The following is a 112,408-nucleotide window of genomic DNA, read 5'->3' as shown; positions in this document are numbered from 1 at the left end:
AGCATCGCCAGCCCCAGCAGGATGCCGCCGGACCACGCCGGCCTGCCCGCAAAACTCTCCGCCAGCCACGCGGCGGCCAGCGTGCCAAAGATCGCCGCCAGAAAGGTGAGCATCTCAATCACGCCGTTGGCCCATGAGAGCTTCGCTGGAGGCACCAGCTCGGGCAACGACCCATATTTGGACGCCGCAAAAAACGCGCTGTGCACGCCCATGAGGCAGATGCTCACCAGTTGCAGCCCCATTCTCCCGGAGGCCAGCGCATAGGTGGCAAAGATCATGATGCCGATCTCCATCGTCTTCACGCCGATCATCACGCTCCGCTTGCTGAAGCGGTCCGCCATCCACCCGCCCAGCATGGACAGCAGCAGGAAGGGAATGGCAAAATACATCCCCGAGTCCGACACCAGCGCATCGAGCTGCTCCTTCGGCAGCTTCTGCGCGATCACCAGGTAGATGACCAGCCACTTGAGCACATTGTCCGAAAACGCCCCCTGAAACTGCGTGCCCATCAGGCTCCAGAAGCCGCGCTTCCAGCGGGTGTCGATGGCGGAGGAAGAAGGATTCATGCGCGTTTGGCGGCGGCTTGTTCAGGCGTGGGGCAGAGCTTCTTCAGTAGAAAGTGTGTGGGCACAAAGACAACCATGATCAGCAGCGCAAGCCAGGCCACCAGATAAAGCTCCGGACTCATCCAGGTCTGTGGCCGCGCATCGTCCATGCCAAAGACGTAGTTCACATTGCGCGGCAGATTGGGGTCCGCCAGTTTCGCCCCCGCCTGCGGCAGCCAGAAATACGCCACCAGGCAGAGCCCTCCGGCCGTGCTCGTCCAGCCTTTGAGCGCGCGCTTGTCATAGCCCAGCCTGAACACCAGAAACAGCACCAGGAAGGGCAGCCAGCCATGGAACAACGAGAGGCTGCGCAGAAACAGCGGCCGCTGCGCATCAAACATGTACGCCGTCATCCCGGTGAGCCTGACGCCACAGAGCTGCACGAAGTAGTCCACGCACCACAGCGCCTGCGGCAGCAGGATGCCCACGGCGGGCAGCGAGATCAGCAGCGGACTTTCCAGCCACACGCCCGCCAGCGTCAGCAGCAGCGCGACGTCGCAGAAGTAGAGGAAGTTCGTGGGGCCGTAGTGATACCAGTAAACAGGAATCAAGACCGCCATGAAGGCGGTGTAGGCCAGCTTGAGCCAGAGGGGAATCGCAGGTGCGGCAGTCGTTTTCATGCGGGAGAAGCTTCCTGCCTTCCTCTCACTCCGGCCAATCGACCGTCTGTGAGATTGCATTGAGAAAATGCATGATCACTGGACGCTTAGGCACTGCATGTCGCCAGCGGCATTACGCACGTAGATGCGCCCGTTCGCCAGCACGGGCGCCGTCCAGCAGCGGCCCGTGAGCACGGGCGTGCGGGAGATGGCCTCAAACTTCGCCGGGCTGGCCCTGGCGATGATCAGCTCTCCCTTGGCGCTCATGATGATGAGCTTGCCATCCGCCGCCATGAGCGAACAAAAACCCACTCCGGCATCGCTCCACTTTTCGGTGCCCGTGGCAAAATCAATGCACTTCAGGCTGGCTCCCTTGTCTGCATCGCCATCGCTGCCGTAAAGATGACCGTCGATCAGCACGCTGGAGTTGAACTGATTTTTCATCACCCGGCTGCGCCACACTTCTTTCGGCTTGGCGGAGGCGAGATCCAGCACGGCGCATCCTTTGTTGTAACCAGACGAGATGAACAACTTCGTCCCGCTGAGGATCGGATCAGCCGCGTTCACCCCATAGCTGGTGGACCAGGTGTACTCCCAGATCTCGCTGCCGTTGGTGGGATCAATTCCCTTGTACGCACGACCGGAACTCAGCACCACCTGCGGCTTGCCATTGACGGTGATGGGGTAGGGCGTGCAGTAGCCCGCATTCGCCTTGTCACTGGTCCACACCGTCTTGCCCGTGGCCTTCTCCACCGCGGTGCCGCCCTTGCCGACATTCACGATCAGCAGCTTTCCCGAAACCAGCGGCGAGCCCGCATAACCCCAGTCAGGAATGTCCGCGCCGGTTTCCTGCTGAATGTTTTTCTGCCAGACGATCTTGCCGGTGGCGGCATCGAAGCACATCAGGTCTCCCCAGCGGCTCAGGTGGTAGGCCCTGCCGTCTTCGATCGTCGGCGTGGCTGAGGTGCCGCCTTCATAATACTTGTCCCCCAGATCAGCGGCGTAGGCGTGCTTCCAAACCGGCTTGCCGCTGGTGGCGTCAAAGCAGAACACGGTGTCCTTCCCATCCGCGTGCCCGGTGGTGTAAACGCGCCCGTCAGCCACCGTAAAGGAGGCAAAGCCGGTGCCAATCTGCGCCTCCCACAGCTTTTTCACCGTCGTGCCCGCCAGTTTCTCGCTCGAAATGCCATCATGATTGGAGCCACGCCAGACGGGCCAGTCGGCGGCTTGTGCGGCAAGAGTCAGAGCGAGGACGAAGAGGGTCGTTTTCATGCCTGGGAATGGAGCGGGCCGGACGCCCGATGGCAAGCCTGTGTTTTGCCCTCGCGATCCGCCCGTTCATGTGCTTTCTGCACGGTCCATGCCAGCCACCGCCACGATCACCAACATCTCCTGCTACCAGTTCGCCGAGCTTTCCGAGTTGAAGGACCTGCGCGCGCGCCTGCTGGACCGATGCAAAGGCCTGGGCCTGAAGGGCACCATTCTGCTGAGCACCGAGGGCATCAACCTGTTCGTGGCCGGTGTTCGCGAAAACGTGGACGCGCTCGTCGATGATCTCCGCGCCATCCCGGGGCTTGCCGCGCTGAAGCCCAAGTACAGCGAAAGCGCCGAGCAGCCCTTCCGCCGCATGCTGGTGCGCATCAAAAAAGAGATCATCGCCTTCGGGGTCGCGGGCATCGAACCGGCGAAATACACCTCCCCGCGTCTGGAGCCGAAGATCCTCAAGCAGTGGCTGGATGAAGGCCGCCCCGTGATCCTGTATGACACGCGCAACGACTACGAAGTAAAGCTCGGCACCTTCAAAGACGCGGTCGTTGCCGGCGTGGATTCCTTCCGCGAGTTTCCCGAGGCGGTGCGCCGCCTGCCCCAGGAGATGAAGAAGGCCGAAATCGTCTCCTTCTGCACCGGCGGCATCCGCTGCGAGAAAGCCGCGCCCTTCATGGAACGCGAAGGCTTTCAGCACGTCTGGCAGCTCGAAGGCGGCATCTTGAAGTACTTTGAAGAATGCGGCAGCGCGCACTACGAGGGCGAGTGCTTCGTCTTCGACCAGCGCGTCGGCGTCGATCCCGGCCTGCACGAGACCGCCTCCTCCCAATGCTTCGCCTGCCAGACACCGCTCACCGCCGAAGAGCAGGCCGACCCCCGCTACGTGGAGCACGTCTCCTGCCCGTATTGTTTCAAGACCACCGAAGAGCAGCAGCGTGAAAATCTGGCCCAGCGCCATGCAGCGCTCCGTGAAGCCGTGACGCCGCTGCCAGGCAGCCTGCCCTATGACCAAACACGGCCGCTCAATGTCCCCGAAGCCTGTGACCAGGGTACGATTCTGGACTGCCTCTGTCACGTGATGCCCCACATCCCCCGCGAGCAGTGGCAGGCCGTGTGCGATGAAGGCCGCATCGTCACCGATGACCGCGAAATCATCCCCGCGCACCACATCGTGCGCGCAGGCGAGCGCTACCTGCATCTGAAGCCCGCCCAGCAGGAGCCGGATGTGAATGCAGACATCCGCGTGCTGTTTGAAGACGAGGCCGTCATCGTGCTCAACAAACCCGCGCCGCTGCCCGTGCACGTGGGCGGCAGGTTCAACCGCAACACGCTGCAGTTCATCCTCAACACGGTGTGGCATCCGCTGAAACCGCGCAGTGTTCATCGTCTGGACGCCAACACCACCGGCGTGACCGTGCTGTGCAAAACACGCCACTTCGCCAGCTTTGTGCAGCCGCAGTTTGAGCGCGGTGAAGTGGAAAAAATCTACCTCGCCCGCGTGAAGGGCCACCCGCCGCAGGATGAATTTGTCTGCGATGTCCCCGTGAGCGGCGAAGCCGGCAAACTCGGCGGCCGCACGGTGGATGCCGAGGGCGGCCTGGACGCCCGCACCGAATTCCGCGTGCTGCGCCGCGATGCCGATGACACCGCGCTGCTGGAGGCCCGCCCCCTCACCGGCCGCACCAATCAAATCCGCATCCACCTCTGGCACCTCGGCTTTCCCATCGTGGGTGATGCCGCCTATCTGGCCGGTGGCGAAGTGGGCGAGACGCAAACGCTGGCCCTGGGCGCTCCTCCCCTCTGCCTCCATGCACTGCAGATCGCCTTCACGCATCCTTTGACGAAGGAACGCGTGACCTTTGCAGCGGAGCCGCCAGAATGGGCGAAATGAAATGAACCGCACGCTCGCAGACCCCGCCCACCGCCAGAGCCTGAAGGCGCTCTACCGAGACACGCTGCTCAAGGACGTGATGCCGTTCTGGATGCGGCATGGCATGGACGCCGAGTTTGACGGCATCATCACCTCTCTGGACCGCGACGGCGCCATTCTCGACACGGACAAAAGCATCTGGTTTCAAGGACGCGCCGCCTGGACACTTTCGACGCTGTACAACACCGTGGAGAAACGCAGCGACTGGATCGAGGCCGCCGGCTCCTGCCTGGCCTTTCTGGAGAAGCACGGCTACTCCACGGATGGAAAGCTGTTCTTCACCGTGACGCGTGAAGGCAGTCCGCTGCGCATGCGCCGCTACGTTTTCAGCGAGGCCTTCGCGGCCATCGCTCACGCGTCCTATGCAAAGGCCACCGGAGACGAAAGCTACGCGGCGCGGGCAATGAAAGACTTCGCCACGTATTTGAAGTACTCGTTTGAGAAGGGTCTCATGCATCCGAAGATCGAGCCCAACACGCGTCCGATGATGGGCATCGGCGCGCTCATGATCGGCATCGCCACCGCGCAGGAGCTGCGCGTGAATCTCGGAGATGTGAAGGTCTCCGGCCATAGCTGCTCGGAGTGGGCGGACCGCTTCATTTTGGAGATTCAGCAGTTTTTCTTCAAACCAGACCTCGGGGCGCTGATGGAGGTCGTCTCGCCAGACGGGTCGCTCATCGATCACTTCGACGGTCGCACGCTGAACCCCGGCCATGCGCTGGAGTGCGCGTGGTTCATCCTGCATGAGGGGCGCTGGCGGGGCGAAAAAAGCTACATCACACTCGGCCTGGAAATCCTCGACTGCATGTGGCGGCGCGGCTGGGATGCGGAGCACGGCGGCATCTTCTACTTCCGCGATGTGCAAAACAAGCCGGTGCAGGAATACTGGCACGACATGAAATTCTGGTGGCCGCACAATGAGGCCGTCATCGCCACTCATCTGGCATGGCACATCACCGGAGATGCCAGATACGCGCAGTGGCACCAGCAGGTGCATGACTGGAGCTTTGCGCACTTCCCTGATCCCGCCTACGGCGAGTGGTTTGGCTATCTGCACCGCGATGGCACGCCTTCCGTTCACCTGAAGGGAAACATGTGGAAGGGCCCCTTCCACCTGCCGCGCATGCTGTGGTACTGCGGTCAGTTGCTGGAAGAACCCGGCATCACCGAAGATTCTGCGTAACAAAACCCTGAGTGCAGGCTTGAGCTCATGGGCACCGCCCGCTAGCTTCCGTACAACCATGGCCATCACGCTCGACGACATCCTCCAAGCCGCCGAAGACCACCAGGCGAGTGACATTTTTCTCCAGGAAGGCGAGGTGCCGCGCATGAAGATCGCCGAGCAGCTCATGATTTTTGGCGATGATCCGCTGCTGCTGCCGCAGATGGCCGGGCTCTGGCAGGCCTGCGGCGGAGACACCCTCACTGACACGGACCGTGACTCCGGCCTCATCTCCCGCACTCACACACGCTTTCGTGTGAACCTGCACAAAGTCCTGGGCCGCATGGCGGCCGTGCTGCGCCGCATCCGCACGGACATTCCGGCCCTCCACACCCTGGGCGCGCCAGACTGGCTGCTGCAGCGCTGGGCGCAGAAGCAAAACGGCATGATCCTCGTCACCGGCGCCACCGGCCAGGGAAAATCCACCACGCTGGCGGCGCTGCTGCAGTGGATGAATGAAAACATCGCCCGTCATGTGGTGACGATCGAGGACCCGGTGGAGTACATCTTTTCAAACAACCGCTGCCTCTTCACCCAGCGTGAGGTGGGCCGCGACACACCCACCTTTGCCCGCGGGCTGCGCAGCGCCATGCGCCAGGCGCCGGATGTCATTTTCGTGGGGGAAATCCGCGACCACGAGACCGCCCTCACCGCCCTCCAGGCCTGCGAGACCGGCCATCTCGTGCTTGCCTCCATGCATTCCGCCACCGTCTCAGACACGATGGAGCGCTTTGTGAACCTCTTCCCGCCGGACCAGATCGGCATCGGCCTTCACCTGCTGTCACATCAGCTTGTGGGAGTGCTGTGCCAGAAGCTGGTGCAAAATGTCCACGGCAAGCTCTTCCTGCTGGCGGAGCATCTGGAAAACGGCGGCGCCTCACGCGACTGGATCGCGAAGCGCAGCCTCGCGGACGTCTCGGACTACATGAACCGCGGCACAGACCCCGGCACGCGCACCTTCCTCCAGTCCACCGTGGCGGCCTACCAGGGCGGCATCATCTCCGAATCCGAAGCCGTCGCCGCCGTCGGCAACGAGGCTGAATTCCGCCGCGCCGCCCGCGGCATCTCCTGAACCTCTGTTTCCGTTTCATCATGCGCGACCACGATCTCATCGAATACCTTGCCATGGTCATAAACCAGGGCGGGTCTGACCTGCACCTCAGCGTGGGCGCGCCGCCCACCGGGCGCCTCTTTGGCCAGCTCCAGCCGCTGACGGATGAAGTCCTCGACATCGGCGACATCCGCGAGCTCGTCTTCGGCGTGCTGAAGGAAACACAGCGTGCCAAGCTTGAGCAGGAGTGGGAGCTGGACTTCGCCATTCAGGTGGAAAACCTGGGACGCTTCCGTGGCAATGCCTGCTACGTGCTCGGCCGCATCGAGGCCTCCTTCCGTTTCATTCCAGACCAGATACCCGAGCTGCGCGACCTCGGCCACGGCCCCACCGTGGAAAGCCTCTGCAATCTGCGCGACGGCCTCATCCTCGTCACCGGCACCAGCAACTCCGGCAAGACCACCACGCTGAGCTCCATGACCCAGCACATCTCCCGGGAGCGGCAGGCCAACATTGTCAGCATCGAAGACCCCATCGAGTACGTGTTCAAACACTCGCGCAGCCTCGTGCGGCAGCGCCAGGTGGGCAGCGACACCCACAGCTTTGCCCAGGCCCTGCGCAGCGCCCTGCGCCAGGATGCAAACATCATCATCATCAGCGAGCTCCGCGACCTCGAGACCATCCGCACCGCGCTGACCGCCGCCGAGACGGGCCACCTCGTCATCAGCACGCTGCACACTCAGGATGCGCCTTCCACGGTGATGCGCGTGCTGGACGCCTTCCCGGAGGATCAGCAGGACTTTGTGTCCTCGCAGCTGGCCAACTGCCTGCAGGGCGTAATCTGTCAGAACCTCATGCCGAGGCTCGATCAGGATGGCCGCGTGATGGCCTCGGAAATCATGGTCAACAACCAGGGCATCGCCTCCTGCATCCGCTCCCGCCGGCTCCAGCAGCTTCCCAGCCTCATCCAGATCGGCGCCAATGATGGCATGCACACCATCGATGACAGCGTGACCCATCTCGCCATTCACGGGTTCATCTCCATCGACGACGCGCTTCTGCGCGCGCGTGACAAAGACTTCGTGCTCACCGGCTATGAGCGCAAGATGCACGAACGTGAATCACGGAAGCGCTAGGGACGCAAAAAGGCGGGGCCAGTTTCCCGGCTCCGCCTTTTCAAACATTCAGCGCATCAGCGCCTCAGCGTTTACTTGTTCTTCGCGTCGAACTTGGCTTTGCACTTTTCGCAGCAGAAGGCCACGGTCTTGCCGTCTTTGCCGGTGCTGGTGATGCTGGAGTCAGCAGGCTTGCCGCTGATGGGGCATTTGTCGGCGGCCATGGCGGCGGAGGCGAAGGAGAGGGCGCAGATGGTGAGCAGTGTTTTCATCGAGTTGTGTTGGGTATGGGGTGCGGCCGGCAAAATCACCGGATAACGCTCAAAACGTATGAAACCGGGCGTTTCTTGTCGATCTTTAATCCTTCCTTGTGCGACCCTCCGCATGGATTTTCCGCCCATCCCACCATGAGTTTCCTCTCCCGAGAAGCCACCGTCGCCAAGCCTGGATTCAGCCGGTGGCTCGTCCCGCCCGCCGCCATCGCCGTGCACATGTGCATCGGGCAGGTGTATGGCTTCAGTGTTTTCAAGAAGCCGCTGGCCATGGCGCTGGGCATCACGGCGCCTGCCGCCGGAGACTGGAGTGAAGCGGATGTGGGCGTCGCCTACTCCATCGCGCTGGCCCTGCTGGGACTCTCTGCCGCCTTCTTCGGCAAATGGGTGGAGCGCAGCGGCCCGCGCAAGACGATGCTGGCCAGCATGCTCTGCTTTTGCAGCGGTCTGGTGCTCACCGCGCTCGCTGTTCGCTGGCATCAGCTCTGGCTGCTGTATGCCGGCTATGGCTTGATCGGCGGCATCGGGCTGGGCCTGGGCTACATCGCCCCGGTCTCCACTTTGATGAAGTGGTTTCCCGACCGCCCCGGCATGGCCACGGGCATGGCCATCATGGGCTTTGGCGGTGGGGCCCTCATCGGCGGGCCGCTGGCGGAGGACTTGATGCAGCACTTCTCCGCCGTCTCCTCCGGCACCTCCGTCGGCGCCGCCGAAGCGCTGCTGGTGATGGCGGGCCTCTATGCGGTTTCCATGATTTTCGGCGCGCTCATCGTACGCGTCCCGCCGGAGGGCTGGTGTCCTCCGGGCTGGGTGCCCAGGGAGCATGCCTCAAAACTGGTGACGACCGCCAGCGTCTCCGTGGACGTTGCATGGAAGACACCCCAGTTCTGGATGCTCTGGATCGTCCTCTGCTTGAACGTCAGCGCCGGCATCGGCATCCTCGGCCAGGCCTCGCCGATGATTCAGGACATGTTCAAGGTCACCCCCAAGGCCGCGGCCGGATACGTGGGCCTGATCTCGCTCTGCAATCTCGGCGGCAGGTTCTTCTGGTCCTCCATGTCCGACCTCATCGGGCGCAAGGGCATCTACTGCATCTACTTCATTCTCGGAGCGGGCCTGTATGCCAGCGTGCCGTGGATTCAGGGCCGCGGCAGCGTCACGCTGTTTGTGGTCGCCACCGGCCTCATACTGACCATGTATGGCGGCGGTTTCGCCACCATTCCCGCCTACCTGCGCGATCTCTTCGGCAGCTATCAGGTGGGCGCCATCCATGGCCGCCTCATCACCGCCTGGTCAGTGGCCGCCATTCTGGGCCCGCAGCTCATGGACCGCCTTTCTGTGGCAAATAAAAAAATCATGCCGCCCGAGCAGGCCTACAATTCGATCTTTCACCTGATGGTCGGCCTGCTGCTGGTCGGCCTGGTCTCCAATCTGCTCGTCCGTCCTGTCGATCCCAAACATCATCTCGCACCCGCTGCCCAAGCCTGATTCGCCCATGAAATTCCTCACCCTTCTCATCGCCTGGACCTGGATCGCCGTGCCGCTCGGCTGGGGTGTGTACCAGTCCGTGCAGAAATCGCTGCCGCTGTTTGGCATCACGGCAGTTGCGAAGTAGCACAGGCATCGCTTTGTTGGGCACCGCATGCTTTCGAACGCCACCCTCTTCCTCGCCCGCCGCTACCTGCGTGCCAGGCGTTCGTTTGTCTCCGTCATCACCATCATCTCTATTCTCGGCGTCGCCCTGGGCGTGCTGGCCATGATTGTGATCGGCTCGGTGATGAAGGGCTTTGAGGGCGAGTTCCGCAAGACCCTCATCGGCTCCGAGCCTCACATCCTGCTGCATCCCGAGGGGAGCAAGCCCGTGGACGTGAAAGCCACCGCCGGTCTCCTCGCCAAGGTGCGCCAGCAGCCAGAGGTGCTGGCCGCCTGCACCTACATCCGCAGCGTCATGTTTGCGGAGCATGGTCACGGGCAGTCGGCCATGTCGGTGCTGGGCCTGCCGGAGGATGGCGCGAAGTTTTACATGGCAAAGATCGCCAGACACAAGCTGGAGGGCTCGCTGGATCTCGTGCCTGGCGGCCTGGTATGCCCGGACTACCTGACGGCGGAGATCAATGCGCATCCCGGAGACACCCTCAGCGTCTATGCCTCCAGCAATGTCACCAGCGCCGTGAACCGCTTCCACGCCGCCTCTGATGAGCAGGACGAGACCAAGCGCCACGCCGCCTACAAGGAGATCAAGCTGCACCCGATGGATGCCAGACTGCTGGGAGCCACAAAAACAGAATCCGCCGGACCCAGCGGCTACTGCTCCCTCGAAACCGCGCAGCAGATCTTCGGCCTGGGTACGCAGGTGAACGGCGTGCTGATCGAACTGAAGCAGCCCGGCGAGGTGAAGGCTGTGATCAAACGTTTTGAGGAGGCCGGCCTTGTCCCCGCCGGCTGGAGCCATTCCCTGTGGACGGACGAGGGCGAAGCGCGGCTCGCCGCCATGGGCAATGAGCGCGCCATGATGAACATCGTGCTCCTCATCATCTTTGTGGTGGCGGCCTTCTCCGTGATGAACACCACCATCACCGTGACCACGCAGAAGCGCCGCGAGATCGGCGTGCTCACAGCCCTGGGCTCGCGGCAGAGCCAGATCGTGGGCATCTTCGTCTCCCAGGCCGCCTTTGTCGGCATCGTGGGCACGCTCATCGGCCTTGTTTTCAGCGGCCTTGTTTTGCACTTCCGCAACGAGATCCGCATGGGCATCGCCGTGGTGAACGGTGGCAGCACGGATGTGGACTCCGGCATGTTCCTGGCCACCATTCCCGCGCAGATCGAGCCCTGGTTCATCGTCGTCACCTGCCTGGGTTCCGTCATCCTCTGCCTGCTCGCCGCCCTGCCCCCCGCCTGGCTGGCCGCACGCGTCGATCCCGCCGTCGCGCTCCGCGACTGATTCGTCCTCGTCCTCCTACTCGAACTCGTCCTCGATTCCACGGCTCCTCACTTCCCCAAAACTTCCGAACTCACGCCAACATACCTGTCCTGATTCTCCAGCCTCTGTTCCTTTCGAAGCCAGATGATCGAGGAAGAGGTCGAGTAAGAGGACGAAAAGGAATCCCCCAACAGCCCATGACCAGCGCCCCCCTCTTTCTCGCCGTGCGTTACCTGCGGCCCACGCGTTCGTTCATCTCGGTCATCACCGTGATCTCGATGCTCGGCGTCATGCTCGGCGTGGGCGTGCTGGTGTTCGTGATGTCGGTCTTCAGCGGCTGGCAGCGCGAGTTCCGGCAGTTGCTCATCGGCTTTGAGCCCCATGCCATGGTGCAGCCGATGAGCATGCAGGAGGGTGGGCCCGACGGCCCGAAGCCCGTGGACTGGCGCGAGCTGCGCAAGACTCTGGCCCAGCGCCCCGAAGTCATCTCCGCCGTGCCGGTGGCCACCGGGACCGTCGTCGTCGAAAACAACGGCAACCTGCAGGGCGTCGATGTCATCGGCCTGACCGATGAGAAGGACAACGCCCTGGTGCAGAAGCTCAGCAAACACATCAGGGAGGGCCGCTTTGATCTCACGGATGACACCATCATTCTGAGCGACAAATTCGCGAAGGAGCTCGGGGCCAAGGTGGGGGACACCCTCGTTGTACATGCCGCCGAGAGCGTGAACCAGTTCATCCAAAAGTACCGCGAAATCCCCGAGGATGGAGACGAGAAAAAACGCGCCGAGGCGCTCGACAATGTGACGGTGCTGTCCAAGGACCTCAAGCTCGTGGCCACCCTGCGCGCGGACACCACCGGCCTGCGCGGCTCCACGCGGGGATATGTGCCGCTGCATGTGGCGCAGGAGTTTTTCAATCTCGAAAGCAACGTCAACGGCATCGAGCTGGAACTGAAGGAGCCCGACGACGTGGAGCGCGTGATGGGCCGGATCTACCGCTCTGGCGCCGTGCCGGAGACCTGGGGCTACCGCACCTGGATTCAGGAGCATGAAATGATGCTCGAGTCCGTCAAAAATCAGCGCACGATGATGTGGTTCATCCTGCTTTTCATCATGCTCGTGGCCTCCATCTGCGTGATGAACACCACCATCACCGTCACCGTGAAAAAACGGCGGGAGATCGGCATCCTCACGGCCCTGGGCACGCGCGCCTGGCAGATCATCACCATCTTTGTCTCGCAGGCCGGCATCGTCGCCCTCTTCGGTGTCGTGGCCGGGCTCGCTGGCGGCTTCTTTGTCCTCGGCATCCGCAACTGGCTGCGCGACCAGATCGCCAGCTTCACCGGCCGCGACATCTTCCCCCAGGACATCTACTTTCTCTCCAGCATCCCCGCTCACACCGACTTCAGCGACCTCCTCGCCATCTGCGCCACCGCTGTCGTGCTCTGCCTCATGGCCGCGCTGATCCCCTCATGGTTCGCCGCACGCGTGGACCCCGCCGTGGCCCTGCGGGACGGAGGGTAGGATTTGATCAATCCAGCCAGTTCTCAAACTGCAGTCCAGGCACCTGTTGAAAATCCACGGTGTTGCGTGTCAGCAAAATACCGTCGTGAGCAATAGTGATGGCGGCAATTTTGAGATCCTGCGTCCCAACACGAATGCTTTGTTTGCGCAGAGCGGTGAAGACACGGACAGCATCAGCATCCCACGGAAGCACGGTCCAGGCTGCGTGCAGTTCCACCTGACGGACAAGACGGGCATAGTCGAGGACTTGATCTGACGGATCGGCATGTCGTTTCAATGCGGCCAGCCAGCCTCGAAGCTGTTCTTCGACTGTGATCGCCGTGATCACTACATCAGATTCCGTCTGGTCAAACCGAGAAAGCAGCCGGAGGCCGGCAGCAGAGCGAAATCCCAGCTCGCTGGCATGGTCCGTGTCCAGAATGAACATGCGATTAATCCTCGGCCCCGTTCCGCCGCCACTCCGCACCGAGCCGCTGCGCCTCACGCGAAAGCTCATCATCAGGCAACATCCCGACTGTGCTCCGCCAGTCCTTTCTCACAGGCTTGGTGCCAAGGACACGATCTCGCAATGCGGCAAACTCTTTCTCTAGAACGTCGAAGCGCTGCCGCAATGAAGCGAGTTCTTGAATGGCCTGACTCATGATGCACCAGTCTAACCGATGGCTCTTCAAAAGCCAGTGGCTTTTCACCCCCGCTTCCGCCACTCCTCGAAGCGCTCCGCCAGGGTCTCCGCGGTGACGGATTCGGTGATGCCATCGACGAGGGTGCGCTTTTTGTTAAAGATCGTCTCCGCCCGCACGCGGTAGTAAAACTTGTTGCCGGACTGCATGTTCGTGTCGTGGCTGAACCCGGTGATGTGGCGCGGCTCCAAGCTTTCACCCCAGGAAAAGAAGGGGCCGAGGCGGTTCGCGATGTGCAGCCCTCCCGCCAGGATTTCCACGCGGCGGCTGTGCAGCAGTGTCCAGACGCCGCCTGCAAAAATCAGCGGCGAGGTGATTCCCCAGAACAAGCGGAAAAGCAGCGGCGCGCCCTGATGGCACAGGAAAGCGAATCCCCCGGACCAGATCGCCGCGAAGACCAGCAGGAAGATGCCTGCGCCGCGAAACCGGGCCGCCGGACAGTCAATCACCAAGGGAATGCCGCCGGGTCCGAACTCCACCTGGAGCCCTCGCGCCTGCAGACGCGCGGAGAGATCGTCCGAGGTGAGAAGCGGGGGCCCCGCCTCCTGCTGCGCGGCGTGCTCCTCGTCCACGACCGTATTTCCCGTCGCAAAGACCGGCAGCGGAAACTCCACCGGTTTGCTTCCTGGCATTTGTTCAGAGCTGACTTTCAGCGTCCACACATGCCGCTCTCCAGGGGAGTTGTCGATGGACTCCTGATCCACAGCCGAGCTGGGCAGTCCGGCAGGAATGGCAATGCTCAGCGGCAGCGTGGTCCCATCCACATCGCGCCTGGCCATGGCCGAGGACAGCGTTTCGGTGTGCTCCCAGATCGTCTCCTCCACCGTGGCGTGGGAGTCACCGCTGTTGCGGGTGATGTGGCGCTCGCACAGGATGCGCGCCCGGAGCACCTCCGAGGGAGCCAGCGCTCGCGCAAACTTCAGCTCTCCCGCCAGCGGCTGGCCCGGCGACAGCGGAAGTTTTTTCAGCCTGAGCTCCGGCTGCCCCAGGGCCCTGCGTGACCGGATGCGCTTCCAGGCAAAGTACAGCGGAATCAAGGCGAGCAGGGATGGCAGCAATGCGCACGCAGCCAGGGGCGATTTGGCCATTTCTCCGCCGAGCACCACCGCCAGCGCCAGCGGGAGCTGCACCAGGAGAATCCAGCCCGCCACCGCGAGAATGAACGGCAGACCGTCCGGCGAGGGCCGGATGGCGTCTCCCACCCACTCCGTACGCCACCGCCAGGGCTCGCCGGGGTGCCGCGCCTCCAGACCCGCATTTTTCGCCGCCTTGCGCGACTGCAGCCCCCCGCCTATCGCCACCAAGGCGCCCGCCAGTGGAAACAGCGTCGGAAAAATCGACATCAGGAGCAAAACTCCCCAGCGCAGCTCGCGAAACAGCACGGCCTGCTCCGGCCGGGATGGATTCACATAGCAGTGAATGGGCCGGCCTTTGTTCTTCGCCGTCTCGAGTTCCCGAAACGCCTGCTGCTGAAAATCGCCCATGTTGTCAGATCCGCCAAAGAAGCTCACCTGGGTGCCATGGTAGCTGTGACGGTGGAATTCGTAGCGATAAACGGCCTCCACCCGGTAGCTCGTGCCGCCTTTGCTGCTGTGCGAGGTCTTGAGCTCCGCCTTTTCAATCCAGCACGGAGCCTCCTCCCAGCCACGGGCTGACCACCATGAAACAATCGCCGGCATGTATAAAAAGCCCGCAGCCAGGCCTCCCAGGATGAAAGGCAGGCCGAACAGGACGGCACAGCCGCCGCTGAGTGGTTTCGAAGAGCGGGAGGAAGAATGACGGCGGCGCAACATCCCCGCACCATGCCACAAACCGACTGACTTCCGCAACAGCCGCGTATGATAAGCGCCTGCATGATGCCCGTCCCGCCTCCCGCCTTTCACCCCTTCGGCCCATCTCACAAGGCGGTGCTCGCCATCACGCTGGCTTTGTTCATTCTGATGATGCTGCTCGCCCGCACGCGCTGGGCGGTGCTCTCACAGCGGGTCCTGGGCGCCGTGCTGCTGGCCTTGTTTCCCCTCGGCCTTCTGGTGCACGCGAGCTACGGATCGCTCAGCATGCAAACCGCGCTGCCGCTGCAGTACTGCGACGTGGCCACGCTCGCGGCCGTGATGGCGCTGTGGACGCGCCGCCCCTTCTTTTGCGAGCTGGTGTACTTCTTCGGCATCGCCGGCACGCTCCAGGGGCTGCTCACTCCCGCGCTGGTCTATGAATACCCGGACCCGCGTTTCTTTTTGTTCTTCATCATGCACGCAGGCGTGCCCATCACCGCGCTCTACGTCGTCACCGCCATGGGCGTCCGCCCGCGCCCTGGAGCCGTGCAGCGCATGATGGTCTTCTCCATCGCCTGGTATGCCGCGGTCGCCGTGGTGAACTACGCCTTCGGGGTGAACTACGCCTTTCAATGCGCCAAACCCGTGCAGGCCAGCCTGTTTGACCAGCTCGGTCCCTGGCCGTGGTACAATCTCAGCACCATCGGTCTCGGCGTCCTCTTTTACTCCATTCTCTACCTCCCCTTCGTCTTTCTCAAATCCACGCCCGGATCCCTTGACGATGATCTCTGACGGGCGGCCCGCCGCACACGTCTCCGAGATGTCGCTTTGCATTTCCAAATTTCCCCCCATAATCGCGGCCCCCCAAATCCCCACCCCACACAGCCCACGAAAATGAAATCCCCCGCATGGACCACCGAAGACAGCGCCGAGCTCTATGGCATCCGCGAATGGGGTCATGAGTATTTCGACATCTCGAAGACTGGCGAAGTCGTCGTGAACCTGAAGGATGGGAAAAAGACCAAGCCCGTCTCGCTCGCCTCCATCGTCAAAGGCCTGCGCGAGCGCGGCACCCAGCTCCCCCTGCTCATCCGTTTCGGCGATCTGCTGCGCTGGCGCATCGACGAACTGAACGAAGGCTTTGCCGCCGCCATCAAGGAAGGCAAATACCAGGGCGTCTATCGCGGCGTCTATCCCATCAAGGTGAACCAGCAGCAGGAAGTGATTGAGGAGATCACCCGCTACGGCCGCAAATACCACTACGGCCTGGAGGCAGGCAGCAAGCCCGAGCTCATCGCCGCGCTCAGCTACATGCACGATCCGGAGGCCTACATCGTCTGCAATGGCTACAAGGACGAGGAGTTCATCGACCTCGCACTCTACGCGCAGAAGATGGGCCTGCAGGTCATCCTGGTGCTGGAAATGCCCACGGAGCTCGATCTCATCCTGGAGCGCTGCGAGAAAATGGGCGTGCGCCCCACGCTCGGCGTGCGCTTCCGCCTCAGCGCGGAAAGCGCCGGCCACTGGAGCGGCTCCGGCGGTGACGCCAGCGTCTTCGGCCTGAACATCTCCCAGCTCATGCACGTCGTCGATCACCTGCGCGACAAAGGCATGCTCGACTGCCTGCGCATGCTGCACTACCACCAGGGCTCGCAGATCCCCAACATCCGCGCCATCCGTCAGGCGGTCACGGAGGCCACACGCGTTTACGTCGGCCTCGTCCAGGAAGGCGCGCGCATGGGCATTCTCGATCTCGGCGGCGGTCTGGCCATCAGCTATGACGGCCTCAAAGGGGCCAGCGAAGCCAGCAGCAACTACGGCACCAAGGAATACTGCGCCGACATCATCGAGGCGATCACCGAAGTCACCGCCGAGGCCGGCGTGCCGCACCCCGATCTCATCACCGAGTCCGGCCGCGCCATCGTGGCCTACTACTCCGTGCTGATCATCAACATTCTCGACATCAACCGCTTTGAGCCTCGCAAGAGCATCGCCGATCTCGAGATCGACAAGGACGCCCCTCCCCTCCTGCGCAATCTCTACGAGCTGCGCCTGGATGCGGAAAAACACGCCGCCAGGACCTCCCGCGACCGCCTGCAGGAGATCTACAACGACGCCATCTACTACCGCGACAAGCTCCGCAGCGAGTTCAACTACGGCAAGGTCAACCTCCGCGAGCGCGCCCATGGCGAAGAGCTCTACTGGGACATCCTCACCTGGGTGGCCAGCATGAAGGAAAGCTGCGAGCACGATGGCAGCCAGATGGATCGCCTCGATACCATCATGACCGACTTCTACTACGGAAACTTCAGCGTCTTCCAGAGCCTGCCTGACCTTTGGGCCATCGACCAGATCTTCCCGGTCATGCCCATCCACCGCCTCAAGGAGAAGCCCACGCGCAATGCGGTGCTGTCAGACATCACCTGCGACAGCGACGGCAAGATCGACAAATTTGCCCATTCCCACGGCATCAATCACAGCCTCCCGCTGCACGATCCGCAGATCGAGAAGGGTCACGAATACATGCTCGGCATCTTCCTCGTCGGCGCCTACCAGGAAACCCTCGGCGACCTGCACAATCTCCTTGGCGACACGAACGTCGTCAGCGTCCGCGTGGAAAACGGCAAGGTGAAGTACAGCCGCGAGCTCGAAGGCGACAGCGTCTCCGAAGTGCTCACCTACGTGGAGTATGACCCCAAGGACATGCTCACCCGCTTCCGCAACCTCGCCGAAAGCGCCGTCATCTCCAAGCGCATCACCGCCACCGAACGCCGCGAGATCATGGAAAGCTTCGAGGCCGGCCTCCGCGGCTACACCTATTTCGAGAGCTGATACAGCTTCACATAAACGTCGCCTTCCTCAGAATCGCCCGCTGCAGCAGCTCCAGATACTGCACGCAGGGGATCTCGTGCCCGCCAAACATCGCCAGGTGCGGCGTGGTCCACTGCGTGTCATGCAGCAGAAAGCCACGCGCATGCAGCCTCCGCTGCAGGCAGGTCAGCGCCACCTTGGAGGCCTGCGGCTCGCGGCTGAACATCGACTCGCCGAAAAACGCCCCGCCGATGCTCACGCCATACACGCCCCCGCGCAGCTTGCCGTCCCGCCACACCTCCGCGCTGTGGGCAAAGCCGATGCGGTGCAGCTCCTCATACGTGTCCATGATCGTGTCCGTGATCCACGTGCTCTCACGGTCCGCGCAGCCGCGGATCACATCGCCAAAGGCCGTGTTCCACCGCACTTCAAAGGGATGATCTTTGAGGTAGCGCTCAAACCGCCGCGGCACATGAAAATCCGCCACCGGCAGAATGCCGCGCATCTTCGGCCGGTACCACGAGATGGAGCCGTCGTCCTCCCCCATCGGGAAGGCGCCCTCACAGTAGGCGTTTAGAAGGTCCACAGGCTCGATTCGCGGCATGAATCCAGTTTCAAGTTTCACCCTCAAAGTTTCAAGCCGCGTAATTCAAACTTTGAACTTTAAACATGAAACTTTAAACTGATCCCCGGATGAACCTCGCCAATCAGATCACCATTTTCCGCATCCTGCTGATCCCCGTCTTCATCGGGCTGGTGATCTACTATGGCGACAGCGCCCGTGGTGAGCACCCGGATGAGGCCCTGCGTCTCTGGGCCGCGGCCGTCTTTGGCATCGCCGCCATCAGCGATGCCATCGACGGCTGGATCGCCCGCCGTTTCAATCAGCGCACCCGCCTCGGCGCCATCATTGATCCGCTGGCGGACAAGCTCCTCATGCTCTCCGCCATCATCCTGCTCAGCTTCACCGCATGGCGGCAGCACTTTCCGTTGTGGTTTCCCATCCTCGTCATCGGCCGCGATCTGCTGTCCATCGGCGGCGCTTTTCTCATCGACCACTATGCGGGCAAGGTCCAGATCCACACCCACTGGACCGGCAAAACGGCCACCTTTGCCCAGATGGCGGCCATTCTGTGGATCCTGCTGGACCTCAAGCCGGAATGGCTTCTCGGGCCCACGCTCTTTGCCGCCACCTTCACCGCCCTGTCCGGCATCCTCAATCTGGTGGACGGCGTCAAGCAGCTCCAGGCTGCGGGACAAGATTGACGCGGGGGGCGCAGCGTGCTCTCTGAACAATGCTCAAAACCGTCGCCATCGTCGGACGCCCCAATGTGGGGAAGTCTGCCCTGTTCAACCGCCTCGCCGGCAAAACCATCTCCATCGTCCATGATCAGGCCGGGGTGACGCGGGACCGCATCGTGGCGCAGTGCCGCCGCGGACCGGCATGGTTTGAGATCATGGACACCGGCGGTATCGGTGCCAGCACGGACGACGTTTTGACCGACCAGGTGCAGACGGAGGCCTCCATCGCCCTCGATGTGGCAGACCTCCTGCTCTTCGTCGTGGATGTGGTCGATGGTGTCACCACCATTGATCAAAGCCTCGCCCGTGAGCTTCGCCGCACAAACAAGCCCGTCATCCTCGTCTGCAACAAGGCCGACTCCCCCAAGCGCAAGCTCAATGCCGGCGAGTTCGCCCGCTTCGGCTTTGCAGACACCGTGGAAGTCAGCGCCGCCCATGGCCTCGGCATCGACGAGCTCGTGGCTCTGATCTCCACCCGTCTCGACCTGAAGGAATCCACGGAGACGGAAGACGCCATCGCACGCCAAAATACGCGGCCGCTGAAACTCGCCATCGTCGGCCGCCCAAACGCCGGCAAGTCGTCGCTTGTGAACGCCATCCTGGGCAAGGACCGCGCCATCGTGAGCGATGTTCCAGGCACGACACGTGATGCGCTCGACATCAAGGCCACCTACAACGGCAAGCACTATCAGCTTATCGACACCGCCGGCATCCGCCGCCGCTCCAATCTCGACACCGTGGTGGAAATCTCCAGCGTGGACCGCAGCCTGCAGAGCATCAAGCGCGCGGACCTCTGCCTGCTCGTCATCGACTGCGCCGCCGGCGCCAAGATGCAGGACCGCAAGATCGCCCAGCTCATCCTGGAGGAGCGCAAACCCTGCATCCTCGTCATGAACAAGTGGGACCTCTTCCACCCGGACGCGAAGCAGAAGGACCGCCTGGAGCATCTGGACGAGCTCATGCGCCGCGAGTTCTTCTTCCTGAACTACGCCCCGCTGGTGGCCATCTCCGCCAAGAACAAGGACCACATCGGCAAGCTCTTCGTGCAGATCGAAAAAGTGCGCACCGGCGCGCAGAACCGCATCAGCACCGGCGCCCTGAACCGCCTTCTGGCCAATGCCATTGAAAACACCCCCGGTGCCCTGGGCCGCAGCACCCACAGCTTCAAGCTGCTCTACGCCACCCAGGTGAACGAGGCCGAAGGCTTCGCCATCCCCGTGCCACACTTCGTTCTCTTCGCCAACCGCGCCTCCAAGCTCACCGAAAGCTACATGCGCTACCTGGAGAAAGTCATCCGCGACGAATGGGACGCCCCCGGCGTCCCCTTCAAAATGAGCGTGCGCGGCAAAGGCCCGAAGAACGCGAAGTAGTGGCTCTTTGCCACTCCCCTCACCCCGCCTCTCCCCGAAGTAAACTTTGCACGAAGAGAGCTGGGACGGGGAGAGGAGTGACGCGCCAAGGCTCCGATTCAGCTTGGAAGAGACCCAACGCGAATCTCCTCTCCCCGCCCCAGATTTCGCAGCTCTGAGTATTCTTCGGGGAGAGGCCGGGTGAGGGGTGTAGCAAAACTCCAGGGAGCAAGTTCGCTCTACTTTGTCGAATCCTGCCTGCCTTTGGACTTTGGCACTCACGGCTTCCACCGCCTGGAGATGCTGACTAGTCTGCCCCATGGCCACCATCCAGACCACCACCGTCGGCTCCTATCCCGTCCCCGAATGGCTCAGCGCGCTGCCCAGCGAAGCCGCCGTCATTGACGCCACACGCGTGGTCTTCGACACCCAGCGTCAGGCCGGCATTGACCTGCCCACGGATGGCGAGCTCTACCGCTTCGATGTCAATCATCCCGACACCAACGGCATGATCGAGTACTTCGTGCACAAGCTCGGCGGCATCGACAACCGCGTGGGCCGGGCGGATGCCGCCGCATTTCGCGCCAAGCATGAGATGGCCTTCCGCAGCAAGCCCGCCGCCGTCGTGCGCGGCCCCATCACCGAAGGCGTGCTCAATCTGGCCGAAGACTGCGCTCGTGCGGGCAAGGTGGCCGGCGGCCCCTTCAAGTTCACGCTCACCAGCCCCTACATGCTGGCCCGCACGCTGCTCGACACGCATTACAACGACTTCGCCGCGCTGAACATGGCTATCGCCGACGCCCTCGCCGCGCAGGCCGCCGATCTGCAGTGCGACTGCGTCCAGGTCGATGAAGCCAACATCCCCGGCAACCCTGCCGACGCCCCCATCGCCGCCGCAGGCATCAACCGTGTGCTGGATGCCGTCAAAGGCACCAAGGCCGTGCACTTCTGCTTTGGCAACTACGGCGGCCAGACCATTCAAAAGGGCGAATGGGCCGCGCTCATCACCTTTCTCAATTCCCTCCATGCCGACCACCTCGTGCTGGAGCTGGCTCACCGCCCCGCCGCTGATCTCGACGCGCTGAAGGAGCTCGATCCCAAAATCGGCGTCGGGCTCGGCGTCGTGGACATCAAGGTGAACCACATTGAAAGCGCCGATGAGATTGCCCGCCGCATCGAAGCCGCCGAGAAAAAGCTCGGTGCCGGCCGCGTGAAGTTCATCCACCCCGACTGCGGTTTCTGGATGCTCAAACGCAGCATCGCCGACCGCAAGATTGAAGCGCTGGCAAAAGGACGTGACAGGTTTGAGGGAAAGTGATTGAGTCACCCCGCCCATGCACCGCACCCTGCTCCTCTCCGCGTTAATCCTGGCCTCCTGTGCCGACATGATGAACAGCCACCGCATGATGGCGGCTGAGCGAAAAATGCTCGAGACACGCAAACTCCAGCAGGCAGGCCGGTGGGATGACGCACTGGCCATGGCGGAGCGCATGCACGGGAGCGTGGCCAGGACGATCCAGAGCGCCCCTTCGCAGAAGTCCGCGCAAGGTGGCAGGATTGACGTCACGCCGCTGCTTGCCGCATGGGAAAAAGGTCCCTTCGCGGAGCTCAAAACGGCCCTGCAGAAACGTGACGCCACCCGTTCCGCGGCAGCCTTCCAGTCGCTGCGCCAGCAGTGCGTGAACTGCCATGCGGTGCTCGGAAAGCAGCACATCCGCCTCGCCGAAATTCCGTAGCACTCACACCAGCCCAAACAGCTTCTTCAGCACGCTCACGTCGGCCGTCGTCGCCAGAAGGAAGGTCTGGTTGCCGTCGCTCCAGCTTGCGGTGTTCCATTTTTTGCAGGCCTTGAACTGCGGCTGAAGCTGCGGCGGCACATCCGGCAGTCCGGTGCTGTCCACCACCACCAGGTGCGCCTCTTTGCCGGGGGCGATCTCAAAGCAGATGATGGAGGCCGCATGCCCCGCCACCTGGATGCATTTGCAGGCCCGCACAGGCATGGCCTCCACACTGCCCGGCAGATGAGCCGGAGTCGGACTCTGGTCGGCCACGAGCATCTTTTTGATGGATTCGAGGTCATGTGCCGGATGCACACTGGACACGCCGTACTCGACCTTCGTCACAGCGGCGAGCGACTCCGCCTGCCACGCTGGCATGTCGCTGGTCGCGGGCCAGAAAAGCGTCCAGCCCACGGCCACCGCCGCGGCGGCTGCCGCCACCACAGGCAGCACCCAGCGGACGCGGGGCCGGGCGGGCCGCCGCGCGTTTTTCAAAATGTCCTCGCGCAGTCCCGCTGGAATGGTCGCGGCGAAGGCCTCGGCCACCTGCTCGTCAAAGGCCGTGCGCTTCTCCAGCCACGCCGCCAGCTCGGGATCGCTCCCAGCCATGGCACGCGCCTCCGGCGACGCATCCTGCGGACGGAGCGTCGTGGCATCGAGTTCGAGTCTGGCTTCTTCGCGGTTCACGAGGCGGTGAGGGAAATGATGTTGGAGGCGGCGGAATCTTCAAGGCGGCGCAGGATGCTGCGCAGGCTGTTTTTGGCGCGTGAGAGGCGGGACATCACCGTGCCGATGGGCACTCCCAGCGTCTCGGCGATGTCGCGGTACGATAGCTCCTTCAGGTAGAAAAGCACCAGCGGAGCGCGGTAGTTTGGCTCCAGCTCATTGAGCGCGACCTGCAGCGTGGCGCTGTCCACCCGCGGGTTTTCCCCGTCGTCGTCCTGCTGGGCGGCTCCGTGCTGGTCGGCTTCAAACTCCACCTCCTCGTATTTTTTCTCCCGGCGGGCGACGGCCAGCCATTCCCGGTAGATCGTGGTGAAGAGCCAGGTCTTCACCTTGGAGGCGTCCCGCAGGGTGTGCCCCTTCTTCGCCCACTGCAGGAAAGTCTGCTGCACCAGGTCCTGGGCCGTGGCCTCCCGCCGGCACATGCTCAGGGCAAAGCGGTAGAGGCCCTGGTAGTGGGCGTCCACGATCTGCTCGAAGCTGGGCACGGAATCGGTCACGCGTCGAGGTATCGGGCGGGTTTCAGGCAGTTCAATGCCAAATTGAAGGGCAAGTTCCATGAACTCATGGGGCGGGAATACACGTGGGAGGCGGGTCTGCGGCGTTTATTCCCACGTCTCGTGCTTTTTTCCACCGGTCCTTCAGAGCAGCCGGTGCTCTCCGGTTTGGGCATGGAGCCGGCGGCCGTCCAGGGCTTCATGATTTGCGCGAAGCCCTGATGAACCAGCCAAGCTGGGAAAACTCGGTGAACCAGTCACGAATCTGCGCAGGCCAGTCGTTTTCCGGACTGGCATGGGCCAGGGCTGTCTCAAGGGCATCCGCCAGTGTGAGACCATCCCGCAGCGCCGAGAGCATCAGGCAGGCCTCAGGAGCGAGGCGCTTGAAATAGAGCTGGTTGTCATGGCGGTGGATGGCCAGATGCACCCGCTCCCGCTTCAATTTCGGCGCCCTCGGCACGCGGCGGCTGCGGCGGGACGCCCCGGCCATGGCCTGGCTGGCGGAGCCACGCACGTCGGCCGCGGACTTTTTCATCCCCGCAATGAAGTGATCCACGGCATGGTCTGCCTGCAGAAGCACCACGCAGGGTTGGAGCCCCAGATGAAACGTCGCGGGATCTGCCCCGGCCAGATCTTCGATCCGCAGCGGTTTTTTCGCCGCCTCGTCAAAGGCCTGCGTCTGCGCCCATTCAGCCCGGGCGATGTCGCGGGATTCAAGATCCGTGATGAATGCCGGGAGCTCCGCACCGAGGTTCCGCAGGGTCCATGACGTGCTGGGATGCCGCGCCAGATAGTCCCGGCACAGCCGGTGGAAGCGGCGCTCGCCAAGAAAAGCGCGCAGCGCGGGGTAGTCATCATAAAGGCAGTCGAGCAGACGAAACCAGTACTGGCGCGCATAGATCTCCAGGCGCTCAAAGCCGCTCATGCGGTCGTTCGGCGCAATGAAGCCTGCCTGCGTGCCTGCTCGCAGACGGTCCTCGCCCACCAGCGGCTGCATGAGCGCCGCAGCCATGGCGCGCTGCAGCCGGCGCAGATCGGCGTTGGTGCGGAGCCTGCTAGGCGGCATGTGCTTGCTCATGCAGAAATTGGCGGGCTTTCAGGGCTTCATCATGCACTTCCTCAAAGCTGGGAATCTTGTCGTCCCATTCGAGGAGGGTGGCGGTCCTGCCGCAGAACCGGACGGCGGCGGCGTACAACTCCCAGACAGGATCAGGCACCGGATGATCGTGCGTGTCGAGAACCACGTGATCCAGCCGCGTATGCCCGGCGATGTGAATCTGCCCGACCCGATGATGCGGCACGGCGCGCAGATACTCAAAGGCATCGAAGCCGTGGTTCTGCGAAGAAACGTGGATGTTGTTTACATCCAGGAGGATGCCGCAGTCGGCGCGCTCGACGACTTCGTTGAGGAACTCCCATTCAGTCATCTCGTTCTGGGTGAATTCCGCATAGCTGCTCACGTTCTCCACGCAGATGGGCACTTCGAGGAAATCCCGGGCCTGCCTGATCTTCCTGGCGGTGTGTTTTGCCACGCTCATGGTGTAGGGCATGGGCAGGAGGTCGTGGGTGCAGCGTCCGTCCACACTGCCCCAGCAGAGGTGGTCGGAGAGCCACGGCGTCTGGGTACGCTTCACCAGCCGTCTGAGCTTTGTCAGGTGGCCGCGGTCCAGCGCATCCGCGTTGCCAAAGTACAGCGAGACTCCGTGCTGCACCACGCGGTACTGCTCCAAAATGCTGTCCAGCACCTGCAGGGGGCGGCCGCCATCCACCATGAAATTTTCGGAGATGATCTCGAACCAGCCGCATGCCGGCTTTTTCTCCAGAATATGCTGGTAGTGCGGCACGCGAAGGCCGAGGCCGATGCCCAGATCCGTGTGACCATTGTGGGGATTGACGGGCATGAGGAGGGAATCGAGTTCGGAAAAGAAGAAGAAGAAGAAGGAGGAGGAGGAGGAGGAGGAGGAGGAGGAGGCGTTGCGCCTGGATTTCATCCTCCCGGCGGCATGCAGGAGGCCGGGACACCCCGGCCGCCTGCATTCCTTCACGGGGTTCTTATCGGGGCTTCTTCGGCATGGTGTTGCAGCCGCCCTTGCCCTTGCAGGAGTTTTTGCCTTTGCAGCCGTTGTCGCCAGACTTGCAGCCGCCCTGTCCTTTGCAGTCGTTGTGCCCCCGGCAGACGTGCTGGCCTTTGTCAGCCATTTTTTCGATGCAGACCCCGGGGCTGGCGGCTTTCTGGCTGCTGCTGGGCTGGACGGCGTAGGCACCGGAAAGGAGTCCGGTGAAGGCGGCGGCGGCGATGATGTGTTTGGTGCTCATGAGAGGTGTGGTGGTGTGCTGTGGTTTGTTTGTCAGTTCGGGCTGGCTGCAGGGGGGACGGCCATCGCAACGTTTGAGCCCACGCCGCCGCGATTATTCCTGCCGAACTAAACTTTCTTTTAGCAGGCGGCTGGAAGGCCTGCTTTAGTTCCCGCCTGGCGTCTGCTGCCTGAACCGGGCGCCTCTCCTCCATGGCATCTCCCAAGCACATTCATTTCATCGGCATCTGCGGCACCGCGATGGGCTCCACCGCAGTGGCGCTGCGCGCCCTGGGCCACACCATCAGCGGCTCAGACAACCAGGTCTATCCGCCCATGAGCGATGTGCTGCGGGATGCCGGCATCACCGTCACGGAAGGCTACAAACCCGAAAACCTGCCCCTCAAGGCGGACGTGTATGTGGTGGGCAATGCGATCTCCCGCGGCAATCCGGAGCTCGAAGCCCTGCTGGAAAAAAAACTGCCCTACGTCTCCATGGCGGAGATGCTGAAGCGCGAAGTCATCCAGGGCAAGCGCAGCTTTGTCATCAGTGGCACCCACGGCAAGACCACCACGACCACCATGCTGGCATGGATTTATGAACACGCGGGCAAAAACCCCGGCTTCATGATCGGCGGCGTGCCGGAGAATTTCGAATCGGGCGCGCGCTTCACGCATTCGGACCTCTTCGTCATCGAAGGCGATGAATATGACACCGCCTACTTCGACAAGCGCAGCAAATTTCTCCACTACCTGCCCGAGTGCGCCATCGTGAACAATATCGAGTTCGACCACGCGGACATCTTCCGCGATCTCGATGAAATCCTGCTCTCCTTCCAGCGCTTCCTCAACACCGTCCCTCGCAACGGCCTTGTGCTCGCCAACGGTGACGACCCCAACTGCCTCTCCCTCCGCGTCAAATGCCCCGCCCCCTTCAAGACCGTCGGCCTGGGTCCGGACTGCGACTTCCGCATCACCATCACTGGCACCACGCCTGAGAGCACGCGGTTTGAAATCAATGGCGTCGCCTTCGAGGTCCCCATGGTCGGCGAGTTCAATGCACGCAATGCCGCCATGTGCGTCTGCGCCGCCCGCTTCGCCGGGCTGAGCGATGACGAGATCCGCGCCGGTCTCTCCAGCTTCCGCGGCATCCGCCGCCGCCAGCAGGAGCGCGGCGCCGCCCACGGCATCACCATCATCGACGACTTCGGCCACCACCCGACCGCGATCCGCGAGACCCTGCGCGGCCTGCGCCAGCGCTACAGCGGCCGCCGCCTGTGGGCTCTCTTCGAGCCGCGCTCCAACACCAGCCGTCGCAATGTTCTGCAAAACGAGCTGATCGACGCCCTGACCGAAGCCGACGGTTCCGTCATCGCCGCCGTGGCCAATCCCGAAAAAGTCGCCGCGGACCAGCGCCTCGACACCGCCAAGGTGGCCGAGTCCGTCACCGCCCGCGGCAAGCCCTGTTATTTCGAGGCCAGCACCGAGGCCATCGTCAACCGCCTCAAGCAGGAAACCCGCAGCGGCGATGTCATCGTCGTCTTCAGCAACGGCGGCTTCGACGGCATCCACGACAAGCTGCTCAAAGCGCTGTAGCCGTTGACGGGCCTCCGGCTCCTCAATACACAATTTCCACTTCGTCGCCCACGCGCACCTGGCCGAAGAACTGTTTGGCCTTCTCATAAGGCAGGCGAATGCAGCCGTGGGAAGCAGGCTGCCCCGTGACGTAGCCGCTGTGCAGGCCGATCGCCCCGCAGTTCAGGCGCATGAACCACGGCATGTTCACATGGTAGAGCGTGGAGACGTGGGAGGTGTGCTTGTCCGTGATGACGTAGCGCCCCGCCGGAGTGCCATAACCCTCACGCCCCGTGGAAACCATGGTGTGGTTGATGATGCGCCCCTGCTTCGTCACCCAGGCACGCTGGCTGGAGAGATCCACCGTCACCAGCGTGTCCGGCTCCGAATCCGGATCGCGGCCCAGCAGCACGCGCATGAGGAAGAGGTAGCCCTGCGTGGCGGCAAAATTGATGGGGTAGCGATGGTACCGCGTGGTTCCCATGCCAGGCCTGCCACCGGCCCTCATCAGAGTGACGGCGCCTTCCACATCTCCACGTGCCGAGCAGCAGATCAGCGGGGTGATGCCGCGGTCGCTCTCCATGGCGTTGCGCAGGTCTTTGATCGAGCAGCGGTCGATGAGCTGCTTCTGCACCGGGGTGTTGAAGCGCGTGTTAGGATCCACCCCAAAATCCAGCAGCGTCTGCAGGACGGGCGTGTTGCGGCGCAGTGAAGCCAGGGCGATCGGCGGCTGCTTTTCATGCGCAGACTGGTTCAGGTTCACCCCGGAAAGAGCCAGCACCTGCACGCAATCCGCACGCCCCATGCGCACCGCGGCGCACAACGGCGTATCTCCGCCCAGGGTCATTTCGTGGGGTGAAATTCCCATCGCGATCAGCCGCGCCAGATGAGCGGGGTCATCATTCAGCACGGCCTGGTAAGCCTGCGGCAAGGCCTCCGTGCGCGGCATCAAACGCGTCCAGTGCTCCGTGATGGGATCGATCACCGGCCGCCACACAGGCTTCGAAATGACAACGGCCGGCGCCGGCTTCACAGGCTTCCTGGCAGCAGCCACCGCAGGTTCCGCCTTCGGCGCCTGGGCAGGAGGCTTTGCAGCCTCAGCCGCGCGTTGCAGGGCGGCTTTCTCGGCGTTCGGCTGCGCCGGGACTGGCAGCGCGCGCACCGGGTCAAAAGCAGCGTCAACAGGCAGGGCCGCACGTATTTCGGCGCCGGTCTCGCTCAGCTTCCCCTGCCTCACCCGGCTGGCCTCGGCCGTGGGCGGCGCCACCGCGTCCACCCGGAACATTTCATGGTTCTTCAGAAGATGGATGATGCCTCCGCATACCCCGACGCCGACTAGCGGCGGGAGCACGCAGGCACCCAGCATGCTGATCCATCTGTTTTTCATTTTTGCGTCACAAGCCCGCCACCCATAACAAAAAGGACCAGAGTGTCGAGCATGGATTTCACCAAGCGAAGATCACGCCATTTGCAAAACCCATTTCACCGCCTCCAGCAGCACAAATCTAGGGTTATTTAGCAGACTTTTATGGAAATTTTAGAGTTCCGCAGGACAGTACCTGATGTTCATGCCCTTCAAAGCATCCACTACCAGAGCCCCGCTCCTCCTGCGCGCCTCCCTGGCATGGCTGTGTCTGACCGCCGCGCCATGCAGGGCAGTCGTCTTTGAAGCCACGGCAGATCCCACCCACAACACCACCGCCCCCACCGGCATCTTCGCAGATTCAGGCTGGCAGTATGAAGGCAGCTATGGCGCCTACCTCGGCACTATGATCGCGCCGCAGTACTTCATCACCGCGCAGCACTTCGGCCTCCAGGGCAGCACCTTCACTCAGAGCAGCGTTTTCAACGGCAGCGCAGATATGACCTACAACATCGACACCGCCGCCAACGGTGGTCTCGGCTACTGGGACATCGCGGGCACGGATCTGCGCATCTTCAAAATCCAGGAAACCTTTTCCACCTACGCGCCTCTCTACACAGGGTCTTTGGAAACGGGCCTGACGATGGAGATCAACGGACGGGGCGGTGCACGCGGGGCCGATGTACTCGTGGGCGGCGTCCTGCACGGGTGGCAGGACACCACGCCGGACGGCACCGCACGCTGGGGCACGAACACCGTCAGCGGCATCTATTCCAGCGCCATCGGCGACCTGCTCACGGCTTCATTCAGCGCGAGCGGGACCGCTGAAGAAGCCACTCTTTCCAACGGCGACTCCGGCGGTGGTGTCTTTGTCGATGACGGCGGAATCTGGAAGCTGGCGGGTGTGAACTACAGCATCGACGGCATGTTTGACACCAACAACGTCATCGGAGACGGCAGCGACTTCAATGCGGCGCTGTTTGACCGTGGCGGCCTCTATCAGGGCTCGGACTCCTTTGGCTGGACCTTCATCCCCGATCTGCCGGTGGACAATCCCTCCAGCATGTACGCCTCGCGCATTTCCACCAGCGCGGACGCCATCACGGCCATCACCATGGTTCCGGAGCCGCACTCGGCCCTGCTGGTGGCGCTGGCTCTTGCGGCGGGCCTGTTGCAGCGCCGGCGTATCACGCGGCCGGCTTGATCTCGGCAAACACCAGGCGGCCCGCACTCGTGGGCAGGGTGCCGGAGACCACCACATCCACCGTCTGGCCGATGCGCGCGGCGGCATTGTTCACCACAATCATGGCGCCATCTGGCAGATAACCCACCGCCTGGTTCTTGTCCTTGCCCGGCTTGGTCAGCGGCAGCCGCAGTTCATCTCCCACGCTGAGTTCTGGATTCATCGCGGCGGCCAGCTCGCGCAGGCTCAGCACGGTGATGCCTCGCAGCCGGGCGACTTTCGCCAGATTGTCGTCGGTGGTCAGCAGGCGGGCGTTCAGCTCGCGGGCCTGTGTCACCAGGCGCACCTCCACCGGCACATCGGACACCCCGTCCTCGTGAATGGACACGTTCATCCCCGGCCTGGCCCGTAGTTTTTCCATCATCTCCAGGCCCCGCTTCCCGCGCAGAGACTGCGCCGGGTCCGTGGAGTCCGAAAGCTTCTGCAGCTCATTCAAAACACAGCGTGGCACCACCACCGCGCCGCTGAGAAATCCGGAGGCAAAGACTCCCGGCAGGCGGGCATCCATCACGGCGTTCGTATCCAGCAGCAGCGGTTCGCCCTCCGAGCCATCGCGGCGGAAGCGGATGTAGGGAATCAGGAAGGCAAACTGATCGCGGTCGCTGCGCAGCGCAAAGGTGACGCCGAAAAATGCCAGCGTGCCGTAGATGCAGATCTCCACCACGTTTTGCAGCGCCATCCCCTCGTCATGATTTTGGAAGTAGGCGAGCTGAAAGACGCCGATGCGCGTGATCAGCCAGGCGCAGAAGAGCCCCACCGCCAGCCCCAGTGTGGCGTGGGAAAAATCCCGCAGGGTGAAGTGTGCCAGCATCACGTCCAGCACCACCAGCAGCCCCATGAACACCGCGCCGGTGAGCGCGCCCACCCAGGCGTCCTGCTGCAGGCCCAGGGCGATGGCCATGCCGATGAAAACGGAAAACGCAAAGAACAGCGCGCGCACAAGGCGGATGGGCCAGGAGGTCTTCATGGAGTGCGCAGGGATTAAGGGCAAAAACCAGACGGGGCAAAAGGATTCTCCCCCAGAATGATCATCAAGGCCGGAATGCCAGACCACCGCGCCGCGTAAACTGCAGCTCCACTCCCGCCTCCGCAAACATCCGCCCCATCTCCCGTTCCAATTCTTCCACGCTGCGCCCCGCCAGGATGAATTCCCGCACGGCGCGCTCCTCGGTCATGCCCTGCCCCATGGCTTTGACGAGCGACTTCACCCCCGCGCCGTCTCCGGCACGATCCAGATAGGAGAGGTAAAACGTCAGCAGCATGGCGGAGGCACGGTTCTCGCCGGCGGCGGGCGTTTCCAGGCTGGCCGCCCAGGCTTTGGGCTCCATGGCCAGCAGTTCGGACAAGTTCAGCATGGCAAAGCGTACCGCCAGCCCCATCTGCCGCGCGCCCGCCTCCCGCAGGCTCTGCCGCAGCCGGTCGATCGTCTGCGCGGGAGAGAGCCCGGCGTTCTTGCCGTCCGCAAATTCCGGGACATCCCGCATCAGCCAGACCGGCAGCACCGCGGCCGTGGCCGTGGCCGGCGCCTTGTCCGCCGGCGGCGGCACCGCTGGGGCGGCAGGCGCAGGTGCAGGCGCGGTCACAGGCACGGGGCCTTTTTGCAATCCATAGGGGGCCAGCGCGGACGACTGCGCGGTTTGTAACGGGGACTTCAAGCTGCGCGCCTGGACCAGCGGCGATTCACGCACTGCAATGGCGGCACTGGGGTGCGGCGTCTCCTGCTTCAGCCACACCGCGAAGACCGTGACACCCAGGGCAGCCCCGGAAACAATGGACACACGCATCACCGTCATAAAGCCCGGACGGCCACACCGGTGCCGCTTTCGAACGACTTCGGTCTGGTCAACCAGCGCTACGGGAACGCAACTGGGAGCAATGGGATGCATGACACACGGTACTGACCGGGTAAAACCCTCATCCGTCAAGCCCGTCTGACTAAGCCATCCTTCAAACAACGTCTCATAAACGCGTCTCACTGCATCATCGCCTGCGCTTTTTCGCTAATCACCGTCTCATCCCGAAAGGCCGCCAGCGCCGGACGCTGCAGGTGCGGATCTTCGTCCAGCGTCCGCTCGGCAAGCTGCCGCGCCAGCCGCACCAGCCGCGTGTCTGCCAGCAGTTCGCCAAACAGCAGGGGGGCCTGCCCGCTCTGGGCATGGCCCAGCACGTCCCCCGGGCCGCGCCGCCGCAGGTCTTCCTCGGCGATCTGGAAGCCGTCGCTCGTCTCCTCCATGATCGCCAGCCGCTGGCGGTTTTCCTCGTCCTTGTCCTCCACAAACAGGACGCAGTAGCTGGTGTGCGCCCCGCGGCCGATGCGGCCCCGGAGCTGATGGAGCTGCGCCAGACCAAAACGGCCCGCATCATGAATGAACATCACCGTGGCATTGGGCACATCGATGCCCACCTCGATCACCGTCGTCGAAACAAGAGCGTCCAGTTTCCCGGTGCGAAAGCGTTTCATCACCTCCTCCTTTTCCTCCGCGCTCATCCGCCCGTGCAGCAGGCCCACCTCGCAGGGGGCGAGCAGTTTGGACCATTCCTCATGCCCCTTCGTCGCAGCGCCCGCCTCCAGCTTTTCGGATTCATCGATGAGAGCATACACAATGTACCCCTGCCGCCCTTCCTCGATCTGCTCGCGCAGGAATTTCGCCGCCTCCTTCAGCTTGGTCTTCGGCCTGACTTTCGTGACGATCTTCACCCCGTCGCGAGGCTTTTGCTCGATGGTGGAGACGTCCAGATCTCCGTAGATGGTCAGCGTCAGCGTACGCGGAATGGGCGTGGCCGTAAGCACCAGCACGTCCGGTGTGTCCCCTTTGTGAATCAGCTTCGCGCGCTGCGCCACGCCGAACTTGTGCTGTTCATCAATGACCACGATGCCCGTGTTGTGCATCAGCTCCGCGTCATGCAGCAGCGCGTGGGTGCCGATGACGATCTCGGGTTTCTCAAGGCTGCTTTTCCCACGCATCAGTTCGTAGTCATCCCCGTCCTCGCGTTTCGAGCCCGTGCGCAGCGCCACGCGCAGGCCCAGCGGCTCCAGCCACTTGCGGGCATTGCGCGCGTGCTGCTCCGCCAGGATCTGCGTCGGGGCCATCAGCACGGCCTGCCGGCCTGACTCCACCGCGCGCAGCATGGCGGCAAACGCCACCACCGTTTTCCCGCTGCCCACATCTCCGTGCAGCAGGCGGTTCATGGGATTGCCCGAGGCCATGTCCCGATGAATCTCATCCAAACAACGCTGCTGCGCCGCCGTGAGCTGAAACGGCAGCTCATTGAAGAAATCCCGCAGGAGCTCGCCCGTGCCGGCCTGCCTTCGGCCGCCGGCCTCGATCACGCGGCGTTTCCTTCGTGCCACACGCAGTTGATAGCCGTAAAACTCCTCCAGGGCCAGATACCGCCGGGCCTGCTCCAGGCTTTCCTGACTCGTGGGGAAATGCACCTCGCGCAGCGCCTTGGAGCGGGACATTCCGGCGAACTCCCCTTCCCCGCTCGGAGGGGGAAGAATATCCCCCGTAAACGCCTCCGGCAGCGCCTGCAGCACATGCCACGCCGCCACGCGCAGCGCCTTCTGCGTCATGGCTCCCCGCAGGCGGTAGATGGGCGTGATGCGCCCCGTGTGGATCTGTTCCGCATCGTCATCCGCACCGCCTTTGACGATCTCATACTCAGGATGCGCCATGCTCAGCCGGCCCTTCGTGTCCTTGATCACCCCATAGACGATGAGCTCCTGTCCCTCCGCCAGAACCCGGCTCATGAAGGGCATGTTCCACCACTTCAGTGTGAGCTGCTGCCCCAGCAAGCCGGTGGCATGCCGCGTCACCGCCTCAAACACGCCCGAGCGCCTGCCAAAAAACTTGTTTCCTGTCTTCGTGATCAGCACGTGATGGCAGGTGGGCAGCAGCCCCGCCTGAAATGCCAGCGCCTGCATCTGCCGCCGGTCCTCGTGGCGGGATGGCAGATGCCAGACCACATCCGCCGCCGTCTTCACGCCCTCCTTGGCCAGCAACCGCGCCGCATGCGCAGGCATGCCGGGAACTTCAGCGAGGGAGAGGTCGAGGGGGATCACTGGGTGAGATGGAATGTGCGATCAAGGGTGTCAAAGGCGATCTCGAATCACACCGCCTTCTCCATCACGTAGTCATCCATCACAAACCCGCTGCCGATGTCGCTCACGATGTCTTCAATGAACCGGAAGCCGGCGCGGAGGTAGGCGCGGATGGCGGGGGCGTTGCGTTTGTTCACACGCAGGCGCACGGACTTGCAGCGCATCTCACGGGCGCGGTCCTCAGCCCAGCCGAGGGTGATGGAGCCGAGGCCGTGACCGTGCACCTCCGGCAGGAGGTAGAGCTTGTTAATGAAGAGCACGGGCTCAAACAGGAGCTTTTCAAACGAGATGTATCCCACGGCCCTGGGGCCGGCGATTTCGACGAGCGCATACCACACCTCCCGCGCCTGCATCTCATGCGCCATGGCGCCAGGCTGATACCAGATGGAGAGCATGTAGCGGATCTGCTCCAGGCTGATGATCCCGGGATAATACGCATGCCAGATTTCATGCCCGAGCTGCTGCACGGTGGGGAGCTCCTGAGCACCGATGCGGCGGATGCGTGCGGTGAGCGGCTCACGATGGGCCCGGGGCGCCTGGATCGTGCTCACCGCCAGCTTCCAGGTGTCTTCATCACGCGCTGGCGAGAGACGATGCAGGTGGGCGGCGATCTCCCCCTGCGTGGGCTCTACGAGCTGCTCCTCACGAATCTGCTTTTGATCCGAAGGAAACTCCGCCTCCGGCAGGATCAACTGCGCGAGGTACCAGCAGGCCCAGGCGCGCCAGGTGCGCAGCTCCTTGTTCGGCTCCACCATGCGCGTGGCCAGGTGCTGCCAGTGGCGCCGCGGATTGCCGATGAACTGCCCTTCCACACGATGCTGCATGATCCACACCAGCGCCTGATAAGGCAGCGGCCATTTCGCCAGGACAGGCTCCTCCGCACTCAAGGGCAGTGAGAGAGCGCGGTTGATGATGAGGATGCTTTTGGCAGGAAAGCCCTCGCGCCACAGGCTCTGCGCATAATGCAGCGCGGTTTCGTAAAAGAGGGGTCCGCGCTCATGGTTCAATGCCTCAATGTCCGTGTGGTCGTAGTGCCGGTTTTCCTCTGGCAGCAGCGGGCAGGGCGGATTGATCCACGCGGTGTGTTTCACGCCGATTTTTCCTCCCATCCCTTCGCACGACCCAGCGCCCGGCTCCAGCCTGCCGTGATGCCGGCTCGTGCGGCGGCTTTCATGGCCGGTTTGAATTTGCGGTCCACCTGCCAGTGTTTGGCGATGTCGGCGAGATTTTTCCAATAGCCCACGGCGAGTCCCGCGAGGCAGGCGGCACCCAGGGCCGTGGTTTCGTTGACTTTGGGACGCACCACAGGCACGCCGAGAAGGTCGCACTGCAGCTGCATGAGAAGGTTGTTCACGCTGGCGCCGCCATCCACGCGCAGTTCTTTGAGCTTGATGCCTGCATCCGCCTCCATGGCTTTCAAAATATCCATGACCTGAAGGGCAATGCCCTCCAGCGCCGCACGCGCAATGTGCGCGGCGGTGGTCCCGCGCGTCATCCCCACCAGCGTGCCGCGCGCGTACGCATCCCAGTGCGGAGCACCGAGACCGGCGAACGCAGGCACGAGATAGACGCCGCCGGTGTCAGGCACGCTCGCTGCCAGCGCCTCGACCTCCGGTGACTGGCGGATGATGCCCAGGCCATCGCGCAGCCACTGGATGGCTGCGCCAGCAATGAAGACGCTGCCTTCCAGCGCATATTCGGTGTGCCCTTGGATGCGCCAGGCGACCGTCGTGAGCAGTTTGTTTTTGGAAGTGATGGGCTTCGTGCCGGTGTTCATCAGCATGAAGCAGCCGGTGCCGTAGGTGTTCTTCACCATGCCGGGCTTCGTGCAGATCTGGCCGAACAAGGCCGACTGCTGATCTCCCGCGATCCCTGCGATGGGAATGGAACCACCGAGCAGCGCGGTGGCGCCAAATTCACCGCTCGAGTCCCGCACCTCCGGCAGGATGGAGCGCGGCACGCCGAAGATTTTCAGCAGTTCGTCATCCCAGGCGCCTTTGCGGATGTCATAGAGCATGGTGCGCGAGGCATTGCTGACATCCGTGGCATGCACCTTGCCGCCGGTGAGATTCCACAGCAGCCAGGAGTCGATGGTGCCAAAGGCGAGCTCTCCCTTCGCGGCACGGGCTTTGGCCCCCTTCACGTTTTGCAAAATCCACTGCACCTTGGTGGCGGAAAAATAGGCGTCCACCACGAGGCCCGTCTTTTTCTGAATGAGCTTGTCCAGCTTCTGCGCGCGCAGCCTGTCACATGCCGGGGCTGTGCGGCGGTCCTGCCAGACGATGGCGTTGCAGATGGGCTTGCCGGTCTTGCGGTCCCACACCACGGCGGTCTCACGCTGGTTGGTGATGCCGATGGCGGCCACATCCGCGGCCGTGGCATGGGCTTTGTGCAGGACTTCGGCGGCCACCCCGGCCTGCGTGGCCCAGATTTCCTGCGCATCATGCTCCACCCAGCCTGGCTTGGGGAAAATCTGCCGGAACTCCTTCTGTGCTGTGGCCACGATGCCACCGTCGTGGCTGAAGAGGATCGCACGGGAGCTGGTGGTGCCCTGATCGAGAGCGAGTATGTATTTCATGGTTATTTGAGATGTTCCCAAGACCGGCGGGTGGAGTCAATGCCTTACAAACTGCCGGGGAACATGTAGGTGGCATTTTTTCGCTCAAATGAATACTCTTGGGCGGAAAGCATCCAAACTCACCACCATGCAAACCATCCCTGACACCGCAGCACCCGCCGCACCACGGGCGCGTTCCATGAAGAAAGCCGTGTTCATCACCCTCGCCGTCATTCTCGGCTGCGCGGGCATCGCCGCCGCCACTGGCGCCATCTGGGTCAAGCGAACCTTATACCCTTCCGCCATGACTCCCGTGAGCCTGACTGCGGCGGAGAAGGCGGAGTATGACAGCAAGCTGCAGGTTCTGAACAATCCTGCCGCTGTACGGCCCGATGAGGCAAACCGCACCCTCGTCATCAACGAACGGGAAGTGAACGCCTACCTCGCCCAGCAGGAGCTTGGCGAAACGGTTCAGGTGAAGTTCGGCGAGGGCCAGGTCTCCGCTGCCGTCATTCTCACCGCCCCGGAAGACTTCCCTCTCGTGCCGAATCAAAAGATCCGCCTGCGATTCACCTTCGGCACCAGCCTTTCGCCGGAGCATAAGCTGTCCCTGAAGCTTGATGACGTGAGCCTTGGCGGCATCTCCCTGCCCAATAGCTGGCTCGGCGACATCAAGGGCGTGGATCTGGTGGCCTCCAATGTGGAGTCTGATCCGGCGCTGCAGAAATTCCTCGCGGGCATCCAGTCCATGGAGGTGCACAACGGCTCGCTGCGTCTCGTGCTGAACAAGTAGCTGCTTCAGAACATCAAAAAAGCCGCAGGAGAATTTCCTCCGCGGCTTTTTCGTTTGGATTTAACGGATTACTTCTTCGCGTCAGCTTCGGCGAGGATCTCCTTGGCTTCGTCTGCGCCGATGTCCCGCACCTTCAGATTGCGCCAGCGGATCTCACCGCCGTGGGTTTGCAGCATGATGGGGCCCTTGGCGGGCAGGGGCTTCGTCTTGTCCCAGAAGTTTTCCATCACGTTGCCATCCACGACGAGCTTGTCGTTCAGCCACACCCAGGTGCGCGCGCCGATCTGGCGGATGCGGAAACTGTTCCACTCGCCAAAGGGCTTGTCCGCCACCACCAGCGGATCACGTCCGGGAGTGTCGGGGGTGTTGTTGAACAGGCCGCCGGAGCCGAGGTGGGGCTTGCGCGTGGGTTTGGCCGGGTCAAACACCTGGTTCTTGTCCCAGATCTGAACCTGGGGTGTGCCACGCAGGTAGATGCCGCTGTCCGCACCCGCCACGGTCTTGTACTCAATGAGAAACTCGATGTCGCCGAATTCCTCCTCGGTGGTGGCGTAGGGACCGTGGCCGTCATTGACCAGTTCGCCGTTTTCAACCTTCCAGTCGTTGGCGAATTCCTCGCGCATTTTTTTGAGAGCCTCGGCTTTCTTCTCACCTTCGAGTTTGACGACGGAATGGGGATTCAGCCCATACCAGCCGGTGAGATCCTTGCCATTGAAGATCGGCCGGAAGGCAGAGCCGGCAGGTGCCGCGGAAGGCGCCGCAGCCTTGTCCGTCTTGCCGCAGGAGGCCAGGCTCAGGCAGAGCCCCAGACCAATGAGGGAGAGTGATGTCAGTTTCATGGTTGTGAATGGTGAACGCGGTCCTGATTCACTTCGCCTCCTTGAGCTTGGCGATCAGGTACTCAGTGGTCGTCTTGTACTTCACATCTGTGGCGCCCGGATACACCACGTCACAGGCCACGCCTTTTTCTTTGCAATGCTCCTGCAGCTTCACGCCGAAGTTCGCAGTGTGCGTGGGGTCCTTCTCTTCCTTGCCAATGGCCGGAGGCGCGCCAAAGGAGCAGTACACCGGCGGGTCGTCTGAAGTCACCAGAGCATAAGGAGAGTATTCCTTGATCCAGGGCAGAATGCGCTCACGGGCCGCCACGAAGTCGTCGAAGTTTTTGAACTCGCCGGCCTTGCTGAAGGCGTGGCCGCCGTACTTGCTGTTCGGCGTCCACTCGCGCATCTGCTGGGGGTCCAGCGTGGTCTGCGGTCCGTTCACAGCGGCCGTCAGAAGGCGGGTGGATTCGCGCTTGATGGGGTCGCTGCTCTTCGGGTCCGCCATGTCGTCATGGAAGGCCAGCCAAAGGCTGCTGCAGGCTCCGGCGGAGCCGCCGCTGGCCGCGATGCGCGTCTTGTCGATGTTCCACTCCGCCGCCTTGCTGCGCACGGTCTGCAATGCCAGAGCCGCATCCGTGAGCGGCGCCTTCACCGGCGGCACCACGTCCTGCGCCTGCGAGATGTAGCGGTAGTTGATGGACACCACCGAGATGCCCTCCTTCAAGAACGGCTCCACGGCGATGCCGGCCTTGTCCCCGCCCATCCAGCCGCCACCGTGGATGAAGAACAGAACCGGCGTCGGTTTGTCAGACTTGGCCTGCCAGAAGTCGAGCACATTGCGCTCAAAGGGCCCATATTTGAAATTCGCCACAGTCGGCGCCGGATTCTTCGGATAGTTTTTCTTAGCAGGAGCCTTGGCTGCGGGAGCGGCGGCTTTTTTGGCCGGCGGCGTGATTTTCTGCGCCGGTGCGTCGGCGGCAGAAGCGATGGCGGTGAACAGGAGGAGGGAGAGGACGAGTTTCATGGAGCAGGTAGAACGCACTCTGACCTGCTTATCTGGCTGCAATCGTGACGATCCTGCCATCTCGCAGCCATGCCATGACACGGCGTGAGATTTACTTCTTCAGCGTCTCGATCAAAAAGTCCGCGATGCTCTTGTGCTTCACATCCGGTGCTCCCGGGTACACGAGTTCACACTCGTCGCCGATTTCGCGGCAATGCTCCTGGAGCTTCACGCCGTAGTTGGAGGTGTGCGTGGGGTCTTTCTGCTCCTTGCCAATGCCCGGAGCGCTGGTGTAGTACAGATAGACGGGCGGGTCGTCCTTGCTGACGAGTTCGTAGGGCGAGTACATCTTGATCCACTTCAGCACGGACTCGCGTTTTTCCAAAAATTCGGCGAAGCGCGTATCGCGGGTCTTGCGGTCGTTCGGGTCCATGAAGCCGAAGGCATGGCCGCCGTAGCGGCTGTTCGGCGTCCACTCTTTGAGCTGCTTGGGGTCGAGCGAGGTCTGAGCACCGCTCACCGCCGCGCACCAGAGGCGCGTGGATTCACGAGCAATGGGGTCGCTGCTCTTCGGATCGGCCATGTCATCGTGGAAAGCCAGATAGAGGCTGGAGCAGGCCCCGGCGGAGCCGCCGCTGGCGCCGATGCGCTGCTTGTCGATGTTCCATTCCAGCGCGCGGCTGCGTACAAACTGCAGGGCGCGCGCGGCGTCCTCCAGCGGCCACTGCACCGGCGGCATCACGCCCGCGATCTGAGCCTGCCAGGAGTAGCGGTAGTTGATGGAGACCACGGAGATGCCGGCCTTGAGGCAGGCTTCGAGCTCACCCACACCCGACTTGTCTCCCGCGACCCAGCCGCCGCCGTGAATGAAGAATAGCAGCGGCGTGGGTTTGGCGGAGTCGGCCTTGTAAAAGTCCAGCACCTGCCGCTCATGCGTGCCGTACGGGACGTTCGCCACGGTGGGCGCGCGCTTAGGTGTGGGAGCAGGCTTGGTGGCAGGAGCAGGGGCGGGCGTCTGCGCATGGACAGTCGCTGCGAGGAGCAAGGGAAGAAGGACGAGTTTCATGGTGAGTTAGTTGTATATGGAGTGTGGAGTCACTTCGCAAACCGATCGGTGGCGGTCTTCTGAAAAGCAGGGAGAATTTTCTTTCCTTCGTCGGTTCTCCAGCCGCTGTGCTGCACCATGAACACCATCGCGATGCCTTTGGCGGGGTCGATGCTCATGTTGGTGGCATAGGCTCCGCCATGGCCAAAGGCGGTGCCGTTGAGCTGATAACCAAGGCTGTAGGCATTGAGACCTTCGCCGGTCTGCTTCGTCTGGAGTTGTTTAAGCGCCGCCTCGGAGATGTAGCGTTTGCCGCCAAGCTGGCCGCCATTCAGCAGCATCTGGCAGAATTTCGCCACATCGGCGGCGGTGCTGTACAAGCCACCCGCGGGCATCGGCTGGCGGATGTGGTCGTGCAGCGGGTAGTGGAGCTGGCTGACCTGAATGGCCTCCAGATCCGTCTTGTCCTGGTTGGCCTTGTAGGCAAGGGCGATGCGTTTCTCCTGCGCCTCGCTGGGCCAGAAAGTGGTGTCCACCATGCCCAGCGGGGTGAAGAGGCGCTGCTGCATGAAGTCCTCATACTTCAAGCCCGACACGACCTCGATGATGCGGGCGGCGGTGTTGATGCCTGCGTTGGCATACTGGTATTTCGTGTCCGGTTCGAATTGCAGAGGGGCGGCGGCGTAGCTGAGCACGGCGACGCGCAGCGGCAGCATGTCGAGCGTGGGGTCCTCCACAGCGGATTTGAAGGCCAGACCGCTGGTGTGGCTGAGCACATTGCGCACGGTGATGGGGTGTTTTGGCTTCTTTAAAAGCACATGTTTTGTGTCTTTTTCAGCAATGACCATCTGCCCTTTGAACTCCGGCAGGTATTTTTCGACCGGATCATCCAGTGACACTTTTCCCTCATCCACCAGCATCATGAAGGCCGTGGCGGTGATGGGTTTGCTCATGGAGGCGATCCAGAACAGGGCGTCCTTGGTCATCGGCTTTTTCGCGGCGATGTCCGCCCAGCCGACGGTGCTGACTTCGAGCACCTTGTCCTTGTCGGCCACCAGGGTGACGGCTCCGGCGAGCACCTTGTCATCCACAAACGGCTGCAAGGTTTGGGCGACGGGGGGCGGGGTCTCGGCATGAAGGCCGGCCAGGGCAATGAACAGGAACGAGGCGAGGTGTTTCATAGTCGGGAGGCAGACCAAACGTATCCTGAAAGCCGTTTGATCAAACAAAAGCGGGCGGAGCCACTAGGCCAGCACCTGGGTGATCACCCGCCGGTCCTCCACGCCCGTGAGGCGCTGATCGAGCCCCTGATGGAGGTAGCTGAGACGCGAGTGGTCGATGCCCATGAGATGAAGGATCGTGGCGTGCAGGTCGCTGACATGGCAGCGGTCTTCGACGGCCTTGAAGCCCAGCTCATCGGTCGCGCCGATGGCCTGGCCGCCTTTCACGCCGGCGCCGGCCAGCCACATGGAAAAACCGTGCCAGTCGTGGTCGCGCCCCGGTTTGCCCACGCCTTCGCTGGTGGGCGTGCGGCCAAATTCACCGCCCCAGACCAGCAACGTCTCCTCCCACAGGCCCGTACGTTTTAGATCGGCAATCAGCGCGGCGATGGGCTGGTCGGTCTCTCCGGCGTGCAGCGTGTGGTTGGTGATGCAGTCGTTGTGGCCGTCCCAGGTGTCTTCGATATGGCCGCCACCCGAATAGAGCTGGATGAAGCGCACACCTTTTTCGATGAGCTTGCGTGTGATGAGGCATTTGCGGCCAAAGTCTGCCGTGCGGGGATGGTTCAGTCCGTACATCTCGCGGGTGGCGGCGTCTTCGCTGTCCAGATCCACCACGCTCATCGCCTCGGTCTGCATGCGATAGGCCAGCTCGTAGGACTCGATGCGCGCCATCAGCTCCGTCTCTTCCGGATGCCGCCTGAGGTGCTCCTCATTCAAAGACTTGAGCAGGTCCAGGCTGCGGCGCTGGGTGCGTTCGGTCGTGCCTTCCGGTGTGGCGAGATCGAGCAGTGGCGAGCCGCCGCTGCGAAACAGCGTGCCCTGATACGCCGCGGGCATGTAGCCTGCCGTCCAGTTGGAGGCGCTGCCGATGGGCCCGCCACGTGGGTCCGTCATCACCACAAAGCCGGGCAGGTTTTGATTGGCTGACCCGAGGCCATAGTTGAGCCAGGAGCCGAGGCAGGGCTTGCCGATGAAGATGCTGCCGGTGTTCATCTGCAGGCAGCCAGAGGCATGCGCCGCGGTGTCTGCATGCATGGAGCGGATCACGCACAGGTCGTCGGCATGCATCGCTGTGTGCGGAAACAGGCTACTGATCTCCAGCCCGCTCCGCCCGTGCTTTTTAAACTCAAACGGCGACTGCATCAGATGCCCCACCGCACGCCCGTTGGAGCCCACCTTCGCGTCTCCCGTGTAGGGCATGCCGTGGTATTTCTTCAGCGCCGGTTTCGGATCAAAGGTGTCCACCTGGCTCGGCCCGCCATTCATGAAGAGGAACACGCAATGTTTCGCCTTTGCTGCGAAGTGGGCGCGCTTTTCAGCAAGGGGTGACGCAGCCATCAAATCCGCCAGCGCCAGTCCGGTGAAGCCGCCGGTGGCACGCATCAGGTATTCGCGTCGTGTGAGAGGGCGGTTCATGGCTATTCGGGATAGACGAACTCGTTCAGGTTTAAAATCACGCGGCAGGCCTGCTCCAGAGGCTGCTCCTGAAGGAAGGCGTGCATCTTCGTCGTCTCGTCGGGCGAAGGTTCGCGGCCGAGTGCGAGCCGCCATGCCAGGGAGATCTGTTTTTCGGGATCATCCCCGGCCTCGCGCTTGAGGCGTTCCGCGAAATGGCGCGCCTGCTGGTTGACGAACTCGCCGTTAAACAAACTCAGCGCCTGCGGTGCGACGGTGGTGACCTGGCGCTGCGGGCAACTGCTGACGGTGTCGGCGAGGTCCAGTGTCTCCAGCATGGGCACGACGAGGCCGCGTTTGATGAAGGTGTAGATGCTGCGGCGCGAGGCTTCGTGCTCGTCGGAAGGCTTCCAGATTTTGTCCTTGTCGGTGTTGGCTTCGAGCGCGGCCTTGGGAATGGCGGGCTTCATCGCGGGGCCGAAGCGTTTCGGATTGAGGCGGCCGCTGACGGCGAGCATGGAGTCGCGGATGGCTTCGACTTCGAGCCGGCGGTAGCGCATGAGCGAGTCCGGCGTTTTTCTCATCTGCCAGGCACGGCTGGTGAGGATGAGGCGGTGCAGCTTTTTCAGCGACCACCCGGCGTCATGCATGAACCAGTGCGCGAGCCAGTCGAGCAGTTCGGGCTGCGTGGGAGCAGCGCCCATGAGACCAAAGTCATTGGCGGTGGTCACCATGCCCTGGCCGAAGTGCTGCTGCCAGACACGGTTCACAATCACACGGGCCGTGAGCGGATTCTGCTCGTTCGCGATCCATTGCGCGAGCCCAAGGCGGCGCTGTGTGGTCGCGGCATTCGAGGATGAAAACGCCGGCTGCTGTCTGACGAGAATGGCAGGCACCGCGGGCTCCACGAGATCGCCAAAGCGTGTGGGCGAGCCGCGTATGAGCACGTGTGTTTCCGGCGCCTTTGCAGAGGGTTCATTCCAAGTGTAAACCTCGGTGCCATCGACGGGTACGGTCAGCTCCGCACGGCCTTTGGCGGGGCGTTGCAGCGGATTGAACACGGCCACGAGGCTGTAGTAGTCCCGCGTGGCGAGGGGTTCGAACTTGTGATCATGGCAGCGAGCGCAGCCGATGGTGAGGCCGAGAAAGGCCTGCCCGGTGGTGCTGACAATGTCATCGAGCTGGTCGTAACGATCCGCCGCGGGATCCGCAGGCTCGTCATCCCAGTGACCGAGACGGAGAAAGCCGGTGGCGATCACAGAAGAGAGAGAGCGGTCGGGCAGTTCATCACCGGCGAGCTGCTCCATGACAAATCGGCTGAAGGGCTTGTCCTGATTGAGCGACTCAATGACGTAGTCGCGATAGCGCCAGACAAAGGGTTTTTCCGCATCGCGCTCGTAGCCGTTGCTGTCCGCGTAGCGCACCACATCCAGCCAGTGCCGGGCCCAGCGCTCGCCGTATTCGGGGCGTGCGAGCAACGTGTCAATGACCGCGGCGAGATCCCCGGACTTCGCAAAGTTCTCCTGCTCCTGAAGGGTCGGCGGGAGACCGGTGAGATCGAGATGCACGCGGCGCAGCAGCGCTGGAGGAGCCGCCTGCGGCGCGGCATCACCTTTGCCGAAGACAAAAGCATCCAGTGGATGGCTGAAGGCGGATGCGGGGACGGGAGGACGCCGCACCGGCTGAAACGACCAGTGCTCGGAGGGCTTCTTCGGAATCGCTTCATCCGATGGGAACGGTGCGCCGGCGGCGATCCACTGCCGCAGCAGGTCGATCTGTTCCGTGCTCAGGCGTTTGCCTTCCGGCGGCATGCGCTCGTCCTGATCGGTGGCGGCGATGCGCTGGAGCAGTTCCTGATGCACGTCCTTTGAAATCAAAGCCCCCGCGTCCAGCCGCAAGTCGCCCTTTTGTTTCACGGTGCCGTGGCAGGACACACAGCGCTCCTTGAGCAGAGGTTTGATGTCCTTTGTGTAATCGACCGCCAGAAGAGGCTGCGCGAGCAGGAGCCCCATGCACGCCTGCAAGCCCGGAGCCAGGAGGCTTCGAAGACAGGGAACAGGCTGGCGTGAGGCGGGCATAGATCGTCTGTCATACCAGTACGGTCATTCCTTCCTGCTCCAAATTGAATGTTTGACCTCATTCATGCATCTTTTGACATGGCCGACGCACGTGACCCCAACCTCTATTTTAACATTCCAGGCCCCTGGAATCTGAACGCGACACGGCCTGTGCACTGCGACCTGGGGCAGATCGTGTATGCGGGCACGAAGTGGAACAGCCAGGCCACGTATGCTCATGCGCCACCGCCGCACTACCTGCGCCCCACGCCCAATTACCTGCTCGTCTTTACCCTGGAAGGCAGTGCCGACTACCTGGATGACACCGGCGTGCGATGTGTGATGAAGCCCGGCACGCTGGTGTGGTCCAGGCCCGGCATCAATCAAAGCTACGGTCCGCAAAAGGGCGTGCGCTGGAGCGAGATGTTTCTGTGGTTCAATGGCAGCGTCTTTGATGCGTGGCAGTCCGCGGGCCATCCTGGAGAGCGCAGCCGCGTGCTGGAGCTCAGCCCGCTGCCCTACTGGGTGGACCGGCTGCGCCGCATTCTGGAACCGCCGCCGGACGCCCCCGCGGAGACGGCGCTCTCACGCCTGTGCCATTTCCAGCAGTGGCTGGCGGACGCCCTGCAGTATGATGACGCACGGAATCAGACCACGGAGACCCTGCACTGGCGGGAAGCCGCGGAGCGCATGCTGGCGGAGGGCAGGCTGGGCGCGCCCTCGCTGGAAGAGATCGCCGCGACGCTTGGCATGTCCTACAGCGCGTTTCGAAAACGATTTGTGCAGATGACCGGCAAGAGCCCCGGCGAATTTCGCGCTGATGCGGTGGTGCTGCGCGCCTGCGCGAGGCTGCTGGAAAGCAGCCACACGCTGGGAAGGATCGCCGATGAGCTGGGCTTCCACGACGCCTTTCATTTCTCCCGGCGCTTCAAGCAGGTGGTGGGGATGTCACCGAAGGATTTCCGCAGGCAGCATGCGCTGCGCTGAGGGGCATGCCATACGCCGTCGAACTTCGGAAAAGTACGCATGGCAACTCGCGGTCCAGCTGCGGCGGGATGACGAGGCAGACGCTGCTGGCAGGCGCGGCGTGTTAAGAAAGCGCTGGCTTTGCTTTCCGGAGGGACGGGCTTTATCCAGGGATGGCGCTCGCTACGCGAGCTTATCCCTGGCTACCGGCTGTGATCCCTACGGGATCAATGGATTGCAATGCAGCGCTGTCATGACAAGAGGGGAAAAGTTCTGAATCGCTCCGAAGCCGTGAATTTGATTGGACCGAATAGAGAACTTATCAGGCGCTCGTTGGATTACACCTCCGGCAGTTCAAATCCGGCGGCGTATTCCTCCTGGGCGAGTTTGTTGGCTTCGGCGGCAAATTCGCCGGTGAAGACTTCATTCACGGGGTCGAAATCGAGCCATGGGCCGACGACGACCTGCTCGGCCTCGGTGTTGATTTGATTTGCGGCGAGGGTGGCAAGCATGGCCTCAAACATTTCCTGGCCGAACTTGTCTCCCTGCAGGCGCTCCTTGATCTCCGCGTTCTTCATCCCCTTGCCGAGGCGGTAGGAGGTGTTGGCGAGATGGGCGAGTGCGGCCGCCTGCTGGCCATGGTGGATGTGCAGCACGTCCTTGGTGTATTTGCCGGCGCGCACGGAGTCGATGAAGTTCTTCATGTGATCCGGACCGGTGAGGAAATTCTCGAACTTCGTGATGGTTTTACCCTCGTTGTCGTAGGCCTTCGATTCGGCCACGTAGCCGCCTTCGCAGTGAATGATGTTGCCGGTGCGGATGCCCTTGCAGGGCGGTTCGCCGGATTTCTTGTCCATGTTTTTCATGGGCAGGCCGAACATGTCCATGAGCAGCGGCACGGGCTCATAGGGGTGGAAGGCGAGCTGGCAGTTCGCCGTCTGGCCGTCATCCACATAACCCCAGCGGTGCCCCAGGCTCATGACGCGCTGCGGCAGGGTGGCGGGGTCATTGAGCGCCCAGCGCGCGACGTCGTACTGATGCGGCCCCTGGTTGCCGATGTCGCCATTGCCGTAGGCCCACTGCCAGTGCCAGTCGTAGTGGAACTGCCTGCGCATGACGGGCAGCTCGGGCCTGGGTGCGGACCACAGCTTGTAGTCCACCGTGGCCGGCGGCTGCTGCGGAGCGCCTACCTTGTCGATGCTGAGGCGCATGCCGTGCACAAGCGCATGGGAGAGCTTCTTTTTGCCGATGTGGCCCTCGTTCACCCAGTCCATCGCGGCAGCCCAGCCGAGATCCGAGCGGCGCTGCATGCCATGCTGCACCACGATGCCCTTTGCCGCGGCTTTCGTGGCAGCGGCCATGAGCTTGCGGCCTTCCACGAGATTGTGGCAGACGGGCTTCTCCACATAGACGTGCTTGCCATGCTGCAGGGCGGTGAGCGCGATGAGCACATGGCTGTGGTTCGGTGTGGCGATGGTCACGGCATCGATGTCCTTGTCCGCGCAGCATTCGCGGAAGTCGCGGTAGGTCTTCACGGTGATGTTTTTCTTCGCGAGCTCCGCCACCTGCTTGTCGATGACGTCCTGATCCACATCACAAAGCGCCACCAGCCGCACGCCAGGCACCTGCAGCAGCTCCTTGATGTGACCGCGCCCGCGCCCGCGGAAACCGATGGTGGCCACGCGCACATCGCCATTGGCGCCGAGCGGGGCAGCCCATGCGGGCATGGAGACCATTCCAGCGAGAGAAGTCTGGAGAAAACGACGGCGGGTGGTGGTGGGAGTGCTCATGATGCGGCTCTTAACGTCGGCTGCGGGCTTGCCTTTGCGAAGTTCATGCCTAGCCATCCAAGATGGAGCCACTGCCAACCCTCAGCGAAATCGAAGCCGCCAAGGCGCTCATTCGTCCGCACATTCACGAAACGCCGGCGTATCGGTGGCCGCTGCTGGAGGCGGGCCAGGGCTGCGCGCTGTGGCTGAAGCATGAGAACCACACGCCGGTGGGCGCCTTCAAAATCCGCGGCGGGCTGGTGTACATGAACGAGCTGAAGCAACGCCAGCCCGAGGTGCGCGGTGTGATCGCGGCCACGACGGGAAACCATGGCCAGTCCATCGCCTTTGCCGCCAGGCTGAACGGGCTGCGCGCCGTGATCGTGGTGCCGCATGGCAACAACCCCGAGAAAAACGCCGCGATGCGCTCGCTGGGCGCGGAACTGGTGGAGCATGGCCGCGAATTTCAGGAGGCGCTGGAGTACTCGCGCGAACTGGCTGCCAAGGAAGGACTGCATGCCGTGCCCTCGTTTCATCCCTGGCTGGTGCGCGGCGTGGCCACCTACGGACTGGAGCTCTTTCACGCGGTGAGTGACCTGGATGTGGTGTTTGTGCCCATCGGTCTTGGCTCCGGCTTCTGCGGCATCGCGGCGGCGCGTGAAGCGCTGGGACTGAAGACGAAGATCATCGGCGTGGTGTCCGAGCATGCGCCCGCGTATGCGCTGTCGTTTCAGCAGCGGCAGTTTGTCGAGCAGCCGAGCACGACACGTGTGGCGGAGGGCGTGGCCTGCAAAACGCCGAACCGGGAGGCGCTGGAGCACATCATCCGCCATGCCCATGAGATCGTGACGGTGAACGATGAGGAGGCGGTGGCGGCCATGCGGGAGATCATTCAGGCCACGCACAACATCGCCGAAGGCGCGGGCGCGCTGGCCTATGCAGCGCTGAAGAAGCGGCGGGAGGAGTGGAAAGGGAAGCGCGTGGCGTGTGTGCTCACGGGCGGGAATGCGAGCATGGAGATGCTTTCGAAGGCGCTGGGGGCGTGATGAAATGTGACGGCGTTCCGGGGTAAGCTGGAGCCAGCGGGCTTACTTGGCGGAGGAGGGCGTCGTCCCCTCACCCCAGCCCTCTCCCCGAAGGAAAAACTGGTCGGCTCGCGATTTTCAGGGGCGGGGAGAGGGAGAGGCGTGGTCGCGCCTCCGGGCGTCCTCACCTTGCGGGCACGACTGGCAGCACGATGTGCGAGGGATGCTCGCGGTCGTGATGCACTGTGTTCGTCGCGGTCACTGTGCGGCGGTGCTGCTGCAGGGGTTCGCCGGTGTTTGGGTTCACGTCGAAGCGCGGGAAATTGCTGCTGCTGATGTCCACGCGGATGCGGTGGCCTTTTTTGAAGACGTTGCTCGTGGGGTAGAGCTTGATGGTGAAGGGATAGACCTTCCCCGGCTCCATGAGCTTTTCCTCCTGCAGGGAGTCGCGGAAACGTGCGCGCACGATGCCGTCGGTGAGATTGAGATCAAAGCCATGCGGCCAGTCGGCTCCCGGAGGATACACATCGATCAGCTTGGCGGTGAAGTCGGTGTCCAGAGCATCGGATGAAGCCCAGAGCTTCACCTCCATTTCACCGGTGACTTCGGTGTCCTCCGCCAGCGGCTCGGTCTGGAACACAAGCACATCGCTGCGCGCCGAGAGCGGGATGGGCTTCGACCAGTTCCAAAACTGGTCGCTCCCACGCTGATCCCACGCGCCCTGCTGCATGATGCCGTCTCCGGAGGAAATGTTGCCGCCGAGCGTGGGCACGGGGTTTTTCGGGTCAAACTCATAGGTCGTGGCGCCGCGAGCCTTGTTTGACTTCGCACTGCTGAGCAGGCCTTCGGCGTGCAGATAAAAGGGTGTGAGCTTCGCACGCTGCAGCGGCCATTCGTTTTCGTCCCGCCACTGCCCGCCATGATTGAGCCGTCCGTCCTTCGTCCTGCTTCCATCTCCCGTGCCCATGACAAAAATGCGGACTTTTTTGGCGAAGGGTGCTGCCTTGCCCACGCTGTTGTCGAGACCCTTCATCCAGTGGTCGAACCATTCCTTCCGCCAGGCGAGTTCATCGGTGATGGCGGCGTCTTTGCCGAAGTCCACCTGGCCATGCGCAGACTTGCCCTGCGCACCATGAATCCACGGGCCCATGATGAGGTACACGTCGCTTTTCAGCGTTTTCGACAGCGCCTGAAAATTCGCCGAGGTGTTCCCCGCCCATGAGTCATACCAGCCGCCGACGAGATAGACCGGCATGTCCTTGTAGCGCGTGGGACTGGCGAGGATGTTGTTCTGCGCCCAAAAGGCGTCGTCCTTGCCGTGGCGCATGGCCTGGATGAGCCAGTCCTCGTATTCGGGCGCCAGCTTCAGCGGCGTGGAGCCGGGACGTAGTGGGAGGAGCGAGAGATAGTCCCAGCGATGATCGGCCATCTCCTTGAGCTCAGTCTGCGTGGCGGGATCCAGCGCGGCATTGCTGCCTTTGCCGGCATTGAGCATGATCCAGTTCCAGAAGCGCATTTCAAAAGCACCCGCATTGCGCATGCTCTGCCGCCCCATGTTGGACACGGCATCCACCGGAATGACGGTGGTGAGCTGGGGCACTTTTTCCAAGGCCATCGCATGCTGCGTGCCACCGACATAGGAGGTGCCGACCATGCCGATCTTGCCGTTGGCCCAGGGCTGGGCGGCGATCCACGCGGCGCAGTCGGCGCCGTCCGGGCCGTCATCGGTCATCCAGTGCCAGACTCCCTGGGACGCGTAGCGGCCGCGTGTATCCTGCGCCACGAAGGCGTAGCCGTGTGCCGCAAAGTACTCGCCGTATTTTTTGGTGCCGGCCTTGTTGTAAGGCGTGCGGGTGAGGATGACGGGCAGCTTCTCCGCATGGCCCGCCGGCAAATAGACGTCGGTGGCGAGCTTCACACCGTCACGCATCGCCACCATGACGTCGTTTTCGACCTGAACGGACAGCTCCTGGGCATGCAGCCAGGTGGTGGCCAGAACGGCTCCGATAACGGCAAATCGAGAGATCATGGCCTTATTCCTTATTCCGCCAGCAGCTTTTTGACCTGCGCCTCCAGGCCCTCAAAGGCCGTCGTGCTCACGACCACGCCTTTTTTATTCAAGAGCCACATAGTGGGAATGGATTCGAGATTGAACCTGACGAACAGCTCATTCTCCGTGCCTTTGCCGTCGAAGTACTGCGGCCATTCGACGCCCTTCTCTTTAACAAACGCCTCCAGCTCCGCCTTGTCGCCATCAAGCGAGACGCCAATGACCTCAAAGCCCTGGGCGTGCAGTTCTTTGTAGAGCTTCAGCACGGCGGGAAGCTCTTCGACACAAGGTCCGCACCAGGTGGCCCAGAAGTCGATGAGGATGACTTTGCCCTGCAGCTTGCTCACATCCACCTCGCGGCCGTCCACCGCGGTGAACTTCAGGCCGAGCGGTTTGGTCTTGAGATTGACCTCCTGCATTTTGACTTCCACCAGCCTGTTCAGCTTCTCCTCAGGGAAATCCTTCAGGTGCTTCTCGGCCTTGGCGACCCATGCAACGGGGTCTCCGCCCGGCGCCAGCGCCGTGTCAGATGCGATCATGACCATGGCCACACTGGCCTGTGACCTCGTCTCGGGCTTCGCGTCCGTGGCTTTGATGACCTCCTCCAGACTAACGAGCTCTTTCTCAGGCGCAGGGGCGCCGGCCAGCTCGCGCACGCGTCCCAGCATCGCGGCAAACAGCGCCACATCCCAGCGTTCCGGGCTGGTGGGCGCTGCCTTCATGGCGGCGGCATAAGCCGCGTCAAAATCCGCCAGGCTGTGCTTCAGCATGATCCGCGCCGTTTCACTCGTCTGCGGGTTTTCCTTCGGGTTCTTGATGGTTTCGATGATCTCGCCGACCTTCTTCCATTCGGCATCGCCGTCGGCGGCACGAAGAGATGGGGAAACAGCCAGGACCAAAGTCGTGACACCAATGCAGAGATGACGGAAGGCGTTCATGGGGGAAGGGGCAGTCTAAACGGACGGAACCCCAGCCACCAATCTTTTTACGCGAAGATTTCCGTCACGGCTTTTCCTTTGCCGTCTTCCGTCACGTAGAAGGGCCGGCCTTCGATCTCAAACTCCGTCTTGGGGCTGATGCCCATGGCCGTCATGATGGTGGCGTGAAGATCCATGACGCTCACGGGATTCTTCGTGGCGATGAGCGGACGCTCGTCGGCGGTCTCGCCATAGAGGTGGCCTTTTTTCACGCCGCCGCCAAACATCACCACGCTGGTGCCGCCGGTGAAGTGGCGGTGCAGACCGTAGTGCTTCATCTCGCTGAGCGTGTCCACTTTGAAGGTGGTCTGATCATTGGCGGTGGAGCCGGGCTTGCCCTCCATGAGCGCATCGCGGCTGAACTCGCTGGCGATGACGATGAGCGTGCGGTCCAGCAGGCCCTTCGCCTCCAGATCGCGCACGAGCTGCGAGATGGGCAGGTCGATCTCCTTGTGCATGGCATCCACGGTCGTGTGGCCGTCCTTGTGCGTGTCCCACTGGAAGAAGGGCACGTATTCGGTGGTCACCTCGACAAAGCGCGTCCCCGCCTCGATCAGGCGCCGTGCCAGCAGGCAGCCGCGGCCAAAGCGGCCGGTGTCATACTTCGCGTAGCTCTCCTTGGGCTCCAGCGTGATGTCGAAGGCCTCGCGCTCCTTTGCGCTGAGCAGGCGGTAGGCGTTGTCCATGCTGCGCAGCATGGACTCCTGCTGGTAGTCGCTCATGAACTCGCGCTGCGGGCTTTGATCGACCAGCTTGCGGAAAAGGCGGTCGCGGTTGGCGAAGCGGTTCGCATCCATGCCCTTCGGCGGCTTTACGGACTGCGCGGCCTCCTCAGGAAACGGGAGGTTCATGGGGCCAAACTCGCTGCCAAAAAATCCCGCGGTGGTGAAGGCCTTCAGCTCTTCGCTTTCGCCCACGCCTTCCAGCCGCTGGCCGATGTTGATGAAGGCGGGCATCACCTGATTGCGCGGGCCGAGCACCTTCGCCATCCAGGAGCCGATGTGCGGGCAGGCCACCGTCTGCGGCGGCACGTAGCCGGTGTGCCAGTGGTACTGATGGCGTGAGTGGAGAATGCTGCCGAGGTCCGGCTGCACCGCGCTGCGGATCAGCGTCGCGCGGTCCATCACCTGCGCGATGTTTTCCAGGCCCTGGCAGATCTTGATGCCATCCACGTTCGTGTTGATGGCGGGAAAGGTGCTGAGCATGCGCTTCACCTCCAGGCCCTTCTCAAAAGGAAGGTAGCCTTTCGGATCAAAGGTATCCGGCGCGGCCATTCCACCTGCCATCCAGAGGAGAATGCAGGCATCAGCCCGTGCCGGAGGGTGCGTGACTTTTTCACCCGTCTTGGCCCAGATGGCGCGCGGCTCGCCGGTCATCCACGCGGCCGTGCCCGCGGCGGCGAGCTTCTTCAAAAATTCGCGGCGGACGAGGTGTTCGGGGAGGCTGGGATCGATGTCGTGCATGACAGTAGTTAAAACGCCTGATGAGAGGGAATTTAGTCACGAAGAAGCGTCATCGCCTCGATGCTGGGAAAATCTCCCGCTCTCAATAACATGCGCCGCTCCAGCAAGCGCTCGCGACTGTTAAATCCGAAAATCTTGCACGTAACCTCTCCAACCTCAGTGATGGGATGGATCGCTCCGTTGTCCTCCAGCCGGAAGTGCTCGCCCCATTGGTCCTTGCGCGGATGGTAAAAGCGGATGAGCGAACCCTCATGGCGGGTGAGGGACCCGAGATCAGTGCCCTTGGCGTTGTTACAGATGGCACATGCGAGAGCGAGATTTTCGAAAGCGGTTCGTCCGCCGTGTTTGCGGCTGATGATGTGATCGATTTGATGCGAATACCAGGCCTGCCGCTGATGAATGAGACAGTATTCACAAACGTTGTATGCCCTGCTCATCACCCTCTCGCGCAGGGCGGCTGGCACAGCATCTCTCATGCTGAAACGGACATTTGACGAGCTCGCGCCTTGGCCATCCTCATCATGTGTTCGATTTGCAGGCAATGATCGAGCTCGGCTCGCTCCGCCTTCGTGATTTCGCCCTCTTTGCTCTTCTGCACGAGCAGCTCAACCCTACGGGAGGCGGCCTTCGAGGGACGGAAAGCCGCCAGTTTCTCCGGCCCCGCCGTCTTGGCGATGAAGGTGGCGATTTCCTCGTACAGTTTCATGGCTGAAGCTTAACAGAACACGCCTCAAATTCAAGACCTGGATACCGGCCGCTCTGCATACGCACGTCTTCTTTCCCGGCCTCGCCAAGCATAATGGCTTGGTCTTCGATGCGTCCGGCAGGCACCTTGCCCTCCTCCCGCCAGGCTGCAGAAAAAAGCCGGAAAATGGCACAGGGCAGCGGCAAACGACGACATGCGGCGTAGACTGTCATCAACATCCCCAAGATTCCGGGATTGACGTGCGTCTAGCCATCGCCATTTCCATACCCTTGTGCTGATCAGTCTCCACCACCTGCTGTTTGTGCTGCTGCCCCTCGCCCTGGCGGTGCGCGTTTGTGTCAAACCACGGCCGGCCCTGCTCGATGTGGCGCAGGGGGTGATGCGCTTCTGCCTGGGGTTTGGCAAAGGGGCGCTGCTGGTCGCTCCGCTGTGGGATCTCGCGGCGGTGGTCTTCCGCGGCGGGCCGGAGAGCCTGGGAACCAGCGTGGCCTGGATGGGATTTCTGGGGCTGCTGCTGAGCTCGTATTTCGCATTCACCGCTGTGGGCGATGTGCTCGCCGGGCTGGGCGGGATGCTTGGGTTCAAGGTGCCGGAGCCGGTGCAGGAGGCGCTGACGCTGCGGCGTTTCACACGGGGAAACTGGCTGCGGCTGATCCTGCTCCTGCTGGGCCTCACCGTCGTCGCAGCCCTGGTGCAAACTTGGTCGTTCGGAAACACCTGGCTGCACCTGAAGGCATTGTTTGCGCCTCCACCACGCACGGTGGCCACTTTGATTCAGCAGGCGCGGGTGCGCACGGATTTCCATGTTCTCACGATCGTCGCCGGACTGGTCTGCTTCATCGCGCTGCCGCATTCGCGCGACTTTGTGCGTGAGCCGGCGCCATGGAAGGCGACGATCTGCCTGCTCCTTTTCACCTTTGCCGTGGCGATGCTGTGGACGCACGCCGCCCCCATGTCATGAAGCCGACGCCGCCACCGATCCTCCCCGTCAAGCGCACCGTGGTGCCGGCCGAGCCGGAGCTGAGTTCCCGGGCTGCGCTGAACATTGTGCGCATCTTTGTCGTGCTGTTGATCATTCCGCTGCTGTTTGAGGTGGCGTCCTGGTTCAGCGCGTCCAAAACGAATCTGGCCGCCGCCACGGTGCGCAGCGGCATGCAGTGGGTGCTGATGCATGCGCTGACGGAGGGCAACCGCGCCGTGTTTCTCGGGCGCGAGGGCTGGCTGTTTGAGCAGGGTGAACTGGACCGCTGGGCGCACGCCACGCGCCCTGGCAATGATGTGAAGGCTGATTTGATCAAGCTGGCGGCCCGGCTGAAGGCGCAGGACACGCCGCTGATGGTGGTGGCAATTCCGGACCGCATCACGATTTACCCCGAGCAGATCCGCCCCGGCCGCTTTCTGGATGTGGTGCGCATGAAAGATGAAGCGGGAAGGCTGGCCGAGCTGAAGGCGGCGGGCATCGATGTGATGGACATGACCGAGGCGCTGTGGGAGTTCCGCGACAGGCAGCCGGTCTTCTTTCCCCACGACAGCCACTGGACCCCGGAGGCGATGAAGGGCGTGGCGCTGGCTGTGAACCGGCACATTCAGGAGAAGTTTCCGCGGCTGAGCAGCACGGACACTCCCGTGATCAATGCCACGATCCTCGGCCACAGCGACGCGGGTGATCTGGCGCGCCGGCTGGATCCGCTGCATGCGGCCGGGATGATGGGCGTGGAAACCGCCGACCTGGTTTCGATCCAGGGCATTGAGCCGGACGAGAATTCCCCCATCGTGCTGCATGGCGGCGAGCTGATGCGTGTTTATGATGACGCCCGGCTCAGCTTTGGGGGCGGCGGTGATCCACCGAACGCCGGATTTGTCACGCAGCTTTCCACTTTGGTGGGACGCCCCCTGGATGTGCGGGATCTGCCACGGGCGAATGAAAGCTACGAAGACAAGAAGCTGGTCATCATTCTGTTGCCGATGGCGGAACTGGTGCCGTAAGGTGGGCCGAACCATGCTGCGACTTGTCCTTCACTTCTTTTTCGGCGGCGTCTTTGTGTACGCCGGAGTTCTGAAGGTGGCGGACCCCATGTCGTTTCTGGATGACATCCGCAGTTTCGACCTGCTGGGAGATCCCTGGGCCGCATGGCTGGCGATGGGGCTGCCGTGGCTGGAGATCTTTGCCGGACTGGCGGTGATGAGCGGCTTTCTGCGCTCCGGCGGGCTGCTGATCCTGAACGGCTCGCTGGTGGTCTTCCTCGCGGCCATCGGGATTTCATGGTGGCGCGGCATCGACATCCGCTGCGGCTGCTTTGGCCACGCGGACGCCACTTCGAATTATTACGACCTTGTCCTGCGCGACATCCTCCTGCTGCTCGCAGGGATTGTGCTGGCGTGGCATGGCAAACCGAAAGCCAAAGCATGAGTGTGGGACCCAAATATCATTTCGCCTCGGACAACACCTCCGGGATCTGTCCCGAAGCGTGGCAGGCGCTGGAGGAGGCGAACGCGGGCTACCAGCCCAGCTATGGCGCCGACTCCACCACCGCGGAGGCCTGCGAAACGTTCCGGCGTTTTTTCGAGACGGACTGCGACGTGTATTTTGTCTTCAACGGCACGGCGGCGAATTCGCTCTCGCTCGCCACGCTGTGCCAGAGCTACCACAGCATCATCACCGCGCAGGAGGCGCATGTGGAGACGGATGAATGCGGCGCTCCTGAATTCTTCAGCCATGGCTCCAAGATCCTGCTGGCCCGCAGCCCGCTGGGCAAACTGGATCCCGCGGATGTGGAGCGTCTGGCGACGAGCCGCAGCGACGTGCATTTCCCCAAACCCCGGGCCCTGAGCATCAGCCAGAGCACGGAGCTGGGCACGGTGTACCGCCCCGGCGAGGTCAAAGGACTCGGCGCGGTGGCAAAAAAGCATGGCCTGTCGATCCACATGGACGGCGCGCGGTTTTTCAATGCGCTGAACGGACTCAACTGCGCGCCCGCGGACATCACCTGGCGCGCCGGCGTGGACGTGCTCTGCTGCGGCGGCACCAAGCTCGGCATGGCGGTGACGGAGGCCGTGGTGTTTTTCAACAAGGAGCTCTCCCAGGAATTTGCCTACCGCTGCAAGCAGGCGGGCCAGCTCTGCTCGAAGATGCGCTTCATCTCGGCGCAGTGGCTGCGCCTCTTGAGCGATGACACCTGGCGCAGGCATGCGCAAAACGGCAACACGCTGGCCCGGCGCCTGGCCGATGCGCTGGGTCACCTGCCGGGCGTGCAGATTCTCTACCCCGTGGATGCCAATGCGGTTTTTGCCAAACTGCCTGACCGGATGAAGGAGGGGCTCAAGGAGCGAGGCTGGGTGTTTTACAGCTTCATTGGCGGTGGTTCACGCCTGATGTGCTCATGGCGCACCACCGAGGCCGATGTGGATGCATTTGTCGCAGATGCGGCGGCGCTGGCGTGAATCACAACGCCTCCGCCATCTGATCAAGTTCGCTGTTAATGCGGTCCTTCCACTCCGAGGGGATGTCGAGCTGAAGCACCTGATCAAAGGTCTCGATGGCCTTGATCTTTTTGCCGGAAGCGAGGAGCGCACGGGCGTAGGCCTCAAGTAGATTGGCTTTGGAGGTGACACTGGTGACCTTGGTGAAATCGGTGCCTGCAAAGGCTTTCACGGCCTCTTTAGCCCTCTGGCTTTCGATGAGCAAACGCGAGAGCGAGACGAGGCTTTCGACCCGCCAGGCGTAGTTCGCGGGCGTCACCTGGATGGCCTGACGGAAATGCACCTCGGCTTCTTTGGTTTTGCCCTGCTTCAACTGAAGCACCCCCATCTCGCGCAGCGCGCGCCCGCGCACACCGGGCTCAGCACCGGGTGCGTCCGCGGTGAGCTGCCATTGCTTCAGTTCAGCGGCGGCGTCCTTTCTGGCGTGATAGATCCCGGCGAGAATGCTGTGCGCCTGACTGCGGCAGCGCACGGGCCACGCCTCGATGTCCTTGTCTTTGACGGACGCGAGGGCCTCATCGTAACGCTCGAAATCCGCAAGCACGCGCAGCTTCGCGAAATCACGATGCGCAGGATCTTTGACCGCGGCCGCAAGTGCCAGCGACCGCTCTTGATTTTTGAGGGACTCCACGGCCATGTCGATGGCGTAGTCGAGATAGGTGAAGTTCTCCGCAGCGTCGTCGGTCTTCGCCGCCATGCCTTCGAGCTTCTGAATGGCTTCGTCGTAGCGCTTGTCCGCACGCAGGCGTTTCACGGCGCTGAACTGGGTGTAGTCAATGGCGTGCGCGGCGGAGACGCCCAGCAGCGCGAGCGTGGCGGCGAGGGTGATGATTCGGGTCATGACAGGATCATTTGAAGGTGGCCTTGCCGAAGGAGGCGTCCCCAGGGATGTGCGAGGCGTTGAGTTTGCCGGTCCAGGCGGAAAGTTCGCGGCCGGTCTTCTGGCCTGAGGCGTCCAGGAAGTGGACGCGGCCGACATTCAAATACCAGGTGTCCCCGGACTTCGGCGGCTGGGTGCGCAGCGTTTCAAAGGGAATGACGGCCATGGATTCCCAGCGCTTCTTCGCGGGCACCAGTTTGGTTTCGAAGGACCATCTGCCGTTCCAACTCTCGTCGTTCCACCCGTAGCGCGGGTGCAGGTAGTCGGCGATGAAGCCGTGCTCCGCCTCATTGAACGAGGCCGGCTCGGGCTCATACGCAAAGTAGAAGTAGCGGGCACGATCACCCACGGGGGACACGTTGATGACGATGCTCTCCTGCAACCACAGCTCGGCATCGTGACCGCGTGGCGAGAAGTTCATCTTGTCCGCCGGCTGCTCGCCGCTGACGCGCACGTAGAGATTGGCGTCGTCACAAAGCACGCGGAAGCTGGTGGGTGCCTGCAGGTTGTCAGCACTCCCGCCCGGCAGCAGCGCATGCGCCTCGGCCTTCTCCCAGCGCGGTGAGTCGAGTGTGAGCGGCCCGCTGACACGCTCGATGGCGAGCGTGGGGCTCTTTTGCAGCAGCGCGTCGGGGGTGGCGCGCATCTTCGCCGTGTCCCAGTTGAACGGAGCACGGTCCAGGTAGCGGCCCGCATACTTCAGGTCGTTCTCCTTGGCGAAGCGATAGGCTGGATTCTTCTTTTTGGGATACTTTGCATCGCCATTCGCGACGCTCGCAATGAAGGCGTTCCGTGCGTCAATGGCGTCGAGAAGCTGCGTGATGGAAGCAGCATTGTTCATGGCCTGATGATTACGCCAGGCATTCACCACGAGGGAGAGGTGCTTGAGGAAATCGAACTCGTAACGCACGATGTCGATCCTGCGCCGCACTTCAGGCAGCTGCACGCTGCTCTCCGCCGCGGCCAGATCTTCCTCCAGCGAGTTGATCACATCCGGTGTCCACAACGTTCCGAGCGCGAAAATCGGATCACGACCGGATTGATAGGCGTAAGTCCGGATCATCTGCCACAGCTCCACGCGCTTTTGCAGGCTGGTGAAAAAGCGGTGCATCGGGTTCTCACACTCGCGGAAGGCCGCCTGCAAATACTCGTCGAAGAGCTGGCTCGCGGTCTGGCGGGTGGGATCAATGCCGAGCCGCAGATACACATAGATGTTCGGCCCTTCGAGCCCCCACTGGCCGCCACCGGGGCTGCCATTCACCTGCACGGAGTGCACGTGATTGCTCACCAGCAGACGATTCTGCTCCGCGATCATGCCCACGGTGGTCAGCGGAGTGAGGCCCACGAGGTGGAAGTTGCCCCAGTTGTAAAGATAGGCGGAGAAGCCTCCGGGCACCTTGAGCTGATGCCACGCTTCGAAGGCCTCGGCGTCGGAGTGCATCATTTCAATGATCGTGTTCTCTGGAAATTCGCGGAAGGTCTGCGGCGGCTGAATGGTGGGACCGTAGGAGGTCATCATGATCTTCTTGCCGGGCCGGTCCTTCAGAAGGCGCAGCGCCATGCCGCGGTGCATGATCCACAGCTTCTCGCCCCAGGCGCGGTCATTGTGGTAGGCGATGCCATCGGTGGGTTTCGTCGTCGGCTTGATGCCATACAGCTCCTCGCATTCCTTGCACTGGCATGGGCGGAAACCATCTGCCTGCCCGAGCTCCACAATGTCAAAACCGTCATCGCACCGCGCGACGATGTGCTTGTAAATCAGTTCCTGCACCTCCTTGTTCGAGAGGCAGAGCTGCCCGTCGCCCGCGGAAAGCGCCGGCTGCCGCACCCCGGCCGTCATCATGAAGTACTCCGGGTGCGCCTTGCCATACTCTTTCATGGGCACCGCCGACGGATGCTGATGCCCGAAGCGCGACCAGATGCGCATGAAGCGGCGGGCATGGTTTGCGGTGTAGAACAGCTCCTCCCCATCACGCATGTCATGCTCCGCGAAATGGGGCGCGCTCCGCACATCGAGCGCCGGTGGCACATGGATGATGGACTGCGGTACGAAGGCCGTACCCGCCACTTCATCAGGCGAAAGAAAACGCGCGCCGACGTAATGATGGACAAACTCCGCGACGCCAAACAGCGTGCCTTCAAATGGTCGGGGCACGTCCTTCCCCGTGCTGCGTTTGCCAAAGAGTGAGTCTGGTTCGTCATGCCCCGCGATGATGACATTCGCGCCGACAACCTTGTGCGCATAGTCCCAGCCGCTGGCCTTCGCCATGTCCACGCCTTTCGCCGTCGCAAACTTCGTCGCCCCCAGGTAGAAGCCCGGGCGCCCTGCATCCGCCTGCGATTCCTTCACCACTGGGAGCGTGATCTTGTTCGCGGCGAACGCCTGCTGCAGCAGCTCCGCCGCCCGCGTCACGGATGATTCCGCCACTGCGTTCGCCGCCACATCCGGCACGACGATCTGATACTTCGACCTGCCACGAAACCCGAGGATCATGTCCTCCGGCGCATCATCGTCATCCGCATTGGCCTTGATTTGACTGAAGGAAGTGGCCGCGAAGGCGAAAACACAAACGAGCAGGATGAGCAGGCGCATGGGAGAAAGTCGTGAACAATGAGATGGAGGCCCCTGCAAACGAAGCCGCCGACGGCCCTTTGTCTTAAACTATGCCATATTCGCTTACCCGCGGCTTTTACCGGGTGTGCCACCTGTTGCGGGTGTGATGCCCTCACACACCTTCCGGCGCGGCGTCAGCGGCGGCAGCCTCTGCCGCAGCGCTGGAGAGGCGCTTGAAGTGAAGTTGCAGCACGCGGCGCAGATCGGCCTTGGTGGTGGTCACCTCGTAGTCCTCGATGGTCACTTTTTCTCCGACCTTGGGCAGATGGCCGAGAAGGTGCGTCACGTAGCCGCCGATGGTGGTGACTTCGTCGCTCTCCAGCTCGATGCCGGTCTGGTCGGCCAGTTCGTAGAGGTTGTAGGTGCCTTCCACGGTGAATTCACTTTCATTGATGCGGCGGAACTCGCTGACTTCGTGGTCGAACTCGTCCTGGATGTCTCCCACGATTTCCTCGAGGACGTTGTCGAGCGTGACGATGCCGACGGCGCCGCCGAACTCATCCACGGCGAGGGCCACATGCACGTGCTTGTCCAGGAAGAAGCGCAGCAGCTTGTCGATGGGCATCATCTCCGGCACCATCTGCAGCTCGCGTTTGATCTTGCGCAGGTCGGGCTGCGGCTTGCCGATGAGACCGAGCAGATCCTTGATGTGGATGGTGCCGATGGCGTGGTCGAGATGGCCTTCGACGAGCGGGTAGCGCGTGTGCTTGGAGTCGATGGCGATCTTGAGGTTGTCCTCAAAGGTTTCATCTGCGTCCAGCGAAACGACCTGGTTGCGCGGCGTCATCACATCGCGCACACAGCGGTCGTTGAGGGCCAGGGCGTTGAGCAGGATGTCCTTCTCCGTCTCCGTCACCTCCTTGGATTTCTGGCTCTCCGCCACGATGTGGCGCAGCTCTTCTTCGGAGTGGGCGATCTCGTGCTCAGACACGGCGGTGATGCCCAGAAAGCGCAGCACCACATTGGTGCTGGCGCTGAGGATCCAGATGGCGGGCTTCAGCACGATGTAAAACAAATGCAGCGGACGCGCGATGAGCAGCGCGGTTTGCATGGATTTGCGGATGGCGAGCACCTTCGGCGTCTGCTCCCCCAGCACGACGTGAAGGTAGGTGACGATGGCGTAGGCGATGCCCGTGGAGGTCCAGCGGACGACGGTATCGCTGACAATGCCGAATTTGAAAAGGACGGGCTGCACCACGAGGGACACAAATGGCTCCCCGAAAATACCCAGTGCGATGCTCGTCAGCGTGATGCCGAGCTGGCCGGCGGAGAGGTAGGCGTCCAGATTCCGCGTCACGGTCTGGGCAAACCTGGCGCCGCGAGTGCCTTCATCAATGGCGGCCTGGAGCTGGCTGTCCCGCACTTTGACAATGGCGAACTCAGCCGCCACGAAGAACGCATTCAGCAGCACGATGGCCAGCACAATGACGGACTGCCAGAAGACTTCCGCAGAAGTAAAACTCCACTCCCGAACGAGTTCGGCGGAAGCATTGGCGAGCAGGGGTGTCATGGGGCGACGCTTTCAGTCAGTCACAGCTTCTCATAGTTCCCATCACAGCGCTTTTCGAGGATGGTGAAGCCGGCGGCTTTGGCGTCGGAAACAGAAAGGGGTTTGGTGATCTTCGGCGTGTTGAAGCCGGAAATGAGTTTTTTGACCGGCTGCTTGCACAGCGGGCATGCCTCCAGGGCGGGCCTGCTGATCGGGCGGCGCAGGTCGAAGCCTCTGCGGCAGGCAGGGCACCCTTTTTCAGGGTCTTCGGCGATGTAGGAGTAGGTAGGCATCAGAAGAAGAACGCTCCGCCTCTCCATGCAGCCGGAGTTATCCCACCCCGGCTGCAAGTTCGGTCAAATTTCTACCAGCTGGACTTCGTCACCCCTGGGATCATTCCCTGGGAGGCGAGTTCGCGGAAGGTCATACGGGACATCTGGAAGCGGCGGATGAAGGCGCGACGACGGCCGGAAACGCGGCAGCGGTTGATGAGACGGGTCGGGCTTGCATCACGGGGAAGCATGGAGAGGCCGACGTAGTCGCCTTTCGCCTTGAGTTCAGCACGCAGCTTTGCGTACTTTTCGACGGTTTTACGTTTGCGCTTGTCGCGCTCGAGCCAGCATGTTTTTGCCATAGGGGCGCGGAGTCTGCCCCAAAGCCTCCTTTTCGCAAGAAGAAATTTCTGCTGGCGGACGCCCTGATTCGCGCTAAATGCGCGGTCACTATGGTCATCTTTTACGGAATGTGTATCGCAGCCGCGCTGCTTTTTGGCGGCGTCATCGTCTTCACCTACCTGGTGAAAGGCTGAAGCCAGGCCCTTATCAGGGCTGCTGATACAGAAAAGTCGTCAACGGGCTGGTGGCTGAAGCCTCCGCCATGCCTTCGCTCAGGCCGATTTCGTAGGCGCTGCGGCCGGACTCCACGGCCATTTTAAAGGCCTGGGCCATGCGCACGGGGTCAGAGGCCACGGCGATGGCAGTGTTCACCAGAACGGCATCCGCACCCATTTCAAAGGCTTCGGCCGCATGGCTGGGTGCTCCGATGCCGGCATCCACCACCACCGGAACGGTGGCCTGGGTGAGGATGATTTCGATCTGCCGGCGCGTGGTGATGCCCTGATGAGACCCGATGGGCGAGCCCAGCGGCATGACCGTGGCAGTGCCCACGTCCTGCAGGCGGCGGGCCAAAACGGGGTCGGCATTGATGTAGGGCAGCACCGTGAAGCCCTCTTTGACCAGGACTTCCGCTGCCTTGAGCGTTTCGATGGGGTCCGGCAGCAGGTAGCGCGGGTCGGGGTGGATCTCCAGCTTCACCCAGTTCGGCAGGCCCGCCGCCACGGCCAGCCGGGCCAGGCGCACCGCCTCCTCCGCATTCATGGCCCCGCTGGTGTTTGGCAGCAGCAGGACGTTTTTCGGGATGAAGTCCAGGATGTTCGCAAAAGGATCGCCCTTTCCCGACAAATCCGCCCGGCGCAGCGCCACGGTGACGATCTCCGTCTCCGAGGCCACGATGGCGTCCCGCATCAGCTCCCCGCTGGCAAATTTGCCCGTGCCCAGCATGAGCCGGGAATGGAACTGACGGTTGGCGATGGTGAGGGGCTGGTTTGGCATGGGGCAAAAATTCAAACTTCACGCAGGCGACGACGAATGGTCTTGGGATCCCGGCGGTGATCCAGTACCGCCCGCACATGCACGCCGTCCAGTTCCATCGAATAATAAATGACGTAATAGGGAAACGTGCCTTGCACCACCATTTGGTGGAAACCTTGATGCCGAGGGTGCATGCCCCCAGTCAATTCCAGTTCCACTATTTTGGCCTGCAAAAAATCCATCACCTGATCCCCCAGGCCTTCCTCTTGAGTGTCATAAAATCTCCCCGCCTCAAAAAGATCTTCCAAGGCAGTTGGCCGCACATGCACAATCATGATGCCGCCTGACGTTCCTCGCGAAGCCTTGCGCGAATCTGCCTGAAAGCCTCTTCCACTGGAATTGCCTGGTCCAGTCCTTGAGCGTGCAGCTTTTCACGTTCCTGTAAAATTTCCCAATGGCTTTCAGGGATGATGGCTTCCTCAGTCGATTGAACGATGGTTTCGCGCACACGCTCCTTTTCGTTAACCGACAAGCTCTGGAATAAATGAAGCAGCTCCTGCGCAGCCGGTGTGAATGTGGCAGTGGAAGTCATAGGGCAAAATATGCATTGCCACGTACAAATCAACTCAGCATCACCCGCTGCAGCAGCTCGCCCGTCGGGGTCTGGATGCCGATGTAGAAGTCGCCAAATTCACCATACTGGGTGGTGACTTCGTCAAAGCGCATCTCATAGACGATGCTTTTGATCTGGAACATGTCGTGCGCGAAGAGGGTCACACCCCATTCGTGGCTGTCCAGGCCGGTGGAGCCGGTGATGAGCTGGCGCACCTTGCCGGAGTACTTGCGGCCCGTTTTGGCGTGGCCGCCCATGAGTTCACGGCGTTTGGCAAAGTCATTGGCGTACCAGTTCGCGCCCACGTTGCGGCGCTTGCTCATGGGATAGAAGCAGAAGACCTGCCAGTCGGGCATGTTCGGGTAGAGGCGGTCGTTGAAATACTTCGTCATGTGGCCCTTCCATTCGGCCAGGCGTTTGTCGAAGGCCTCGGTGCCGGGCGTGAGATTCTCCGCCTTTTCCAGCTGCACCTTGAACTCCTCCTCGCTCTGCGAGTACTCCGTCCACTCCGTCATCGAAAGGTAGCTGTAGGCCGGGGTCAGCACATCCGCGCCCAGCGCCAGGGTGATCTGCTTTTCAAAGCGCTGGGAGTCGTGCAGGTCCGGGGTGATGAGCATGAAGCCCAGCTCCGACTTCGGCGAAACCATGGCAAAAGCGAGCAACTGCGTGCCGGGGTGCTTGCGGATGGACTCGATGGTGCGCGTGAAGTTCTCGCGGCGCTCCTGGCGCTCCTCGGGGGTCAGCGCCGCCCAGTAGCCGTGATCGATGTTGAAAAACAGATGCTGCACCACCCAGCCCTCCTGCGCGATGAGCGGTTTGGATTCAGCGGGGCCGTTGGACGTGGGGAAAGAGGTGGGGAAAGAGGTGGGGATGAGCATGGGGGTGATTGGAGAACCGCTCCTCCCATACGCCGGAAATTCAACGGCTCAACGGGCGATCCTTGGCTTTTACTGCGCCCTGGCCCAGGATGTGAACGGCAGGAGCCGCAGAGCCCCGCGCTCATTCTTTCCGGCTCTTCATCAACGGGCCACCATCTCCGGCACTGCGGCGGTGCCGAGAAGACAGACAGCAGCAAGAATGAAAGTAGCGCTTTCCATAGCTGTAATTAGCATAGCCGCTCATGTACAAATCGTCGATCTCTTTCCTTCTGCTTCTCCTCACCCTCAGCCTCTGCCCCGCGCAGGAGGCCTTTGACCGGCTGACGTTTCATGCGGCGCCGAAGCCGCTGGCGAAAGAGGCAAAGACGAGCGACTGGCCGCGCGTGCTGGGGCCCACGAATGACGCCTGTTCGCCGGAGACGCATCTGCTCAAAACCTGGGCCGCAGGCGAACCGAAGGCGATGTGGGAGGTGCAGATGGGCGAGGCGTACAATTCGCCCGCCATCAGCGGTGACTACTGCGTGATTTTCCACGCACTGGAAGGCAAGGAAACGATCGAGTGCCTGCACCGTGAAACCGGCAAGCGTTTCTGGTCGCAGGCCTATCCCATTTCGTATCAGGACCGCTACGGCTTTGGCAACGGGCCGCGCGGCAGCCCGGTCATCGCCGAGGGTGTCGTGGTGACCTACGGCGTGACGGCTGAGCTGCGGGCCTTCGACTTGAAGACGGGCAAGGCGCTGTGGGAGCATGACCTGCGCAAGGAATACCACGTGCCGCAGGACTTCTTCGGCGCAGGCGGCACGCCGCTGATTCTCGACGGGCGGGTGATCCTGAATGTGGGCGGGAAAAAGGCGCCGATCGAAGACAGCGAAGGACTGCGCGACCGCAAGGAGCGCCTGGCCGAAGCGGGCGTGAGCGTGGCGGCGTTTGATCTGAAAAGCGGCCAGGTGGTGTGGACCGTGGAGGACGCCTGGGGAGCCAGCTATGCCTCGCCCATTCCTGCCACGCTGCATGGGCAGATGAAGGTGCTCATCTATGCCGGCGGCGAAAGCGATCCCGCAACGGGCGGTCTCATGTGCATTGATCCTGCCAGTGGAAAGCTGCATTCCAAATTTGCATGGCGCAATGAGGACTACATCCAGGCCATCGGCTCTTCGCCGGTTGTGGTTCCGGAGAAGAACCGCGCCTTCATCACCACCGCGTATCCGAAGGGCCGCCCGCTCGGCGGTGTGATGGTGGAGTATGATGCGGAGTTTCAGGCGAAGGAGGTCTGGCAGTCCAAAAAGCTCGGTGTGCACTGGATGAACCCGGTGTATCACGAAGGGCATCTCTACGCCATCGATGGCGAGACGGAGCCCAAGTCGCGCCTTGTCTGCGTGAATGCGGAGACCGGCGAAGAAGTGTGGGAGCAGCACATCGAGTGGGCGGACGCCGAATTCAGCAAGCAGACCGGCCGCGCCAATCCCACGCGCCTGAGCATCCTGCGCGCGAGCCTCCTGCGGGCGGACGGCGCCTTCCTCTGCCTGGGCGAAACAGGCTCCCTTCATTGGCTCGATCTCAGTCCCGCTGGAGCGAAGGTGCTCGCGCAGGCGCAGCCTTTTTATGCGCTCAATACCTGGAGCCTGCCTGCACTCAGCCACGGGCTCCTGTATGTGCGCCAGCAGGCCCCTGATCTTTTGCGGAAATCCGGCCCCCGCATTCTCTGCCTGGATCTGCGGGGTGAATAGGCCGGTGGCGTCCGGCCTCAACAAGATTTCGTGGGGACATCCCCGCACCTGTGGTGGCCTGCTCCCACAGAATGTGGTTCTTAAGGCGACAGCAATCTGCGTATGCCACGCTACACCTCTACGGAACCGCCGCCTCCGCCGCGCGAAAAGCGCCCGCCTTCCTCCTGAACCCGGACTGTTCGGCCCCATGCAGGCGCGCTGTTTTGTAGCGGAATATCCTACGTCAACAAATTGATTCCGCCACATCCTTCCAGCCGGTCAAAAAAGGCCGGTGCGAAAGCCATGATTTGCCCGGCTTTCACGGCGTTTTTCCACATGGCACATCAAATGCTGATGCATTCTCTCATGACCCCCTGTGAACCCATCATTGAAAAAAACGCCGGCCTGCGGGCGCTCGCCTGCCTGCCGCTTCTTCTGTTCATGATTTCATGCGGTGAAAACAAGACTGCCGTGAGCCATGAGCCCAGCAAATCCTTCCCCGTCATCTCCGGAGTGGTGATGGACGTACCCCACGGGCAGGAATACGTTGCGAGCATTCAGAACTCGAACTTCATCGAGCTCCGCGCGCGCGTCGGCGGGTACCTGGAAAAAATCTCGGCCGATGAGGGCCAGCATGTCTCCGCCGGCCAGGTGCTCTTCACCATCAGCAGCCATGGGTTTCAGGAGGAGCTGAAGCGCGCCAACGCCAAGCTCAAGGCCGCCATGGCCGAGGCCAAAATGGCGGAGATCGACCTTCAAAACAACCAGCTCCTGCTTGAAAAAAAGATCATCGCCAGGTCCGAATGGGAAATGGCGAAGGCAAGGCTGGACACCGCCATGGCCAAGGTGGACGAGACCAGCACCACCGTGGCTGATGCCGAGCGCAACCTCAGCTACGCGGAAATTCGCGCGCCGTTTGACGGCGTCATCAACCGCATCCGCACCAAGACCGGCAGCCTCATTTCTGAAGGAGACCTGCTCACCTCCATCTCCAATGACGGCGATGTCTATGCCTACTTCAATGTCTCGGAGCCCGAATATCTCGAACTGGCCAAGCGCAAGGACCTTGGCGTGGAGGGCAGCGTCATTCTGGAGCTGGCCAATGGGGAGATCCACCCGTACAAAGGCCGGATCGAAACCTGGGAAAGCGTCATTTCCAAAAGCACTGGAAACATCGCCTTTCGCGCCCGCTTCCCCAATCCGGAGCACGTTCTCAAGCACGGCTCCAGTGGCAAAGTGGTGGTGCAGTCGGAGCTGAAAAACGCCCTGGTCATCCCGCAGAAATGCACCTTTGAAGTCCAGCATAAGACCTGCGTGTTTGCGCTCAATGCGGACAACAGCATCCAGCTCCGCAGCATCGGCACCAAGCTGCGCCTCCCCAATCACTACTACGTGATCGACTCCGGCCTCAAGCCCACGGACCGCATCATCTTCGAAGGCATTCAGGTGGTGAAGGAGGGGCAGGTGATCGCCCCGGACTTCAAGGCCCTTGCGGAAGTCGCTCCGTTCTGATGCAGCCCGTCCGCCGCCAGATTGTGAAACAGCAGCAGGTGCGGGATGGCGGTGGGAAACACTTCCCCCACCTCCTGATGCCGCGCACCAAACCGATGACCCGAACGCCTGAATGATCCGTGAGTTTATCCGCAGACCCGTGTTGTCGATGGTCATTTCCATCATCATCACCTTCCTGGGTCTGCTGGCGCTTTACCAACTGCCCATCACGCAGTTTCCGAGCATTGCACCACCCGAGGTGAACGTGACGGTGGAGTACATTGGGGCGAATGCCGAAACGCTGACCAAGGCGGCCATCGTCCCGCTGGAAAGATCAATCAACGGCGTGCCCGGGATGAAGTACATGTCTTCACGCGCGGCCAATGACGGCGTCGGTGTCATTTCAATTGTCTTTGAAGCCGGAACCGATCCGGATGTGGCGGCCGTGAATGTTCAAAATCGCGTGAACAAGATGATGGGCGAGCTGCCGGAAGAAGTCATCAAGGCCGGCGTCCAGATCGCCAAGGAGGAAAAGGCCATGCTGATGTACCTCGATGTCACCAGCACCAATCCTGAACTCGATGAGATGTTTTTGTACAACTTCGCCGACATCAACATCCTCACCGAGCTCAAGCGAATTGAGGGTGTGGGTTTCGCGAAGATCATCGGGGTCAAGGAATACTCCATGCGCATCTGGCTCAAACCGGACAAAATGCTTACCTACAACATCTCGACGGAGGACGTGCTGCTCGCCTTGAAAGAGCAGAATGTGGAGGCAGCGCCAGGGAAGGTGGGGGAAAGCTCGGACAAGACCGAGCCGCACCTTCAGTACGTGGTGCGTTATGCGGGCAAATACCAGAATCAGGAAGATTATGAAAAGATCCCCATTCGTTCCAATGACGAGGGCCAGGTGCTGCGCATCAAGGACGTGGCCGAGGTCGAATTCAGCACCCTTTACTTCGATGTGGAGACCCGGTTCAATGGGAGGCCAACGGCCGCCATCCTTCTCAAGCAGCTGCCCGGCTCCAATGCCAACGAAGTCATCGCCAGCATCAAACAGCGCATGGCTGAAATCAAGGAGGCCACTTTCCTCCAGGGCATGGACTATGACATCAGCTACGATGTCTCCCGCTTTCTTGACGCCTCGCTGCATGAGGTGGTGCGCACGCTCGCAGAGGCCTTCCTGCTCGTGTCATTGGTGACGTTTGTCTTCCTGCAGGACTGGCGCTCCACGTTGATCCCTGTGATCGCGGTGCCGGTGTCCCTTGTGGGCACCTTCTTCTTCATGCAGTTGCTGGGCTTCTCCCTGAACCTGATCACGCTGCTGGCCCTGGTGCTCGCGATCGGCATCGTGGTGGACGGAGCCATCGTGGTGGTGGAGGCGGTGCATGCGAAGATGGAAAGCACCGGTGCAGGCCCGCGCCAGGCCACCGAAGAGGCCATGGGCGAGATCGGCGGCGCCATCATCGCGATCACGCTCGTGATGGCAGCCGTCTTCGTTCCCGCGTCCTTCATGTCCGGCCCCTCGGGCATCTTCTACCAGCAGTTCTCCCTCACGATGGCGATAGCGATCGTGCTTTCGGGCTGCGTTGCACTCACGCTCACTCCGGCGCTGTGCGCCCTCATGTTGAAAAACATGCATCATGCGCCCAGGAGCAAGAGCCTGCTCAACCGCTTCTTTGGCCTCTTCAACCGCAGCTATGACAAGGTCTCGGGCACTTACACGCGGTGGATTTCGGCGCTGGCAGGCAGGCGCACATTGAGCTGGGGCATCCTCCTCGGCTTCTGCGCGGTCATGGTCTTCATGGGCGGCAGGCTGCCTTCCGGATTCATTCCCAATGAGGACCAGGGCGCGTTTTACGTGGGTGTCACCACCCCGGCCGGCTCCACTCTGGAGCGAACCAAGGCCGTGGTGGATGAAATCCAGCACTGCTGTGAGGGCATCACCGCGATCTCATCCGTCTCCACTCTCGCGGGCGTGAACATCATCACCGATGCCAGCGGGGCCACCTATGGATCCTGCCTGATCAATCTCACCGGCTGGCATGAGCGATCCGAGTCTGTCAGGGCCGTGATGGACGAACTTCTTCGCAGGACCCGTCACATCAAAGATGCCGAGATTGAGCTGTTCTCACCACCCGCCGTGCCCGGATACGGCAACGCCAGCGGCTTCGAACTCCGCCTCCTCGACCGGACCGGAAGCGGCGATTTCAAAAACATGGAAAGCGTGGCCGCGAAGTTCATCAACGACCTGGAGGCACGGCCGGAGATCGCCAATGCCTTCACCAGTTTCGACGCCAGCTTTCCGCAATACCTGCTGCATGTGGACAGCGACATCGCGGCTCAGAAAGGCGTGACCACCAACAATGTGATGAGCACCCTGCAGACCATGCTCGGAGGTAAATACGCCACCAATTTCATCCGCTTTGGGCAGCTCTACAAGGTCATGGTCCAGGTGCTGCCGGAGTACCGCGCACGCCCTGAGGACATCCTGAAACTTCATGTCAAAAACGACCAGGGGGAAATGGTCCAGCTCAGCACGTTTGTGGAGCTGGAAAAAGTGTACGGGGTGGATCAGGTCACACGCCACAACATGTTCACCTCCGCTGAGATCAATGGCGAACCTGCCGCAGGATTCAGCAGTGGCGCGGCCATCCAGGCCATTCAGGAAACGGCCAGGGAAAAACTGCCGAAAGGCTTTGGCATCGACTGGGCGGGCATCACCCGGGATCAGATTCTCGCAGGAAATCAGGCGGTGTTCATCTTCCTGATCTGCCTCGCCTTTGTTTACCTCCTGCTCTCCGCCCAGTATGAAAGCTTTCTGCTGCCGATGCCGGTCATCCTCTCGCTGCCCACAGGCCTGCTGGGCGCTTTTGTGTTTTTGCTCTGGATGGGCCTTGAAAACAACATCTATGCCCAGGTGTCCATGATCATGCTGATCGGGCTGCTCGGGAAAAACGCCATCCTCGTGGTCGAGTTCGCCATCCAGCGGCAGCGCGAAGGCTGCACCCCGCTGCAGGCGGCCGTGGAAAGCGCCACCTCGCGCCTCCGCCCCATCCTCATGACGTCACTCGCCTTCGTCGCCGGTTTGAGTCCCTTGATGATGGCGTCGGGTGTGGGTGCTGCCGGCAACAGGACCATCGGCGCCTCGGCCGTGGGCGGCATGATCTTCGGCACCGTGTTTGGCATGCTGCTCATCCCCGGCCTCTACGTCATTTTTGCCTCCATCACTTCAACCTCCACACCCCCCAAGGAACCGGAACATGCGTGACATCCTGCATCTGAGCTGGCCTTTTCTAAGCGCGTGCTTCTCGCTCGTGCCGCTGATGTTCACCAGTTGTGAAGATCTGCGCCGCTTCGGGAAAAAGTCCGCCGCGCCTGCCGCCGCGCAAGTGCCGGATAAAACGGGCTCGTTCACCGGCGTCAGCCAGTGGCGCAGGCATTTCACGGATCCCCAATTGCAGGCGCTCACGACCCAGGCGCTGGAGAACAACCGTGATCTCAAGATTGCACTCCAGCGCATCGAGATGGCAAAGGCGCAGATCACCGCGGCGCGCAGCGTGCTGGCTCCCAAGGTCTCCGGCGTCGCCGGCGGCGGCCTTCAGCGCTACGGCCTCTACACCATGGACGGCGCCGGCAACAGCACCACGCCCATCTATGACGGCCGCATTGTGCCGCGGGACCTGCCGGACTACATGGTCGGCCTGCAGACGAGCTGGGAGATCGATCTGTGGGGAAAGCTCCGCAGCAAAAAAGCCTCCGCCACCGCGCGCCTGCTGGCGAGCGTGGAGGGCAGAAACCTGGTGCAGACGCGTCTGATCGCCGAACTGGCCACGGCCTACTATGAGCTGCTGGCGCTGGATGCCGAGATCATCAACATCGACGAGACCATCAAGATCCAGCGTGACGCGCTTGAGACCGTGCAGGTGCAGAAGCAGGCGGGGGCGGCCAACGAACTGGCCGTGCAGCAGTTCGAGGCCCTGCTGTTCAATCTGCAGGGAATGAGGATGGACACCCAGCAGCAGATTGTGGAGCAGGAGGGCATCATCTGCAGCCTGCTCGGAGATCCGAAGCGGCCCATCGCGCGCAGCAAGACGGGGCTGCAGTCCGCGCTTCCGCACCTGCCCGCCAGCGTGCCGGCTGACCTGCTGAGGAACCGCCCGGACATCCGCCGCGCTGAGTTTGAACTCACGGCCACGAAGGCGGACGTGAAGGCGGCAAAGGCGGCGTTTCTGCCCTCGGTATCCATCAACGGCATGCTGGGCCTGCAGGCCTTCCGGCCGAACCTCCTTTTCAATGTCCATTCGGCGACCTATTCCGCGCTGGGAGGGCTGGTGGCGCCCCTGGTCAACCGCCGGGCGATCCAGGCCGAGTTTGACCACGCCAGCGCCTCGCAGCTTGAGGCGCTCAACGCCTATCAGCAGTCCATCGTCAACGGCTACGTCGAAGTCCACAACCAGCTCGCCTTCATCCGCATCTTAAAGGATCTGCATTCCGTCAAAACCCGGGAGGTGCATCTGCTGATGGAGTCCGTGGGCACGGCGGCAGACCTGTTTCGCACGCGCCGGGCCACCTATCTGGAGGTGCTCAATGCGCAGCAAAACGCCCTGAAGGCACGGCTGCAGTTGATCGGTGTGACGAAGCGGCAGTTCCAGGTGCAGGCCAGTCTTTACCGGGCCCTGGGCGGAGGCTGAGGGGCGGCCGCCAATTTCGTGCTTGGCGGGAGACAGTCGGTTTGATAGCCTCGCTTTATCCCGAATCATGAACACCGCACTTGTCATCCGCATTTGTGTCGTCGCGCTGGTCCTTCTTGTCATCGCTTTGCTGTGGCACTTCGTGAAAGATGCCGGAGACGGCATGAAGCTGGTGTTTGTGATACTGCTGGGGCTCGCCGGCGGGCTGCTTGCGGTGAAGTATCTCATTCCCTGGCTGGGAGATGTGATGGGAGAGGCGGTGTTCTCCTCCGGCGAAAAAGTGGAGCAGGACCACATGACCAAGGCGGCCGCGCGCATCGCGCAGGGCGACTACCAGGGCGCGATCGAGCACTATGAAAAAATGCTGGAAGACAAGCCGGACGACCCCTTCCCCGTGGCTGAAATCGCCAAGGTGTACGCCGAGCGCATGCACGATCCGCAGGCGGCCTTGAAAGCGCTCGAAGATCATCTGCAAAGCAAGGACTGGCCGGTGGACGACGCCGCCTTCATCATGTTCCGCATTGCGGACGTGCATCTGACCCAGCGCCATGACTTCGAAACCGCGCGGGACATGCTGGAGCAGATCATCGGCAACTTCCCGAACACGCGCCACAGCGCGAACGCGCACCACCGCATGAGCGAACTCGAGCAGATGCAGTACAAGCTGCTGATGGAGCAGCGCGCCAAGGCGGGGGCTTCCGGCGCCACGAAGGCGTGATGGTTCAACCAGAGGGCCGATGCTCGCGAAGCTCCAGCTTTGGACCCGGGCCAATCCGCTGATGGCCCTGGCTCTGGCGGCCGTCTGCGGCATTCTGGCCGCGGAGATGGGCTGGCTTCCCGCTCACGCCACGTGGCTCCTCATGCTCACCACGGCGCTGCCGGGCGCGGCGCTGGTCAGCGGGCGTTCGTGGCTGCTGATCCCGGGCGCGGCGCTGGTCTTTGCCTTCATTCACACCGTGCGCACGGATGAAACCTTCCGCCATCCGCTGCGTCTTGCCTTGCAGGAGCAGAGCCAGCCGCTGCAGGCGCTGATCCGCGGCAGCCTGCTGCCGGAGTATGACAACACCACCGACGGCCGCGCCCACGCGCTCTGCACCACGCAGAAGATCGAGGTTCCCGCGGCGGGCCTTGCGCTGGAGCAGCCGGCCACCCTGCTGGTGCGGCTGCCCAAAGACGTCCGCTTTCCCGGCGCGGGTGTGTATGAGCTGCGGGGCACCCTCTACCTGCCGCGCACCGCCTCGAACCCCGGCACGTTTGACGCGCAGGAGTACTCCCTGCGCATGGGCCGCGTGGCCCGGCTGGACATCTCCCACATGCGGCGCGTCGGCGGCAGCAGCGAGGGCTGGTACTGCGCTTTTCTGGAGACGGCTGAAGACTGCAGGCAGTGGATCAGCAGGCAGCTCACGCAGGATCTGGAGGAAGATCCGCAAACCGTCGCGGTGCTGCGCGCCATGGCGCTGGGAGTGTCTGCCGAGGCGGATGACGAGATTGAAGACGCCTTTCGCAACAGCGGCACGCTGCATGTCTTTGCCGTCAGCGGGCTGCATGTGGGTCTGCTCGGCTTCATCGTGCTGACGGTGCTGCGGCAGACCGGCACACCGCGCAGTGTTTCGCTGTGGGTGGCGGTGCTGGTGGTGTTTGCCTACGCGTTCGTCACCGGCTGGCGTCCCTCCGCCGCGCGCGCGGCCTTCATGGTGGCCATCTACCTCAGCGCCACGCTGCTGGACCGCGAATCGTCTTTGCAAAACAGCCTCGGCGCCGCCGCACTGCTGCTGCTGGCCGCGGATTCACATCAGCTCTTCATGCCGGGGTTTCAGCTCTCGTTCGGTGTGCTGTGGCTCAGCGCCGTGGGCTCCGCCCCATTGCTCAAACGCCTGCTGCCATTCACGCGGCTGGACCCCTTTCTGCCGCCTCAGCTCGCCAGCTGGCGGCAGCGCGCCTGGAGCCGCTGCCGGCTGTGGCTGGCCACCACGCTGAGCGTTTCCTTCGCCGCATGGATCGGCAGCCTGCCCTTCATCCTCGGCCATTTTCAATCCATCACCCCCGTGGCCGTGATCGCCAACTGCGTGCTCGTACCTCTTTCCTCCCTGTGTCTCGGCGCCACCTGCCTGGGCCTCTGCGCGGCGGCGCTGCATCTGACTGGCGCGCAGATCCTCTTCAACAACGTCAACTGGGCGCTGGCGAAGGCGATGGTGGCCAGCGCGGTCTGGTTTGCCGGGCTGCCGGGCGCGAATTTTCATTTTCAGCCACGCACCTTCTCCACAAACGCCCCCGCCGAGTGGCGCGTGCTGGAGCTGCCCTTTGGTGGCGCGGCGAATCATCTGCGCATTGGCGGCACCCACTGGCTGTTTGACACCGGTGATGACGAGAGCTTCCGCCGCGTGCTGCGTCCGTATCTGCATGCCAGCGGTGTGGACACCGTCGCGGGTGTGTTTCTCAGCCACAATGACGCGGGGCACATCGGCGGCGCCGCGCAAGTCGTCGCCACGTTTGGCGCGCCCGTGCTGTTTTGCAGTTCCCAGGAGCCGGGGCGGCATGATTCCTCACGCTCCACCCTGCGCCGCCTGCTTGAGTCATCCCCTCCGCCATCGCTGCGCAAACTGCAGGTCGATGAACCCGTCATGCTGTCCGAGGCGCCGGCGCTCAAAGTCGAAGCCCGCATGCTGTACCCGCCCGCGCAGGTGCAGAACGACCGTGCGGATGACCGCACCATGGCCCTCATGGTCCGCCTCGGCCCCTGGCGCGTGCTGTGGCTGAGCGACGCCGGCTGGCGTGCCGAGAAGGCCCTGTGCGCCAGTGCCGCCGATCTGCGCTGCGATGTGCTGATCCGCAGCCAGCATGAGCTGGACCTTTCCACCAGCGCGGAGTTCCTGCTCCGCACGCAGCCGCAGCTCATCCTCTGCGGGAGCGACCCGCGCACCGTGGAAACCGCGCTGCCCGCCCCGCTCGTTCAACAGGCCAAAGAGCAGAACATCCCGCTGCTGGACACCTGGAGTTCAGGCAGCATCGACCTGCAGTTTCACCAGGATGCTCTTCACGTCCTCGCCAGCCGCTCCGGCAAGCGCTGGGTGCTGAAGCCAAGATAAGAGTGGAGCGCTAAGGGCCCGCGTCAGGTCTGGCCCCGAGCCGGGCGATGATGTCGCCCTTTTGTTTATTGCGGATGACTTCGAGCTTCACCTCACTGCCGGGCGGCTGGGTGCGGATGATCTGCAGCAGGTCCGCCGGAGAACGGAAGGCCATGCCCTGAAACTTGGTCACCACATCCCCCTGGCGCAGGCCGGCCTCGGCGGCGGGTGAATTGTCCCCGATGTCCGTGACCAGCGCACCACGGCGCGAGGTGCCCCAGACGGGATCGATCTCCACCGCTTCGCTGCTGACCCCCAGCCCGAGGTAGCCCCTGCCGGTGAGACTGGTCACTCCTGAGATTTGCTTCGCGCTTTCCTTGAGCTTTGCCTGGATGTCTTCCACCACCAGCCTGGCTTCATTGGATGGCACGGCCAGCCCCACGCCCTGCCAGCTCCTCACCGTCGCGTCCCCCCGATAAAGGGCAACATTGATGCCGATGACCTCACCGCGGATGTTCACCAGCGGCCCGCCGGAGTTTCCTGGATTGATCACCGTGTCCGTCTGCAGGTAGTCATACTGGCTGTCGCTGAGATGGCGGTCACGCGCGCTGATGATGCCCTGCGTCACCGTGCCGCTGAGCCCGAAGGGATTGCCCACCGCAAGCACGATCTGGCCCACCCGGGCGTCATCGGAATTGCCAAAGCTCAGCGCGGCAAAGTCCATCCGCGGACTGTCGATTTTCAGCAGGGCGATGTCCCGCTCCTTGTTGAAGCCCAGAATGAGGCTCGGGTAGGTTTTGTTGTCGTTGGTGGAGAGCTCGATGTCGGCCGCCTGCACGCCTTCGACCACGTGATAGTTGGTGACCACATGCCCTTCCTTGCTGATGATCACTCCGGAGCCGAGGCTGGGCTCCATCTGCTCCGCGGCGGCGCCGGTGCCTTTGAAGGGCTGCCAGTTTGGCTGCCCATGGCGGACGTTCTTTTTGGTGGTGATGCTGACCACGGAAGGCTGCACGGCGGCGGAAATTTTGGAGAACTCGTCATTCAACCGCGTCAGCAAAGGCAGCTCATCCGGCGCGATTTTCGGCTTTTTCGGCGGAGTGATGGTCACAGCTCCGGGCTTTTCTCCTTTGAGGAGATTCAGCGCGCCGTAGCCCCCCTGCCCATGGCGCCACCACGCAAACAGCAGCGCGGCCACGACGAACACGAAGGTGGCAAAAAGCAGGCGGCGGAGGTTTTCCATGAAGTACCAATGCGCCAGCGGCTGCGAACTTCAAAGTTCAAAGTTACGGGCAGCGCGCCCCGCCCACGCGTCAGGCCGCGCGCTTGGGGCACAGAATGATGAGCTTCTGCCGCGGGAGAGGCAGCGGCTCGGCAGGCTCGCTGAGCGCGCGGTTCACCGCGCTTTTGATCTCGTCCGGCTCGAAGGGTTTGGTCACGTAATCACAGACTCCGCGCCGCACCGCCGTCACGATGTCACGCGTTTCGGAGCAGGCGGAAACCATCACAAAGCGGGTGGCGGGTGAGGCCTCGCGCGCATCGCGGATCATATCCAGTCCGTCCATTTCGCCGAGCCGGCGGTCCACCAGCGCCACATCTGGAGTCATTTCGCGAATGGCGTCCAGGCCGGCCCGGCCATTGTCGAAAGCCATCACTTCGTGTCCCTCGGCCCGGCAAAGGGAGGAAAGGAGCTTTAAAACCGGCGGATGATCCTCAATAACAACAATATTTGCCATATTGAATCGAATTCTAGCACCGCTGCCACCATCGGCAAGGAACATGTAAGAAACTTGTAATGGCCTCCTTCCCCCTGCGGCTTCCCGTTTGCTTCGAGGCTGCAATCCGGCATTTTAGCCACCCACCATGTCTTCCCCCCTGCTCCGCTACTGCCACGACCTCTACAATTATCAGCGCCGCGAAACGCGCCCGGTCATGGTGGGAAAGGTGCAGATCGGCGGCGGTGCCCCCGTGGTGGTGCAGAGCATGCTGACCAGCGACACCCGCGATGCCGCCGCCTGTGTGAAGGAGGCCCTCGGACTCGCCGAGGCGGGCTGCCAGATCGTCCGCGTCACCGCCCAGACGCGGGTCATCGCCGAAAACCTGCAGCACATCCGTGATGGCATCCGCGCCGCTGGCTGCGATGTGCCCCTGGTGGCTGACATCCATTTCAAACCCGACGCCGCCATGGAGGCGGTGAAGTGGGTGGAAAAAGTCCGCGTGAACCCCGGCAACTACGCCGACAAAAAGAAGTTCGCCGTCAAGGAATACACTGATGAGGAATACGCGGCCGAAGTGGCCTACATGGAGGAGCAGTTCGTCCCCCTGGTGAAGGAATGCATCCGCCTGGGCCGCGCCATGCGCATCGGCACCAATCACGGTTCGCTGAGCGACCGCATCATGAACCGCCACGGCGACACGCCGCTGGGCATGGTGGAAAGCGCGCTGGAGTTTGCCCGCATCGCACGTGCGCAGGGCTATCACAATTTCCTCTTCTCGATGAAGGCCAGCAATCCGAAGGTCATGATCGAGGCCTACCGGCTGCTCGTGGCGCATCTGAATCAGCTCGGTGCCGACTGGAACTACCCCATCCACCTCGGCGTCACCGAAGCCGGCGACGGTGAAGACGGCCGCATCAAGAGCGCCATCGGCATCGGTTCCCTGCTGGCAGACGGCATCGGCGACACCGTGCGCGTGTCTTTGACCGAGGACGCCATCTTTGAGATCCCCGTGGCCCAGCAGCTTGTGAAGCCCTACAACGAAGGCCTGCCCGCGCAGCACGAGCACATCCACAATGCTCCGGCGATCAGCTACGATCCCTTCGACTACAAGCGCCGCGAATCCGAAGTCCTCACCATCAACGGCGTCAAAACCGGCGGCCATGAGACCGTGCCCGTCTTCACCACACGCAAGAAGTGGGACGCCGTGGCCCATAAGATCGACAAGCTCGGCGACTACAAACCCGAGGTCGTCATCGAAGACAGCGGCGTGGTCGAAATCGACCCTCGTGATGATGCCGCCATCGCGAGCCTTTACGACAGCGCCTCGGCAAAGCTGGTCACCATCAAAGACGGCCTCAATCTCCCCGTCATCGCCGCCTACCGCCTGCTGTCCGCGAAGCTGCAGCCACGCCACCCCATCCTCCTCAAGGACACGCTCAAAGCCGCAGGCAGCGATGACTTCACCGAGAACCTCCTCGTCGCCGCCACCAACATCGGCTCGCTTCTTTGCGACGGCATCGGTGACGCGGTGATCGTCAATGGCGAGGCCGCCCCCGGCCAGGCCCTGCGCATCAGCTACAACATCCTGCAGGCCGCCGGCGTGCGCATTTTCAAGACCGACTACGTCGCCTGCCCAAGCTGCGGCCGCACGCTCTTCAATCTGCAGACCACCACGCAAAAGATCCGCGCCGCCACCGGCCACCTCAAAGGCGTGCGCATCGCCGTCATGGGCTGCATCGTCAACGGCCCCGGCGAAATGGCCGATGCCGATTTCGGCTACGTGGGCGGCGCGCCTGACAAGATCAATCTCTACGTCGGGAAGACCGCGGTGAAGTTCAACATTCCCGAAGAGGAGGCCGTGGAGCGCCTCATCGATCTGATCAAGGAGCATAACCGCTGGTTTGACGCCCCTGCGCCTGTGGCGGCGTAAGCACCCATTTCCCGGAGCAAAGTGGGGGCTATGCTGAAGCAAACAGCTCAGCCACGTTCACACTCACGGTGTTGAGCGCGGCGCATTGCAGCACCTCGCCTTCGGGCACTCGCTGGTGGCGTTGGTAGTGTCCGTTGACCGGGTCGCGATACACTTCGATGCAACGCTCCGTCGCATTCACGATCCAGTATTCCGCCACACCGGCTTCGGCATACACAGAAGCCATCTCGCGCTCCACCAGCAGGCTGCTGACGGAAACTTCGACCACGAGACGCGCGGTCACAGGGTGCGATTGATAATCATCGCGACGACCATCCACGATGGAGATGTCCGGTTCGGGCTCAGAATCCCGGAGGGTCAACGGCGCCTCCTGACGGATCCAGAAGGAGCCATTGACGGTCGCTCTCAAAAACTCGATCAGTACATCTGCGAGCTTGGTGTGAAGAAAGGGTTTGCTCATTTTTTCGATGATCACCCCACGAATGAGCTCCGCCCGCTCAGGAGCCAGACCATTGTCGATCATTTGATGCCATCCCGCGACAGAGAGCGGCAAAGCGCGCTGCTGAAAGTCAGGTTGTGACAGGATAGGCACCATGAGAAAACATGAGGTTCAGAAGCAAAACTGGCAAGCACTCTTGCAACGCCAGTCGCAGCGTGACAGACTCCGCGCATGCTTTTGCAGAAAACCCTTCTGCTTCTCCTGCTGCTGGCTGGACTCACGCCGGCCAGTGCGCAGTCGTTTGCCAGATCGGAAACCGCTGAAAGCTGGTCGAAGAAGCAGATGCAGCACATGCTGGCGGACCGGCCCGTCATGAAAACCTACCAGGTGGGCGGGCAGATCCAGTGGGTGCGGCAGCAGGACAGCATCTGGCAGTGGGTGGCCGAACGCTACGCGGGCAAGACCACCGGCATCAAGACCGCCTGGCACGAGGCCGCCCCCACCGATGGCTACGAGGCCATGCACGGTTACGCCGCGGAAAAGGCCTACATCTTCCTTCAGGATCGTTCCGCCAGAGCCGGTGGCGGCCACAACGAAACCTTCGAAAGCCTCTGGAGCGGCGTGGTGTTTGAGCATTTGAACCTGGAGAACGCCCGGGGCTTCCACCAGACCACGCTGGCGGCCTATCAAGGCAAATGCTCAAGGGATGACTATGCGAGGCAGATGGCAGCGCTCGAATATCGGGCTCTGGGCAAAGCGCAGGACTTTTACCAGAAGGTCTGGCTGCCCTGGTGTGAGGCCGGCGGCTTTGTCTCAAACCCTGACATCTGGGCGCACGGCTATCTTCCGAGCTTTGACGCATGGCTGGCGCAGTATCCGCAGGGCTCCGCGTATCCCTGGGAGTACTATGGCAAAGCGTATGACATCCTCAGGCAAAAAGCCGGTGAAGCCGCTCAAAAGGCGCAGGCGCTGGAGAAGCAGCCCGCTGCATCCGGCCCGTGACCTCAGTCCTGTTTCCCGGCCATGTCCTGCCGGCTCCTCACCGCTTCAGCATCTGGTCATACTCCGCGTGCGAGCCGATCCAGACCCACTCCACACCGCCATCTTCCAGCTTCCAACCAATGGCACGATAGTGCTCACCGACGCGAACCGAAAAGCGATGCCCCGCACCCGCCAGTCGTTTGAAGTGCAAGGATGGATGCTGAGGGTTAAGACGCCAAAGCTGATCATTCTTCTCCGCCAATTCTTGTACGTCCTTTGGCAAAGCCCCGAGCAGGCTCCAGAAGCGTGGTGTCGCCGTCGATTTCACGCCTTTACCGGCCAGGGTTGACTCAGGCCCGCAGCCCGCGAAGCAGCCGCCTCTTCAAAAAGAAAATCGAGCCGGCCTGCTTCGGCATCCTGCCCCATCTGCTCATCCCAGGTTTTTGCTTTCACTTGATCAAACCATTCGGCCAGCTTCCAGAAGTCCTCCTTCGGCAGCCCTTTGATGGCAGATTCGATTTCAAGCACGGAACTCATGCCTGATCATACTCAGTTCCGAGCACGCTGGCAAGTTCAGGCGGCAACTGCCGATGTCCGCCACCGCCTCACCGCCTCCGCGTTTGACCAGAACGCAAACTCATCATACGCCACTTCGTCCAGCGGGCAGATGAGGCATTCGGACACCTCGGCGGCCTGCATCACCACGCCGTTGAAGTCTGGTACACGGGCCATGTAAAACAGGTCCAGCGTGGGCCAGGCGTAGCCTTGGAACAGATAGCGGTTGTTCAGCGCGAGGAAGTAGGTGAAGGCGCTCGCGGGCAGTTCCAGGCCCACTTCTTCATGCACTTCGCGGGCAGCCGCCATCTCGCCGGTCTCCTCGGGCTCGATGACGCCGCCGGGGAGTCCCAGCCTGCCAAGGCCGGGCTCATGGGCGCGGCGGATGACGAGCACGCGGTTCTGGGCGTCCAGCAGCAGCGCCACCGCGGCGGCGATGGGCGCTATGAAATGACGATGACCGCAGGCGGCGCAGACAAACTCGCGGTCACTCTTCGTGATCCATGCGCTGGCGCCGCAGTTGCTGCAAAACTTGTAGGGGGACTCAGCCATGCTTCTTTCCCTGCCGCCTCTGCTCCTGAAACGCCAGCAGAAACACCAGCACGCAGGCCGCTTTCATCACAAACAGCCACCAGGGCTCCCACCACGCGCCGGTGCGCGCCTCGATGAGATCGGAAATGCCGAACACCACAAACGAGAGCGGCAGCAGCCAGCGCCACGGGCGTTTCATTCGCAGCCGCATGGCCAGCACCAGCGCGATCACAAACCACAGCCCGGCCTCGATGTGATTGAACAAGGCGTGAATTTCCTGAGGGTCCATGATTCTCCATTCCCTGAGCTCTTGCCCGCTGGCAAGCTGCGATTTTCACGCAAGGTTCTTGGCTTGGCTGGCATCCTTTGTCAGAATACGCGTTAATACCAACCATGAGCCACAACCTCCTCCAGTCCTGGCTGCGCCTTTCCAACGGCGAGCGTCATGATTTGAATGGCACCTGCTCGATCGGTCGCGCACCGGACAACACGCTGCCGATTGCGGACAGCGAAGTCTCGCGCCGCCATGCGATCATCCAGGCCCAGGGCGAGCGCGAGTTCTGGCTGGTGGATCTCGGCAGCGCGAACGGCACCTATGTGAACGGCCGCCGCATCTCGCAGTCCGTGCGCCTGCACAATGGCGACCTCATCCGCGTGGCAGGCAACGAGATGGAGTTTGCCACGGAGATTCTCAGCGCCATGCATCCCGGGGGGCAGCAGGCCATGGCCTCCACCATGATCCACATCCGCCAGGCGCAGTGCTGGCTCATGGTGGCGGACATCGTGGGCTCCACCCGGCTTTCGCAGACGCTGCAGGGGGCGCAGTTTCCGCGCATGACCGGAGGCTGGTTCAAAAACTGCCGCCAGATCATCGACGAATGCGGCGGCCACATGTCCAAGTACCTCGGCGATGGATTCTTCTGCTACTGGGACGACACCGCGGACAGCGCCATCCAGGTGCGCCAGGCCGTGGCCAAGCTGCACCAGGCCCAGATCATGGGCAATCCACCCTTCCGCGTGGTCCTGCATTTCGGCGCAGCCGCGCTCGGCACCGTGCCCACGATGAACGAGCTCAATCTGCACGGACCCGAGGTCAATTTTGTGTTCCGGGTGGAAAAGGTCGCCGCCGCAGAAAAACAGAACGTGCTGTTCACGGAAGCCGCCGTGAAACGCATGGCGGCGGAGCAGGAGGTGCGCTTCGTCACGGAGTGTCCGGTGGAGAGTTTTTCGAACTCCTTCAAGTTCTACACCCTCAGCCACTGAGCCTGGTGGTGCAGGCACTCCCGCCTGCCCCGGTGATGCAGGCACTCCTGCCTGCAAGGGCGGGCATCTCAGTCCACCGCACTCGCCACGCCGTCGGCCTCCTTCGGCTCGGACGGCAGCAGCAGTGCGATGAATGCGGCGGGAATGAAGAGGTAGCTGGCGAAGAGCATCGCCTCACGCACGTTCGGCACGGCCTGATACACGCCGAAGAAGACCGTGCCGGCGGCGGCGATGATGCGGCCGAAGTTGTAGCAGAAACCGGCGCCGGTGGTGCGCAGCAGTGTGGGAAACAGCGGCGGCAGGCACATGGTAAACAGACCGAACACACCCTGGCATGCGCCAATGAGCGCGAAGAGCCATTTCATCGCATTCCAGGAATGCTCCCAGTAAAAGGTGGCGAACATCGCGCCAAAGTAGGCCAGCATCATCCAGAAGATGGCGTTTCGATAGCCCATCAGCTTCGCGAGACCGCCGGCAATGAAGTTGCCGATGACGGAGCCAAACATGATCCACATCAGTGCGGCCCCGGCGGCCTCCGCCTGGCCCTGTTTTGACATCGCCATGACTTCGGGCAGTTGCTTGACGACCTTGGCCTGCCAGAACAGGAACGCCCAGTGCGCGGTCAACGACACACCGCAGATGATGAGCACGCGCCAGGTGGTGCTTCGCACAGCAGGGCCGAACAGCTCGGCCACCCCCGGCGCGGGCTGCTTGCCACGGGCTTCTTCCCACGTGTCCGTTTCCGGCACTGCCTTGCGAATCCACACGGTGATCAGCGCGGGCAAAATGCCGACGAGGAAGAGGTATTTCGGCGGCTGGGAGGAAAGCATCCAATGAGCAAACACAGCCATAAGCACGCCGAAATTCACCGCGCTCTGCAGCACAGCGGCGATCCACGGCCGCCATTTTTTCGGCCACGTTTCAGACAGCAGCGACGCGCCCACCGCCCATTCACCGCCGATGCCCAGTGCCGAGAGGAAACGGCACACCATGAGATGCCACCACTCCGTGGCGAAAAACGACAGGCCGGTGAACAGTGCATACGTGAGGATGGTGAGAGTCAGCGCCTTGCTCCGGCCGAGCACATCGCCCACGCGGCCAAAAAAACCGCCGCCCACCGCCCAGCCGACGAGGAAGGCCGCCTGGATGATCGAACCCTTCACGCCGACATCGGCCGCGTCCTGCGGCAGGTCCATCAGCTGCGCCACAAACACCGTCCACACCAGGGTGTAGAGATGCATGTCAAGCCCGTCGAACAACCACCCGAGCCACGCGGCGATGCCTGACTTCCATTGATGCGGCGAGAGATCGCGAAGACGGGTGATTTCAGGAGTGGCTGGCTGGCTCATGCGGGCGCGAGTCTTTCGCAGGCCGCCCGGAATGGCAAGCACGGATCACTTGCTCTTCGCCAGCTTGTTGTACTTCTCCACCAGCTCGTTGAACTCGCGTGTGCGGGCGTTGAGCTTCGTGATCGCCTCGTTGCGCTCTTCGGCGAGCTGTTTGAGCAGCTCATTCTGCTTCTCCATGGCGCTGTTCTGCGAGGTGACGACCGCGTTGTGGTTTTTAATCGCGTCAGCCTCCTTGCCAAACGCACGCTGGGTCGCCTCCAGGCCGTGCTGCACCTGCATCAGCTCGCGCATGTAAATCGCGATGGAAATGCCGCGCGCCGCGGAGTCGGCGGTGAGATTGGTCAGCTCGCGCGAGACCTCCACCAGCTTTGCCTCCACCTCCGCGCGCAGCTCGGTGAGCCGGGCGATCTCCTTCTCATACTCGCGCACCTTGCGCTCCGCGTCGATGCGCATGGTGTTTTCCGCGTGCAGCCGTTTGACGAGGTCGTCAATGTGGTCGCGCAGGCGCGACTCGCGCCTCCACTGCACCACCATGATGACGCACAGCCCGAGGGAGATGAAAATCAGCAGCGTGGTGAGCAGGCGCTTCATGAATCAGGGTGCCGGCTTGGCCGCGTTGGCAGGTTTGACGTTCAGCGCCACCTTGGTGAAGCCCACCCGTTTGGCGGCATCAAGCACTTTCACAATATCCACGTAATCTGTTTTCTCATCCGCGCTGATGTAAACCGGCGTCGCAGGGTCCTTGCCGAAGCGTTCGGCCAGCTTGCGTTCCATCTCCGGCAGCGTGATCGCCGCCTTGTCGAAAAACACATCCCCCGTGGCGTTCACCGCCAGGTTGATCATGTCCGGCTTGAAGTCGGACTGAGCCGAGGAGGCCACCGGCAGGTTCACCTTGATGGTCTGCTGCTTGGTCATGGTGAGGCTGACCATCATGAAGGAGGCGAGCAGGAAGAACATCACGTCGATCAGCGGGATGATCTCAAGCCGCGTCTTTCGTTCGGGCAATGGCGAATGAAGTTTCACGGCGGGGATCAGGCCTTCGGGGTGACTTTGTCAAACCCGTGCTGCGCAGCGAGGATCAGCACATTGTTGGCGGCGGCCTCGAGCTCGAATTTCAGGGCGGCCAGACGCGAATGGAAGTAGTTCATCGGCACCAGCGTGCCGATGGCAATGCCGAGGCCCGCAGCCGTGGCGATCAGCGCCTCGCCGATGCCACCCGTGACCTTTTCCACCGCCAGCTCACTGCTGCCGATGCTGGTGAAACTGCCCATGATGCCCGTCACCGTGCCCAGCAGGCCCAGCAGCGGCGCCAGCGTCACGATGGTGTCCATCGCGCTCAGGTAACGGCCCGCATCCCGCAGCTCCTGCCCGGCGGCGACTTCCAGCGCCCCCTGCATGCTGGTGTGGCGGTGGTTGAGCCCATGGTGAATCATGCGCACCACCGGGTCCTTGGACCTGGCTGAATGGGCAATGGCCTGGGCCAGGTCTCCCGCCTCCAGCTTTTCATACACTTCATCCAGTTGTCTGGCGGACCGTTTGGCGGAAAAGCGCAGCCACCAGAACACACGCTCCACGAAAATGCAGACCGCCACAACCGTGACCACCGCAATGGGATACATGATGGGACCACCCTTGTGAAAGAGATCGACGACGGCGTTGGCGAGAATGGGCATGAAGAAGATCGGGAGAAGGAAGAGGAAAAAACGAAGTTCAGCGGAGGCGGAACGTGAGCGGCAGCGTGTAGCGGTGCGCTGTACCCGGAGGCCAGTGCCAGTTCCGCCGCACATGGGACGCCGCATAATCATCCAGGGAGCTGAAGCCCGTGCTGCTGATGACCGTGACGGCTTCGACCGCGCCGGAGGGACCCACGGTGATGCTCAGACGCACCGTGCCCTGCATGCCCGCGCTGCGCGCAAAGTCCGGATAGGAAGGCTGCGGAAACTTTCCTTTGCCACCGCTGCCGGCGGTGCCCCCGCCGCCCGCAGTCCCGGCCTGGGAGGTTGAGGCACCCGTGCCGCCTCTGCTGGCCACCGCCGCCGTCCGCGTGCTCGACGGAGCCTGCACCGGCTTGCGTTTGATCACGGGATCCACGGGCTGCAGCGCGCTCTCGATCTTCGGTGCGGTGGGAACCGCAAAGATGTCCTCCATCGTCATCGCTTCGGCGATCTCCGGCAGGTCCAGGTTTTCCGGCGGCGTCTCCACGACCTCAGGAATCTCCACCGGCAGCACCGGCTCGGTTGCAGCCGACACTTCCGTACTGGACTCCATCGACATCAGCTCCGCCATGGAGGTTTCCACCATCGGCAGTTCAGCCGCTTCATCGAGGTCTTCCAGCGTCTTCAGGTGGATGGGCGGCAGATCCGCGGCAAACAGGCCGATGATGCCCACCGTCAGAAAGCTGCTCGTGATGCCCACGACCCAGGACAGCGTGATGACCACCTGCAGCAGGCTGCTGCGCCGCCGCACCACGGGCGGAAGAGGGCCCGCGGCAGGTCCTGGCTTTGGAAGGTCGTAGCCCATGGTGGGCAGGGGGTTTAGCACTGAGGAAGTCATTTCACAAGACAGAGCGGGAGATCAGGATGAAACATAAGAACCGCATGTCAACTTGCAATTGCGACTCAGTCGCATCATTATTCACATCTTGCGCCTGACACTGCCTCCATTGCTCGCGACAGAGAACTCCCGAATGCCCCCTGCCCCCGACTCCACCGACACCTCTCCGGACGAGCGCAATGCTGCAGCCAAGGTCTGGATGAAACGCGGCATCGCTCTTCTCTCCTCCGGCGACACCGCCGCCCTGCCCGCCGCGTTGGACTGTTTTGACCAGGCCCTGGCCATACGCCGCGAGCTGCCGTTTGAGGAGAGCTCCTGGTTTCGCTGGCTGCTGACGGCCTGCTGGATGAACCGCGGGGATGTGCTGACACGACTGGGAAAACCGGAGGAGCTGGCCGCCGCCATCCAGAGTTTCGACGAGGCCATCTTCCACCTGCAAAAACTGCCCCTGGAGGAAGACTCCCAGTACCGCGGGCGGCTGGCGCTGGCCTGGATGAACCGCTCCCTGGCCCTGCGCGCCCAGGCCACTCCCGAGAGCCTGCAGGCGGCGCTGGCATCTCTGGAGCAGGGAAAAACGGTGATCGAAGACAGCGTGGCGGCAAATCTCCCCGTCAACAATGCCCTGCTCCCGACCCTGCTGCTCAACCGCGCCGCGCTGCTGCTGGAAGTTTCCCCACCCAGAATGCTGGAGGCCCTGCAGGTGGCGGAGGAAACCCTGGCCCTCTGCCAGGCCGGGGAGCACCTGAACCTGCAGGCCGCCGAGATCGGCCTGAAGGCACGCCACGTCTTCTGCCATGCCGTGGCCATGCTGCTGGAGACACCTCCGGTGGACACCACCCGTGCGGACGACTGGATCATGCAGGCCACGGACAAGGTGGATGAGGCGATGCACCTCACAGCCCGGTGGGAAAAGGAGGGAGCAGCCGGCGACTTTCGCGGCATCCGCCACGAGTTGTTTCGTTACGGCTGCAATCTCCTCCTGGCCTACCAGCCCCATTTCATGGCGGAGTTTCTCCTGGATGTGCTCGACCCCGAGCAGGGCTCCCCGCTCCTGGCGCAGGATGCCGCGCTCTACCAGGCTGGTCTGGAGGCCCTGGATCTGGCCGCCGCGGAACTCCGGCACCGTGGCCCCCTCGATCTAGGACTGCAGAAAATGGACCGCTTGATCGAGATGCTCGAGACCCTCAGCCGGGCCGCCGCAAAGATCAAAAAACGCGCAGACCAGGCCGTGATAGGATAATTTCTGTCCACATAGGGCATTCCCCGGGGGGATGCGTTGACGGTTTCCCGGCTTTTTCGATTACTCGGCTCCCGCCAAGGAAAAATCCGAAAATCGTTCCTCTCATCCTCCCATGTCAAAATCGCCCTCCCGATCCTTTCCCCGCCTCAGTGGCACAGAGGCCCTCTCTGTCACCACCCTGATGTACGCCGCAGGCAGCCTGGCCGCCCAAGGCGCTGACACAGCACCACCGCCCAATCTCACCGGCACCGCCTCTTCGACGGAACTGGACGAGATCCTGGTGGAAAGCCGTCTTTACAACCCCAAGCGCATGCAGTCTCCCAAGTACACGGAGCCTGCCCGCAACATCCCCCAGACCCTCACCATCATCCCCAAGTCGGTCATCGAAGACCGCGGCGCCTTCACCATGCGGGACGTGCTGAGAAACACCCCCGGCATCTCCATGCAGGCCGGCGAAGGCGTCAGCACCGGCTCCGGGGTGGACAGCCTCTCCATCCGCGGCTTCAGCTCCCGCAGTGACTGGTTCGTGGACGGCATCCGTGACTACGGCAACTACAACCGCGACCCCTGGAACACGGAGCAGGTGGAAATCGCCAAAGGTCCCGCTTCCACCACCATGGGCCGCGGATCCACCGGCGGCTACATCAACACGGTCTCCAAGATGGCGGGCCTGGACGAGTTCACCACCACGACCGCCACCATCGGCACCAGCAACCTCTACCGCGGCACGGTGGATACAAACCAGAAGCTCTCAGAGCACACCGCCATCCGCCTCAACGGCATGTGGAACTCCAATGACGTGGCAGGCCGTGACAATGTCTTCATGGGCCGCTACGGCATCGGCGCATCCATCGTCTTCGGCCTCGGCACGGACACCCGCTTCACGGTCAACTACATGCGGCAGGAAGAAAACAACATGCCGGACTTCGGGCTCCCTTACATTCCGAACAATGGCACCTTCGTTGCACCGGTGGGCTACTTGAACGGCTTCCAGAACCAGCTTCCGCCGGTGGACTACAGCTCCTTCTATGGCCGCCGGAACTACGACTATCAGAAGATTCAGACCGACATGATCACCGCGATCTTCGAGCATGACTTCTCCAAAACGCTGCGGTTCCGCAACACCACACGCTGGGCCCGCAACAGCTTTGACATGCTTGCCTCGGCGCCGCGTTTCATTGACACCGACACGGGCACGGGTGGCAATCAATACACCACCCAGCTCGTGACTGAGGATCAGCGACGCCGCAGCACCAACTCCATTTTTACCAACCAGTCCCTGCTCAACGCGGACTTTGACACCGGCCGGCTCAAGCATGGTCTGGTGATGGGTCTGGAATTCGCCTATGAGCAGCAGCTCGCCGCCACCCGCGCGGGCAACGTCAGAACCACCGACCTGTATGATCCCAGCGTTTCGGGAGGACTGACTCCAGGACAGCAGGCAGCCGCGCCAAACCGCACCACCACCATCGCCGGCGTCAGCCCCACCGATCTCCCCCCCTCGGCGGAGGCCCACCTGTCCACGATTTCGGTGTATGCCATGGACACGGTCAAGATCGGCAGGCACTGGCAGGTCAGCGGCGGCATCCGCTATGACCACCTGCACGCGGTGACGCATGGCTACTATCCCACCGGGGCCAACGACATCTTCGGCTTCAACGTTCCAGGCCCCACCAACAACGACGACCTCTTCAGTTGGAAAGGCGCCATCGTGTACAAGCCCGTGGACTACGGCAGCTTCTACTTCGGCTACGCCACCTCCTACAATGCCACGATAGACGGCGGCAACACCGGCCAGCTAGGCCTGACCACCAATGGCGCCGGCGGCACCACCGGCAACAACACCTTCGCGGGCTTGGATCCCGAACAGGCGACCAGCTATGAACTGGGCACCAAGTGGGATATTCTCAAGGAGCGCCTGTCGCTGACGGCCGCCCTCTTCCGCACCGAAAAGCGCAACGTCCGCACCACCAATGCCAACATCACCACCCCGGCCGGCAACCAGGTCGTGGACGGTGTGGAGGTCGGCATTGCCGGGCAGCTGACCAAGAGATGGCAGATCTTTGCCGGCGGTGCCCACATGGCCAGCAAAGTGAGCAATTCCTCCATCGCCGGGGAAATCGGCCAGTCCATTCCCAATGCGCCGGACTACACCTTCAATCTCTGGACCACCTACAATCTGACGGACAACCTCCAGATCGGCGGCGGCACCCAGTACATGGGCAAGATCATCGGCAACGCTGCGAACGCCTCCCGCCTGATTCCAGACTACTGGACCACGGACGTGATGGTCAGCTACCGCTTTACCGACAGCTTCAGCCTGCGTCTGAACATCTACAACATCGCCGACAAGCGCTACATCATGAGCGCCAGCAGCGTTGGCAGCGCCACCCCCGGACCGGGACGCTTTGCCGCACTGACAGCCACTGTTAAATTCTAAGCCTTCAGGTTGGGCATAGAGGTCGTGGGCCTTGGATTTGCCGAGAGGCGGTCCAAGGCCCATTTTTTTGCCCCGGCGGCACTGAGCCTCCGTGGGCATTTCTTATTCCAGGATTGTTTTTGCAATTTGTGGGGTTGACTCGTCCTGAAACTGAGACTTAATCGCAACTCGTTAATGAAACCGAATCTCATTAGCATTAATCCTCCCACTTTCTGACCGTCCTCTCAATGCAAAAGAAATCCTCCTCCTATTCCCGCCGCACGGCTCGCTGGGCTGGCTCCAAAACACTCTCCGCCACTTCCCTGCTGTGCGCCGCCGGCAGTCTGGGTGCCCAAACTGCCGCCCCCAACAAGCTCAAGCCCCAGATCGAAGACGTGCCCATGGAGATGCCCGAGATCGTGGTCGAAGCCGAGGGTTCCGTTTACAACCCCCAGCGCCTGCAGTCCCCCAAGTACACGGAGCCCCTGCGTGACATCCCGCAGACCATCACCGTCATTCCCAGGGCGGTCATTGAGGACCGCGGCGCCTTCAGCCTCCGGGACGTGCTGAAAAACACGCCCGGCATCTCCATGCAGGCTGGCGAAGGCGGCACCGTCTCCGGAGACAATCTCTCCATCCGCGGTTTCAGCGCGCGCAGCGACATCTACCTCGACGGTGTGCGTGACTACGCCAACTACAACCGCGACCCCTTCAACACCGAGCAGGTGGAAGTCACCAAGGGCCCCTCCTCCTCCACCGTCGGCCGCGGCTCCACCGGCGGCTCCATCAACACCGTGAGCAAGATGGCCAATCTGACCAACTCCGTCCTCACCACGGTCAGCGCCGGCACCAGCAACCTCTACCGCGGCACGATGGACGTGAACGAAAAGCTCTCCGAGCACATGGCCTTCCGCCTCAACGGCATGTACCACACCGCCGACACCCCGGGGCGTGACAACGTCTCCATGGAGCGCTACGGCATTGCCGCCTCCCTGGGCGCGGGCCTCGGCACCGACACGCGCTTCATGCTGAACTACCAGCGGCTCGAGGAGAGCAACATCCCCGACTACGGCCTGCCATGGATCCCCAACAACGGCACCTTCAGCGGCTCCGGCGCCGGACTCACCTCCTACCAGAACCAGGCGCCGCCCGGGGTGAGCTTCAATACCTTCTACGGCCTTCCGGGCGTGGACTATGAAAAGATCCAGACCGACCACTACACCGCCATCTTTGAGCACGACTTCACCAAGGACGTGCGTGTGCGCAATGTGACCCGCTACTCCCGCAGCCACCGTGACTCCGTCAGCACGGCCCCGCGTCTTCGCGACACTGACCCGACGGCCGCCATCAACTACACCACGGCGCTGAACCGCCAGCTCCAGCGGCGGCAGCAGTTCACCGAGATGTTTGGCAACCAGACCAATCTCGTCGCCAATTTCGAGACCGGCCCGATCAAGCACGCGCTGGTCACAGGCATGGAGTTTTACCTCGAGCATCAGCAGAACGCCAACGTCGCCGGCATCGCATCCGTCACTGATTTGTATAACACGGGCGTCAATCTTCCTCCCAGCGCGGTCCCTGCGCCAAATGCCCAGGACATCACCACCGCCTACCCCGGCCTCCCCGCGCCGACCGAGGCCTATCTCTACACCTGCTCCGCCTATGTCTTCGACACGATGAAGTTTGGCAAGCACTGGGAGTTCAGCGGCGGCCTGCGGTATGACCACATGTATGCGACCGTGAGCGGACCGGGTGGCACCTCTGCCGGCGGATATTCCAATGCGGATGACCTTTTCAGTTGGAAGGCCGCCATCATCTACAAGCCCGTCAAACAAGGCAGCATCTACTTCGGCTACGGCACCTCCTTCAATCCCACCATCGACGGCGCCTCCGGCGCGGGCCTGGCCCTCGTCTCCGGCACCAACACCACGACGTCCGGCCTCGACCCGGAGCACACCTCCACCTACGAGCTCGGCACCAAGTGGGACGTGCTCAAGGAGCGCCTCTCCCTGACCGCCGCCCTCTTCCGTTCCGAGAAAACCAACGCCCGCACCACTGACGCCTCCGGCATCACCACTCTGGGCGGTGACCAGCTCGTGCAGGGCATTGAATTCAGCATGACGGGCAACATCACCAAAGACTGGCAGGTCTTCGGTGGCTACGCCATCATGGAAAGCCAGACCAAGGCCTCCACCGCCGCCTCCAGCGTCGGGCAGTCCCTCTCAAACGCGCCGCCCCAGACCTTCAACCTCTGGACGACCTACAACGTCCTGGAAAAAATGCAGGTCGGCTTCGGCACCCAGTACATGGGCTCGCGCAGCAGCAGCGACTCCTCCGCGGGCTCCCGCACCGCGCCCGGCTACTGGACGATGGACGCCATGGTCAGCTACAAGTTCAATGACAAGGTCAGCCTGCGCCTGAACATCTACAATCTCGCCGATGAGCGCTACATCGGCAGCGTGGGCGGCGGCCAGTTCGTTCCCGGCCCAGGACGCTCCGCCGCTCTGACCGCCAGCATCAAATTCTAGCCCCATGCAACCCCTCTCCGCTGGACAATCTTTGTCCATCGCCCCGGTTGCCGGGCTCCCTTCTTGACCGCCGTTCCCGCCGTCGTCATTGATCCAGATTCGTCCGCCCAGCCTTCACCCACATCCTTATGCTCATCGCCATTCCCGACGTCCTCACCCCTGAGCAGGTCGCCCATGCACGCAAGCTCCTCGACGCGGCCGAGTGGGTGGATGGCAAAGGCACCGCCGGCTACCAGTCTGCCAAGGCCAAGGACAACATGCAGCTCCCGGAGGAGAGCCCTGCCGCGCGCGAGCTCGGGGAGATGATTCTCACCGCCCTGTCCAAAAACCCCCTCTTCCACGCGGCGGCACTGCCCCTGCAGATCTTCCCGCCCTTGTTCAACCGCTACTCCGGCGGCCAGTCCTTTGGCACCCACGTGGACAATGCGATACGGCAGCACCGCACGCTGCCCGTGCGCATCCGCACCGATCTCAGCGCCACCCTGTTCTTCGCCGGCCCCGAGGAGTATGACGGCGGCGAGCTCTGCATCGAGGACACCTACGGTGTGCAGCGCGTGAAGCTCCCGCCGGGCCACATGGTGCTCTACCCCTCCACCAGCCTGCACCATGTCACGCCCGTGACACGCGGCGCGCGCATCTGCTCCTTCTTCTGGCTGCAAAGCATGATACGCGATGACAGCAAAAGATCGCTTCTCTTCGATCTCGATCTCTCCATTCAGCGCCTGGGCCGCGATCTCAAAAACAACCCCGTGGCCGAGCAGACGGCCGTGCAGCTCACCGGCGTGTACCACAATCTCCTCCGCCAGTGGGTGGAAATGTAAAACGTGAAGCCCACCTTCCATCGCCTCATCTTCTGGGGTCACCTCATCGCCGGTCTGCTCGCAGGCCTGGTCATTCTCTCCATGGCCGTGACCGGCCTCATGATTTCCTTCGAGGCCCAGCTTGTCGAATGGGCCAACCGGGATCTCCGCGTCACGCCGGGCGCTGCTCATCTCGACGTCGAAGCTCTGCTTGGCAAAGTCCGCGAAGCCAAACCAGATCTGCAGCCCACCGGCATCACCTGGAAGGCAGACCCCGCAATGCCCGTCACTCTCACCGTCGGGAAAGAAGGCGTCTTTTTCGCCAATCCCTACACCGGCGAGTTCCTCGGCGAAGGCCATCGCGCCTGGCGCGACTTCTTCCACGCCGCCACCGAATGGCACCGCTTCCTCACCGCCACCGGTCTTCCCAAGGAGACGGGAAAGGCCATCACCGGCGCAGGCTGCCTCGTCTTCAGCCTGCTGCTCCTCTCCGGCATCTACCTCTGGTGGCCGCGTCAATGGCGCTGGGCCAATGTGCGTGCGGTCATTCTCTTCAATCCGCGCCTCAGAGACCGCGCCCGCAACTGGAACTGGCACAATGTTTTCGGCTTCTGGAGCGCGCTGCCGCTGCTGTGCATCATTCTCACCGGACTCATCATGTCCTACGGCTGGGCCAACAACCTGCTCTTCACCCTCACCGGTAGTGAGCCCCCGCCCCAGCGCCAGGCAGGCGGCGGCAAACGCGAAGGCGCTCCAGCCGTACCTTCCCTGACCGGTCTCGATCCTCTCCTCGCCCAGGCACGCCAGCAGAACCCCGGCTGGTCCACCCTCAGCCTGCGCATGCCGCCAAAACCCGGCGAACCCTTTCCACTCATGGTAGATCGTGGTGGCCGCGGCCAGGTGCAGCTCCGCACCATGCTCAACCTCGACGTGCCCCAGGGCAAAGTGCTCCCCAGCCCGGATGACCTCCAGCAGCAAAATCTCGGCCGCCGCCTGCGGATGTACGCCCGCTTCCTGCACACCGGCGAGCTCTTCGGCCTCCTCGGCCAAATCATCGCAGCCCTCAGCACTCTCGCCGCCTCCGTCCTCGTCTATACCGGCTTCGCCCTGGCCTTCCGCCGCTTCTTCCCCAAACGCGGCCACGTGGAGGCGGCATCATGATTTGATCCTTGTTAGGTTGGGATCATGCCCTTGCGGGATGCGAAAGTGGTGTTCCGCACTCGCAAGGGCATCCAGCCCTCGTCATCACTTCCGAAACGGCGAGGCCGGAATGCCCGCGCCGTTGAAGAGCGTGGCCTTGGGATTGTCCTTCCACGCATACCGCACATGCTTGGGCTCAGGCACCGCTTTGGATGAAACGACAACCGTCTCTCTCTCGATCTTCGCCTCCGCCGGCTGCCACTGCCCGTCCGCACCGGCGATCTCAAATTCGGCGAGGTCCCCTTTCGCGTGCAGCCCTTTCGCATGTTTGAAGGTGAGCACGAAAGCCCCGCCCTTCACCTTCGCGGAGTCAATCAGCGGGCCTGAGGTGTCGGGAACATCCTTGTGATACACCGCGCCCAGCGCCCACTGCGCCAGACGGCGGCCCACTTCCTGCTTGTTGATGGGGTGAATGTTCTTCGCCTCGCCGAGGTCCAGCGCGATGGCCATGCCGCTGTTCGGAATGGTGCTCAGCGCGTTGAGCATCTGCTCGCGCACCACTGGCCAGCCCTCACCCTCCCGGGTGAAATTCGGCAGTTGCACCCAGGCGAAGGGAAACTCGTCATCCCAGCGCGTGCGCCAGTCTTTGGCCAGCAGCGTGAGCTGCGCCTGGTAAAACGGCGGCTTGGCGCCGTTGGTGTTGGCCTCGCCCTGGTACCATATCGCGCCACGGATCGCATAGGGGATGAGCGGCGAGATCTTGCCGTTGAACAATCCGCCCACATCGCCTTTGCGCTGGCGGGTGGAGATCGGATCACGCGGCTTGCGCGGCGCGGGTTTGCCCTCGGCCTTGGCCTTCTTCACCTCCTCCTCCCACTTTTTCACCTGACGCTCGTACACCGCCTTGACCTTGGCCTCGTCAAACTCAGCCTTCTCCTTCTTCATCGCTTCAAAAAACGGCTTCAGCTCCGCGCTGGCATGCTGCGCTTCCGGACTGATCCAGGACTCGATCGGCGTGCCGCCCACGGAGGAGTTGATCAGCCCGAGCGGCTGCTTGAGCACGTCATAGACGTTGCGGCCAAAGAAATACAGCGTGGCGGAAAAGCGGCCCACCGTCTCCGGCGTGCAGATCACCCACGTGCCTTTGCCCTGCGTCTGCGCCGTGGCCGCGGAGGGGCTGCCTTCGGTGAACACCCGGATCACCGGCACAGTCGCCGCTGCCTTGCTCGCCTCGTAATCCTTCGCGCTCTGCACGTTCATCCCCATGTTTGACTGCCCGGAACCCAGCCACACCTCGCCCACCAGCACGTCGTGGATCACCTTGTCGCCAATCGTCAGCGTCTGCGGCTCAGCGTTCGTGGTGAGCGCATCCAGCTTCAGCGACCACCGGCCGTTCGCGTCCGCCTTCGCCGTCTTCTTCTGCCCGGCGATGGCGACCGCCACCTCCGCATTCGCATCCGCCGTGCCCCAGACGGGCACCGGCTTGCCGCTTTGCAGCACCATGTGGTCGGAAAAAATCGCGGGCAGCGTCACAGCGGCCTGCGCGGACAGGGAGAGAAGAAGGAGGGTGGCGAGAATCTTCATGAGGGGTTGAAATGAGAAGAACCTTGTCAACGTCAGCACCCGCCCCATTGCTTCACAAATGTCTGCCGCCCTTTTTGCCGCCGGTCTTGGAGATGTGATCCGCATTTGTTACCAGAATGCCGCCTATCGCGTCCTGAGCGAAGCCACGCATCCGGTCCCCGTGATTGTGGCTTCGCACAATCCTTTCTCGATCGAGATTTTCCGCCACCATCGCAATGCGAGGAATTTCATCCTCTACGACCTGGCTCATAAATATGAGGAGTTCCTCAACGCCGGACTCCGCGGCCCTGAGATCAGCCGTGCCTTGTGCGGCTTTGCGGGAGTCGATTATGCCAGGCTCATACGAGGCCCGGCCGGCGGGCACGTGCCTTTGTTTGACGCACCGGACAATGTCAGCTCGCAGGGACACATCGTATTCCAGCCCTTCGCTGGCAATGGATCTCACCGTTCACTGCCGTCCGATGTGATTGAAAAGACGGCGCAGGTGCTGCGCAGGCTTCCCTGCCGGGTGTTTGTGGTTACGCGCAGTTATTTCCGTCCCGGCATGAAGGGGCAGATGATTCATTCTGGGGAGGACGCGCGAAATATCGAGGGTGGCAACATTACAGTTCTCGACAATCTCACGGTGCCTGCCACACTGAATCTCATCAAGACCAGCCGCGCCTATGTGGGAAGCTGGTCCAGCCTGCAGCAGGCGGCATGGTTTGAGAACAAGCCGGTCGCGGTTTTTTACCCGGAAAATCACCACAACAGAAATCAGCCCACCGATTATGCCTTCGGCATGAGCCGCGACAACACGCTGGGGCGTGAATACTCAAGAGTGGATGCGTCCGAGCTCGCCGAGTTCCTCCAGCGTTGGTGAGCTGGGCGGGATGTGACGGCGCAGCACCTCGAAGTGGATCGCGGCGGAGCTGGTGCTTTCCTCCAGATTCTCAAAACGGATTTTGTAGGGCGCATCCTCCAGCGTGATGAACGGCACGCCGTTCGTGCGCGAGAAGACCATGCCATGATAACGCCCGGTAATGACAAACCGTGACCGCGCGATGGTTGCAAACGCGGCCTGCGGCCCTGGAGAGTCGATGATCTGCGCATGGGGAAAACGCTCCGCAGCTTCAGTCAGCAATGCTCGATTATCCACCGGCGCCCCCATGCCCAGCCAGGTCACTGACATGCCGCTGGAGGCGAACTGCCGCAGGTAGTGGTTTATCAGCGCATTGCGCGCGTTGACGACGCCCGCGGGAATCAGTGTGATGCCTCGCATGTCATCGGGTGCCCCTGCGGTTTCAGGCCGGTAGAGATACGCGGCGTCCGGTGCAAAAACCACATCCTCGCGTCCGCTGAGCTCCTGCGCGATGCTCACACAGCGGGGGGAACGGAGGGTGATGAAATGTGCCTGCTTCAGATAAAAGGCCCACGCTTGCAAATTGGAGACATCATTTTCCCCGCCGTTGAACTGAAACTGAAAGCCACAGGAGAGAAACCCCCAGGGAATGCGACGCTGGATCGCCGCGTCCATGTAAAATCTCATGCAGCGGAAATGCGGTGATTCCCTGGAATCCTCTCCTTTCTTTCCATGGTTGTAAACAATCCCACCTCCTCCCATGACAAGCATGTCCAGATCTTCCGGCAGGGCCTTTGGAAGGTCGGAATTGTAGATGATCAGCTCGTGCTCCGGCAGTTGCTGGGCAAAAACTAGAGGATAGGTGTCATCACCGACATTCCCATAACCTGACGCTCCAACGAATGCGATTTTCATGTGCCGGCATCATACCACAGGGTCCGATCATAAGGACAGCCCGATGGAGACAGAACCGCCGAAAAAACACAGGGGAGAAAAATCCGCTTGTTATATTTAACCGTTTGGTTAACTATTACTCCGGTCACAAACCGCACACCCATGAAAACCAGTCTGCTTCTCATCACCCTTTCCATCCTCTCTCCAGTACTCGCCACCTTCGCCGGAGAACCCTTCAAACCCTACACCGGTTCCCCAGAGTTTGAAAAACTCAAAACTCTTGCCGGCACCTGGCGGGCAAAGGCGGACATGGGCCAGGGTCCCATGACCGTGACAACTCAATATCGCGTCATTTCCGGCGGCAGCGCCGTCGAGGAGCGCATGTTTCCGGACACCCCCAAGGAAATGGTCACCCTCTATCATGAGAAGGATGGCAAGGTCGTGCTTACGCATTACTGCATGCTCTGCAACCGGCCCAGCATGACCCTGGTGAAGTCAGATGACAAATCCCTCTCCTTCGACCTCGTCAAGGACAGTGAAATCAAGGTGGACACGGAGAAGCACATGCACTCCGCCGTCTTCACCTTTGTGGATGCTGATCATCTGACGCAAAACTGGACGCTGTTCGAAAACGGAAAAGCTCAGCAGGACCACCCCTTCCAGTTTGAGCGCGTCAAGTAAGCCCGCTTGCCAGCCGGGCGCTCAGCATCCACCCGTTTCTCCATGAGACGCGTCCCACAGCCTCTGCTCCTTGATCTCGTTTTCGCCGCACTCTCCGATGCCACCCGGCGCGGACTGCTCTCGCGCTTGATTGAGGGAGAGGCCACGGTCGGAGCCCTCGCGGAGCCTTTGCAGATGTCCCTCCCGGCCGTCTCCAAGCATCTGCGCGTGCTCGAGGACGCAGGCCTGCTCAAGCGCCGGATCGAAGGACGCACCCATTACATCAGCGCCAATCCCAAGCCCCTCCGCGAAGCCGTAAACTGGATCGAACGCCACCGCCAGATGTGGGAAGGCAGCTTCGACAGGCTCGCCGCGCTCGTGGAGCAGCCTTCGTCAGAACGACCCGACAAATCCAAAAAGTCATGACCTCTCTATCCCCCGCGCAGTCCCTCACGCTCACCCGCCGCTTCAAGGCGCCACGCGAACGCGTCTTTGCCGCCTTCTCCAGCGCCGAAGCCATGCAGCAATGGTTTGGCTGCGGACCTCCCCATGTCATCGAATGCAGTGCGGACTTCCGTGTCGGCGGCGCCTACCGCATCAGCTCTTACAATCCGGAAACCTCCAGGGCCGTCGTGGCGGTGGGTGTTTACCTTGCGATTGTCCCGCCTTCAAAAATCACTTTCACCTGGAAGTGGGAGGACGACGAGGACTGGGCCGGCTGCGAGTCGCTCGTGACCTTCGAGTTCAAGGCCCTCGGCGATGAAACCGAGCTTCACCTCACCCAGACCGGCTTCCCGAGTGACGAAAGCTGCCAGAAGCACACCTACGGCTGGACAGGCTGCCTCGACAAACTCGATGCCGTTCTCGCCGGACTCCCAGCGCCCTCCTTCAAGCCCTGCTGCTAAACGCCCTGGCAGAAGTTCCCTGCCGCCGCTTCGTCTGGCACGGCGCGGCGGCCAGCAGCGTTTGGAATTGCCCCGCCACAGTCTCCCAGCGGAAAGACTCGTCGCGCACATGCGCCAGTCCTTCTGCGGCCAGACGAGTCCTCCCGGCTTTGCTTTGGTATAAAGCCTGCAAGGCCGCCACAAAAGGCGCCTCATCCACGAGGCTGCCGGTGGTGTTGATCTCAGGATGAATCAGCACGCGCGAGCACGGAATTTTAATCGCAGGCGTGGCCCACTCACCCAACGCCGAGGAATCGGGGACAATCTGCGGAATCCCGCAGGCCATGCCTTCCATCGTGGTTAGCCCCCAGCCTTCGCCGAGTGTCGTGGTCATCTGCACGTCGAGGCTGCTGTACACGGACTTCAGCATGCTCACATCCTGCAAATCCCGGATGTCTTCAGCACCGGTCAGGATGAGACGGTCGGCCACCTCATAATAAGCGGCCACTCGGCGCAGATCCCAGCCCGTGTCCTTTTCCGCGCAGTGCAGGAGCAGATACGCATCGGCAACGTTGCACTGTTTGATCCAGGCGGCAAAAATCTGGATGGTGAGATCCAGCCGCTTGCGCGGTTGATTGCGGTTGACGTTGCCCACAATGAAAGAGCCTGCCGGAACGTCCAGCCCCAGGGCCTTTCTGGCGGCATGCCGCTCCACCGGCTGAAACAGTTCTGTGTCGATCCCATGAGGAATGACATGACGTTTCCCCGTGAAGCCCGCCGCCATGGCGGCACGATGACCAAAGTCCGTGTACCAAACCGCGGCGTGCAGACGGTTCAGCTCAAGCATCGCTGCTGTGTCGAGATTGCCGCCATCCACAGGCATGTAACCAATGATCGGAATGCCCGCAGGCGCGATTTTGGCAAATTCCGCCACGTTCCACCAGTCGTTGTTGATGATGACCGCCCTTGGATCAAACTCGGTGCAAAGATGCTTGAAGCGGTTCATGCCCCACATGTCCCCGCCTTGCCACGCTGGCATGACGTGGTACGGCAGGTCATGGGGCACCCCCTCATAATTAACCCCTGACACGACAACTTCCCAATCATGATGCAGGTGATTCAAAACCGCGTGCGTGACAGTGGCGAAGCCGGTCGGAACCAAAACATCGCCAATCCAAAGCAGACGTTGTTTGGATGAACGGGCCGGCTTCCGCCAGCCCCTTGTCCGCACCTCGGGCACCTGGATCCCGAGCGGGGTTGCTGCGGCAGTCACACCGCTGGCCATCACAGCCATGGACCTGGGAAAACGAGGGATGGCTTCCGTCTTGGTCACCGGCTTTGATTTCGTCCTCGTCGTGTTTTTTTTCTGCAGCCCCCCCGGGGTGCATCTAGCTTGCTGGCTTGCAGGTGCTCCATGGTTGTCTTGACGGCGGATCTTGGAAAGCGTGCTCATATCTGGTCTTGCTATGGTTTATCGTCGTAGTCCAAAATTTTACATTCAGGCATTAAAGTTGCCAGTTTTTCTACCACAGTGTTTTCTACCGGCATGCGATCTTTACTCACACGCAGGGCTCGGAGAGATTTGCACGCCACCAGATGCTCAATCGCCTCATCCGTTACAAGAGGGGTCCAGGAAAGATCCAGTTTGGTGAGCTTCGGAATGGACGCGAGATAAGCGAGCGCCCCCACCTGCACCTTCATGCCGCGCAGGCAAAGGTTGGATACCGTTCCTGCTTCGTGAGCAAGCTGGGTCAGCTCCTTCAGTTCCTCGTCCTTCTTGAGGGGCACTTTGCTCAGCGACACCCGCCAGACCGTAAACGCCCCTGGAGGCAGATCGGTCATGTATGCAATGTCGGCGCTTCCCCCCATCCGCTCCTGAGGGTGGGCGGCGGTCTTCACATTCAGGAAACCCTCATGTGCAAAGACCCATTCAGCCAGCCTTATCTGCTCAGGTGCCGCCGGCCCCTGAGTTTGAGTGGCAGGCTCCTCCGATTGATGAAAAGACACATCATTGCTCTGTTCGGCCTTCTGCCAGCCTCCTCGCATTGTCACAGCGGCTGTTCCGGCCAGAAATATCACCACGCCAGCGATCCAGACCAGCCTGCGCTTCGCCCCCACCGACAGCGGTTGTGGCATCCGAACCGTGTCCGCACTGGTGGGTATTCTCTCCGCCCCGCCCGCGGCGCTCATGGGATCCGTCCGCGATGGCCGCCGGAAGTTTTTCCAGTTGCCGCTGTTTTGAAAAAGCTTCTCCAGCACCTGCGTCATGTCCCTCACCTGCTGGTAGCGCTTCTCGGGGTTGTTCTGCATCGCCTTGCTGACCACCGCGTCGATGCCCTTGTCCGCTCCGGAGCGGATCGAGGGCGGCTCCCACACTCCCTTCGGCACATGTCCCGTGAAGAGCTCATAAATCATCACCCCGAGCGAGTAGATGTCCGCGCGGTGGTCGATGTTCCTGCTCTGATCCAGCGCCTCCGGCGCGATGTAGTCCGGCGTTCCGATCGTCACGCCCGTGGCCGTGAAATCCACGGACTGCGGCCCCACCACCTTCGCCAGCCCAAAATCCGCGACCTTCACATTGCCACGCTCATCGATCAGGATGTTCGCCGGCTTGATGTCACGGTGCACGATGCCGTGCTCATGGGCATACTGCAGCGCCTCGCAGACCTGGGTGATGATCTTGAGGATCTGCCGGGGCTCCGGCGGATCGCGCCTGAGCAGATGCTGCAGATCCATGCCGGAGACGAACTCCATGGCGTAGTACATCTGGCCGTCGGCGGTCTCACCAAAGTCATGCACCGAGATGATGTACGGGTGATTCAGCAGCGCCAGCGCCTGGGCCTCCCGCTTGAAGCGTTCCGCAAAGCTCTCCTTGTTCCGGTGCACCTGCGGCAGCAGTTTCACGGCCACCGTCCGGTTCAGGCTTTTTTGCACCGCCTTGTACACCGCTCCCATGCCGCCACGCTCGATGAACTCCAGGAATTTGTATCCCGTGATCAGCTCGTCCAGTTCCGCCGTCGAGGGCGGAATGAATGGCTCGAACTGAATGGCGTCCACCCCATTGTCATTCGCCGGCTGCATGCATCTGATATAAGAACATGACGCCAGTTTTAGCAAGGCGTCAGCTTTCCCTGCCCAAAATAATCATTAGAAAACTCTTCAAGCCGCCTGGTATGCCGCCAGCAGTTGTTCCACGCTGCGCTCCCAGTTCAGTTCTCGCGTCAGCCGCTCATGTCCGGCGGCTCCCAGCTTCTCGCGGCGGGCGTCGTCATCCAGCAGCGCCAGGATGGCATCCCCCAGTTTCTCGGCGGAATTCTCCATGACGTACACCGCGCTCTCCCCGGCGGAGTAGCGCCCTTCCACCGTGCCAAACATCACCATCGGCCTGCCAAAGGCCATGTACTCCAGCACCTTGTTCATCGTGCAGTGGTCGTTGTAGGCGTTGATCGGATCGCAGGCCACGCCAAGGTCAATCGTGCGGAGCGCGCGGCACAGAAACTCATCGCTCACGCGCCCGGGCATGCTGATGAAATCCGTCAGCCCCAGACGATCCCGCAAAGCCAGCAGGTCCGCATGCTCCGGCCCCGAGCCCATGAGCAGGAACTGCACATCGCTTCGCCCGCGCGTTTTCACGATGTGTTCAGCCGCATGCACCAGATAGTCCACTCCGTCGGCATTGCCCATGACACCCACGTAGCCCACCAGGTGCTTTCTCCCGGCGCGCAGCGTTTCGTCCGGGCTCGCCGCCGTGTTCATCCGGCTGGGCGCCGTGCGCACCACGTAGGCCTGGTCATCGCGCAGCCTGCCGCGCTGCTTCACCGCGCCCAGCACGCTCCGGTTCGTGGCGATCACCACATCCGCCAGCGCCAGCGTGCAGCGCTCAGCCAGGCGCACCGCCCAGTACAGCAGCCCGCGCCGGCCAAACTTCGCCTCAAACATTTCCGGCCACAGGTCATGCACATCAAAGATGACTTTGACGCCGCCCAGCAGCTTGAACGGCAGCGCCACCAGAAAGAGCAGATCCGGCGGGTTGCACAGATGAATCACATCAAAGCCCCCGCGCCGCCAGGCTTTCACCGCGCACCCAAACTCGCCCCACAGGGCGGAGGCATACTCCGTGATGAACCCTCCCAGAGACCCCGCCTCCCCGCTGATCCAGTGACGGTAGATTTGGATCCCTTCCAGCACCTCCTCCGCCTGCGTGTAGCCCCGCATCTGCGGGCAGATCACCGTCACCTCATGGCCGCCGTCCCGCAGCGCACAGGCCTCCTGCCACACCCGCCGGTCGAAAGGAACAGGCAGGTTCTCAACGAGGATCAGGACGCGCATAAGCAGCAGCGGAGGTTACGCTCCGGGAGCGGCCCGCTTCTCCTTCGGCAGCCACTCGATTTTCAGCTCCTTCTCCTTGCTGCCACCGCCAAAGATGTCGCCGGTGTCCTTGAAGGTGACAAAAATGAGAAAGCCAAACAGCATCAGCGCACAGGCGGTCTGAACGTATTCGAGAACCCGGCCCTGCGGCGGCTTGCGGCGCAGCGCCTCGGCAATGGCCATGGTGATGTGCCCGCCATCCAGCACCGGGAAGGGCATCATGTTTAGAATCGCCAGGTTGATGTTGAACACGACGCTGAACCACAGCACCAGCCGCCAGCCGTCCGGGTGTTCGAACAGCTTGTAGTACAGACGACCCACACCCACCGGGCCGCTCATGTGCGCTGGGCTGAGGTCGGACTTCGGTGAAACGAGCTTGGAAACCAGGTTGCCCATGTGCCGCACCGCGTCGCTGATCTGCTCCCACGGCGCGATGGTGGTGGGCGTGCGTTTGCCCTCCTGGTCCCAGACAATGCCGACCATGGGGTATTCCTTATGATCCTCGGTGACCTCCTTGAGATTGTTCTTGTCCGGAATGCGCGGCAGGATGGGGATCTGAATGACTTTCTTCTCTGTTTCGTTCACCATGCGTTCGACATCCAGCATAATGGTCTTGCCCGCGTTTTCTTTGATGTAGTCACCCAGGTCTCCCATGCTGCGCAGCGGTTTGCCATCAGCACGCAGCACCAGATCATTGGGTTTGAGGCCCGCCTCGTCGGCCGGGCTGTCCTTGTTAACTTTCCCCACCATCGGAGTCATCTGGCCTTCCAGGCCCACGGACCGCAGTTCAGGCCGCTTGAAGAGGGAGCGCCACCAGGAGACCGGCTCCTCCTTTTTCTTTTCATCTTTTTTCGCCCAGGCCTTGGGATCGACGTCAAATTTCAGCACACCCTGGCCCGGGCGCTCCACTTCAAAGGCAATCGTGTCTCCCTCGCTCGCCACCACACCCCAGCGTACGCTGTCCACCAGCCCTTCAAAGCGCTTCACCGGCTGGCCGTCCACCTTCAAAATCTTGTCCCCCGGCAGGATGCCCGCTGCCTTGGCCGGACTGTCCTTCGCCACATAGCCCACAATTGAAGTCGTATGCCCCTCGCTCTCCGGCTTGCCCACGATCCACACCGCCACGGCGAAGGCACAGGCCAGCATGAAGCTGAACAGCGGCCCCGCAAACGCCACGATCGCCTTGTCCAGCGGCGTGATGGGCGGCAGCACTTCCTTGCTCGACTCCCCTTCCAGCCCGCCCATCGGCGCCATCTGCGGCAGCGCCACAAATCCGCCCGCGGGAATGCTGCCCAGACCGTACTCCACTCCATTGATCGTCTTCTTCCACAGCGGCTTGCCAAACCAGATGTAGAACTTCTCCACCTTCAGCCCCCGCCAGCGCGCCGCCAGGAAATGCCCCCACTCATGAACAACGATCATGAGGTTGAAAACGAAGATCACCTCCAGGATGAGGATGGTGAAACGAAGGATTTCACCAAAGGTGCCGAGTGAGGAGAGCCATGCCATAAAGAAAAAGGAGATGTCGCGTAAAGCCCGGCGTCATTGCCGGAGCCGTCGAAAGACCAGACGGGAAAACTAACATCCCCCCATCATCGGCGCAAATGTTGCGGGGAAGTTTGTGTTGGGGGCAAAATGTGAAATATTTGCCATCTTTCACTCTCAGACGTATTCCGACACTGTTCCATGATGTTGATCCGTACCATCCTTCTCCTCCTTGTCCCCTGGGGTATGATCTCATGCCGCTCTGCCAAAAGCGTGGTCGCCGCCGTCAATGTCAAGCCCACTGCCTTCCTTCCACACGCCAAGGAGCTAAGAGAAGACCGTAAACGCTCCCCCTTTCTCGGCAACTGGTGGACCACCGACAGGCAGGTGCTGAAGGCTGCTGAGTCGGTAAAGTCCATCTACATCGCTCCCGTGGTCTCTGATGAGCTGCGGGCCATGAGTCAAAAATTTGCGCGCATGGAGTTCAGCCAGAAACGCCATGATTCCAAGGTGAAGAGCCTGATGACCTACACGCACGATAGATTTGTGAAGGCTTTCAAGGCGAACAAAAAATCACGCTACACCGTCGTGGACGCTCCTTCCAAGGACGCCATGACATTAAAGCTCTCGATCATCGAATGGGAGCCCAACACCCTCTCGGGATTGGTGGTGCGGGAAGCGCTGGATATGGCGATCCCGGTGCCTTTCACGCCCGTGGGAAGCCTGCTTGGGAAATCGGCGCGTCCCACCATCGCCATTCAAGGAGTCTTGACAGAGCCGAAGACCGGCAAATCCTTCTTCGAGTTTGCTGACAAGGAGGAAACTCGTCTGGCGGTGCTCCTTTTCTTTCCCAATGAACTGTTTCCCACCGGCCAGGCCAAGTATGCCATTCGTGAATGGGCCTCGCAGTTTGAAAAGCTCATGAGCACGCCGCCTGACAAGCAGATCCGCGACAGCCTTCCCATCCAGCTCATGGAATTCTAACTTTACCGAAGTTTTTCACAGCGGCGATCTTGTAAAATTCAGAACCACTCCAGCCGAGCGAAATTATACCCGTTCGACTCCCGGGTTTAGTCGTTGCCAGACGGGCGGAGTCCATGCGCTAATCCAGCGGAACTCCCGCTCGCCATGTCCTCGCCCTCTCTTCGCCCCCTTGCGCTTCTTCTCGTCGCCGCATCGTTTGCCCTCACTGCCTGCAGGTATCCCGACCACGCCTATGCCTACGATGACCTGGGCAGGCCCGTCGGTCGCGGCATCTTCCGGCCCGCCAGCACCACCGCCTACAGCCCGCTGGGAGCGGCGGCCAGCAGCGTGCTGGGTTCCAACCGTGACCATTATTACTACGTCATCAGCGGCTCGAATGCCGGCACGCGCTACTACTCGGCCCGTCCATACTACGGCACCGGCGCGCGCCCCGGTTACGGCAGCCCTGCCAGACGCCTGCCCATCTACCGCGTGACGTATGAGCGGCATCCATACTACTCGAATCCGCTCTACAGCAGCCCCTATTACAGCCGCAGCCCCACGTACTACGGCAGCTACAATCACCGTCCTTGGGGCGGCGGTTACGGCTTTGGCCAGCCCTACAGCCAGCCCCTGAACTGGGGCACCGGACTGGCCCTCGGCTCCCGCTGGTTCTGAACTCGCTTATTGCAGCTCGAAGATGCCCTCGATCTCCACGGCGATGTTGCCCGGCAGAGATCCCATGCCCACCGCGCTGCGCGCGCCGATGCCGCAGTCCTCGCCCCAGATCTGCGCAAACAGCTCGCTGCAGCCGTTGATCACCTTCGGATGATCCGCAAAGTCCGGCGCGCTGTTCACCATGCCCAGCAGCTTCACCACCCGCTTCACGCGGTCCAGGCTTCCCAGCTCGCTCTTCAGCGTGGCCAGCAGCGCCAGCGCAGTCTGCTTTGCCGCCGCCTTCCCTGCCTCCAGGTCCAGGCCCGCGCCCACGCGGCCCGTGAGGTATTTCCCATCGCCAAGATAAGGCCCGTGACCGGACACGTAGGCGATGTTTCCGACGATCACCACCGGCTTGTAAACCCCTCCGCGTGGCGGAGCGGCAGGCAGTGTGAGTCCCAGGGCGGTGAGTTGTTGTTCGGCGTTCATGGCAGGTCGGGTCGTGCGGGTGGAATTCGCTCAGGCATCGTTAAACAGGTGCCGGTTCTTCCAAAAGTAGCTGAATCCGGACACCAAAGTCAGCAAGGTGGTGAAATAGACGACGGCCGCGGCCACGATCCGCTCTGTGCCGGGGTTCGCCGTGAAGACCGGATGCATGAAGCCCCAGATCGGCTCGTTCGAAGCCTGGCGCATCATGAAATAAATCACCGTCAGGATCTGCCACAGCATCTTGTGCTTCCCCAGCCTCTCCGCCGCCAGCACCGCCCCCTGCCCCGCCGCCACCAGCCGGATGCCCGTCACAAAAAACTCCCGCGCCAGAATCACGATCGTGATCCACGCCGGCATCCGCGCCGCCTCGGGGATGTTCTGATCCGCCGACAGCAGCACAAACGCCGCCGCGATGAGGATCTTGTCCGCCAGCGGGTCAAACAGCTTGCCGAAATTGGTCACGATGTTCCGCGCCCGCGCGATCTTGCCGTCAAAATAATCCGTAATCGACGCCGCGCCGAAAACCAGCAGCGCCACGGACACCGTGTTCGCCCAGGGAATGTAAAAACACACCACAAACACCGCCGTCAGGATCAGGCGTGAGAGGGTCAGTTTGTTCGGCAGGTTCATGAGTCGGCTGGTTCCTCTGTGTAGCGACGGAATCCCCCCGCTGTCAATGACGGTCCTGCAACGAAACCACTTTGCCCCGTCGGCTCACGCCCCCGGCGGCTTTTCCAGCGTAGGCTCCCCCTTCAGCCACCCCAGCGAGGTCAGAAACTTGTCCGTGGCCAGCAGCGTCTCGTAGTAGAACTTCATCTTCCCCTTCCCGCCGGCATTAAAAAATCCGTGCCCCTGCCCCTCGTAGAACACCGCCTCGCAGCGCACGCCCGCCTTCTCCATCCCCGCCTTGAAGCGCTCCACCACCGCCACCGGGATCAGCTTGTCCTGCGTCCCCAGAAATACAATCGCCGGCGGATCATCCGCGCTGATGTTGTGCGCCGGTGAGTACTTCTTGTAGTGCTCCCCCACCCGGCTGTAGCCCCAGCCTTGGTCCGGCCCGTTGTCGAACACCGGATTGAACAGCGCCAGCGCATTCGCCTTCGGCGAAATTTTGAGGTCATCCTGCGGATCATCCAGCCCCTCCACCATCCCCACAAACGCCGCCAGATGCCCGCCCGCGCTGCCCCCGCCCGCCCCGATCCGCTTCGGATCAATCCCCAGCTCCCCCGCATGCCCGCGCACCCAGCGCATCGCCGACTTCGCATCATGCACACAGTCAATCGGCGGCCCCTCATCCCCCTTCTGGATCAGCCGGTACTCCACCTGCACGCACACCATCCCCCGCGTCGCCAGGTACTCGCTGTGCTGCGTAAACTGCACCGGCTTCCCGCCCACCCAGCCGCCCCCATGGAAAAACACCATCGCCGGCCGCTGATCCGATGCCTTCCAGTCCGGCGGATTCACAATCGTCAGCCTCAGCTCCCGCTCCCCCGCCTTCTTATAGACATGCGTGATCGGTTCGGCTGCAGGCAGCGGAACGGTCAGCAACAGCAGGCAGAAAAGGAGGCGGGGCATCACATTCAGATTCATGGCCGCTCTAACGTGGCTGACGAAAGCAGTTTGCAAAAGAAACGGAATGGCGGTCAATCCATCTCATCGGTATGAAAATCCTCTCCGACCCGGCGCTCCTCTACCTCCTCGGCGGCACCCTCGGCCTCCTTATCTTCGCCTCCGTGGCCGGATGGGTGCTCGCGAAACGCGCCACAACGGATGCCGCCAGAGTCACCGTCGCAAACCTCAATGCCCGCACCAAGGCCTGGTGGAGCATGGTCGCGGTATTTGCCGGTGCGCTCATGATCGGCCCCGTGGGTACAGCCGTGATGTTCTGCTTCAGCTCCTTCATGGCCCTGCGTGAATTCATCACCCTCACGCCCACAAAACCGGCGGACCACCGCACGCTCTTCTGGGTCTTCTTCATCATCACTCCGCTGCACTACTATTTCCTGGCCACGCAGTGGTACATCATGTTCCTCATCCTCATTCCGGTTTACGCTTTCCTCTTCGTGCCCATGCGTTCCGCTCTCGCCGGCGACTGCGACCGCTTCCTGGAGCGCACCTCCAAAATCCAGTGGGGCCTCATGATCTGCGTCTATTGCATCAGCTATGCGCCCGCCATCCTCTGGGTGGAACTTCCAAATTGGCCGGACAATCGCGCCAAGCTCCTCTTCTGGTTCATCACCGTCGTCGAGATGAGCGATGTCATGCAGTACGTCTGGGGCAAAACCTGCGGCAAACACAAGATCGCCCCCACCGTCAGCCCCGGCAAAACCTGGGAGGGCTTCGTCGGCGGAGGGCTGACCACCGTGGCCCTCGGCGCCGCATTATGGTGGGCCACGCCCTTTTCTCCGCTGCAGGCCGCCGTCATGGCGGCGCTCGTCGTGTTCATGGGCTTCTTCGGCGGACTCGTCATGTCGGCCATCAAGCGCGACCGCGGCGTCAAAGACTGGGGCGGTGCCATCGCCGGACACGGCGGTTTCATGGACCGGCTGGATTCGCTGGCCTTCGCCGCGCCGGTCTTTTTCCACGCCACGGGCTATTTCTTTGGCCGCTGAAGCCGGAAAGCCCGAGGGCGTGAGTTTCGTACTCAGTCCCCATGCTTTTTCGCGCCTTTCTCGTTTCCGCCACCCTCACCGCCACCGCCTCCGCGGCAGGGAAGCTCGACTTCAACCGCGACATCCGCCCCATCCTCAGCGACAACTGCTTCGCCTGCCACGGTTTCGACGCCAAGAAGCGCAAGGCCGATCTCCGCCTCGACATCCCCGAGGTCGCCTACAAGGCCATCGAGGGCGTCTTCCCCATCAAGCCCGGCAGTCCCAAGGACAGCTCCATCATCCAGCGCATCCTGACGCAGGACAAGGACGAGGTCATGCCCCCGCCGGAGTCCAACAAGCACATCACCCCGGCCCAGGTGGAAATTCTGCAGCGCTGGATCCAGGAAGGTGCGGAATACAAAAAGCACTGGAGCTTTGAGCCCGCCGTCAAAACCGCCCCGCCACAAGTCAAAGGCGGCACCATCCGCAATCCCATCGATGCCTTCATCCAGGCCCGCCTCGCTGAAGAAAAACTCTCGCCTCAACCCGAAGCCTCCAAGGAAACCCTCATCCGCCGCGTCACGCTCGATCTCACCGGCCTGCCTCCCACCCTCGCCGAGATCGATGCCTTCCTCGCCGACACCAGCCCGGACGCGTATGAGAAAGTCGTCTCCCGCCTGCTGAAGTCCGAACGCTACGGCGAGCACATGGGCCGCTACTGGCTCGATGCCGCACGCTACGCCGACACCCACGGCCTCCACCTCGACAACGAGCGCAGCATGTGGCCCTACCGCGACTGGGTCGTGCGCGCCTTCAATGCCAACCTCCCCTACGACCAGTTCACCCTCTGGCAGCTCGCTGGCGATCTCCTGCCCAATGCCACCGTGGAGCAGCAGATCGCCTCCGGCTTCAACCGCTGCAACGTCACCACCAGCGAAGGCGGCAGCATCCAGGAGGAGTTCATCTTCCGCTATGCCGTGGATCGCGCCGACTCCACCGTCGCCGTGTGGATGGGCCTCACCGCCGGCTGCGCCGTCTGCCACGATCACAAGTTCGACCCCATCTCGCAGAAGGAGTTTTACTCCCTCTACGCCTTCTTCAACAGCGCCGCCGATCCCGCCATGGATGGCAATATCCTCCTCACGCCGCCCATCCTCCGCCTCAGCACCGCCGAGCAGAAAAAGCAGATCGCAGAGCTCGAT

The 112,408-nt window shown here is 62.1% G+C and carries 106 protein-coding genes (2 of these 106 only partly in view); 44 read left to right on the top strand and 62 right to left on the bottom strand.

Annotated elements, in window-relative coordinates:
- From ACILSQ_RS09470 to ACILSQ_RS09460, 3 genes are all read right to left on the bottom strand, one after another.
- On the bottom strand, nt 1-566 hold the 5' portion of the coding sequence (locus tag ACILSQ_RS09470) for an MFS transporter (RefSeq protein ID WP_395743362.1). 703 nt of this gene lie to the left of the window's left edge; only the first 566 of its 1,269 coding nucleotides appear in the window; the start codon lies at nt 564-566; its stop codon lies beyond the left edge, outside the window.
- Complete coding sequence (locus ACILSQ_RS09465; RefSeq protein WP_395743361.1) at nt 563-1,225, bottom strand: hypothetical protein; 663 nt, start codon at nt 1,223-1,225, stop codon at nt 563-565. Before ACILSQ_RS09465 ends, ACILSQ_RS09470 begins: the two co-directional genes overlap by 4 nt.
- A 75-nt stretch (nt 1,226-1,300) precedes the next feature.
- Nucleotides 1,301-2,476, bottom strand: coding sequence for a PQQ-binding-like beta-propeller repeat protein (locus ACILSQ_RS09460; protein ID WP_395743360.1), 1,176 nt, complete (start codon nt 2,474-2,476; stop codon nt 1,301-1,303).
- Nucleotides 2,477-2,564: 88 nt separating this feature from the next.
- Between ACILSQ_RS09460 and ACILSQ_RS09455 the strand changes: the two genes are divergently transcribed.
- The 4 genes from ACILSQ_RS09455 to ACILSQ_RS09440 are packed head-to-tail and all read left to right on the top strand — an operon-like array spanning nt 2,565 to nt 7,809.
- Nucleotides 2,565-4,361: a sulfurtransferase gene (locus ACILSQ_RS09455; protein WP_395743359.1), complete on the top strand. Its 1,797-nt coding sequence runs from the start codon at nt 2,565-2,567 to the stop codon at nt 4,359-4,361.
- 1 nt (nt 4,362) lies between these two features.
- The gene (locus ACILSQ_RS09450) at nt 4,363-5,583 is read left to right on the top strand and encodes an AGE family epimerase/isomerase (RefSeq protein WP_395743358.1); all 1,221 of its coding nucleotides are present in this window, start codon (nt 4,363-4,365) and stop codon (nt 5,581-5,583) included.
- A 58-nt stretch (nt 5,584-5,641) separates the two neighbouring features.
- Nucleotides 5,642-6,694 (top strand): type IV pilus twitching motility protein PilT, encoded by a 1,053-nt coding sequence (locus tag ACILSQ_RS09445; protein WP_395743357.1) that lies wholly within the window; start codon nt 5,642-5,644, stop codon nt 6,692-6,694.
- A 20-nt stretch (nt 6,695-6,714) separates the two neighbouring features.
- Nucleotides 6,715-7,809, top strand: a complete 1,095-nt coding sequence (locus ACILSQ_RS09440) for a type IV pilus twitching motility protein PilT (protein ID WP_395743356.1) — start codon at nt 6,715-6,717, stop codon at nt 7,807-7,809.
- 71 nt (nt 7,810-7,880) lie between these two features.
- Here the strand turns inward: ACILSQ_RS09440 and ACILSQ_RS09435 are convergent, their stop codons facing one another.
- On the bottom strand, nt 7,881-8,060 hold the full coding sequence (locus ACILSQ_RS09435; protein WP_395743355.1) for a hypothetical protein: 180 nt from the start codon (nt 8,058-8,060) through the stop codon (nt 7,881-7,883).
- 135 nt (nt 8,061-8,195) lie between these two features.
- Between ACILSQ_RS09435 and ACILSQ_RS09430 the strand changes: the two genes are divergently transcribed.
- The 3 genes from ACILSQ_RS09430 (at nt 8,196) to ACILSQ_RS09420 (ending at nt 12,506) form a co-directional block, all read left to right on the top strand.
- Nucleotides 8,196-9,548 (top strand): OFA family MFS transporter, encoded by a 1,353-nt coding sequence (locus tag ACILSQ_RS09430; RefSeq protein WP_395743354.1) that lies wholly within the window; start codon nt 8,196-8,198, stop codon nt 9,546-9,548.
- Between the two features lie 154 nt (nt 9,549-9,702).
- Nucleotides 9,703-11,001 carry an FtsX-like permease family protein gene (locus tag ACILSQ_RS09425; RefSeq protein WP_395743353.1) on the top strand — a complete coding sequence of 433 codons (1,299 nt, stop codon included), beginning with the start codon at nt 9,703-9,705 and terminating at the stop codon, nt 10,999-11,001.
- Between the two features lie 176 nt (nt 11,002-11,177).
- Nucleotides 11,178-12,506 carry an FtsX-like permease family protein gene (locus ACILSQ_RS09420; RefSeq protein WP_395743352.1) on the top strand — a complete coding sequence of 443 codons (1,329 nt, stop codon included), beginning with the start codon at nt 11,178-11,180 and terminating at the stop codon, nt 12,504-12,506.
- A gap of 7 nt (nt 12,507-12,513) precedes the next feature.
- Here ACILSQ_RS09420 and ACILSQ_RS09415 read toward each other — a convergent pair whose 3' ends face one another.
- From ACILSQ_RS09415 to ACILSQ_RS09405, 3 genes are read right to left on the bottom strand one after another with little or no spacing between them, the layout of a single operon-like run.
- Nucleotides 12,514-12,933, bottom strand: a complete 420-nt coding sequence (locus ACILSQ_RS09415; RefSeq protein WP_395743351.1) for a type II toxin-antitoxin system VapC family toxin — start codon at nt 12,931-12,933, stop codon at nt 12,514-12,516.
- 4 nt (nt 12,934-12,937) lie between these two features.
- Nucleotides 12,938-13,147, bottom strand: coding sequence for a hypothetical protein (locus ACILSQ_RS09410; protein ID WP_395743350.1), 210 nt, complete (start codon nt 13,145-13,147; stop codon nt 12,938-12,940).
- A 44-nt stretch (nt 13,148-13,191) separates the two neighbouring features.
- Nucleotides 13,192-14,979 carry a DUF3592 domain-containing protein gene (locus ACILSQ_RS09405; RefSeq protein WP_395743349.1) on the bottom strand — a complete coding sequence of 596 codons (1,788 nt, stop codon included), beginning with the start codon at nt 14,977-14,979 and terminating at the stop codon, nt 13,192-13,194.
- Nucleotides 14,980-15,039: 60 nt separating this feature from the next.
- On the opposite strand from ACILSQ_RS09405, the gene ACILSQ_RS09400 reads away from it, so the two are divergent.
- Together ACILSQ_RS09400 and speA are read left to right on the top strand one after the other, a co-directional pair.
- Complete coding sequence (locus tag ACILSQ_RS09400; protein WP_395743348.1) at nt 15,040-15,750, top strand: TIGR02206 family membrane protein; 711 nt, start codon at nt 15,040-15,042, stop codon at nt 15,748-15,750.
- Between the two features lie 102 nt (nt 15,751-15,852).
- Entirely contained in the window at nt 15,853-17,790 is a 1,938-nt protein-coding gene (gene speA / locus ACILSQ_RS09395; RefSeq protein WP_395743347.1) for a biosynthetic arginine decarboxylase, read from the top strand.
- A gap of 7 nt (nt 17,791-17,797) precedes the next feature.
- Here speA and aat read toward each other — a convergent pair whose 3' ends face one another.
- Complete coding sequence (gene aat / locus ACILSQ_RS09390; RefSeq protein ID WP_395743346.1) at nt 17,798-18,373, bottom strand: leucyl/phenylalanyl-tRNA--protein transferase; 576 nt, start codon at nt 18,371-18,373, stop codon at nt 17,798-17,800.
- Nucleotides 18,374-18,462: 89 nt separating this feature from the next.
- Between aat and pgsA (ACILSQ_RS09385) the strand changes: the two genes are divergently transcribed.
- From pgsA (ACILSQ_RS09385) to ACILSQ_RS09370, 4 genes are all read left to right on the top strand, one after another.
- Nucleotides 18,463-19,035: a CDP-diacylglycerol--glycerol-3-phosphate 3-phosphatidyltransferase gene (pgsA, locus tag ACILSQ_RS09385; protein ID WP_395743345.1), complete on the top strand. Its 573-nt coding sequence runs from the start codon at nt 18,463-18,465 to the stop codon at nt 19,033-19,035.
- 29 nt (nt 19,036-19,064) lie between these two features.
- The gene (gene der, locus ACILSQ_RS09380) at nt 19,065-20,441 is read left to right on the top strand and encodes a ribosome biogenesis GTPase Der (protein ID WP_395743344.1); all 1,377 of its coding nucleotides are present in this window, start codon (nt 19,065-19,067) and stop codon (nt 20,439-20,441) included.
- A 298-nt stretch (nt 20,442-20,739) separates the two neighbouring features.
- Nucleotides 20,740-21,738 (top strand): cobalamin-independent methionine synthase II family protein, encoded by a 999-nt coding sequence (locus ACILSQ_RS09375; RefSeq protein WP_395743343.1) that lies wholly within the window; start codon nt 20,740-20,742, stop codon nt 21,736-21,738.
- A gap of 16 nt (nt 21,739-21,754) precedes the next feature.
- Nucleotides 21,755-22,156 carry a hypothetical protein gene (locus tag ACILSQ_RS09370; protein WP_395743342.1) on the top strand — a complete coding sequence of 134 codons (402 nt, stop codon included), beginning with the start codon at nt 21,755-21,757 and terminating at the stop codon, nt 22,154-22,156.
- Between the two features lie 3 nt (nt 22,157-22,159).
- On the opposite strand, the gene ACILSQ_RS09365 is transcribed toward ACILSQ_RS09370, so the two are convergent.
- From ACILSQ_RS09365 to ACILSQ_RS09345, 5 genes are all read right to left on the bottom strand, one after another.
- A complete protein-coding gene (locus tag ACILSQ_RS09365; RefSeq protein ID WP_395743341.1) occupies nt 22,160-22,885 on the bottom strand; it encodes a hypothetical protein in 726 nt (241 codons plus the stop codon).
- Nucleotides 22,882-23,421, bottom strand: coding sequence for an RNA polymerase sigma factor (locus ACILSQ_RS09360; protein ID WP_395743340.1), 540 nt, complete (start codon nt 23,419-23,421; stop codon nt 22,882-22,884). The genes ACILSQ_RS09365 and ACILSQ_RS09360 overlap by 4 nt, the downstream gene beginning before the upstream one ends.
- Before the next feature lie 196 nt (nt 23,422-23,617).
- Complete coding sequence (locus ACILSQ_RS09355; RefSeq protein WP_395743339.1) at nt 23,618-24,496, bottom strand: putative DNA-binding domain-containing protein; 879 nt, start codon at nt 24,494-24,496, stop codon at nt 23,618-23,620.
- The gene (locus tag ACILSQ_RS09350; protein WP_395743589.1) at nt 24,474-25,319 is read right to left on the bottom strand and encodes a DUF692 domain-containing protein; all 846 of its coding nucleotides are present in this window, start codon (nt 25,317-25,319) and stop codon (nt 24,474-24,476) included. The genes ACILSQ_RS09355 and ACILSQ_RS09350 overlap by 23 nt, the downstream gene beginning before the upstream one ends.
- Nucleotides 25,320-25,470: 151 nt before the next feature.
- Entirely contained in the window at nt 25,471-25,734 is a 264-nt protein-coding gene (locus ACILSQ_RS09345; protein ID WP_395743338.1) for a hypothetical protein, read from the bottom strand.
- Nucleotides 25,735-25,925: 191 nt separating this feature from the next.
- On the opposite strand from ACILSQ_RS09345, the gene mpl reads away from it, so the two are divergent.
- Nucleotides 25,926-27,308 carry a UDP-N-acetylmuramate:L-alanyl-gamma-D-glutamyl-meso-diaminopimelate ligase gene (gene mpl / locus ACILSQ_RS09340; protein WP_395743337.1) on the top strand — a complete coding sequence of 461 codons (1,383 nt, stop codon included), beginning with the start codon at nt 25,926-25,928 and terminating at the stop codon, nt 27,306-27,308.
- Between the two features lie 22 nt (nt 27,309-27,330).
- Here mpl and ACILSQ_RS09335 read toward each other — a convergent pair whose 3' ends face one another.
- Nucleotides 27,331-28,674, bottom strand: a complete 1,344-nt coding sequence (locus tag ACILSQ_RS09335; protein ID WP_395743336.1) for a L,D-transpeptidase family protein — start codon at nt 28,672-28,674, stop codon at nt 27,331-27,333.
- 181 nt (nt 28,675-28,855) lie between these two features.
- On the opposite strand from ACILSQ_RS09335, the gene ACILSQ_RS09330 reads away from it, so the two are divergent.
- Nucleotides 28,856-29,854 (top strand): hypothetical protein, encoded by a 999-nt coding sequence (locus ACILSQ_RS09330; RefSeq protein WP_395743335.1) that lies wholly within the window; start codon nt 28,856-28,858, stop codon nt 29,852-29,854.
- Here ACILSQ_RS09330 and ACILSQ_RS09325 read toward each other — a convergent pair.
- The 5 genes from ACILSQ_RS09325 to glpK all read right to left on the bottom strand — a co-directional run bounded on the left by ACILSQ_RS09325 (nt 29,838) and on the right by glpK (nt 36,573).
- Nucleotides 29,838-30,860, bottom strand: coding sequence for a PIN/TRAM domain-containing protein (locus tag ACILSQ_RS09325; protein WP_395743334.1), 1,023 nt, complete (start codon nt 30,858-30,860; stop codon nt 29,838-29,840). The two genes, ACILSQ_RS09330 and ACILSQ_RS09325, sit on opposite strands and share 17 nt — an antisense overlap.
- Before the next feature lie 64 nt (nt 30,861-30,924).
- Entirely contained in the window at nt 30,925-31,677 is a 753-nt protein-coding gene (locus tag ACILSQ_RS09320) for a hypothetical protein (protein ID WP_395743333.1), read from the bottom strand.
- Between the two features lie 188 nt (nt 31,678-31,865).
- Nucleotides 31,866-33,956: an ATP-dependent DNA helicase RecG gene (gene recG / locus ACILSQ_RS09315; protein WP_395743332.1), complete on the bottom strand. Its 2,091-nt coding sequence runs from the start codon at nt 33,954-33,956 to the stop codon at nt 31,866-31,868.
- 47 nt (nt 33,957-34,003) lie between these two features.
- A complete protein-coding gene (locus ACILSQ_RS09310; RefSeq protein WP_395743331.1) occupies nt 34,004-35,086 on the bottom strand; it encodes a GNAT family N-acetyltransferase in 1,083 nt (360 codons plus the stop codon).
- Nucleotides 35,083-36,573, bottom strand: coding sequence for a glycerol kinase GlpK (gene glpK, locus ACILSQ_RS09305; RefSeq protein ID WP_395743330.1), 1,491 nt, complete (start codon nt 36,571-36,573; stop codon nt 35,083-35,085). The genes ACILSQ_RS09310 and glpK overlap by 4 nt, the downstream gene beginning before the upstream one ends.
- A gap of 127 nt (nt 36,574-36,700) precedes the next feature.
- Between glpK and ACILSQ_RS09300 the strand changes: the two genes are divergently transcribed.
- Nucleotides 36,701-37,345, top strand: a complete 645-nt coding sequence (locus ACILSQ_RS09300; protein WP_395743329.1) for a hypothetical protein — start codon at nt 36,701-36,703, stop codon at nt 37,343-37,345.
- A gap of 68 nt (nt 37,346-37,413) precedes the next feature.
- Here the strand turns inward: ACILSQ_RS09300 and ACILSQ_RS09295 are convergent, their stop codons facing one another.
- The 6 genes from ACILSQ_RS09295 to ACILSQ_RS09270 form a co-directional block, all read right to left on the bottom strand.
- Nucleotides 37,414-38,184: a DUF1080 domain-containing protein gene (locus ACILSQ_RS09295; RefSeq protein ID WP_395743328.1), complete on the bottom strand. Its 771-nt coding sequence runs from the start codon at nt 38,182-38,184 to the stop codon at nt 37,414-37,416.
- Nucleotides 38,185-38,212: 28 nt separating this feature from the next.
- Nucleotides 38,213-39,190, bottom strand: coding sequence for a carboxylesterase family protein (locus tag ACILSQ_RS09290; RefSeq protein WP_395743327.1), 978 nt, complete (start codon nt 39,188-39,190; stop codon nt 38,213-38,215).
- Nucleotides 39,191-39,281: 91 nt separating this feature from the next.
- A complete protein-coding gene (locus tag ACILSQ_RS09285; protein ID WP_395743326.1) occupies nt 39,282-40,235 on the bottom strand; it encodes an alpha/beta hydrolase fold domain-containing protein in 954 nt (317 codons plus the stop codon).
- 29 nt (nt 40,236-40,264) lie between these two features.
- Nucleotides 40,265-41,395 carry a serine hydrolase domain-containing protein gene (locus tag ACILSQ_RS09280; RefSeq protein ID WP_395743325.1) on the bottom strand — a complete coding sequence of 377 codons (1,131 nt, stop codon included), beginning with the start codon at nt 41,393-41,395 and terminating at the stop codon, nt 40,265-40,267.
- Between the two features lie 63 nt (nt 41,396-41,458).
- Nucleotides 41,459-42,853: a DUF1501 domain-containing protein gene (locus ACILSQ_RS09275; RefSeq protein ID WP_395743324.1), complete on the bottom strand. Its 1,395-nt coding sequence runs from the start codon at nt 42,851-42,853 to the stop codon at nt 41,459-41,461.
- A 2-nt stretch (nt 42,854-42,855) separates the two neighbouring features.
- A complete protein-coding gene (locus tag ACILSQ_RS09270) occupies nt 42,856-44,844 on the bottom strand; it encodes a PSD1 and planctomycete cytochrome C domain-containing protein (RefSeq protein WP_395743323.1) in 1,989 nt (662 codons plus the stop codon).
- A 144-nt stretch (nt 44,845-44,988) separates the two neighbouring features.
- Between ACILSQ_RS09270 and ACILSQ_RS09265 the strand changes: the two genes are divergently transcribed.
- A complete protein-coding gene (locus tag ACILSQ_RS09265) occupies nt 44,989-45,876 on the top strand; it encodes a helix-turn-helix domain-containing protein (protein ID WP_395743322.1) in 888 nt (295 codons plus the stop codon).
- A 317-nt stretch (nt 45,877-46,193) separates the two neighbouring features.
- Here ACILSQ_RS09265 and ACILSQ_RS09260 read toward each other — a convergent pair whose 3' ends face one another.
- On the bottom strand, nt 46,194-47,645 hold the full coding sequence (locus tag ACILSQ_RS09260) for a Gfo/Idh/MocA family protein (RefSeq protein ID WP_395743321.1): 1,452 nt from the start codon (nt 47,643-47,645) through the stop codon (nt 46,194-46,196).
- A gap of 71 nt (nt 47,646-47,716) precedes the next feature.
- On the opposite strand from ACILSQ_RS09260, the gene ACILSQ_RS09255 reads away from it, so the two are divergent.
- A complete protein-coding gene (locus tag ACILSQ_RS09255) occupies nt 47,717-48,670 on the top strand; it encodes a threonine dehydratase (RefSeq protein WP_395743588.1) in 954 nt (317 codons plus the stop codon).
- 163 nt (nt 48,671-48,833) lie between these two features.
- On the opposite strand, the gene ACILSQ_RS09250 is transcribed toward ACILSQ_RS09255, so the two are convergent.
- Genes ACILSQ_RS09250 through ACILSQ_RS09225 form a run of 6 tightly spaced genes read right to left on the bottom strand, consistent with a single transcriptional unit; the run spans nt 48,834 to nt 54,057 of the window.
- Nucleotides 48,834-50,678, bottom strand: a complete 1,845-nt coding sequence (locus tag ACILSQ_RS09250; protein WP_395743320.1) for a CocE/NonD family hydrolase — start codon at nt 50,676-50,678, stop codon at nt 48,834-48,836.
- A gap of 11 nt (nt 50,679-50,689) precedes the next feature.
- A complete protein-coding gene (locus ACILSQ_RS09245) occupies nt 50,690-51,637 on the bottom strand; it encodes a TlpA family protein disulfide reductase (protein WP_395743319.1) in 948 nt (315 codons plus the stop codon).
- Between the two features lie 47 nt (nt 51,638-51,684).
- Nucleotides 51,685-53,139 (bottom strand): DUF1501 domain-containing protein, encoded by a 1,455-nt coding sequence (locus ACILSQ_RS09240; protein WP_395743318.1) that lies wholly within the window; start codon nt 53,137-53,139, stop codon nt 51,685-51,687.
- A 32-nt stretch (nt 53,140-53,171) separates the two neighbouring features.
- On the bottom strand, nt 53,172-53,615 hold the full coding sequence (locus tag ACILSQ_RS09235) for an HNH endonuclease (protein ID WP_395743317.1): 444 nt from the start codon (nt 53,613-53,615) through the stop codon (nt 53,172-53,174).
- Nucleotides 53,612-53,845: a hypothetical protein gene (locus tag ACILSQ_RS09230; protein ID WP_395743316.1), complete on the bottom strand. Its 234-nt coding sequence runs from the start codon at nt 53,843-53,845 to the stop codon at nt 53,612-53,614. The genes ACILSQ_RS09235 and ACILSQ_RS09230 overlap by 4 nt, the downstream gene beginning before the upstream one ends.
- A complete protein-coding gene (locus tag ACILSQ_RS09225) occupies nt 53,842-54,057 on the bottom strand; it encodes a hypothetical protein (RefSeq protein ID WP_395743315.1) in 216 nt (71 codons plus the stop codon). The genes ACILSQ_RS09230 and ACILSQ_RS09225 overlap by 4 nt, the downstream gene beginning before the upstream one ends.
- Nucleotides 54,058-54,116: 59 nt before the next feature.
- Between ACILSQ_RS09225 and ACILSQ_RS09220 the strand changes: the two genes are divergently transcribed.
- From ACILSQ_RS09220 to ACILSQ_RS09205, 4 genes are read left to right on the top strand one after another with little or no spacing between them, the layout of a single operon-like run.
- Nucleotides 54,117-54,806, top strand: coding sequence for a hypothetical protein (locus ACILSQ_RS09220; protein ID WP_395743314.1), 690 nt, complete (start codon nt 54,117-54,119; stop codon nt 54,804-54,806).
- On the top strand, nt 54,803-55,831 hold the full coding sequence (locus tag ACILSQ_RS09215; RefSeq protein WP_395743313.1) for an alginate O-acetyltransferase AlgX-related protein: 1,029 nt from the start codon (nt 54,803-54,805) through the stop codon (nt 55,829-55,831). The genes ACILSQ_RS09220 and ACILSQ_RS09215 overlap by 4 nt, the downstream gene beginning before the upstream one ends.
- Nucleotides 55,832-55,844: 13 nt before the next feature.
- Nucleotides 55,845-56,255, top strand: coding sequence for a MauE/DoxX family redox-associated membrane protein (locus ACILSQ_RS09210; RefSeq protein ID WP_395743312.1), 411 nt, complete (start codon nt 55,845-55,847; stop codon nt 56,253-56,255).
- Nucleotides 56,252-57,286 carry a threonine aldolase family protein gene (locus ACILSQ_RS09205; RefSeq protein ID WP_395743311.1) on the top strand — a complete coding sequence of 345 codons (1,035 nt, stop codon included), beginning with the start codon at nt 56,252-56,254 and terminating at the stop codon, nt 57,284-57,286. The genes ACILSQ_RS09210 and ACILSQ_RS09205 overlap by 4 nt, the downstream gene beginning before the upstream one ends.
- A gap of 1 nt (nt 57,287) precedes the next feature.
- Here the strand turns inward: ACILSQ_RS09205 and ACILSQ_RS09200 are convergent, their stop codons facing one another.
- The 9 genes from ACILSQ_RS09200 to ACILSQ_RS09160 form a co-directional block, all read right to left on the bottom strand.
- A complete protein-coding gene (locus ACILSQ_RS09200) occupies nt 57,288-58,166 on the bottom strand; it encodes a hypothetical protein (protein WP_395743310.1) in 879 nt (292 codons plus the stop codon).
- 7 nt (nt 58,167-58,173) lie between these two features.
- Nucleotides 58,174-60,798, bottom strand: coding sequence for a DUF4838 domain-containing protein (locus ACILSQ_RS09195; protein ID WP_395743309.1), 2,625 nt, complete (start codon nt 60,796-60,798; stop codon nt 58,174-58,176).
- A gap of 133 nt (nt 60,799-60,931) precedes the next feature.
- Nucleotides 60,932-62,329 (bottom strand): hemolysin family protein, encoded by a 1,398-nt coding sequence (locus ACILSQ_RS09190; RefSeq protein ID WP_395743308.1) that lies wholly within the window; start codon nt 62,327-62,329, stop codon nt 60,932-60,934.
- A 20-nt stretch (nt 62,330-62,349) separates the two neighbouring features.
- Entirely contained in the window at nt 62,350-62,601 is a 252-nt protein-coding gene (locus tag ACILSQ_RS09185; RefSeq protein ID WP_395743307.1) for an FmdB family zinc ribbon protein, read from the bottom strand.
- Nucleotides 62,602-62,672: 71 nt separating this feature from the next.
- Complete coding sequence (gene rpsN / locus ACILSQ_RS09180; RefSeq protein WP_395743306.1) at nt 62,673-62,942, bottom strand: 30S ribosomal protein S14; 270 nt, start codon at nt 62,940-62,942, stop codon at nt 62,673-62,675.
- A gap of 187 nt (nt 62,943-63,129) precedes the next feature.
- On the bottom strand, nt 63,130-63,918 hold the full coding sequence (locus ACILSQ_RS09175; RefSeq protein ID WP_395743305.1) for a thiazole synthase: 789 nt from the start codon (nt 63,916-63,918) through the stop codon (nt 63,130-63,132).
- Between the two features lie 11 nt (nt 63,919-63,929).
- The gene (locus tag ACILSQ_RS09170) at nt 63,930-64,232 is read right to left on the bottom strand and encodes a type II toxin-antitoxin system RelE/ParE family toxin (protein WP_395743304.1); all 303 of its coding nucleotides are present in this window, start codon (nt 64,230-64,232) and stop codon (nt 63,930-63,932) included.
- Nucleotides 64,229-64,489 (bottom strand): hypothetical protein, encoded by a 261-nt coding sequence (locus ACILSQ_RS09165; RefSeq protein ID WP_395743303.1) that lies wholly within the window; start codon nt 64,487-64,489, stop codon nt 64,229-64,231. The genes ACILSQ_RS09170 and ACILSQ_RS09165 overlap by 4 nt, the downstream gene beginning before the upstream one ends.
- A 29-nt stretch (nt 64,490-64,518) precedes the next feature.
- The gene (locus ACILSQ_RS09160) at nt 64,519-65,388 is read right to left on the bottom strand and encodes a chlorite dismutase family protein (protein WP_395743302.1); all 870 of its coding nucleotides are present in this window, start codon (nt 65,386-65,388) and stop codon (nt 64,519-64,521) included.
- Nucleotides 65,389-65,630: 242 nt separating this feature from the next.
- Between ACILSQ_RS09160 and ACILSQ_RS09155 the strand changes: the two genes are divergently transcribed.
- From ACILSQ_RS09155 to ACILSQ_RS09130, 6 genes are all read left to right on the top strand, one after another.
- Complete coding sequence (locus ACILSQ_RS09155; protein WP_395743301.1) at nt 65,631-67,115, top strand: PQQ-binding-like beta-propeller repeat protein; 1,485 nt, start codon at nt 65,631-65,633, stop codon at nt 67,113-67,115.
- A gap of 345 nt (nt 67,116-67,460) precedes the next feature.
- Nucleotides 67,461-68,606 carry an efflux RND transporter periplasmic adaptor subunit gene (locus ACILSQ_RS09150; protein WP_395743300.1) on the top strand — a complete coding sequence of 382 codons (1,146 nt, stop codon included), beginning with the start codon at nt 67,461-67,463 and terminating at the stop codon, nt 68,604-68,606.
- Between the two features lie 112 nt (nt 68,607-68,718).
- Nucleotides 68,719-71,856, top strand: coding sequence for an efflux RND transporter permease subunit (locus tag ACILSQ_RS09145; protein WP_395743299.1), 3,138 nt, complete (start codon nt 68,719-68,721; stop codon nt 71,854-71,856).
- The gene (locus tag ACILSQ_RS09140) at nt 71,849-73,279 is read left to right on the top strand and encodes an efflux transporter outer membrane subunit (RefSeq protein WP_395743298.1); all 1,431 of its coding nucleotides are present in this window, start codon (nt 71,849-71,851) and stop codon (nt 73,277-73,279) included. Before ACILSQ_RS09145 ends, ACILSQ_RS09140 begins: the two co-directional genes overlap by 8 nt.
- A gap of 67 nt (nt 73,280-73,346) precedes the next feature.
- Nucleotides 73,347-73,997, top strand: a complete 651-nt coding sequence (locus ACILSQ_RS09135; RefSeq protein WP_395743297.1) for a tol-pal system YbgF family protein — start codon at nt 73,347-73,349, stop codon at nt 73,995-73,997.
- Nucleotides 73,998-74,016: 19 nt separating this feature from the next.
- On the top strand, nt 74,017-76,365 hold the full coding sequence (locus tag ACILSQ_RS09130; RefSeq protein ID WP_395743296.1) for a ComEC/Rec2 family competence protein: 2,349 nt from the start codon (nt 74,017-74,019) through the stop codon (nt 76,363-76,365).
- 10 nt (nt 76,366-76,375) lie between these two features.
- On the opposite strand, the gene ACILSQ_RS09125 is transcribed toward ACILSQ_RS09130, so the two are convergent.
- Together ACILSQ_RS09125 and ACILSQ_RS09120 are read right to left on the bottom strand one after the other, a co-directional pair.
- Complete coding sequence (locus ACILSQ_RS09125; RefSeq protein WP_395743295.1) at nt 76,376-77,587, bottom strand: S1C family serine protease; 1,212 nt, start codon at nt 77,585-77,587, stop codon at nt 76,376-76,378.
- Between the two features lie 70 nt (nt 77,588-77,657).
- On the bottom strand, nt 77,658-78,080 hold the full coding sequence (locus ACILSQ_RS09120) for a response regulator (protein ID WP_395743294.1): 423 nt from the start codon (nt 78,078-78,080) through the stop codon (nt 77,658-77,660).
- Nucleotides 78,081-78,207: 127 nt separating this feature from the next.
- On the opposite strand from ACILSQ_RS09120, the gene ispG reads away from it, so the two are divergent.
- Entirely contained in the window at nt 78,208-79,992 is a 1,785-nt protein-coding gene (gene ispG, locus ACILSQ_RS09115; RefSeq protein ID WP_395743293.1) for a (E)-4-hydroxy-3-methylbut-2-enyl-diphosphate synthase, read from the top strand.
- A gap of 28 nt (nt 79,993-80,020) precedes the next feature.
- On the opposite strand, the gene ACILSQ_RS09110 is transcribed toward ispG, so the two are convergent.
- Nucleotides 80,021-80,587, bottom strand: coding sequence for a Uma2 family endonuclease (locus tag ACILSQ_RS09110; RefSeq protein WP_395743292.1), 567 nt, complete (start codon nt 80,585-80,587; stop codon nt 80,021-80,023).
- A gap of 75 nt (nt 80,588-80,662) precedes the next feature.
- Between ACILSQ_RS09110 and ACILSQ_RS09105 the strand changes: the two genes are divergently transcribed.
- On the top strand, nt 80,663-81,433 hold the full coding sequence (locus tag ACILSQ_RS09105) for a hypothetical protein (RefSeq protein WP_395743291.1): 771 nt from the start codon (nt 80,663-80,665) through the stop codon (nt 81,431-81,433).
- A gap of 37 nt (nt 81,434-81,470) precedes the next feature.
- Here the strand turns inward: ACILSQ_RS09105 and ACILSQ_RS09100 are convergent, their stop codons facing one another.
- Genes ACILSQ_RS09100 through ACILSQ_RS09085 form a run of 4 tightly spaced genes read right to left on the bottom strand, consistent with a single transcriptional unit; the run spans nt 81,471 to nt 82,787 of the window.
- Nucleotides 81,471-81,740, bottom strand: a complete 270-nt coding sequence (locus ACILSQ_RS09100; RefSeq protein ID WP_395743290.1) for a hypothetical protein — start codon at nt 81,738-81,740, stop codon at nt 81,471-81,473.
- Nucleotides 81,737-81,940 carry a hypothetical protein gene (locus tag ACILSQ_RS09095; RefSeq protein WP_395743289.1) on the bottom strand — a complete coding sequence of 68 codons (204 nt, stop codon included), beginning with the start codon at nt 81,938-81,940 and terminating at the stop codon, nt 81,737-81,739. Before ACILSQ_RS09095 ends, ACILSQ_RS09100 begins: the two co-directional genes overlap by 4 nt.
- A gap of 45 nt (nt 81,941-81,985) precedes the next feature.
- A complete protein-coding gene (locus ACILSQ_RS09090) occupies nt 81,986-82,519 on the bottom strand; it encodes an NUDIX domain-containing protein (RefSeq protein WP_395743288.1) in 534 nt (177 codons plus the stop codon).
- The gene (locus tag ACILSQ_RS09085; RefSeq protein WP_395743287.1) at nt 82,512-82,787 is read right to left on the bottom strand and encodes a hypothetical protein; all 276 of its coding nucleotides are present in this window, start codon (nt 82,785-82,787) and stop codon (nt 82,512-82,514) included. Before ACILSQ_RS09085 ends, ACILSQ_RS09090 begins: the two co-directional genes overlap by 8 nt.
- Before the next feature lie 104 nt (nt 82,788-82,891).
- Here ACILSQ_RS09085 and ACILSQ_RS09080 point away from each other — a divergent pair, with 104 nt between their 5' ends.
- The gene (locus ACILSQ_RS09080) at nt 82,892-83,761 is read left to right on the top strand and encodes an FHA domain-containing protein (RefSeq protein WP_395743286.1); all 870 of its coding nucleotides are present in this window, start codon (nt 82,892-82,894) and stop codon (nt 83,759-83,761) included.
- Nucleotides 83,762-83,829: 68 nt separating this feature from the next.
- Here ACILSQ_RS09080 and ACILSQ_RS09075 read toward each other — a convergent pair whose 3' ends face one another.
- The 5 genes from ACILSQ_RS09075 to ACILSQ_RS09055 are packed head-to-tail and all read right to left on the bottom strand — an operon-like array spanning nt 83,830 to nt 87,630.
- A complete protein-coding gene (locus ACILSQ_RS09075) occupies nt 83,830-85,110 on the bottom strand; it encodes an MFS transporter (RefSeq protein WP_395743285.1) in 1,281 nt (426 codons plus the stop codon).
- Between the two features lie 45 nt (nt 85,111-85,155).
- Nucleotides 85,156-85,701, bottom strand: coding sequence for a hypothetical protein (locus tag ACILSQ_RS09070; RefSeq protein WP_395743284.1), 546 nt, complete (start codon nt 85,699-85,701; stop codon nt 85,156-85,158).
- A gap of 3 nt (nt 85,702-85,704) precedes the next feature.
- Nucleotides 85,705-86,133 (bottom strand): ExbD/TolR family protein, encoded by a 429-nt coding sequence (locus ACILSQ_RS09065; protein ID WP_395743283.1) that lies wholly within the window; start codon nt 86,131-86,133, stop codon nt 85,705-85,707.
- Between the two features lie 8 nt (nt 86,134-86,141).
- A complete protein-coding gene (locus ACILSQ_RS09060; RefSeq protein WP_395743282.1) occupies nt 86,142-86,783 on the bottom strand; it encodes a MotA/TolQ/ExbB proton channel family protein in 642 nt (213 codons plus the stop codon).
- 37 nt (nt 86,784-86,820) lie between these two features.
- Entirely contained in the window at nt 86,821-87,630 is an 810-nt protein-coding gene (locus tag ACILSQ_RS09055; protein ID WP_395743281.1) for a TonB family protein, read from the bottom strand.
- A 166-nt stretch (nt 87,631-87,796) separates the two neighbouring features.
- Between ACILSQ_RS09055 and ACILSQ_RS09050 the strand changes: the two genes are divergently transcribed.
- The 5 genes from ACILSQ_RS09050 (at nt 87,797) to ACILSQ_RS09030 (ending at nt 95,811) form a co-directional block, all read left to right on the top strand.
- Nucleotides 87,797-88,903, top strand: a complete 1,107-nt coding sequence (locus tag ACILSQ_RS09050; protein WP_395743280.1) for a hypothetical protein — start codon at nt 87,797-87,799, stop codon at nt 88,901-88,903.
- Nucleotides 88,904-89,015: 112 nt separating this feature from the next.
- The gene (locus ACILSQ_RS09045) at nt 89,016-91,343 is read left to right on the top strand and encodes a TonB-dependent receptor (RefSeq protein ID WP_395743279.1); all 2,328 of its coding nucleotides are present in this window, start codon (nt 89,016-89,018) and stop codon (nt 91,341-91,343) included.
- Between the two features lie 227 nt (nt 91,344-91,570).
- The gene (locus tag ACILSQ_RS09040) at nt 91,571-93,850 is read left to right on the top strand and encodes a TonB-dependent receptor (RefSeq protein ID WP_395743278.1); all 2,280 of its coding nucleotides are present in this window, start codon (nt 91,571-91,573) and stop codon (nt 93,848-93,850) included.
- A 128-nt stretch (nt 93,851-93,978) separates the two neighbouring features.
- The gene (locus tag ACILSQ_RS09035; protein ID WP_395743277.1) at nt 93,979-94,671 is read left to right on the top strand and encodes a Fe2+-dependent dioxygenase; all 693 of its coding nucleotides are present in this window, start codon (nt 93,979-93,981) and stop codon (nt 94,669-94,671) included.
- Nucleotides 94,672-94,674: 3 nt separating this feature from the next.
- Nucleotides 94,675-95,811, top strand: a complete 1,137-nt coding sequence (locus tag ACILSQ_RS09030; protein ID WP_395743276.1) for a PepSY-associated TM helix domain-containing protein — start codon at nt 94,675-94,677, stop codon at nt 95,809-95,811.
- A gap of 84 nt (nt 95,812-95,895) precedes the next feature.
- Here the strand turns inward: ACILSQ_RS09030 and ACILSQ_RS09025 are convergent, their stop codons facing one another.
- Nucleotides 95,896-97,374: a sialate O-acetylesterase gene (locus ACILSQ_RS09025; RefSeq protein WP_395743275.1), complete on the bottom strand. Its 1,479-nt coding sequence runs from the start codon at nt 97,372-97,374 to the stop codon at nt 95,896-95,898.
- 58 nt (nt 97,375-97,432) lie between these two features.
- On the opposite strand from ACILSQ_RS09025, the gene ACILSQ_RS09020 reads away from it, so the two are divergent.
- Nucleotides 97,433-98,236: a hypothetical protein gene (locus tag ACILSQ_RS09020; RefSeq protein WP_395743274.1), complete on the top strand. Its 804-nt coding sequence runs from the start codon at nt 97,433-97,435 to the stop codon at nt 98,234-98,236.
- Here ACILSQ_RS09020 and ACILSQ_RS09015 read toward each other — a convergent pair.
- On the bottom strand, nt 98,189-99,130 hold the full coding sequence (locus ACILSQ_RS09015; RefSeq protein ID WP_395743273.1) for a polysaccharide pyruvyl transferase family protein: 942 nt from the start codon (nt 99,128-99,130) through the stop codon (nt 98,189-98,191). The two genes, ACILSQ_RS09020 and ACILSQ_RS09015, sit on opposite strands and share 48 nt — an antisense overlap.
- 141 nt (nt 99,131-99,271) lie before the next feature.
- On the opposite strand from ACILSQ_RS09015, the gene ACILSQ_RS09010 reads away from it, so the two are divergent.
- Genes ACILSQ_RS09010 through ACILSQ_RS09000 form a run of 3 tightly spaced genes read left to right on the top strand, consistent with a single transcriptional unit; the run spans nt 99,272 to nt 100,674 of the window.
- Entirely contained in the window at nt 99,272-99,790 is a 519-nt protein-coding gene (locus tag ACILSQ_RS09010) for a hypothetical protein (protein WP_395743272.1), read from the top strand.
- Nucleotides 99,791-99,832: 42 nt separating this feature from the next.
- Nucleotides 99,833-100,195, top strand: coding sequence for an ArsR/SmtB family transcription factor (locus tag ACILSQ_RS09005; RefSeq protein ID WP_395743271.1), 363 nt, complete (start codon nt 99,833-99,835; stop codon nt 100,193-100,195).
- A complete protein-coding gene (locus tag ACILSQ_RS09000) occupies nt 100,192-100,674 on the top strand; it encodes an SRPBCC domain-containing protein (protein ID WP_395743270.1) in 483 nt (160 codons plus the stop codon). Before ACILSQ_RS09005 ends, ACILSQ_RS09000 begins: the two co-directional genes overlap by 4 nt.
- Here the strand turns inward: ACILSQ_RS09000 and ACILSQ_RS08995 are convergent.
- The 4 genes from ACILSQ_RS08995 to rseP all read right to left on the bottom strand — a co-directional run bounded on the left by ACILSQ_RS08995 (nt 100,658) and on the right by rseP (nt 106,530).
- Nucleotides 100,658-101,947: a glycosyltransferase family 4 protein gene (locus tag ACILSQ_RS08995; RefSeq protein ID WP_395743269.1), complete on the bottom strand. Its 1,290-nt coding sequence runs from the start codon at nt 101,945-101,947 to the stop codon at nt 100,658-100,660. The genes ACILSQ_RS09000 and ACILSQ_RS08995 overlap by 17 nt on opposite strands.
- 170 nt (nt 101,948-102,117) lie before the next feature.
- Complete coding sequence (locus tag ACILSQ_RS08990) at nt 102,118-103,734, bottom strand: serine/threonine-protein kinase (RefSeq protein ID WP_395743268.1); 1,617 nt, start codon at nt 103,732-103,734, stop codon at nt 102,118-102,120.
- A gap of 78 nt (nt 103,735-103,812) precedes the next feature.
- Nucleotides 103,813-104,982 carry a glycosyltransferase family 4 protein gene (locus ACILSQ_RS08985; RefSeq protein ID WP_395743267.1) on the bottom strand — a complete coding sequence of 390 codons (1,170 nt, stop codon included), beginning with the start codon at nt 104,980-104,982 and terminating at the stop codon, nt 103,813-103,815.
- Nucleotides 104,983-104,997: 15 nt separating this feature from the next.
- On the bottom strand, nt 104,998-106,530 hold the full coding sequence (rseP, locus tag ACILSQ_RS08980; RefSeq protein WP_395743266.1) for an RIP metalloprotease RseP: 1,533 nt from the start codon (nt 106,528-106,530) through the stop codon (nt 104,998-105,000).
- 177 nt (nt 106,531-106,707) lie between these two features.
- Here rseP and ACILSQ_RS08975 point away from each other — a divergent pair, with 177 nt between their 5' ends.
- Together ACILSQ_RS08975 and ACILSQ_RS08970 are read left to right on the top strand one after the other, a co-directional pair.
- A complete protein-coding gene (locus tag ACILSQ_RS08975; protein WP_395743265.1) occupies nt 106,708-107,490 on the top strand; it encodes a hypothetical protein in 783 nt (260 codons plus the stop codon).
- A gap of 144 nt (nt 107,491-107,634) precedes the next feature.
- Entirely contained in the window at nt 107,635-108,147 is a 513-nt protein-coding gene (locus ACILSQ_RS08970) for a hypothetical protein (RefSeq protein ID WP_395743264.1), read from the top strand.
- A gap of 6 nt (nt 108,148-108,153) precedes the next feature.
- Here ACILSQ_RS08970 and ACILSQ_RS08965 read toward each other — a convergent pair whose 3' ends face one another.
- From ACILSQ_RS08965 to ACILSQ_RS08955, 3 genes are all read right to left on the bottom strand, one after another.
- The gene (locus tag ACILSQ_RS08965; RefSeq protein WP_395743263.1) at nt 108,154-108,615 is read right to left on the bottom strand and encodes a RidA family protein; all 462 of its coding nucleotides are present in this window, start codon (nt 108,613-108,615) and stop codon (nt 108,154-108,156) included.
- Between the two features lie 30 nt (nt 108,616-108,645).
- On the bottom strand, nt 108,646-109,245 hold the full coding sequence (pgsA, locus tag ACILSQ_RS08960; protein WP_395743262.1) for a CDP-diacylglycerol--glycerol-3-phosphate 3-phosphatidyltransferase: 600 nt from the start codon (nt 109,243-109,245) through the stop codon (nt 108,646-108,648).
- 84 nt (nt 109,246-109,329) lie between these two features.
- Nucleotides 109,330-110,190, bottom strand: coding sequence for an alpha/beta hydrolase (locus tag ACILSQ_RS08955; protein WP_395743261.1), 861 nt, complete (start codon nt 110,188-110,190; stop codon nt 109,330-109,332).
- Nucleotides 110,191-110,276: 86 nt separating this feature from the next.
- Here ACILSQ_RS08955 and ACILSQ_RS08950 point away from each other — a divergent pair, with 86 nt between their 5' ends.
- Together ACILSQ_RS08950 and ACILSQ_RS08945 are read left to right on the top strand one after the other, a co-directional pair.
- Entirely contained in the window at nt 110,277-111,227 is a 951-nt protein-coding gene (locus tag ACILSQ_RS08950; protein ID WP_395743260.1) for a phosphatidate cytidylyltransferase, read from the top strand.
- Between the two features lie 41 nt (nt 111,228-111,268).
- A protein-coding gene (locus ACILSQ_RS08945) for a PSD1 and planctomycete cytochrome C domain-containing protein (protein WP_395743259.1) crosses the window boundary here: on the top strand, nt 111,269-112,408 show its start. Its footprint extends 1,935 nt past the window's final position; the window shows 1,140 of its 3,075 coding nt (coding positions 1-1,140); it begins with the start codon at nt 111,269-111,271; its stop codon lies off the right edge, out of view.

The organism is Prosthecobacter sp. (assembly GCF_044227185.1).
GTDB lineage: Bacteria > Verrucomicrobiota > Verrucomicrobiia > Verrucomicrobiales > Verrucomicrobiaceae > Prosthecobacter.
Note: the sequence above shows the minus strand (reverse complement) of the source record. Positions and strands in the feature narration are given on the sequence as shown.

Bases quoted from the DNA above. Each gene is read 5' to 3' on its own strand.
- aat (WP_395743346.1), bottom strand. From the start codon at position 18,373: ATGCCGCGAATCGAGCCTGTGGACCTTCTAAACGCCTACTGTGAGGGC.
- ACILSQ_RS09460 (WP_395743360.1), bottom strand. From the start codon at position 2,476: ATGAAAACGACCCTCTTCGTCCTCGCTCTGACTCTTGCCGCACAAGCC.
- ACILSQ_RS09165 (WP_395743303.1), bottom strand. From the start codon at position 64,489: ATGACTTCCACTGCCACATTCACACCGGCTGCGCAGGAGCTGCTTCAT.
- ACILSQ_RS09285 (WP_395743326.1), bottom strand. From the start codon at position 40,235: ATGAAACTCGTCCTTCTTCCCTTGCTCCTCGCAGCGACTGTCCATGCG.
- ACILSQ_RS09195 (WP_395743309.1), bottom strand. From the start codon at position 60,798: ATGCGCCTGCTCATCCTGCTCGTTTGTGTTTTCGCCTTCGCGGCCACT.
- ACILSQ_RS09400 (WP_395743348.1), top strand. From the start codon at position 15,040: ATGATGCCCGTCCCGCCTCCCGCCTTTCACCCCTTCGGCCCATCTCAC.
- ACILSQ_RS09230 (WP_395743316.1), bottom strand. From the start codon at position 53,845: ATGAAACTGTACGAGGAAATCGCCACCTTCATCGCCAAGACGGCGGGG.
- ACILSQ_RS08955 (WP_395743261.1), bottom strand. From the start codon at position 110,190: ATGCCCCGCCTCCTTTTCTGCCTGCTGTTGCTGACCGTTCCGCTGCCT.
- ACILSQ_RS09175 (WP_395743305.1), bottom strand. From the start codon at position 63,918: ATGCCAAACCAGCCCCTCACCATCGCCAACCGTCAGTTCCATTCCCGG.
- ispG (WP_395743293.1), top strand. From the start codon at position 78,208: ATGTCTTCCCCCCTGCTCCGCTACTGCCACGACCTCTACAATTATCAG.
- ACILSQ_RS09140 (WP_395743298.1), top strand. From the start codon at position 71,849: ATGCGTGACATCCTGCATCTGAGCTGGCCTTTTCTAAGCGCGTGCTTC.
- ACILSQ_RS09205 (WP_395743311.1), top strand. From the start codon at position 56,252: ATGAGTGTGGGACCCAAATATCATTTCGCCTCGGACAACACCTCCGGG.
- ACILSQ_RS09290 (WP_395743327.1), bottom strand. From the start codon at position 39,190: ATGAAACTCGTCCTCTCCCTCCTCCTGTTCACCGCCATCGCTTCTGCC.
- ACILSQ_RS09190 (WP_395743308.1), bottom strand. From the start codon at position 62,329: ATGACACCCCTGCTCGCCAATGCTTCCGCCGAACTCGTTCGGGAGTGG.
- ACILSQ_RS09260 (WP_395743321.1), bottom strand. From the start codon at position 47,645: ATGAGCACTCCCACCACCACCCGCCGTCGTTTTCTCCAGACTTCTCTC.
- ACILSQ_RS09105 (WP_395743291.1), top strand. From the start codon at position 80,663: ATGCTTTTGCAGAAAACCCTTCTGCTTCTCCTGCTGCTGGCTGGACTC.
- ACILSQ_RS08990 (WP_395743268.1), bottom strand. From the start codon at position 103,734: ATGCAGCCGGCGAATGACAATGGGGTGGACGCCATTCAGTTCGAGCCA.
- ACILSQ_RS09455 (WP_395743359.1), top strand. From the start codon at position 2,565: ATGCCAGCCACCGCCACGATCACCAACATCTCCTGCTACCAGTTCGCC.
- ACILSQ_RS09355 (WP_395743339.1), bottom strand. From the start codon at position 24,496: ATGAGCAAGCACATGCCGCCTAGCAGGCTCCGCACCAACGCCGATCTG.
- ACILSQ_RS09215 (WP_395743313.1), top strand. From the start codon at position 54,803: ATGAAGCCGACGCCGCCACCGATCCTCCCCGTCAAGCGCACCGTGGTG.
- ACILSQ_RS09420 (WP_395743352.1), top strand. From the start codon at position 11,178: ATGACCAGCGCCCCCCTCTTTCTCGCCGTGCGTTACCTGCGGCCCACG.
- ACILSQ_RS08970 (WP_395743264.1), top strand. From the start codon at position 107,635: ATGTCCTCGCCCTCTCTTCGCCCCCTTGCGCTTCTTCTCGTCGCCGCA.
- ACILSQ_RS08950 (WP_395743260.1), top strand. From the start codon at position 110,277: ATGAAAATCCTCTCCGACCCGGCGCTCCTCTACCTCCTCGGCGGCACC.
- pgsA (WP_395743262.1), bottom strand. From the start codon at position 109,245: ATGAACCTGCCGAACAAACTGACCCTCTCACGCCTGATCCTGACGGCG.
- ACILSQ_RS09430 (WP_395743354.1), top strand. From the start codon at position 8,196: ATGAGTTTCCTCTCCCGAGAAGCCACCGTCGCCAAGCCTGGATTCAGC.
- ACILSQ_RS09295 (WP_395743328.1), bottom strand. From the start codon at position 38,184: ATGAAACTGACATCACTCTCCCTCATTGGTCTGGGGCTCTGCCTGAGC.
- ACILSQ_RS09005 (WP_395743271.1), top strand. From the start codon at position 99,833: ATGAGACGCGTCCCACAGCCTCTGCTCCTTGATCTCGTTTTCGCCGCA.
- ACILSQ_RS09120 (WP_395743294.1), bottom strand. From the start codon at position 78,080: ATGGCAAATATTGTTGTTATTGAGGATCATCCGCCGGTTTTAAAGCTC.
- pgsA (WP_395743345.1), top strand. From the start codon at position 18,463: ATGAACCTCGCCAATCAGATCACCATTTTCCGCATCCTGCTGATCCCC.
- glpK (WP_395743330.1), bottom strand. From the start codon at position 36,573: ATGAAATACATACTCGCTCTCGATCAGGGCACCACCAGCTCCCGTGCG.
- ACILSQ_RS09145 (WP_395743299.1), top strand. From the start codon at position 68,719: ATGATCCGTGAGTTTATCCGCAGACCCGTGTTGTCGATGGTCATTTCC.
- ACILSQ_RS09080 (WP_395743286.1), top strand. From the start codon at position 82,892: ATGAGCCACAACCTCCTCCAGTCCTGGCTGCGCCTTTCCAACGGCGAG.
- ACILSQ_RS09265 (WP_395743322.1), top strand. From the start codon at position 44,989: ATGGCCGACGCACGTGACCCCAACCTCTATTTTAACATTCCAGGCCCC.
- ACILSQ_RS09020 (WP_395743274.1), top strand. From the start codon at position 97,433: ATGTCTGCCGCCCTTTTTGCCGCCGGTCTTGGAGATGTGATCCGCATT.
- ACILSQ_RS09045 (WP_395743279.1), top strand. From the start codon at position 89,016: ATGTCAAAATCGCCCTCCCGATCCTTTCCCCGCCTCAGTGGCACAGAG.
- ACILSQ_RS09150 (WP_395743300.1), top strand. From the start codon at position 67,461: ATGACCCCCTGTGAACCCATCATTGAAAAAAACGCCGGCCTGCGGGCG.
- ACILSQ_RS09410 (WP_395743350.1), bottom strand. From the start codon at position 13,147: ATGAGTCAGGCCATTCAAGAACTCGCTTCATTGCGGCAGCGCTTCGAC.
- ACILSQ_RS08965 (WP_395743263.1), bottom strand. From the start codon at position 108,615: ATGAACGCCGAACAACAACTCACCGCCCTGGGACTCACACTGCCTGCC.
- ACILSQ_RS09465 (WP_395743361.1), bottom strand. From the start codon at position 1,225: ATGAAAACGACTGCCGCACCTGCGATTCCCCTCTGGCTCAAGCTGGCC.
- ACILSQ_RS09320 (WP_395743333.1), bottom strand. From the start codon at position 31,677: ATGCGTGTGTCCATTGTTTCCGGGGCTGCCCTGGGTGTCACGGTCTTC.
- ACILSQ_RS09200 (WP_395743310.1), bottom strand. From the start codon at position 58,166: ATGACCCGAATCATCACCCTCGCCGCCACGCTCGCGCTGCTGGGCGTC.
- ACILSQ_RS09450 (WP_395743358.1), top strand. From the start codon at position 4,363: ATGAACCGCACGCTCGCAGACCCCGCCCACCGCCAGAGCCTGAAGGCG.
- ACILSQ_RS08995 (WP_395743269.1), bottom strand. From the start codon at position 101,947: ATGGCTGTGATGGCCAGCGGTGTGACTGCCGCAGCAACCCCGCTCGGG.
- ACILSQ_RS09440 (WP_395743356.1), top strand. From the start codon at position 6,715: ATGCGCGACCACGATCTCATCGAATACCTTGCCATGGTCATAAACCAG.
- ACILSQ_RS09415 (WP_395743351.1), bottom strand. From the start codon at position 12,933: ATGTTCATTCTGGACACGGACCATGCCAGCGAGCTGGGATTTCGCTCT.
- ACILSQ_RS09130 (WP_395743296.1), top strand. From the start codon at position 74,017: ATGCTCGCGAAGCTCCAGCTTTGGACCCGGGCCAATCCGCTGATGGCC.
- ACILSQ_RS09330 (WP_395743335.1), top strand. From the start codon at position 28,856: ATGCCCTTCAAAGCATCCACTACCAGAGCCCCGCTCCTCCTGCGCGCC.
- speA (WP_395743347.1), top strand. From the start codon at position 15,853: ATGAAATCCCCCGCATGGACCACCGAAGACAGCGCCGAGCTCTATGGC.
- ACILSQ_RS09225 (WP_395743315.1), bottom strand. From the start codon at position 54,057: ATGACAGTCTACGCCGCATGTCGTCGTTTGCCGCTGCCCTGTGCCATT.
- ACILSQ_RS09060 (WP_395743282.1), bottom strand. From the start codon at position 86,783: ATGCCCATTCTCGCCAACGCCGTCGTCGATCTCTTTCACAAGGGTGGT.
- ACILSQ_RS09010 (WP_395743272.1), top strand. From the start codon at position 99,272: ATGAAAACCAGTCTGCTTCTCATCACCCTTTCCATCCTCTCTCCAGTA.
- ACILSQ_RS09445 (WP_395743357.1), top strand. From the start codon at position 5,642: ATGGCCATCACGCTCGACGACATCCTCCAAGCCGCCGAAGACCACCAG.
- ACILSQ_RS09210 (WP_395743312.1), top strand. From the start codon at position 55,845: ATGCTGCGACTTGTCCTTCACTTCTTTTTCGGCGGCGTCTTTGTGTAC.
- ACILSQ_RS09135 (WP_395743297.1), top strand. From the start codon at position 73,347: ATGAACACCGCACTTGTCATCCGCATTTGTGTCGTCGCGCTGGTCCTT.
- ACILSQ_RS09345 (WP_395743338.1), bottom strand. From the start codon at position 25,734: ATGAGCACCAAACACATCATCGCCGCCGCCGCCTTCACCGGACTCCTT.
- ACILSQ_RS09170 (WP_395743304.1), bottom strand. From the start codon at position 64,232: ATGATTGTGCATGTGCGGCCAACTGCCTTGGAAGATCTTTTTGAGGCG.
- ACILSQ_RS09035 (WP_395743277.1), top strand. From the start codon at position 93,979: ATGCTCATCGCCATTCCCGACGTCCTCACCCCTGAGCAGGTCGCCCAT.
- ACILSQ_RS09435 (WP_395743355.1), bottom strand. From the start codon at position 8,060: ATGAAAACACTGCTCACCATCTGCGCCCTCTCCTTCGCCTCCGCCGCC.
- ACILSQ_RS09050 (WP_395743280.1), top strand. From the start codon at position 87,797: ATGCCCCCTGCCCCCGACTCCACCGACACCTCTCCGGACGAGCGCAAT.
- ACILSQ_RS09350 (WP_395743589.1), bottom strand. From the start codon at position 25,319: ATGCCCGTCAATCCCCACAATGGTCACACGGATCTGGGCATCGGCCTC.
- ACILSQ_RS09300 (WP_395743329.1), top strand. From the start codon at position 36,701: ATGCAAACCATCCCTGACACCGCAGCACCCGCCGCACCACGGGCGCGT.
- ACILSQ_RS09335 (WP_395743336.1), bottom strand. From the start codon at position 28,674: ATGAAAAACAGATGGATCAGCATGCTGGGTGCCTGCGTGCTCCCGCCG.
- ACILSQ_RS09185 (WP_395743307.1), bottom strand. From the start codon at position 62,601: ATGCCTACCTACTCCTACATCGCCGAAGACCCTGAAAAAGGGTGCCCT.
- rseP (WP_395743266.1), bottom strand. From the start codon at position 106,530: ATGGCATGGCTCTCCTCACTCGGCACCTTTGGTGAAATCCTTCGTTTC.
- ACILSQ_RS09375 (WP_395743343.1), top strand. From the start codon at position 20,740: ATGGCCACCATCCAGACCACCACCGTCGGCTCCTATCCCGTCCCCGAA.
- ACILSQ_RS09405 (WP_395743349.1), bottom strand. From the start codon at position 14,979: ATGTTGCGCCGCCGTCATTCTTCCTCCCGCTCTTCGAAACCACTCAGC.
- der (WP_395743344.1), top strand. From the start codon at position 19,065: ATGCTCAAAACCGTCGCCATCGTCGGACGCCCCAATGTGGGGAAGTCT.
- ACILSQ_RS09325 (WP_395743334.1), bottom strand. From the start codon at position 30,860: ATGAAGACCTCCTGGCCCATCCGCCTTGTGCGCGCGCTGTTCTTTGCG.
- ACILSQ_RS09370 (WP_395743342.1), top strand. From the start codon at position 21,755: ATGCACCGCACCCTGCTCCTCTCCGCGTTAATCCTGGCCTCCTGTGCC.
- ACILSQ_RS09125 (WP_395743295.1), bottom strand. From the start codon at position 77,587: ATGGAAAACCTCCGCCGCCTGCTTTTTGCCACCTTCGTGTTCGTCGTG.
- ACILSQ_RS09160 (WP_395743302.1), bottom strand. From the start codon at position 65,388: ATGCTCATCCCCACCTCTTTCCCCACCTCTTTCCCCACGTCCAACGGC.
- ACILSQ_RS09070 (WP_395743284.1), bottom strand. From the start codon at position 85,701: ATGAAGCGCCTGCTCACCACGCTGCTGATTTTCATCTCCCTCGGGCTG.
- ACILSQ_RS09025 (WP_395743275.1), bottom strand. From the start codon at position 97,374: ATGAAGATTCTCGCCACCCTCCTTCTTCTCTCCCTGTCCGCGCAGGCC.
- ACILSQ_RS09000 (WP_395743270.1), top strand. From the start codon at position 100,192: ATGACCTCTCTATCCCCCGCGCAGTCCCTCACGCTCACCCGCCGCTTC.
- ACILSQ_RS08975 (WP_395743265.1), top strand. From the start codon at position 106,708: ATGATGTTGATCCGTACCATCCTTCTCCTCCTTGTCCCCTGGGGTATG.
- ACILSQ_RS09075 (WP_395743285.1), bottom strand. From the start codon at position 85,110: ATGAGCCAGCCAGCCACTCCTGAAATCACCCGTCTTCGCGATCTCTCG.
- ACILSQ_RS09245 (WP_395743319.1), bottom strand. From the start codon at position 51,637: ATGAACGCCTTCCGTCATCTCTGCATTGGTGTCACGACTTTGGTCCTG.
- ACILSQ_RS09250 (WP_395743320.1), bottom strand. From the start codon at position 50,678: ATGATCTCTCGATTTGCCGTTATCGGAGCCGTTCTGGCCACCACCTGG.
- ACILSQ_RS09015 (WP_395743273.1), bottom strand. From the start codon at position 99,130: ATGAAAATCGCATTCGTTGGAGCGTCAGGTTATGGGAATGTCGGTGAT.
- ACILSQ_RS09270 (WP_395743323.1), bottom strand. From the start codon at position 44,844: ATGGGGCTCCTGCTCGCGCAGCCTCTTCTGGCGGTCGATTACACAAAG.
- ACILSQ_RS09040 (WP_395743278.1), top strand. From the start codon at position 91,571: ATGCAAAAGAAATCCTCCTCCTATTCCCGCCGCACGGCTCGCTGGGCT.
- ACILSQ_RS09110 (WP_395743292.1), bottom strand. From the start codon at position 80,587: ATGGTGCCTATCCTGTCACAACCTGACTTTCAGCAGCGCGCTTTGCCG.
- ACILSQ_RS08985 (WP_395743267.1), bottom strand. From the start codon at position 104,982: ATGCGCGTCCTGATCCTCGTTGAGAACCTGCCTGTTCCTTTCGACCGG.
- ACILSQ_RS09055 (WP_395743281.1), bottom strand. From the start codon at position 87,630: ATGGGCTACGACCTTCCAAAGCCAGGACCTGCCGCGGGCCCTCTTCCG.
- ACILSQ_RS09425 (WP_395743353.1), top strand. From the start codon at position 9,703: ATGCTTTCGAACGCCACCCTCTTCCTCGCCCGCCGCTACCTGCGTGCC.
- ACILSQ_RS09235 (WP_395743317.1), bottom strand. From the start codon at position 53,615: ATGAGAGATGCTGTGCCAGCCGCCCTGCGCGAGAGGGTGATGAGCAGG.
- ACILSQ_RS09155 (WP_395743301.1), top strand. From the start codon at position 65,631: ATGTACAAATCGTCGATCTCTTTCCTTCTGCTTCTCCTCACCCTCAGC.
- ACILSQ_RS09280 (WP_395743325.1), bottom strand. From the start codon at position 41,395: ATGAAACACCTCGCCTCGTTCCTGTTCATTGCCCTGGCCGGCCTTCAT.
- ACILSQ_RS09275 (WP_395743324.1), bottom strand. From the start codon at position 42,853: ATGAACCGCCCTCTCACACGACGCGAATACCTGATGCGTGCCACCGGC.
- ACILSQ_RS09090 (WP_395743288.1), bottom strand. From the start codon at position 82,519: ATGGCTGAGTCCCCCTACAAGTTTTGCAGCAACTGCGGCGCCAGCGCA.
- mpl (WP_395743337.1), top strand. From the start codon at position 25,926: ATGGCATCTCCCAAGCACATTCATTTCATCGGCATCTGCGGCACCGCG.
- ACILSQ_RS09085 (WP_395743287.1), bottom strand. From the start codon at position 82,787: ATGGACCCTCAGGAAATTCACGCCTTGTTCAATCACATCGAGGCCGGG.
- rpsN (WP_395743306.1), bottom strand. From the start codon at position 62,942: ATGGCAAAAACATGCTGGCTCGAGCGCGACAAGCGCAAACGTAAAACC.
- ACILSQ_RS09240 (WP_395743318.1), bottom strand. From the start codon at position 53,139: ATGCACGACATCGATCCCAGCCTCCCCGAACACCTCGTCCGCCGCGAA.